The sequence below is a fragment of the Fusobacterium sp. FSA-380-WT-3A genome, assembly GCF_012843705.1.
Classification (GTDB): Bacteria; Fusobacteriota; Fusobacteriia; order Fusobacteriales; family Fusobacteriaceae; genus Fusobacterium_B.
Genome location: NZ_JABAFQ010000005.1, coordinates 1 through 108,509, shown reverse-complemented (window position 1 = coordinate 108,509; position 108,509 = coordinate 1). Strand labels below are relative to the sequence as shown.

At 26.3% G+C, this 108,509-nt stretch carries 95 protein-coding genes, 1 tRNA gene and 1 rRNA gene; 65 read left to right on the top strand and 32 right to left on the bottom strand.

What is annotated here, in order from left to right; all coding sequences use genetic code 11:
* Positions 1–78: 78 nt before the first annotated feature.
* Positions 79–1,473: an aminopeptidase P family protein gene (locus HF862_RS05105; protein ID WP_170186845.1), complete on the bottom strand. Its 1,395-nt coding sequence runs from the start codon at positions 1,471–1,473 to the stop codon at positions 79–81.
* A 185-nt stretch (positions 1,474–1,658) separates the two neighbouring features.
* Between HF862_RS05105 and HF862_RS05100 the strand changes: the two genes are divergently transcribed.
* The 3 genes from HF862_RS05100 to HF862_RS05090 all read left to right on the top strand — a co-directional run bounded on the left by HF862_RS05100 (position 1,659) and on the right by HF862_RS05090 (position 2,910).
* Positions 1,659–1,747, top strand: a tRNA-Leu gene (locus tag HF862_RS05100).
* Between the two features lie 267 nt (positions 1,748–2,014).
* Positions 2,015–2,308, top strand: a complete 294-nt coding sequence (locus HF862_RS05095) for a hypothetical protein (protein WP_206039023.1) — start codon at positions 2,015–2,017, stop codon at positions 2,306–2,308.
* Positions 2,308–2,910 (top strand): lysine exporter LysO family protein, encoded by a 603-nt coding sequence (locus HF862_RS05090; RefSeq protein ID WP_170186844.1) that lies wholly within the window; start codon positions 2,308–2,310, stop codon positions 2,908–2,910. Before HF862_RS05095 ends, HF862_RS05090 begins: the two co-directional genes overlap by 1 nt.
* A 57-nt stretch (positions 2,911–2,967) precedes the next feature.
* Here the strand turns inward: HF862_RS05090 and HF862_RS05085 are convergent, their stop codons facing one another.
* The 7 genes from HF862_RS05085 to HF862_RS05055 form a co-directional block, all read right to left on the bottom strand.
* On the bottom strand, positions 2,968–3,990 hold the full coding sequence (locus HF862_RS05085; RefSeq protein ID WP_170186843.1) for a permease: 1,023 nt from the start codon (positions 3,988–3,990) through the stop codon (positions 2,968–2,970).
* Between the two features lie 95 nt (positions 3,991–4,085).
* A complete protein-coding gene (locus HF862_RS05080) occupies positions 4,086–4,445 on the bottom strand; it encodes a thioredoxin family protein (protein WP_170186842.1) in 360 nt (119 codons plus the stop codon).
* A gap of 72 nt (positions 4,446–4,517) precedes the next feature.
* The gene (locus HF862_RS05075) at positions 4,518–4,796 is read right to left on the bottom strand and encodes a metalloregulator ArsR/SmtB family transcription factor (protein ID WP_206039022.1); all 279 of its coding nucleotides are present in this window, start codon (positions 4,794–4,796) and stop codon (positions 4,518–4,520) included.
* 143 nt (positions 4,797–4,939) lie between these two features.
* On the bottom strand, positions 4,940–5,881 hold the full coding sequence (locus tag HF862_RS05070) for an NrtA/SsuA/CpmA family ABC transporter substrate-binding protein (RefSeq protein ID WP_170186841.1): 942 nt from the start codon (positions 5,879–5,881) through the stop codon (positions 4,940–4,942).
* A 20-nt stretch (positions 5,882–5,901) separates the two neighbouring features.
* The gene (locus tag HF862_RS05065; RefSeq protein WP_170186840.1) at positions 5,902–6,609 is read right to left on the bottom strand and encodes an ABC transporter ATP-binding protein; all 708 of its coding nucleotides are present in this window, start codon (positions 6,607–6,609) and stop codon (positions 5,902–5,904) included.
* The gene (locus HF862_RS05060) at positions 6,602–7,285 is read right to left on the bottom strand and encodes an ABC transporter permease (RefSeq protein WP_240934789.1); all 684 of its coding nucleotides are present in this window, start codon (positions 7,283–7,285) and stop codon (positions 6,602–6,604) included. Before HF862_RS05060 ends, HF862_RS05065 begins: the two co-directional genes overlap by 8 nt.
* A 223-nt stretch (positions 7,286–7,508) precedes the next feature.
* On the bottom strand, positions 7,509–8,672 hold the full coding sequence (locus HF862_RS05055; RefSeq protein WP_170186838.1) for a dicarboxylate/amino acid:cation symporter: 1,164 nt from the start codon (positions 8,670–8,672) through the stop codon (positions 7,509–7,511).
* A gap of 199 nt (positions 8,673–8,871) precedes the next feature.
* Here HF862_RS05055 and HF862_RS05050 point away from each other — a divergent pair, with 199 nt between their 5' ends.
* The 4 genes from HF862_RS05050 (at position 8,872) to HF862_RS05035 (ending at position 18,165) form a co-directional block, all read left to right on the top strand.
* The gene (locus tag HF862_RS05050) at positions 8,872–11,919 is read left to right on the top strand and encodes a UvrD-helicase domain-containing protein (protein ID WP_170186837.1); all 3,048 of its coding nucleotides are present in this window, start codon (positions 8,872–8,874) and stop codon (positions 11,917–11,919) included.
* Between the two features lie 210 nt (positions 11,920–12,129).
* Complete coding sequence (locus tag HF862_RS05045) at positions 12,130–13,188, top strand: carbamoyl phosphate synthase small subunit (protein ID WP_170186836.1); 1,059 nt, start codon at positions 12,130–12,132, stop codon at positions 13,186–13,188.
* A gap of 51 nt (positions 13,189–13,239) precedes the next feature.
* A complete protein-coding gene (gene carB / locus HF862_RS05040) occupies positions 13,240–16,446 on the top strand; it encodes a carbamoyl-phosphate synthase large subunit (protein WP_170186835.1) in 3,207 nt (1,068 codons plus the stop codon).
* A 135-nt stretch (positions 16,447–16,581) separates the two neighbouring features.
* Complete coding sequence (locus HF862_RS05035; RefSeq protein ID WP_170186834.1) at positions 16,582–18,165, top strand: amidohydrolase; 1,584 nt, start codon at positions 16,582–16,584, stop codon at positions 18,163–18,165.
* Positions 18,166–18,318: 153 nt separating this feature from the next.
* Here the strand turns inward: HF862_RS05035 and HF862_RS05030 are convergent, their stop codons facing one another.
* The 9 genes from HF862_RS05030 to HF862_RS04990 form a co-directional block, all read right to left on the bottom strand.
* Positions 18,319–20,253 (bottom strand): TRAP transporter permease, encoded by a 1,935-nt coding sequence (locus HF862_RS05030; RefSeq protein ID WP_170186833.1) that lies wholly within the window; start codon positions 20,251–20,253, stop codon positions 18,319–18,321.
* Positions 20,231–20,719, bottom strand: coding sequence for a DUF1850 domain-containing protein (locus HF862_RS05025; RefSeq protein ID WP_170186832.1), 489 nt, complete (start codon positions 20,717–20,719; stop codon positions 20,231–20,233). Before HF862_RS05025 ends, HF862_RS05030 begins: the two co-directional genes overlap by 23 nt.
* Before the next feature lie 2 nt (positions 20,720–20,721).
* Positions 20,722–21,708, bottom strand: coding sequence for a TAXI family TRAP transporter solute-binding subunit (locus tag HF862_RS05020; protein WP_170186831.1), 987 nt, complete (start codon positions 21,706–21,708; stop codon positions 20,722–20,724).
* Positions 21,709–21,899: 191 nt separating this feature from the next.
* Positions 21,900–22,079, bottom strand: a complete 180-nt coding sequence (locus HF862_RS05015) for a hypothetical protein (RefSeq protein ID WP_170186830.1) — start codon at positions 22,077–22,079, stop codon at positions 21,900–21,902.
* Between the two features lie 27 nt (positions 22,080–22,106).
* The gene (feoB, locus tag HF862_RS05010; protein ID WP_170186829.1) at positions 22,107–24,290 is read right to left on the bottom strand and encodes a ferrous iron transport protein B; all 2,184 of its coding nucleotides are present in this window, start codon (positions 24,288–24,290) and stop codon (positions 22,107–22,109) included.
* Between the two features lie 28 nt (positions 24,291–24,318).
* Positions 24,319–24,546, bottom strand: a complete 228-nt coding sequence (locus tag HF862_RS05005) for a FeoA family protein (RefSeq protein ID WP_170186828.1) — start codon at positions 24,544–24,546, stop codon at positions 24,319–24,321.
* Positions 24,547–24,638: 92 nt separating this feature from the next.
* Positions 24,639–24,857, bottom strand: coding sequence for a FeoA family protein (locus tag HF862_RS05000; protein ID WP_170186827.1), 219 nt, complete (start codon positions 24,855–24,857; stop codon positions 24,639–24,641).
* A 137-nt stretch (positions 24,858–24,994) separates the two neighbouring features.
* A complete protein-coding gene (locus HF862_RS04995) occupies positions 24,995–25,936 on the bottom strand; it encodes an ATP-binding protein (RefSeq protein ID WP_240934788.1) in 942 nt (313 codons plus the stop codon).
* The gene (locus HF862_RS04990; RefSeq protein ID WP_170186826.1) at positions 25,923–26,747 is read right to left on the bottom strand and encodes an ATP-binding protein; all 825 of its coding nucleotides are present in this window, start codon (positions 26,745–26,747) and stop codon (positions 25,923–25,925) included. Before HF862_RS04990 ends, HF862_RS04995 begins: the two co-directional genes overlap by 14 nt.
* A gap of 143 nt (positions 26,748–26,890) precedes the next feature.
* On the opposite strand from HF862_RS04990, the gene HF862_RS04985 reads away from it, so the two are divergent.
* Positions 26,891–27,199 carry a hypothetical protein gene (locus tag HF862_RS04985; RefSeq protein ID WP_170186825.1) on the top strand — a complete coding sequence of 103 codons (309 nt, stop codon included), beginning with the start codon at positions 26,891–26,893 and terminating at the stop codon, positions 27,197–27,199.
* A gap of 167 nt (positions 27,200–27,366) precedes the next feature.
* On the top strand, positions 27,367–27,675 hold the full coding sequence (locus HF862_RS04980; RefSeq protein WP_170186824.1) for a hypothetical protein: 309 nt from the start codon (positions 27,367–27,369) through the stop codon (positions 27,673–27,675).
* Between the two features lie 55 nt (positions 27,676–27,730).
* Here HF862_RS04980 and galT read toward each other — a convergent pair whose 3' ends face one another.
* A complete protein-coding gene (gene galT / locus HF862_RS04975) occupies positions 27,731–29,254 on the bottom strand; it encodes a UDP-glucose--hexose-1-phosphate uridylyltransferase (protein WP_170186823.1) in 1,524 nt (507 codons plus the stop codon).
* On the bottom strand, positions 29,254–30,423 hold the full coding sequence (locus tag HF862_RS04970) for a galactokinase (protein ID WP_370456847.1): 1,170 nt from the start codon (positions 30,421–30,423) through the stop codon (positions 29,254–29,256). Before HF862_RS04970 ends, galT begins: the two co-directional genes overlap by 1 nt.
* A 196-nt stretch (positions 30,424–30,619) precedes the next feature.
* On the opposite strand from HF862_RS04970, the gene HF862_RS04965 reads away from it, so the two are divergent.
* The 17 genes from HF862_RS04965 to HF862_RS04885 all read left to right on the top strand — a co-directional run bounded on the left by HF862_RS04965 (position 30,620) and on the right by HF862_RS04885 (position 50,989).
* On the top strand, positions 30,620–31,807 hold the full coding sequence (locus HF862_RS04965) for an ROK family transcriptional regulator (RefSeq protein WP_170186822.1): 1,188 nt from the start codon (positions 30,620–30,622) through the stop codon (positions 31,805–31,807).
* A gap of 9 nt (positions 31,808–31,816) precedes the next feature.
* Positions 31,817–32,863: an aldose epimerase family protein gene (locus tag HF862_RS04960; RefSeq protein ID WP_170186821.1), complete on the top strand. Its 1,047-nt coding sequence runs from the start codon at positions 31,817–31,819 to the stop codon at positions 32,861–32,863.
* Between the two features lie 91 nt (positions 32,864–32,954).
* Positions 32,955–33,965 carry a galactose/glucose ABC transporter substrate-binding protein MglB gene (gene mglB / locus HF862_RS04955; RefSeq protein WP_170186820.1) on the top strand — a complete coding sequence of 337 codons (1,011 nt, stop codon included), beginning with the start codon at positions 32,955–32,957 and terminating at the stop codon, positions 33,963–33,965.
* A 159-nt stretch (positions 33,966–34,124) separates the two neighbouring features.
* Entirely contained in the window at positions 34,125–35,630 is a 1,506-nt protein-coding gene (gene mglA, locus HF862_RS04950) for a galactose/methyl galactoside ABC transporter ATP-binding protein MglA (protein WP_170186819.1), read from the top strand.
* Between the two features lie 24 nt (positions 35,631–35,654).
* Entirely contained in the window at positions 35,655–36,677 is a 1,023-nt protein-coding gene (gene mglC, locus HF862_RS04945; RefSeq protein ID WP_170186818.1) for a galactose/methyl galactoside ABC transporter permease MglC, read from the top strand.
* Positions 36,678–37,521: 844 nt separating this feature from the next.
* Complete coding sequence (locus HF862_RS04940) at positions 37,522–38,241, top strand: SDR family oxidoreductase (RefSeq protein ID WP_170186817.1); 720 nt, start codon at positions 37,522–37,524, stop codon at positions 38,239–38,241.
* Between the two features lie 143 nt (positions 38,242–38,384).
* The gene (locus tag HF862_RS04935; RefSeq protein ID WP_170186816.1) at positions 38,385–39,860 is read left to right on the top strand and encodes a nucleoside kinase; all 1,476 of its coding nucleotides are present in this window, start codon (positions 38,385–38,387) and stop codon (positions 39,858–39,860) included.
* A 17-nt stretch (positions 39,861–39,877) separates the two neighbouring features.
* Positions 39,878–41,698: a signal peptide peptidase SppA gene (gene sppA / locus HF862_RS04930; RefSeq protein ID WP_170186815.1), complete on the top strand. Its 1,821-nt coding sequence runs from the start codon at positions 39,878–39,880 to the stop codon at positions 41,696–41,698.
* A 62-nt stretch (positions 41,699–41,760) separates the two neighbouring features.
* Entirely contained in the window at positions 41,761–42,108 is a 348-nt protein-coding gene (locus HF862_RS04925; protein ID WP_170186814.1) for a YbaB/EbfC family nucleoid-associated protein, read from the top strand.
* A 145-nt stretch (positions 42,109–42,253) separates the two neighbouring features.
* On the top strand, positions 42,254–42,877 hold the full coding sequence (locus HF862_RS04920; RefSeq protein WP_170186813.1) for a lysophospholipid acyltransferase family protein: 624 nt from the start codon (positions 42,254–42,256) through the stop codon (positions 42,875–42,877).
* Positions 42,877–44,796 carry a methionine--tRNA ligase gene (gene metG / locus HF862_RS04915; RefSeq protein WP_170186812.1) on the top strand — a complete coding sequence of 640 codons (1,920 nt, stop codon included), beginning with the start codon at positions 42,877–42,879 and terminating at the stop codon, positions 44,794–44,796. The genes HF862_RS04920 and metG overlap by 1 nt, the downstream gene beginning before the upstream one ends.
* Before the next feature lie 21 nt (positions 44,797–44,817).
* Positions 44,818–45,696 carry a UTP--glucose-1-phosphate uridylyltransferase GalU gene (gene galU, locus HF862_RS04910; RefSeq protein ID WP_170186811.1) on the top strand — a complete coding sequence of 293 codons (879 nt, stop codon included), beginning with the start codon at positions 44,818–44,820 and terminating at the stop codon, positions 45,694–45,696.
* 25 nt (positions 45,697–45,721) lie between these two features.
* A complete protein-coding gene (locus HF862_RS04905; protein ID WP_170186810.1) occupies positions 45,722–47,452 on the top strand; it encodes a phospho-sugar mutase in 1,731 nt (576 codons plus the stop codon).
* 154 nt (positions 47,453–47,606) lie between these two features.
* Complete coding sequence (gene hemW / locus HF862_RS04900; protein WP_170186809.1) at positions 47,607–48,701, top strand: radical SAM family heme chaperone HemW; 1,095 nt, start codon at positions 47,607–47,609, stop codon at positions 48,699–48,701.
* A 12-nt stretch (positions 48,702–48,713) separates the two neighbouring features.
* The gene (locus HF862_RS04895; protein ID WP_170186808.1) at positions 48,714–49,391 is read left to right on the top strand and encodes a YggS family pyridoxal phosphate-dependent enzyme; all 678 of its coding nucleotides are present in this window, start codon (positions 48,714–48,716) and stop codon (positions 49,389–49,391) included.
* Positions 49,392–49,400: 9 nt separating this feature from the next.
* Positions 49,401–49,979 (top strand): cell division protein SepF, encoded by a 579-nt coding sequence (locus tag HF862_RS04890; RefSeq protein ID WP_170186807.1) that lies wholly within the window; start codon positions 49,401–49,403, stop codon positions 49,977–49,979.
* Positions 49,980–49,981: 2 nt separating this feature from the next.
* Positions 49,982–50,989: a 7-cyano-7-deazaguanine synthase gene (locus HF862_RS04885; protein ID WP_206039021.1), complete on the top strand. Its 1,008-nt coding sequence runs from the start codon at positions 49,982–49,984 to the stop codon at positions 50,987–50,989.
* 51 nt (positions 50,990–51,040) lie between these two features.
* On the opposite strand, the gene HF862_RS04880 is transcribed toward HF862_RS04885, so the two are convergent.
* Positions 51,041–51,655 (bottom strand): nitroreductase family protein, encoded by a 615-nt coding sequence (locus tag HF862_RS04880; protein WP_170186806.1) that lies wholly within the window; start codon positions 51,653–51,655, stop codon positions 51,041–51,043.
* Between the two features lie 131 nt (positions 51,656–51,786).
* Here HF862_RS04880 and HF862_RS04875 point away from each other — a divergent pair, with 131 nt between their 5' ends.
* From HF862_RS04875 to HF862_RS04845, 7 genes are all read left to right on the top strand, one after another.
* Positions 51,787–52,005 carry a hypothetical protein gene (locus HF862_RS04875; protein ID WP_027129361.1) on the top strand — a complete coding sequence of 73 codons (219 nt, stop codon included), beginning with the start codon at positions 51,787–51,789 and terminating at the stop codon, positions 52,003–52,005.
* Between the two features lie 159 nt (positions 52,006–52,164).
* On the top strand, positions 52,165–52,881 hold the full coding sequence (locus HF862_RS04870; protein WP_170186805.1) for a DeoR/GlpR family DNA-binding transcription regulator: 717 nt from the start codon (positions 52,165–52,167) through the stop codon (positions 52,879–52,881).
* Between the two features lie 32 nt (positions 52,882–52,913).
* Positions 52,914–53,825, top strand: a complete 912-nt coding sequence (pfkB, locus tag HF862_RS04865) for a 1-phosphofructokinase (RefSeq protein ID WP_170186804.1) — start codon at positions 52,914–52,916, stop codon at positions 53,823–53,825.
* Between the two features lie 17 nt (positions 53,826–53,842).
* Positions 53,843–55,699: a fructose-specific PTS transporter subunit EIIC gene (locus HF862_RS04860; RefSeq protein WP_170186803.1), complete on the top strand. Its 1,857-nt coding sequence runs from the start codon at positions 53,843–53,845 to the stop codon at positions 55,697–55,699.
* Positions 55,700–55,901: 202 nt separating this feature from the next.
* Entirely contained in the window at positions 55,902–56,273 is a 372-nt protein-coding gene (locus HF862_RS04855; protein WP_170186802.1) for a hypothetical protein, read from the top strand.
* Positions 56,274–56,331: 58 nt separating this feature from the next.
* The gene (locus tag HF862_RS04850; protein ID WP_170186801.1) at positions 56,332–60,570 is read left to right on the top strand and encodes an acyl-CoA dehydratase activase-related protein; all 4,239 of its coding nucleotides are present in this window, start codon (positions 56,332–56,334) and stop codon (positions 60,568–60,570) included.
* Positions 60,571–60,685: 115 nt separating this feature from the next.
* A complete protein-coding gene (locus tag HF862_RS04845; protein ID WP_170186800.1) occupies positions 60,686–61,546 on the top strand; it encodes a DMT family transporter in 861 nt (286 codons plus the stop codon).
* Positions 61,547–61,577: 31 nt separating this feature from the next.
* Here HF862_RS04845 and HF862_RS04840 read toward each other — a convergent pair whose 3' ends face one another.
* Positions 61,578–62,432 carry a MurR/RpiR family transcriptional regulator gene (locus HF862_RS04840; RefSeq protein WP_170186799.1) on the bottom strand — a complete coding sequence of 285 codons (855 nt, stop codon included), beginning with the start codon at positions 62,430–62,432 and terminating at the stop codon, positions 61,578–61,580.
* Positions 62,433–62,741: 309 nt separating this feature from the next.
* On the opposite strand from HF862_RS04840, the gene HF862_RS04835 reads away from it, so the two are divergent.
* The 3 genes from HF862_RS04835 to HF862_RS04825 all read left to right on the top strand — a co-directional run bounded on the left by HF862_RS04835 (position 62,742) and on the right by HF862_RS04825 (position 65,626).
* Positions 62,742–64,148: a YfcC family protein gene (locus tag HF862_RS04835; RefSeq protein ID WP_206039020.1), complete on the top strand. Its 1,407-nt coding sequence runs from the start codon at positions 62,742–62,744 to the stop codon at positions 64,146–64,148.
* Between the two features lie 30 nt (positions 64,149–64,178).
* Positions 64,179–65,174 carry an aminopeptidase gene (locus tag HF862_RS04830; RefSeq protein WP_170186797.1) on the top strand — a complete coding sequence of 332 codons (996 nt, stop codon included), beginning with the start codon at positions 64,179–64,181 and terminating at the stop codon, positions 65,172–65,174.
* Positions 65,175–65,299: 125 nt separating this feature from the next.
* Positions 65,300–65,626: a CGGC domain-containing protein gene (locus tag HF862_RS04825; RefSeq protein WP_240934787.1), complete on the top strand. Its 327-nt coding sequence runs from the start codon at positions 65,300–65,302 to the stop codon at positions 65,624–65,626.
* Positions 65,627–65,941: 315 nt separating this feature from the next.
* Here HF862_RS04825 and HF862_RS04820 read toward each other — a convergent pair whose 3' ends face one another.
* The 9 genes from HF862_RS04820 to HF862_RS04780 all read right to left on the bottom strand — a co-directional run bounded on the left by HF862_RS04820 (position 65,942) and on the right by HF862_RS04780 (position 73,807).
* Positions 65,942–66,544, bottom strand: a complete 603-nt coding sequence (locus HF862_RS04820) for an HAD family phosphatase (protein ID WP_170186796.1) — start codon at positions 66,542–66,544, stop codon at positions 65,942–65,944.
* Between the two features lie 16 nt (positions 66,545–66,560).
* The gene (locus HF862_RS04815) at positions 66,561–67,841 is read right to left on the bottom strand and encodes an MFS transporter (protein WP_170186795.1); all 1,281 of its coding nucleotides are present in this window, start codon (positions 67,839–67,841) and stop codon (positions 66,561–66,563) included.
* 183 nt (positions 67,842–68,024) lie between these two features.
* Complete coding sequence (gatB, locus tag HF862_RS04810; RefSeq protein ID WP_170186794.1) at positions 68,025–69,464, bottom strand: Asp-tRNA(Asn)/Glu-tRNA(Gln) amidotransferase subunit GatB; 1,440 nt, start codon at positions 69,462–69,464, stop codon at positions 68,025–68,027.
* Positions 69,464–70,927, bottom strand: a complete 1,464-nt coding sequence (gatA, locus tag HF862_RS04805) for an Asp-tRNA(Asn)/Glu-tRNA(Gln) amidotransferase subunit GatA (protein ID WP_170186793.1) — start codon at positions 70,925–70,927, stop codon at positions 69,464–69,466. The genes gatB and gatA overlap by 1 nt, the downstream gene beginning before the upstream one ends.
* A 28-nt stretch (positions 70,928–70,955) precedes the next feature.
* Positions 70,956–71,249: an Asp-tRNA(Asn)/Glu-tRNA(Gln) amidotransferase subunit GatC gene (gatC, locus tag HF862_RS04800; protein ID WP_170186792.1), complete on the bottom strand. Its 294-nt coding sequence runs from the start codon at positions 71,247–71,249 to the stop codon at positions 70,956–70,958.
* Positions 71,250–71,296: 47 nt separating this feature from the next.
* Positions 71,297–72,004 carry a pseudouridine synthase gene (locus HF862_RS04795; RefSeq protein ID WP_304206491.1) on the bottom strand — a complete coding sequence of 236 codons (708 nt, stop codon included), beginning with the start codon at positions 72,002–72,004 and terminating at the stop codon, positions 71,297–71,299.
* 15 nt (positions 72,005–72,019) lie between these two features.
* On the bottom strand, positions 72,020–72,592 hold the full coding sequence (gene scpB / locus HF862_RS04790) for an SMC-Scp complex subunit ScpB (RefSeq protein WP_170186790.1): 573 nt from the start codon (positions 72,590–72,592) through the stop codon (positions 72,020–72,022).
* Between the two features lie 14 nt (positions 72,593–72,606).
* Positions 72,607–73,185 carry a nucleoside triphosphate pyrophosphatase gene (locus HF862_RS04785; protein ID WP_170186789.1) on the bottom strand — a complete coding sequence of 193 codons (579 nt, stop codon included), beginning with the start codon at positions 73,183–73,185 and terminating at the stop codon, positions 72,607–72,609.
* Positions 73,186–73,198: 13 nt separating this feature from the next.
* Entirely contained in the window at positions 73,199–73,807 is a 609-nt protein-coding gene (locus tag HF862_RS04780) for a hypothetical protein (protein WP_170186788.1), read from the bottom strand.
* A 203-nt stretch (positions 73,808–74,010) separates the two neighbouring features.
* On the opposite strand from HF862_RS04780, the gene HF862_RS04775 reads away from it, so the two are divergent.
* The 13 genes from HF862_RS04775 to rpmA all read left to right on the top strand — a co-directional run bounded on the left by HF862_RS04775 (position 74,011) and on the right by rpmA (position 84,957).
* A complete protein-coding gene (locus tag HF862_RS04775) occupies positions 74,011–74,457 on the top strand; it encodes a SoxR reducing system RseC family protein (protein WP_170186787.1) in 447 nt (148 codons plus the stop codon).
* A gap of 18 nt (positions 74,458–74,475) precedes the next feature.
* A complete protein-coding gene (locus tag HF862_RS04770; protein ID WP_170186786.1) occupies positions 74,476–74,886 on the top strand; it encodes a toxin-antitoxin system YwqK family antitoxin in 411 nt (136 codons plus the stop codon).
* Positions 74,887–74,898: 12 nt separating this feature from the next.
* Positions 74,899–75,186 carry a cysteine-rich small domain-containing protein gene (locus HF862_RS04765; RefSeq protein WP_170186785.1) on the top strand — a complete coding sequence of 96 codons (288 nt, stop codon included), beginning with the start codon at positions 74,899–74,901 and terminating at the stop codon, positions 75,184–75,186.
* A 21-nt stretch (positions 75,187–75,207) separates the two neighbouring features.
* Positions 75,208–75,324 (top strand): 5S ribosomal RNA (gene rrf / locus HF862_RS04760).
* A gap of 32 nt (positions 75,325–75,356) precedes the next feature.
* Complete coding sequence (locus HF862_RS10130; protein ID WP_170186784.1) at positions 75,357–76,280, top strand: M23 family metallopeptidase; 924 nt, start codon at positions 75,357–75,359, stop codon at positions 76,278–76,280.
* A complete protein-coding gene (locus tag HF862_RS04750; RefSeq protein WP_170186783.1) occupies positions 76,220–76,630 on the top strand; it encodes a polymer-forming cytoskeletal protein in 411 nt (136 codons plus the stop codon). The genes HF862_RS10130 and HF862_RS04750 overlap by 61 nt, the downstream gene beginning before the upstream one ends.
* Before the next feature lie 49 nt (positions 76,631–76,679).
* Positions 76,680–79,310, top strand: a complete 2,631-nt coding sequence (locus HF862_RS04745) for a PD-(D/E)XK nuclease family protein (protein WP_170186782.1) — start codon at positions 76,680–76,682, stop codon at positions 79,308–79,310.
* A complete protein-coding gene (locus tag HF862_RS04740; protein ID WP_170186781.1) occupies positions 79,310–82,414 on the top strand; it encodes an exodeoxyribonuclease V subunit beta in 3,105 nt (1,034 codons plus the stop codon). The genes HF862_RS04745 and HF862_RS04740 overlap by 1 nt, the downstream gene beginning before the upstream one ends.
* 78 nt (positions 82,415–82,492) lie before the next feature.
* A complete protein-coding gene (locus HF862_RS04735) occupies positions 82,493–83,380 on the top strand; it encodes a radical SAM protein (protein ID WP_170186847.1) in 888 nt (295 codons plus the stop codon).
* Between the two features lie 21 nt (positions 83,381–83,401).
* On the top strand, positions 83,402–83,908 hold the full coding sequence (locus tag HF862_RS04730; protein WP_170186780.1) for a transcription repressor NadR: 507 nt from the start codon (positions 83,402–83,404) through the stop codon (positions 83,906–83,908).
* A gap of 109 nt (positions 83,909–84,017) precedes the next feature.
* A complete protein-coding gene (rplU, locus tag HF862_RS04725) occupies positions 84,018–84,329 on the top strand; it encodes a 50S ribosomal protein L21 (protein WP_027129336.1) in 312 nt (103 codons plus the stop codon).
* Positions 84,330–84,336: 7 nt separating this feature from the next.
* On the top strand, positions 84,337–84,672 hold the full coding sequence (locus HF862_RS04720) for a ribosomal-processing cysteine protease Prp (RefSeq protein WP_027129335.1): 336 nt from the start codon (positions 84,337–84,339) through the stop codon (positions 84,670–84,672).
* Positions 84,673–84,957: a 50S ribosomal protein L27 gene (gene rpmA, locus HF862_RS04715; protein WP_170186779.1), complete on the top strand. Its 285-nt coding sequence runs from the start codon at positions 84,673–84,675 to the stop codon at positions 84,955–84,957.
* A 180-nt stretch (positions 84,958–85,137) separates the two neighbouring features.
* Here the strand turns inward: rpmA and HF862_RS04710 are convergent, their stop codons facing one another.
* A complete protein-coding gene (locus HF862_RS04710) occupies positions 85,138–85,524 on the bottom strand; it encodes a tyrosine-type recombinase/integrase (RefSeq protein ID WP_170186778.1) in 387 nt (128 codons plus the stop codon).
* A gap of 300 nt (positions 85,525–85,824) precedes the next feature.
* Between HF862_RS04710 and HF862_RS04705 the strand changes: the two genes are divergently transcribed.
* From HF862_RS04705 to ilvD, 7 genes are all read left to right on the top strand, one after another.
* Complete coding sequence (locus HF862_RS04705) at positions 85,825–86,304, top strand: ATP-binding protein (RefSeq protein WP_170186777.1); 480 nt, start codon at positions 85,825–85,827, stop codon at positions 86,302–86,304.
* A 101-nt stretch (positions 86,305–86,405) separates the two neighbouring features.
* Complete coding sequence (locus tag HF862_RS04700) at positions 86,406–88,688, top strand: autotransporter outer membrane beta-barrel domain-containing protein (protein ID WP_170186776.1); 2,283 nt, start codon at positions 86,406–86,408, stop codon at positions 88,686–88,688.
* A gap of 149 nt (positions 88,689–88,837) precedes the next feature.
* A complete protein-coding gene (locus tag HF862_RS04695; protein WP_170186775.1) occupies positions 88,838–89,086 on the top strand; it encodes a hypothetical protein in 249 nt (82 codons plus the stop codon).
* 61 nt (positions 89,087–89,147) lie between these two features.
* Entirely contained in the window at positions 89,148–89,678 is a 531-nt protein-coding gene (locus tag HF862_RS04690; RefSeq protein ID WP_170186774.1) for a hypothetical protein, read from the top strand.
* Between the two features lie 180 nt (positions 89,679–89,858).
* Positions 89,859–91,292, top strand: coding sequence for an ATP-binding protein (locus HF862_RS04685; RefSeq protein ID WP_170186773.1), 1,434 nt, complete (start codon positions 89,859–89,861; stop codon positions 91,290–91,292).
* Between the two features lie 920 nt (positions 91,293–92,212).
* A complete protein-coding gene (locus HF862_RS04680) occupies positions 92,213–92,353 on the top strand; it encodes a hypothetical protein (protein WP_240934783.1) in 141 nt (46 codons plus the stop codon).
* Between the two features lie 1,391 nt (positions 92,354–93,744).
* The gene (ilvD, locus tag HF862_RS04675; protein ID WP_170186772.1) at positions 93,745–95,454 is read left to right on the top strand and encodes a dihydroxy-acid dehydratase; all 1,710 of its coding nucleotides are present in this window, start codon (positions 93,745–93,747) and stop codon (positions 95,452–95,454) included.
* A gap of 21 nt (positions 95,455–95,475) precedes the next feature.
* Here the strand turns inward: ilvD and HF862_RS04670 are convergent, their stop codons facing one another.
* Positions 95,476–96,417 carry a LysR family transcriptional regulator gene (locus HF862_RS04670; RefSeq protein ID WP_170186771.1) on the bottom strand — a complete coding sequence of 314 codons (942 nt, stop codon included), beginning with the start codon at positions 96,415–96,417 and terminating at the stop codon, positions 95,476–95,478.
* 398 nt (positions 96,418–96,815) lie between these two features.
* Here HF862_RS04670 and HF862_RS04665 point away from each other — a divergent pair, with 398 nt between their 5' ends.
* The 9 genes from HF862_RS04665 to HF862_RS04625 all read left to right on the top strand — a co-directional run bounded on the left by HF862_RS04665 (position 96,816) and on the right by HF862_RS04625 (position 107,661).
* Positions 96,816–97,994: a pyridoxal phosphate-dependent aminotransferase gene (locus HF862_RS04665; RefSeq protein ID WP_170186770.1), complete on the top strand. Its 1,179-nt coding sequence runs from the start codon at positions 96,816–96,818 to the stop codon at positions 97,992–97,994.
* A gap of 17 nt (positions 97,995–98,011) precedes the next feature.
* Positions 98,012–99,391, top strand: coding sequence for a sodium:solute symporter (locus tag HF862_RS04660; protein ID WP_170186769.1), 1,380 nt, complete (start codon positions 98,012–98,014; stop codon positions 99,389–99,391).
* A gap of 156 nt (positions 99,392–99,547) precedes the next feature.
* Positions 99,548–100,213, top strand: a complete 666-nt coding sequence (locus HF862_RS04655) for a transcriptional regulator (protein WP_170186768.1) — start codon at positions 99,548–99,550, stop codon at positions 100,211–100,213.
* A 24-nt stretch (positions 100,214–100,237) separates the two neighbouring features.
* Complete coding sequence (locus tag HF862_RS04650; RefSeq protein ID WP_170186767.1) at positions 100,238–100,615, top strand: RidA family protein; 378 nt, start codon at positions 100,238–100,240, stop codon at positions 100,613–100,615.
* A 220-nt stretch (positions 100,616–100,835) separates the two neighbouring features.
* The gene (locus HF862_RS04645) at positions 100,836–101,375 is read left to right on the top strand and encodes a helix-turn-helix domain-containing protein (protein ID WP_206039017.1); all 540 of its coding nucleotides are present in this window, start codon (positions 100,836–100,838) and stop codon (positions 101,373–101,375) included.
* A gap of 140 nt (positions 101,376–101,515) precedes the next feature.
* The gene (nhaC, locus tag HF862_RS04640; RefSeq protein WP_170186766.1) at positions 101,516–102,928 is read left to right on the top strand and encodes a Na+/H+ antiporter NhaC; all 1,413 of its coding nucleotides are present in this window, start codon (positions 101,516–101,518) and stop codon (positions 102,926–102,928) included.
* 4 nt (positions 102,929–102,932) lie between these two features.
* Positions 102,933–104,093 carry a MalY/PatB family protein gene (locus HF862_RS04635; protein WP_170186765.1) on the top strand — a complete coding sequence of 387 codons (1,161 nt, stop codon included), beginning with the start codon at positions 102,933–102,935 and terminating at the stop codon, positions 104,091–104,093.
* Positions 104,094–105,064: 971 nt separating this feature from the next.
* A complete protein-coding gene (locus HF862_RS04630; protein WP_170186764.1) occupies positions 105,065–106,462 on the top strand; it encodes a YfcC family protein in 1,398 nt (465 codons plus the stop codon).
* Positions 106,463–106,479: 17 nt separating this feature from the next.
* The gene (locus HF862_RS04625) at positions 106,480–107,661 is read left to right on the top strand and encodes a M20 family metallopeptidase (protein WP_170186763.1); all 1,182 of its coding nucleotides are present in this window, start codon (positions 106,480–106,482) and stop codon (positions 107,659–107,661) included.
* Positions 107,662–108,509 lie beyond the last annotated feature (848 nt).

The following is a 108,509-nucleotide window of genomic DNA, read 5'->3' as shown; positions in this document are numbered from 1 at the left end:
TTGTTGTGGTGACTATATTATACAAAAAAGAGAGCTGAGTAAAACATTTTTTTTAAAATGTTACTCAGCTTTTTTTAATTATTTAAAAGCTTTCGCTCTTACTTCTTCAACTTCTTCAGGAGTTTTTACCATAGTTTCTCCAAGTCTAATATTACCTGTTTTAGTAACTAAGAAATCTCCCTCATATCTCATTCCACCGAAATTCATATATTTTTCAAGTTCTTCATAATTTATATATTCAGGGAATTTATTTTCATTTTTCCATTTTTTTATTAATTCAGGAATAAAGTAAATTCCAGGTTCCACAGTAAATACAAAATCTTCTTCTAACTCTCTACCAAGTCTTAAAGAAGCAAGTCCAAATTGAGTACTTTTAGCTTCTCCATTATATCCTACAATTACTTCTCCAATATTTTCCATATCATGTACATCAAGTCCCAACATATGTCCTAAACCGTGAGGCATAAATAAAGCATGTACACCTTTTTCTACAATTTCATCAATATTTCCTTTTAATATATTTTTTGCAACTAAACCTTTTGCTAAAACTTTACAAACTTCCAAATGAATTTCTTTATAAGTTATTCCAGGTCTAATTAATTCACTAGCTTTATCAAACATAGAAATTAAAAGATTATAAAATTCTTTTTGTAGCGGAGTAAATTTACTAGATACAGGGAAAGTTGTAGTCATATCTCCACAATATCCACTTTCTGTTTTAGCACCAGCATCTATTAAAAGTAAATCTCCCTCTTTTAAAGTATTTCCATGATAATGATTATGTAAAGTTTGACCATTGACAGTACAAATAGTTAAGAAAGAAAGAGTACAATTTTTACTTTTAGCTACATTTTCAAGAGCAGCAACTACTTCATATTCTTTCATACCAGGCTTAGCAATTTCCATAGCTTTTAAGTGCATATCTCTAGTAACATTAACAGCCTTTATAATCTCTTGAACTTCTTCAGGAGTTTTATAATTTCTTTGTTCTACTACTGCATAACTTAATTCTTCAGAAATATAATCATTTACTTCACTAGGTTTAATTTCAAGCCAATCAGCAATATTTATAATATTATTAGGTAAATATTGGTTAATATAATGGATTTTTCTACCACTATGTTTTACTTCATATAAAAATCTTTTTATCTCTTCATAGGGAAAAAGATTTTCAACTCCAACTAATTTACATTGGTCACCTAAAGAAATTTGAGGACCAGACCAAATTATATCATCCATTGTAAGTTCATTACCAAATATATATTCTTGTTCTTTATCTATATCAATAACTCCAATAAGATTTTCTTTATTTAATCCAAAATAATAAAGGAAAGTAGAATCTTGAACAAATGGGAATGTGTTATCACGACAATTTGCTGGAGAAAGAGAGTTTCCACAAATTAAGATAATCCCATCTTCAAAATTATTTCTTAAAGCCAATCTTCTTTTTTCATAAGTACGTCTAGCAAACATATAATCCCCCCTACTAAATTAATCTTTCTATAATTATAATCTTTTTAGTTTAAAAAAGCAATAAAATAAAAAGAATTAAAAAAATAAAACTATTGGAAATAAAGAAAAAAATTAAAAAATAATAAAAACTGTTGACAAAAATTAGCTAATATAGTATACTTATTGTTGTCAGGAGGCTGACAAATGCCTGGATGGCGGAACAGGTAGACGCACAGGACTTAAAATCCTGTGGTATCTTGATACCGTGCCGGTTCGATTCCGGCTCTAGGCACCACTTAAAAGATTAATCTTCTAGGTAAGCTAGAAGATTTTTTTATGTCTAAGATAATTATAAGTAATTTTTTATCTGACATATTTATGACATTGTTGCTAATTATAATTAATATATCATAATATTTTCCCAATTAATTATCATAAAAAAGAAGCGATTTTCTAATTGAAGATTACTTCTTTTTTATTTTATAAAATTTTTTTAAAAATATTGAAAAAATATTAATATATGGTATAATTTTTAGAAATGTAAAAATATTTGGAGGGAAAAATGCAAATTTTAATCTACATTATTATTTTAGTGTTTGGAGCAATGTTAGTTAGAAAAAATCTTATACCACAAGCTGTAAAAGAAAAATTAAGACTTTTACAAACAATCTCTCTTTTTATACTTTTGGGAACAATGGGGTATAAAATAGGAATAGATGATAAAATAATTGCAAATATCAGCAAAATAGGGATACAATCTTTAATTTTTGCTATTTGTACCACAACTTTTAGTGTGGCTTTTACATATCTATGTTTTAAGACTTTAAAAAAAGTTTTTAAAGAGGGGGAAAAATAATGTTAGGAATAGGAATTTCAATTATTTGTGGGATTATTTTAGGATTATTTTTTAGAAATGATATGATAATAAATAATGTAGATTCATTGGTAAGTTTTGGACTTTGTCTTTTATTATTTTTTGTAGGTATGGATATAGGGGATAATGGAGATATATTTAATAGTTTGAAAAAATATGGAAAAAAAGTATGGTTACTACCACTAAGTACAATTATAGGCTCTGGTATTGGAGGATATTTAGGAGCTATTTTAACTAAAATAGGTATGGGGGAAGGAATAGCTGTAAGTATGGGACTTGGTTGGTATTCTTTATCAGCTATAGAACTTTCTAAAATAAGTGCAGAGTTAGGAAGTGTGGCTTTTTTAACAAATGTCTTAAGAGAAATAATCTCTATTTTTACAGTTCCTTTTATAGCAAAATATATCGGTTCTTTAGAATCTGTTTCTGTGGCAGGAGCTACAGCTATGGATACTTTGCTTCCAATTATAAATAGAAGTAACTCATCAGATATTTCTGTTGTAGCATTTTTTTCAGGAATGTTTTTAACAACTGCAGTTCCATTTTTAGTAACAACAACGATATCTATATTTGGTTTAATGTAAACATAATAAAAATTATAAAAATAAGAGGTTGCTATATTTTATAACAACCTCTTATTTTTATATAATATAATATTGAAATAGGTTAAAGAAATATCCAACTATTATAATTCCAATAGTACAAATTCCTACAAATATTTTTAATAATTTTGGCTTTATAGCCTTTCTTAACATTATTAGAGATGGAAGGGATAAAGTAGTTACTGCCATCATAAAAGATAGGATACTTCCTAAATTAGCTCCTTTAGAAAATAATGCTTCAGCAATAGGAATAGTTCCAAAAATATCAGCATATATAGGAACTCCTATTAAGGTTGCTAATATAACTCCAAAAGGATTTTTGCTTCCTAAAATTCCAACTACCCATTTTTCTGGAATCCAGTTATGAATTATGGCTCCAATTCCAACTCCTATTAAAATATATGGAAAAACTTTTTTAAAAGTTTCTATTGTTTGCTCTTTAGCATATATTAATCTTTCTTGCATAGTTAAATCAGGGATTTCAATATCTATATTTCCATTTTTTGAAGCAGCCAAAATAAAATCTTCTATTTCATTTTCAAGTTTCATTTTTTCTATAAGAGTTCCACCAACTACAGCTATTACAAGTCCTAAAATTACATATAAAAGAGCAACTTTACTTCCAAAAATACTCATCAATAAAAGTAGAGAACCTAAATCTACCATAGGTGATGAAATTAAAAAAGAAAATGTAACACTTATTGGAAGTCCTGCTGATGTAAAACCTATAAACAAAGGTATAGATGAACAACTACAAAAAGGAGTAACAGTTCCTAATAATGCTCCTATAATATTTGCTGTTAATCCATGAAATCTTCCTAATATTTTTTTACTTTTTTCTGGAGGGAAATAACTTTGAATATAACTGATAAGAAATATTAATGAACAAAGTAAAATCACTATTTTTATTACATCATAGAAGAAAAAATGTATTCCAATAAATAAGTGACTACTTTTATTTAATCCCATTTTTATTAAAATAATCTCTACTAATTGATTTAACCATTTCATACTCAAAATTTGATTTTGTATAAAAATCCAAATATTAATTAAAAAACTCATATACTCTCCTTATATTGATAAATATCGATTTATTATTTTTATAAAAAGACTGTCGAAAATTAATTATTATAAAAATACAACAGTCTTAATATTTTCTAATTTTTTTCTATTAAATTTTTTATTTGTTCTTTTGATAAAACTTTTCCGTAAGAAACAATTTTTCCATCTACCCATAGACCTGGAGTAGACATTATTCCATATTTAGCAATCTCAGAAAAATCTCTCACATGTTCTAATTGAAATTCAAATCCTAGTTCTTTTAGAGCTTCTAAAGTATTTTCCTCCAAAGTATTACAATTTTTACAGCCAGAACCTAAAATTTTAACTAAAACTTTTTTATCAGAATTTTTACATTCACATTGACAAGAAGTTTTTTCTATATCAACTTTTTCTATTTTCTCAGCACCACAAGAACAACCACAATCTTTTTTAAATAATTTATCAAATAATCCCATATCTCCTCCTTAAAATAATATTATATATTTAAATATATCGATATATTTCTGGATAAAAAATAGATAATATAATTATCTATCTTTTAATATATCCTCTAAAATATTTTTTACATTTTTAAAACCATCTACATCAAGAGAATAATACATCCACTTTCCATTTTTAAAACCTTTAACAATTCCAGAATCTATTAAAATTTTCATATGATGAGATAAAGTAGGCTGTCCAATATTTAATTGCTCTAATAATTTACAACCACATAACTCTCCTTTTTGTAAAAGATGAATAATTTTAAGTCTATTTGGGTCACAAAAAGCTTTAAAAATTTTAGAGTTTTTTTCATATTTATTCATTATTCCCCTCCTTTTATAGATTAATTATAAAATACACTTCGATAATTGTCAATATGTTTTTTAAAAAATTAGAACTGTTACAAAATATTTTTTATAGAATGTAACAGCTCCAATTTTATCTATGTTAAATTTCTCCCAAAAACTTATTTAACAATTATACTTTCTACATCAATTGCCTTTTCTTGTAGTCCATTAGCAATTAAAAAATCTTGAGTAGCTTTTAAATCTTTAATATCATTTTCTGTAATAGCAGTATTAAAATCATAAAGTGGGAACATAGTTCTAACTTCTTCAGGAGTATTTTCAACTTCCTTAGCAACTTTATCAACTATATCCTCAAAATGATTATTTATAATATCTAAAATATCATCATTAGTTTTATTAAATCTTTCCATAGCTTTAGGATATTTTTCTAAAAAATCTCCTCTTACAGCAGTAACAACTAAACCTTGTACAAGTCCTTCTCCTGTTGTAATAACTTTTGCTCCAGACTTTATAGTATTAAGAGCCACAGGGCCAGCTAAAAGAGCTATATCAACACTTCCATTTAAAAGAGCAGACATTGCTCCAGGAAGTCCCATATTTAAAAATTCTACATCATCAACATTTACATTTTCTGTATTTAAGTATGTTACTAAAAGTTGATGTAAAATAGTTCCTTTAGGACCAGCAACTTTTTTTCCAATAAAATCTTTTGGTGATTTTATATTTTCATCTTTAGTTAATATCATAAATACTTTTGGAGCTCTAGTATAAACTCCTGTAATTTTTAAATCTACTCCATTAGAAGCTCCTATTAGAGCAGAAGTAGAACTAAGAGCATATAGAATATCCATTTGTCCAGATGCTAAAGCTTGGATTTGTTCAGGCCCAGTTGTAAGCTCAGAAAATTTTATTTCTGTATTGACATCATCAAAAGCTTTTTGGAAAAGTCCATCATTTCTACCTAAAATAGAGGGAATATTAAGAGGAGCTTTAACATAAGTCATATTAATTGTCTTAGGATATTCCTCTACTTTTTCTTTACCACATCCAATAAAAGCAAAAACTACAAGTAATAAAATAGCAAATAATTTTTTTTTCATTTTGAATCTCCTTATAAATATTATTCTAATAATTTTTTGATTTCCTTTTTTATGTTTAAAAATTTTGTACTATCAATATCTCTTTCTAGATTATTTCCTAAAGAAAATTCGTAAAAATTTTTTTGACTTATAACTAAAATTTTATTTGCAATAGTTAGAGCTTCATCAATATCATGGGTTACAAAAATAATTCCCTTATTAGTATTTTTAAAAACATCAACTATAACTTTTTGTAAATTTTTTCTAGTAAAATAATCAAGAGCTGAAAAAGGTTCATCCATTAAAAGTATATCTGGATTATAAGAAAGTGCTCTAGCTATAGAAACTCTATTACTCATTCCTCCAGATAACTGATTAGGAAAAAGATTTTTACAATTATCAAGGGAAACTAAAGATAAGAATTTATCAACATCAGAGCTAGATATTTTGTTTTCTTTATCATGAATTTTTATATTTTTTTCAACTGTAAGCCAAGGCATAAGACGACTTTCTTGAAATACAAAACCTATTTTAAAATTAGGAACTTCCATATTATTTTTTAAAAAAGTTATATTTCCTAAAAAGTCTTTATCTAAACCACCTAGTATTCTAAGTAAAGTAGTTTTTCCACAACCACTTTTTCCTAAAATAACAGTTATTTCATCACTATTAATTTCTAAATCTATATTTTTAAAGATTTCTTTATCTTGAAATTTTTTATTAAGATTTTTAAGTATAAATTTATTCATAACCTATAAAACCTCTCTTCTTTAAAAAACTTCCAATAATTTTAGATAGGAGTTTATCAGTAAAAATTCCAAAAATTCCAATGGAAATAATTCCAATGGTTACAATATCTATCCTTGATAAAAGTTGTCCATCCAATATTAAATATCCAAGTCCAGAAGAAGCAGCTATCATTTCAGCTCCTATAATGGACCTCCATGAATAACCAATAGAAAGTTTTACTCCAAGAAGTATATCAGGAATGGAGTTTGGAAATATAATTTTTTTAAATATCTCCCATTTATTAAGTCCAAAAACTTGTCCAACCTCAATAAGTTTTTTATCACAACTTCTTATTCCTTTTAAAGTATTCAAAAAGATAGGGAAAAAAGAAGCCAAAACTATAATCACTATTTTTGAAGTTTCACCGATTCCAAACCATAAAATAATAAGAGGCATAAGGGATAAAGGAGGGACATTTCTAAAAAATTCTAATATTCCTTGAAAATATATATATAGTTTAGGAAAAGTTCCAAATAGTATAGCAAGAGGAACTCCTAAAGAAAAAGCAATAAGAAAACCAAAAAAAACTCTTAAAAAACTTGTGAAAAGATGATGGAATAATTTTCCATTTTCAATAAATATAATAAAAGTATTAAAAACTTTCCAAGGAGTTGGAACTAAAAAAGTATTCCACATTTTAAAATAGGAAGTTATAAACCAAAATATAAAAATTCCTAAAAATAAAATATGTTTTTTAAAAATATTTTTATTATCCATAATTTTGCCTTTCTAAATTATTTACTTTATAATTTTAACATAGGAAAAAAATAAAAGCAAGTAAAATAAAAAGGATGTATAAAATAATAAATTACTTTATAGCATCCTTTTTATTTTATATTAATTTGACTTTAAAGTTTTATTAAGCCTTTTTCTTACCATATAATCCGTTAAGAATCATAGTTAATGCTCCGTCACCTGTTACGTTACAAGCAGTTCCGAAACTATCTTGAAGAGCAAATACTGTAAGCATTAAAGCAACTCCTGTATCATCAAATCCTAAAACAGAAATGATAATTCCAATTGATGCCATAACAGTTCCACCTGGTACTCCAGGAGCTCCAACAGCAAATACTCCTAATAAAATTACGAATAATAACATTGTTCCAAAGCTAGGGATGTTTCCATATAATATTTTAGAAACAGTCATAACAAAGAAAACTTCTGTTAAAACAGAACCACAAAGATGAGTAGTTGCTCCTAATGGCACACCAAAGTTTACAATATCTTCATCTAAAACTGTAGATTTTTTAGCACAAGATAAAGCAACTGGTAATGTAGCAGCAGAAGACATTGTTCCAACAGCTGTTAAATAAGCTGGACCATAATGTTTTAATACTTCCATAGGGTTACATTTATTAACAATTCCACCAATTGTATAAAGAATAGTTAACCAGATGTAGTGTCCAACTAATACAATTACAATAACTTTAGCGAATACTGGGAATTGTTTTGTAATTCCACCTTCATAAGCAAGAGTTGCAAATGTACAAGCAATGAAAGCTGGTAAAATAGGAATTACTATTCTGTTAACAACTGCTAACATAATATTTCCAAATTCTAATAATAATTCTTCAGTTCTTTTTGAACCAGTCCATACAACAGCAAGTCCTAAAACTATAGCAAGAACTAAAGCTGTCATAACTTGCATTACTGGAGGAATTTCAACTTTAAAAATTAATTCAGGGATAGATTTTAATCCTTCAGCATTATTAACAATATTTAATTTAGGAATTAAAGCATATCCAGCAATCATAGACATAACTGCAGCTCCAACAGAAGAAACATATGAAAGTCCTAACATTGTAGCAAGCATTTTACTAGCGTTAGATTTCATTTGTGTTATAGCAGGAGCTATAAATCCAAGAATAATTAAAGGAACTGTAAAGAATATTACTTGTCCTAAAATAAATTTGATAGTGTTAATAAGCCCTATAACACTTTCACCAACATAAAGACCTATAACAAGTCCAACAACTACTCCAATAATAAGTTTTATTATTAGAGAATCTTTCATCTTTTCCATAAAAAAGACCTCCTAAGAAATAAATAATATTTAGTTACTAATAGAGTATAGCTCAATAGCAACTAAAAGTCAAGAGAAAATGAAATAAAAAAAAAGAAAATGAATTAAAATGGTTCATTTTTAATAAAAACTTTTATAAAATAATAAAGTGTAGTATAATTTAATATATTAAAAAATAATTACAGAAAAGAGGATACGTATGAAATTTTTAATAAGGGAAACTTTTTTCAAAAATATAAAAAAAGAAAAAATAAATTATATAGAAAAAAATTTATTATATTTTTATGAAGAAATTTTAAAAAATATAAATAATATAAGAGAAATTCCAAAAGGTTTTTGGATAAAAAAATTAAAAGGTGTAGAAAATAGATTTGAATTTAGGATAAATAACGGGGATAGAGTATTTTTTTCTTTAGATAAAAGAAAAGATGAAGAGGAGAAAATAACTTTTATATTATACTCTTCTCATGATAGAGGAGTAAAAAAAGGAAAAAATGCTGAGATTAATAATTTAGAAGAATTTTCTATAAATAAAAATGAATTTATAGAAGAAAATGAAGAGATACCTCAAGAAGTGTATTTAGATTATAGCCAAGTTATCAGTTATGAAGTTACAGAAGATGGAGAGTTCTCTAAGGTAGGAAGTGATAAAAATATATATTATTATTACTATTTAAATGATGAGCAGTATGAAGCTTTAAAAGAACCGACTCCTTTACTTGTAGCTGGAAGTGCTGGTAGTGGAAAATCTACAATTACAATTAGAAAAATTTTAAATCTTGAAGAGTATCAAGAATTTTATGGAATAAAAAAAATAGGATATTTTACAGGAAATGCTCTTTTAAAAGATACTATTAAGGAGCAATATCAAATATTTAGAAAAAAAGATGTACCTAAGATAACTGATTTTTACACACCAAGAGAATATTATAAAAAGACTTTGGGGATAGATACTAGAAAAATAGTCCGTCTAAAAAAATTTAAGGAGTTTATCTCCTTTTCTTTTCCAAATAGAAAAAAATTAGGAATAGAAGATTTTAATATCTATTTTGAAATTATGGGGATATTAAAAGGGCTTATGAGTAAAGGGAGTACAGATAATTGGGAGAAAGATTTAACTTCTAAACTTATGTCTTTGGAAAATTATTTAAATTTAAATAAGAATTATTCATTATTAGATGATGAATCTAAAAAAATTATATATAAAATAGCTGAAAAATATGAAGAGTGGAAAGATGAAAATAATCTTTACGATATGAATGATTTAGCTGTTAGGGCTATAAAAAATCAACCTCAATATGATTTTATAATTGTTGATGAAATTCAAGATTTTACAGAAGTAGAAATATATTTTATGTTAAGTCTTTTAAAAGATAAAAGAAATATATTGTTAGCTGGAGATATACATCAAATGATAAATTTCAACTCTTTTAGTTTTGAAAGACTTAGAAATTATTATTTTAAAAATAATCTTCAAAATACAGAAGTAGTTCTTAGTAAAAACTATAGAAATTCTAAAAGTATAGTTGAACTTGCCAACTTTTTAACAGAACTTAGAAAAGAATATATAGGAAATTTAGGAGTAAAAGATTATAAAGAAAACTTTATAGTTGATAGGGGAAGTATAACAGTTATTCCTCCAGATTATGATTTGTTAAAGAAAGTTCAAACTGATGTTAAATTTGCTATAATAGTTTCTTCTAAAGAGGAGAAATATAAATTGGATAAATTTTCAGATATTCATATGAGGGTTTTTAGTGTAGATGAAGTAAAAGGATTAGAATATGATAATGTAGTTTGTCTAAACTTAGCTACTACAAATCTTTTTGCTTGGGAAAAAATATTTAATAAAGATGTAAAAAGAGACCAGAGATATAGAAAATATTTTAATCTTTTTTATGTGGGGATTACAAGGTCAAGAAAAAATCTTATTATTATGGAGGAGAAAATCTCTGGAAATAAACTTTTAGAGAAAATAAAAGATTTTATAACAATATCAGATAATAGTGATAAGGAAAAAATAAACAGAAAGATAAATAAAGAGATTCATCATTCAAATAAAGAGGAATGGTTACAAGAGGGAATTAGATTATATAATGTAGAAAACTATGAAGAAGCCCAAAAGGCTTTTGAAATGGCAGGATATCCTACTTGGATACTAGAAAAAAATATAGAGGAAGATATAGAAAATGGAGATTATAAACTAGCTTTAGAAAAGATTAATAAAAATAATCTTGATAAAAAGAAAAAACATTATGAGAATTTAATAATTGATACTTTGTTAAAAAAAGAAGATTATATAAAAACTCTTATATATATAGTAGAAATTTTAGATACTCCATATAAATATAATGAAGTAAAAAGAATATTTACTGAAAAATTAGAAGAGGGGGTATTTAGTAAAAAAGAGTTAGATAGAGCCATAGCAATTTTTAGTAAAAAACAAGAGAATAATATATTAGGAGATATATATAGTAAACAAAATAATTATTTATTAGCTATAAATTTTTATAAAAAAGCCTCTAATTTTGCTGGAATTGCTAAAATGAGAAAGAAAATTTTAGAGGAAAATTTTAATAAAGTAGAGAATTATTTTGAAAAAATTAATATAGTAGAAAACTTATTAGGGAAGAAGGATATAAATTCTTTTGATAAAAATAAACTTACTCCAATTTTTAATAGTTTAAAATATCAAGATATGGATATTTTAGATATGCTTATATATTTAGGTGCTAAATATAATGGGAAAGTACAAGGGAAATATGATATTTTAACTTATATTTCTAAAGAAAATTATTCTAAATCTATAGAATTGTATAGATATTTTTTAGATAAGGGATATGAGTATATATTTGATTCTAAAGTAGAAACTCCTATGGAATTTTCCTTAAAAAATAAAAATAGAGAGCTAACTGAATTTATTTTAAAATCAAAAATAATAAAAGATGATTATACCAGCTTAGATACCAATCCTATTGACTTATGTGCTGAATTATATGAGATTAAATATTTTAAAATTTTTATGAAAAAACTTGATTTAGAAAAAATAAATGATAGAATAATAGAAAAACTATTTCAGTTTGTATTAGGTCTAACTCCTGATAATAATATTCAAACAAGAAAAAAAGAATTGATGAAAAAAATTTATATTAGAATAGTTAGTGAAAAATATCCTGATTTAAAAGAAAGATTAAAAAAAATTGTAAAAGAGAGGGAAGAACAGGAAAAAAACCTTGACAAAAAATAGAACTTATAGTAGAATATTGTTCGAAAAATAATTAAGGAGGAAAAAATGAAAAGGCTAAACTTTTTATTAAATAACAGAAAATCAATATTTTCTATAAAAAAAGGACTCCTTTTTAATTTTTCTATTTTTTTAAATTTATTATTAATTTTTTATATTTTATATATATAGATATAACTTAAATGTTATATCTTTTTTTTTAAAGGAGGATATATGAAAGGAAAATTGATTCTTGAAAACGGACAAGTTTTTGAGGGAAAAATTTTTGGAGAGTTAAAAGGTACTGTAGGAGAAATCGTTTTTAATACTGGAATGACAGGATATCAAGAACTTTTAACAGATCCTTCATACTGTGGTCAAATTGTTGTAATGACATATCCAATGATAGGAAACTATGGAATCAATTTAGAGGATATGGAGTCTGATGTATCAAGATTAAAAGGGTTTATCATTAAAGAAGACGCTAAATTACCAAATAACTTTAGATGTGAAATGACTCTTGATGGATTCTTAAGACAAAATAATGTAGTTGCATTTAAAGGGGTAGATACAAGACAATTAGTAAAAATCATAAGAGAACAAGGAGCTATGAAAGCTATAATAACTCCTGAAGATTTAACAGCAAAAGAGATACAAGAAAAATTTGATAATTTTTCAAATAAAGAAGCAGTAAAAGAAGTAAGTACAAAAGAAATCTATGAAATTCCTGGAGATGGGTTAAGAATAGGAGTTATGGATTTTGGTGTTAAAAGAAATATATTAAGAAATTTTTCAAAAAGAGGGTGTCATTTAGTAGTATTCCCATGGGATACAAAAGCTGAAGAAATATTAAGTTATAATTTAGATGGAGTATTTTTATCAAATGGACCTGGAGACCCTGCTGATTTAGGAAATGTAATAGAAGAAATTAAAAAATTAGTTGGAAAATTACCAATTACAGCAATATGTTTAGGACATCAATTACTTGCTTGGACATTAGGAGGTTCTACAACAAAATTAAAATATGGACATAGAGGTGGAAATCATCCAGTTAAAGATTTAGATAGAAATAGAATTTATATCACTTCTCAAAATCATGGATATGTAGTTGATAAAGTTCCAGCAGATATGAGAGTTACTCATATAAACTTAAATGATAATTCTGTAGAGGGAATGAAAAGTGAAAAATATAATATAATGTGTGTTCAATACCACCCAGAAGCATGGCCTGGACCACAAGATTCTGAATATTTATTTGATGAATTTGTAGAATTAATGAAAAAAGGAATGTAATTAAGGTTTGTGTTATTTTTTAATTTTTAAATAGATGAAAGGACTAAAAAGATGTTAGATAAAAGTATAAAGAAAACATTAGTAATAGGTTCAGGACCAATTATAATAGGGCAAGCTGCTGAATTTGACTATTCAGGAACTCAAGCATGTGAAACACTAAAGAAAGAAGGGATTGAAGTTGTACTTATTAACTCAAACCCAGCTACAATAATGACAGATAAAGCTGTTGCAGACAGAATATATATAGAGCCAATCACAGCTGAATTTATAGAAAAAGTAATTGCAAAAGAAAGACCAGACTCAATTCTTGCTGGAATGGGAGGACAAACAGCTCTAAACTTAGCTGTTGAATTAGAAGAAAAAGGAATTCTTGAAAAATATGGAGTAAGAATTTTAGGAACACCTATCCAAGCAATAAAAAGAGGAGAAGATAGAGAACTATTTAGAGAAGCAATGGAAAAAATAGGAGAGCCTATTATCAAAAGTAAAATAGTTGAGTCTTTAGAAGAGGGATATGAAGTTGCTAGAGAAATTGGATATCCAGTAGTTGTAAGACCTGCTTATACATTAGGAGGAACAGGTGGAGGATTTGCTCACAATCCAAAAGAATTAGAGGAAATCTTGTTAAAAGGATTAAGTCTTTCAAGAGTTGGACAAGTATTAATAGAAAAATCTATACTTGGATGGAAAGAGATAGAATATGAAGTAATAAGAGATAAAAATGGAAATACAATTACAGTATGTAACATGGAAAATATCGACCCAGTTGGAATACATACAGGAGATTCAATAGTTGTTGCTCCATCTCAAACTTTATCAGATAGAGAATATCAAATGCTTAGAACTTCAGCTATGAAAATAGTAAATGAAATTGGAGTTGTTGGAGGATGTAACGTACAATTTGCTCTTCATCCAAAATCTTTCAAATATGCAATAATTGAAATTAACCCAAGAGTATCTAGGTCATCAGCTTTAGCATCAAAAGCTACAGGATATCCAATAGCAAGAGTTGCTACAAGATTATCATTAGGATATTTATTAGATGAGGTAAAAAATGAAGTAACTGAAAAAACTTTTGCTTGTTTTGAGCCTACATTAGACTATATAGTTGTAAAAATTCCTAAATGGCCATTTGATAAATTCAAAAATGCTAAGAAAACTTTAGGAACAAAAATGATGGCTACTGGAGAAGTTATGGCAATTGGAAATAACTTTGAAGCAGCTTTCTTAAAAGGTGTTAGATCTCTAGAAATTGGAAGATATAACTTAGAGCATCCAGCTGTTAAGAAAATGACTATGGAACAATTAAAAGAAGCTGTTGTTAAACCAGATGACATCAGAATTTTCATAGTTGCTGAAATGTTAAGAAGAGGATATATAAAAGAAAAATTACAAAAATTAACAGGAATAGATAAATTCTTCATGGAAAAAATCGAATGGCTTGTAAGACAAGAAGAGATTTTAAAGAAAATGAAATATGGAGAATTAGATTATAAATTCTTGAAAAACTTAAAGAAAAAAGGATTCTCAGATAAGGGAATTGCTGAATTAATGGGTGTTACAGAACACGACATTGAAAAGAAAAGAAAAGAGTTAGGAATTAAACCAGTTTACAAAATGGTTGATACTTGTGCAGGAGAGTTTGCTGCAGATTCATCTTATTACTATTCAACTTATGATGATTTTGATGAAGTAGAAGTAGAAAATAAAAGAAAAGTTATAGTTATAGGTTCAGGACCAATAAGAATTGGACAAGGAATAGAATTTGACTATTGTACAGTTCATGCTGTAAAAGCTTTAAAGAAATTAGGAATTGAAAGTATAATTATAAACAATAACCCAGAAACAGTTTCAACAGACTTCTCTACAGCTGATAGATTATATTTTGAACCATTAATATTAGAAGATGTTATGAATATAATTGAAAAAGAAAAACCAGAAGGAGTTATACTTCAATTTGGAGGACAAACTGCTATAAAATTAGCTAATGACCTTGCTAGAAAAGGAATAAAAATCATAGGAACTTCTGCTGAAAAAATAGATGAAGCTGAAGACAGAGAAAAATTTGAAGCTATGATGGAAGAATTAGATATAAAAAGACCAAAAGGAAGAGCAGTTTGGGATGTAGCTCATGGAATTGAAATAGCTAATGAAATTAAATATCCAGTACTTGTAAGACCTTCTTATGTATTAGGAGGACAAGGAATGGAAATTTGTCATGATGAATATAACTTAGTAAAATACTTAGAGTCATCTTTTGATAGAGACCCTGAAAATCCAGTATTAATAGATAAATATTTAAATGGTATTGAATTAGAAGTAGACGCAATCTGTGACGGAGAGGAAGTATTAATTCCTGGAATTATGGAACACTTAGAGAGAGCTGGAGTTCACTCTGGAGACTCTATTACAATCTATCCTCAACAAAACTTATATGAGGGAACAGAAGAAAAAGTATTAGAAATCACTAAGAAAATTTCAAAAGCTTTAGAAACTAAAGGTATGATGAACATTCAATTTATAGCATATGAAAATGAATTATATGTTATAGAAGTTAACCCAAGATCATCAAGAACAGTTCCATACATTTCTAAAATTTCAGGATTACCTGTTATAGAAATAGCTACAAGAGTAATTTTAGGAGAAAGCTTAGAAAGTATAGGATATGGAACAGGAATTTATAAAAAACCTAATTTAATTGCTGTAAAAGTACCAGTATTCTCTACAGAAAAATTATCAGAAGTAGAAGTATCATTAGGACCTGAAATGAGATCAACAGGAGAAGTTTTAGGAGTTGGACATACAGTAGATGAAGCAATTTATAAAGGATTATTAGGTGGAAAAAGAGTTAATAAAGTTTCAGGAAGAAAGATTTTATTAACAATAAGAGATAAAGATAAAGATGAGTTCTTACCTATAGCTAAAGAGTTATCTGAACTTGGTTGCCAATTATTTGCAACTGCTGGAACTAATAAATATTTACAAGAGCATGGAATTAAATCAGAAGTTGTAAGAAGAATAGGAGAAGAAGAGCCAAATATCTTAACTATCCTTATGAATAAGAAAGTTGATTTATTAATCAACACTCCAACTAAAGCAAATGATGCTCAAAGAGATGGATTTAAAATGAGAAGAACAGCTACAGAATATGGTGTAGAAGTATTAACTTCTATTGATACATTAAAAGCTGTTATAAAAATGGAGAAAAAACATCTTGAAGAGGATAAACTAGAAGTATTTGATATTTCTAGAATTTAATTAAAAAATAAGTAAAATTAAAAGGGTGTTACATATTTTGTAACATCCTTTTTTATTATAAAAATTTATAGACTAAATAATATTAAATAGGTTATAATTAGTTTAGATTAAATAATTATAAGAAGGGTGAGGAAAATGAAATTATTTAAGAATGGTAAAATTTATACAATGGATAGAGAAAATAAAATAGTAGATTCTATTTTAGTAGAAGAGGGAAAAATTGTAGGAATAGGAAGAGAAGAAGAATTAATAAAAAAATTAAATGGTGGAGAAATAATAGATTTAGAGGGAAAAACTGTTATACCTGCTTTTAATGATAGCCATGTTCATTTTGTAAATTATGGATATAATAAGAAAAAAATTCCTTTATATTCTTGTAGAAGTGTAGAAGATGTAGTAAAAATTGGAAAAGAGAAGTTTACTGTATATGGTGGTTGGGTATTAGGAAGAGGATGGAACCAAGATTTATTTATTGGTGAAAAAAGAATGCCAACAAGAGAAGATTTAGATAAAATATCAACAGAATATCCAATTTGCTTTACAAGAACTTGTGGACATGTGGCAGTAGTAAATACAAAAGCTTTAGAAGTATGTGGAATTACTAAAGATACAAAATGTAGTGGTGGAGATGTAGATTATGAAAAAGGAACTTTTAGTGAAAATGGTTTATATTTAGTTTATTCTCATATTCCAAGTCCATCATTAGAAGAATTAAAAACTATGTTAGTGGAAACTCAAGAGGAATTTTTCTCTATGGGAATTACATCTGTACAAACTGATGACTTTGAAACTTTCCCAGATAAAGATTTTGCAAAAATTATAAAAGCCTATACAGAATTAGAAAAAGAGGGAAAATTAAAAATAAAAGTTACTGAACAATGTCTTTTCCCAGAGATTGAAAAAATAAAAAGATTTAATGAGCTTGGATATACTTTTGGATATGGAAGTAAAAATTTTAGAATAGGGCCTATAAAACTTTTATTAGATGGTTCTTTAGGAGGAAAAACAGCATTTTTGCAAAAACCATATATAGATAATGATAAAAATTATGGAATAGCTACTTATACTATAGAAGAATTTGAAAAAGTTGTAACTTTAGCAGATTCATTAGGATATCAAGTTGCTGTTCATGCTATAGGTGATGGAGCTATAAAAATGTGTGTTGATGCTTTTGAAAAGTTACCAAACTTAAATAATAAAAGACATGGAATAGTTCACTGTCAAATTACTACAAATGAGTTAATGGAAAGAATGAAAAAATTAAATATTTTAGCATATATTCAACCTATATTTTTAGATTATGATTTACATATTGTAGAAGATAGAGTAGGATATGAAAGAAGTTTAGAAACTTATGCATGGAATACAATGAGAAAATTAAATATTCCAATGGCTTTTGGTTCTGATTCTCCTGTAGATACTGCTGATGTAATAAAAGCTTTACATTGTGCTGTAAATAGACAAGATATAAGCTTTAGACCAGCAGAAAAATGGTTACCTAATGAAGCATTGCCAATAGTAGATGCTATTAAATATTATACAGTAGGTGGAGCCTTTGCCTCTTTTGAAGAAAATTTAAAAGGAACTATTGAAGTAGGAAAATTAGCTGATTTTGTTGTACTTAGTGAAAATATCATAGAAATTCATTCAGAAGATATTTTAAAAATTAAAATTGATACAACAGTTGTAGAAGGAAATATAGTTTATAATAGAAAATAATTTTTTATAAATTCTTAATCACATAAAGTATAAAATAAAAAGAGATGTTGTAGTTTATAATAATAAATTTACAACATCTTTTTTATATAGATTTAGAGTAAATAAAAAACTACACTCTTTATCTTATCTCTAAGATTAGAGTGTAGTGAAATTTTAATTTTGTAATTTTTTATTTCTTATATATTGAATTCCTATAAGGAATAATAAGATACCAAGTCCAATCATATCTTGAACTCTGTTAGCATTAATTAACATAATAGAACCAACTAGTGCTAAAGCTCTAAATACAATATTTAGATTAGTAAATAGATATCCTTCAACAGCTATTCCTATTAAGAATACTCCTAAAGTAGAAGTAATAGCTACAATTATTGCCCCAACAACTGAAACATCTAACAATAGTAATCCAGAATTGTAAATAAACATATATGGAATAATAAATCCTGCTAAAGAAAGTTTAACAGAAGCTAATCCAGTTTTCATAGGATTACCACCAGAAATTCCTGCAGCTGCAAATGAAGCTAAAGCAACAGGTGGAGTTATATTGGCAAACATTGCAAAATAGAAAACAAATAGGTGAGCTGCCATATCTTTAATTCCAAGTTGAACTAAAGCAGGAGCTGCCATAGTTGCTGTGATTAAATATGCAGGAATACTAGGTAATCCCATACCTAATATCATACAAGTTACCATTGTTAAAATTAATGTTGAGAACAAACTAGCATGACCTAATTCAATAATAGCATCAGCCATGTTTAAACCAAATCCAGTTAAACTAACTACACCTATTATGATACCAACTATAGCACAGGCAATAGCAACAGATACAGTAGAACGTGTAGCTTCAGCAAAAGCATCCAATATATCTTTTATACTCATTCTAGTTTCTTTTCTAAAATAACTTACTATTATTGTTAAAACTATTGTCCAGAAAGCAGAGAATATAACAGTTCTTCCACTTAAAAGTAACATATATAATAAGAATACAATTGGAATTAATAAATGTCCTCTAACTTTTAATACATCTTTAGCTTTTAAAAGATTTTCTTTAGGAATTCCAACAAATCCTTCTTTAGAAGCTCTAAGTTGTACTTGAACTAAAATTCCTATATAATATAATATTGCTGGAATAACAGCACTTTTTATAATTACACTATATTTAACTCCTAAAGTTTCAGCCATTATAAATGCAGCAGCTCCCATTACTGGTGGTAGTAATTGTCCTCCAACAGAAGCAGTAGCAACAGCTGCTCCAGAAAATTCATCAGAGTAACCTGTTTTTTTCATAAGAGGAATTGTAAAAGCACCAGTAGTAACAACATTGGCAACAGCAGAACCATTTATAGAACCTAAAAGTCCACTGGCAATAACAGCAACTTTTGCAGGTCCACCCTTTGAATTTCCAGCAATAGCTAAAGCAATATCATTAAAGAATTGCCCCATTCCAGATTTATTCATAACAGAGCCAAATAATATAAATAGGAAGATATAACTTGAAGCAACACTTACAGAAGTTCCATAAATTCCCTCTGTATTGATGAAACAATGGTTTACAACATTTGCCCAAGTATATCCTCTATGCATAAAAATAGATGGCATACTTCTTCCAACTAATGCATAAACTATAAATAAAAAACTTAATATTACTAATGGCCAACCAGATATTCTTCTAGAGGCTTCCATTACTAATAGAATAAGTAATGTACCTAAAATAACATCAGTAGTATTTGGAGTTCCCATTCTATTTATAAAGTTTTCCCAATCTATCCAAATGTATGCTGCTATAGCTAAAGATAAAATAATCAAAATATAGTCATACCAAGGAATTTTACGTTTAGGAGATTTTTTTCTCATGGGATAAAAAACAAAAGCCATTGAAAGCATCATAGCTACATGTAGAGATCTATGCATATGAGTAGCTGGATATCCAAGAGCTGATGTTAAAAAATGATATAGAGCTATTACTATTGCTATCCAATAAAGAGATTTTGTCAAAATAGCACTATCAAATTTTCTTGTTTTTGTTTCTTTATCAAATTTTTGTATCAATTCTTCTTGTTTTTTTTCATCTAATACTTTTTCTGTCACAGAATAACCTCCTTCTAATTTCTAGCTTCATTAATTCATGATGAGGTAGTATATAACCTTTTGTTAAAATTTTTCCATTTAGAGAAATATAAATTAAAGCAGTTTTGGAATTAATCCATTGTATATTTTCAAATGGTTGATTAATATTTTTCATATGTACCAAACCATCTTTTTCAACTTTTACATCTCCTTTGTTTTCAGGAATTCCAGCTCCAAATCCAGCAACAGAGATTTCTCTTAAAATAAGAGAATTATTTTTTTGAATTTGAAATTTTTCATTCCAAGGAATATGTTCAAAAGAATGAATCCATTTATATTCAATGAAATCATCAGTTTTTACTTTTTCTTTTACATAAATTTCATTTGTTTTTATATTATAAATTAATAAAACTTTTTCATTATACAGTTTTATTGAAAAAATTATTCCTAAAATGATTAATCCCAAAAACAGCTTTTTCTTTTTCATAATTATTTAATAATTCCTTTTTCTCTGTAGTATTTTTCAGCACCTGGATGGAAAGGAATTTGTACTCCTATTTGAGAATTTTCTAGTGAAATATGTTTTTCAGAAGTTGCATGAGAAGCTTTTATTCCTTCCATATGTTCAAATATTCCTTTAGTTATATCATAAACAACATCTTCAGGTAATTCTTCTCTAATCAACATAATATTTCTAACAGTTGCAGTTTGAACAGGTCCATCTGTATCATAAGTATCTGCAGGGATTTCAGCAGCTACGAAGAAAGGATATTTTTCTTGTAATCTTTTGAATCCTTCACCTTCAATTGGAACTAAAACAGTTTTAGCAACAGTTCCTAACTCCATTATAGTAGCATTAGGAATTCCACTTGTAACAAATACAGCATCAACTAGACCATTTTTCATCTGGTCAATAGCTTCACCATAATTTAGATAATCTATTTTACTATCAGCATAAGTCATTCCATGAGCTTCATACATCATTCTAGCATTTAATTCAACTCCAGAGTTAGGTGCTCCAACTCCAACTCTTTTACCTTTTAAATCTGTGAATTTTTTAATACCAGTTTTAGTAGTAGTAACTAACTGAACATAGTTAGGATATAATCCCATTAAACATCTTAAATTTTTAGCAGGCTCTTTTCCTTCATAAGCACCAAAAGCATCATAAGCCTGAGCAACAGAGTCAGACATAGTAATAGCAAGGTCTGCTCCACCATTTAATATAAGACTTATATTTTCAACAGAAGCACCAGTTGCTTGTGCAGAAGATTTATAACCTAAATCTTTTATAACTTTAGAGAAAGCTCCACCTATAGGATAATATAATCCACTTGTAGGACCAGTAGCAACAGTCACAAATTGTTTACTTCTATCAAGTTCACCATTAGCTTCTTTCTTTTCTCCACCACAACCAACAAGTACTCCTAACATTATAGTTCCTGTGATAAATTTTAAGATGTTTTTTTTGTTCATAATAACCTCCTTAAAGTAAAATAAAAAGAATAAATGTAATATAATAACTCATATTTAAAGTATACCATATTTTATCTAAATGTCAATTTTTTTTATGAATAATTTAAATAATATACATGTAATAAATAATATAATAAAAAAAGTCAGTAAACATTTACTGACTTTTTTCTAAATTTTAATTATTTCTTTAATTAATCATGTTTGCAACTACAATTTGAATCATTGCAATTTCCACCACAACTGCATCCACCATTTTTTTTATCATGTCCACAAGATGAACATCCGTCTTTTCCTGTGAAGTTTCTATAAATTCCCCTAAAAGAATATATAGCTAATAAAATTAGTATGGCAATTAATATATAAGTTTTCATAAAAATTCACTTCCTTTCAATAGAAAGTTAGATAAATAAACGACCAATTTGGAAAACAAGAGTAGAGCAGATATAAGGTATAATTAACATTAATGCTGTTAATTTTAATAAATATTTTACTCCAAATTCTTGTTTAATAGCTCCTAAAGTAACAGCACAAGGAACAACAGTTAAAATAAAAATCATAAATGAATATGCTCTAAGAGGAGCTAAATCATCAGTCCATAGATTTCTAGTAGCTTCAACTACCCCTTGTCCTTCTTCTTCAACTTCTTCTCCAGAAGGAGCTGTAAATAATCCACTTATATTAAAACTTAGTATTCCTTTTACAGAATCAACAACTGCTCCACCAAGTCCAGCAACTTGTTCCATTAAATCTTCTTTAAATGTTGTAACTTCTTCTTCACCTTCATCAGATTCAGGTAATTCTAAAACTTGAGCCATAAATCCAACAACTACTTCTTTAGCAGCAATACTTGGAATAACTGCAGCAACAGGTTCCCATCTATCAGCAAATCCAGTAGGTTTCAATACAGGAGCTATGACTTTTCCAATTGAAGCCATATAAGATTTTTCAGCATTTCCATTATTAGGGAAATATGTTAAGGCCCATAAAAGCATTAAAATACCAAGAATAATACTACTAGCTTTTTTCAAATATCCACCTGTTCTTCTTCCAGCAGATTTTAAAATAGTTTTTAAACTAGGAATACGATAAGGAGCAAGTTCTATAAGTAAAGCTTTGTTTTCACCTTTAAACTCTTTAAATCTTTTTAAGAATAATCCTACAATTATAGCCATTATAATACCAAACATATATAGAGACATAACTATAAGTCCAGCTTTTTGCCCAAAGAATGCAGCAGTAAATAATCCATACACAGGAAGTCTAGCACCACAAGACATAAATGGAGCAAGAGCTGCTGTAAGTTTTCTAGAATTTTCATCTTCTAATGTTCTTGTAGCATAAATAGCTGGTACAGTACAACCAAATCCAACAACCATAGGAACAAAAGATTTTCCATTTAATCCAAGTCCTCTCATAATTTTATCCATTAAGAAAGCAACCCTAGACATATATCCACTTTCTTCTAATATTGATAAGAAGAAATATAATAAGAACATTAAAGGAACGAAAGTTAAAACTCCTCCAACTCCTCCGATTATTCCATCAACAACAAGAGATTGTAACCATTCTGGAGTTCCTTCTACTAAAACCCCAGCATATTTTCCAACAAAACCACCAATAAATCCATCTATCCAATCAATAAAAGGAGCACTTCCATTAAATACAATAGTCATTAAAAGTCCGATTATTAAGAAGAAAATAGGAAGACCTAAAACTTTATTTAAAAGAATTTTATCAATTTTTTCAGAAAAATCTAATCTTGATTTTAATGAAGTTTTTAATGTGTCAGCTAAAATTCCTTTTATTTCTCCATATCTTCTTTCTGCTAAAATAGTATCAATATCATCTTCGTATCTATCTTCAATGATTTTTATATTTTCATCTAAATAATTTTCAATATCAAGTCCGAAATTATCTTTTGCTTTTTGTAAGAAATTACTATCTTTTTCTAAAAGCTTGATTATAACAAAGTTTATTCCATATTTTTCTACTATTTTATCAAAAGTTTTATCAGAATTAATTTTAGCTTTGATAGTTTGATATTGTTTGTCAATAAAAGAATCAAAAGTAATTCTAAAATTAGGAACTTCTTTTTTCTTTGCTACTTCAATAGCTTTATTAAGAAGTTCAGAAAGTCCAGTCTTTTTAGTTGCAGAGGTTTTTACAACAGGCATTTCTAACTTTTCAGAAAGTAATGACAAATTAAGGCTATGATTTAAAGCTTCAAATTCATCATAAAAGTTTAAAGCCATAACCATAGGCTTTCCTAACTCTTTTAAAAGTAATGTAAGATACAAGTTTCTTTCAATATTTGGAGCTTCAATAACATTTATAATTACATCTGGTTTTTCATCAGTTATAAAATCTCTTGTAATATTTTCCTCTAAACTTCTAGGACTAAGACTGTACACTCCTGGTAAGTCAACCATTGTGATTTCTTCACCATTATGAATGAAAGTTGCCTCCTTTTTTTCAACAGTAACCCCTGCCCAGTTTCCAACTTTTAAATTAGAACCAGCAATGGCATTTATTAATGCACTTTTTCCAACATTTGGATTCCCAGCAAATGCTATTTTAATCATAAGACACCACCTTTATAAAAATTTAAACTTATTTAATTAATTCAATTTCAATATTTTTTGCATCTTCTTTTCTTATAGAAATTCCATTTTCTTTAACTAAAAATTCTTGAGGGTCACCTAATGGAGCATTTCTATCAAATTTTATAATTTCTCCTGGAGTTATTCCCATTTCTATAAGTCTTTTCTTTAATTCACCAATTTTTCCTATTTTAATAATTCTAGCTGTCTCTCCTTTTTTTAGTTCTGTTAAATTCATAATTCCCTCCTAATATAAAACAAATTTATAAATTAAATATTTTGTAAAACAAAGCTTATGGGCAAAAATTTTACAGCCCGAAAGCTGTAAAACTACTCAACTAATATATTTTTAGCATAACTGAAACCTAAAATATATTGACATCCATTGATATCAACAATAAAATTACCACAAGAACTATTTTTTAAAATAATTTCTTTACCTGAACAAAAGCCTTTTTCTAAAAGGGCTTTTTTATTTTTACATTTATCTGTAATCTCTATAATCTTTAAAATTTTATTTTCTTCAGCAAAGGCTAAGGGAATAACCATCACAATCCTCCCTAGATTTTTATAAGATAATTATACAGTAAAGAGAAATAATAGTCAAGTAAAATTTTGATAATTAAAATATTTTTTTTACGATTATATGCCTTATCTTATTCTTATAATTTAAAAATTAAAACATTTTAAAATAAATCTTCAATACTATTTAAAATAATGCTTCTTACATCAGGATTTTCTAGAGAAATATTTTTAATAATATTTTTAATTTTTAATCTTTTTGAATCTGCACTACTTTCATAAGGACATTTTTCTTCTAATATAGGTAAAGAAAGTTTTTTAGAATAACTAATTATATTTTTTTCTTCTACAAAGGCTAGAGGTCTTATTATTTGAACTTGATGCTCCTCAGAAAAATAACTAGGTTTCATAATATTTCTGTTTCCTTGATAAATTATATTTAATAGAAAAGTTTCTATTATATCATCTTTATGATGACCAAGAGCAAGTTTATTTAGTTTTTGATTTTTCATAGTAGTATATAATATACCTCTTCTTATTCTACCACAAAGAAAACATGGATTTTTTTCTCTTGTTTCTCCCACTACTAAATTTTTTAAATTAGTTTCTATCACTTGTAAACTATAACCAAATTTTTCAATATATTTTTTTAATTCTGTAAGGTCAGATGTATCCTCTTTCATGTGAATATGGATGGGAACTATTTCAAAATCTATATTAGCAACTTTTTTAATTCTGACAAGAGAATTAAAAAGAACAAGACTATCTTTTCCACCAGAAATTCCAACAGCAATTCTATCTCCATGCTCTATCATATTAAATTTATGCATAGCTTTACCAATGGAATTCCAAAGAGTTTTATTAAAACCTTTACTTTCAATATAAGATAAAATTTCTCTCTCTTGAAATCTATCAAGAGAGATTTTAATTTCAGTAAGTTTTTTTATTGTTTCTAATGTAGAAATAATATTATCATTTCTATAGTTGATATTTATCTCATATTTTTCTTTTTTGTTAGAAATTTTTATTATATTTTCTAAAACTTCAAAATAATAAGTATCTATTTTCATAGAATTTAATTCTTTTATATTACTAATTTTTATCATTTTTATTTCCTCTAGTATAACCCATAATAAAATCAAGATTAATATTTTTCAATGAATTGAATATACTTTGTTTTATATTTTTATTTTTGGACTCTAACTCTTTTAAAAGATTTTTTATCTCTTTTCTTTTTGAGTCAGTCTTCCCAGATTCTACAGGACATCCACATCCCATAGCTTGAATATTATTTCTTTTTGTATAAGAAATAATATCTTCTTCCTTTATATAAGCCATTGGTCTAATAACAGATAATTTTCCACTTGTTGAAGGAACTTTGGGAACCATTGTTTTTATAGTTCCTGCATAGAACATATTAATAAGAGCAGTTTCTACAATATCATCAAAATGATGTCCAAGGGCTAATTTTGTAAATCCTAATTCTTCAATCTTATTATAGAGAACTCCTCTTCTCATTTTGGCACATAAAAAGCATGGATTTTCAGGGTCTTCTTTAAAAGCAATTTCCCAAACATCTGAATTAAAAATATGACAAGGAATATTTAAAATTTCTAGATTTTTTTTAAATTGTTCAATATCCATAGCTTCAAAACCAGGATTCATACTAATAAAAGCAACTTCAAAATTTTTACTTTTATCTCTTTTTAATTCTTGAAAAAGTTTACAAAGTAAAAGACTATCTTTTCCACCAGAAACTCCAACAGCTATTTTATCTCCATCTTCTATTAAATCAAAATCGTTTATAGCTTTCACAAATTTAGACCAAATTTTTTTTCTATAACTAGTTCTAATACTTTCTAAAAAAGTATCTTCTTTTAAATTATATTCTCTAAGATTTACTTTTATTTCTTTCATTTACACCTCCAAAAAAATTACAATATATTATATCATATATTCTTTATTAGAGAAAATACTTTTATTATACATTGACATAAATTTTATAATAAAGTATAATATAATTATAAAAATGAAATTATTTCATAAAAATAGGAGGAAATATGACTGATATAGAAAGAAAAATAATGGAATTTTTAGTTACAGGAAAAACTTATAGTGATGAAGCTATTATGAAAAATTTAGGTATCAATCAAGAAGAATTACAAAAAGCATTTGATTCTTTATTAAAGGATGGATATATAGAAACATATGAAGATTATTTAAAAAGAATGGGTGGAGAAGAAGAACAACATTCTTGTGGCGTAGATGGTTGTTGTGGAGGAGGATGTTCTGGTTGTGGGACTCCTATAATAGATAAAAAGAATGTAAAGGTTATAACGGCTAAGGCTTTAATAGAATTTGAATTATAATTTATAAAAATAGAGAGCTATATCATAGCTCTTTTTTATTTTTTAAATAAAAATGAAATTATTACAAAAAAGTATTGACTTTTAAAATTAAATATGATATTATTTTGTTATAAGAAATAATTGAAATGACAAAAATAAAAAATAAAAATATTTTGGAGGTAATGATTATGAGCATGGAAACAAATTTAAAATATATGAAAGATGAATATAAATTAGAAGTTGAAAAATTAGCTAAATTAGAAGAATTTATTGAAGGAAAAGAATTTTTAGAAGAGACTAATGACATCCAAAAAAGAATAATCAAAGAAAAATTAGAACTTTTAAAACAATATATAGGTAAATTAAAAGAACAAATAGAATATGATGAAGCTATTTTAAAAGAAAAAGTTTGTTATGCATCAGAAGATGGAAGCTATGATGAATTAGAAGGAGCTTGTGTAGAAGAAAAACCTGAAATCAAGATAACTGCTCTATAAAACAAATTTTAAATAAAAAAAGATACTGTAAATTTACAGTATCTTTTTTATTTAATTAAAGTGATTCGACAAATTTATCAAATCCTTTTTTACCTTCTTCAGTTTGTTTGTAAACTCCAGCATCTTCTAATACTTTTGAGAATGTAAATCCAACTTCTTCTTCTAATATTTTTTCTATATTATTAGAATTTATATCAGAATGTTTTGCTAAAATATTTTTACACCAATCTAAATGTTTTTGCACTTTTTCATTTTCTTCTATAAGTTTAAGAGAATTTTCTTTTACTAATAAATTTCCTAATATTAAAAGCTCTTCTTTTAATCTTCCTGGTAATACTGCAAGTCCCATAACTTCAATAAGACCTATATTTTCTTTTTTTATATTATGTAACTCTTTATGAGGATGGAAAATTCCTAATGGAAACTCTTCAGTAGTTCTATTATTTCTTAGAACCAAATCAATTTCATAATCATTTCCTTTTCTTCTAGCTATTGGAGTTATAGTATTGTGAGGAGTTTCTCCAGAGAAAGCTAAAATATCACAAGATTCATCAGAATAGTTTCTCCATTTTAATAAAATTTTATCAGATAATTCAACTAATCTTTCTTTTGAATTTCCTCTTAATCTCACTACTGACATAGGCCAATGAACTTTTTCAACTGTTATATCTTCATAGCCTTTTATAGTATAAGTTTTTTCAGCTTTAGCTAAAGCCATTGGGAATTCATGACAACCTCCTTGGAAATGGTCATGAGTTAAAATAGAACCTCCAACTATTGGTAAATCAGCATTAGAACCAACAAAATAATGAGGGAATATATCTACAAATTCTAACACTCTCTCAAAACTTCCTCTATCAATTTTCATAGGTCTATGTTCTCCAGAAAATAAAATACAATGTTCATTGTAATAAACATATGGAGAATATTGTAAGAACCATGGTTCATTAATCAATGTTAGAGGAATTATTCTGTGATTTTGTCTTGCTGGATGATTTATTCTTCCTTGATATCCCTCATTTTCTTTACATAATAGACATTTAGGATAAGAAGATTGAGGAGCAAGTTTAGCTTTTGCTATATCTCTTGGGTCTTTTTCTGGTTTAGAAAGATTTATAGTTATTTCTAAATTTCCATACTCAGTATTTGAATACCAATGAAGATTTTTAGCTATTCTGTCCACTCTAATATAATTTGTATTTTGAGAAAAAGCATAGTAGTTATCAGTTGCTTTTTTAGGAGATTCTTTATAATCATTAAAGAAATTTTTAATAATTTCACTAGGTCTAGGGATTAATTCTCCTATAACTTTTGTATCAAGTAAATCTCTTTCATCAAAAGTTCCTTCAATTAAATGATTTTCAGTAGCCCAATCACAAATTCTGTTAAGAATATCATAAGAGTTTTCTATTGGAAGATTTTTTACACTTTCTTCAGTTTCATCTATATTTTCATAAGAATCTATATTAAGAGAAGCTAAAAGTTTATTTCTAAAATATATTTTATCTTCTTTTTCTATAAAATTATGAAAAATAGCATAGTTTAATAATTTTTCAATTTCTGCATAGATATTTATCATTATATATCACCTAACTTTTTAGAACCATCTCCAACATTAGCTACATAGAAAGCTGGAACAAGTCCTGTTTCCTTTATATATTTTTCTTGAACAAATTTAATAAAGTCATTAATAGACTCATTTTTAACAAGAGCCACTGCACAACCACCAAATCCAGCTCCAGTCATTCTAGCTCCTACTGTTCCTGGTGCTTCCCAAGCAGCATTAACTATAGAGTCTAATTCTTTTCCTGTTACTTCGTAATCATCTCTAAGAGAAACATGAGAAGCGTTCATTAATTTTCCAAATTTTTCAATATCATTTTCTTGTAAACTTTTTACACTTTCTAATACTCTTTGATTTTCAGATACAGCATGTCTTACTCTTACTGAAGCTTCTTCTGATTTAATAAAATGTTTAACTTCTTCAAATTTTTCTAATGTCATATCACAAAGAGCATTTATTTTTATACCATTTTCTTGTAAATCTTTTAAAGCACCTTCACAAGAAGCTCTTCTTTCGTTATATTTTGAATCAGCAAGTCCTCTTCTTTTATTAGTATTCATAATAACTATAGAAATACCTTCTAATTTAAAAGGGACATACTCATATTTTAAAGTATTACAATCTAAAAGGATCGCGTTGTCTTTTTTACCCATTCCAACAGCAAATTGGTCCATGATACCACAACTAACTCCAATAAATTGATTTTCAGCCATTTGACCAACTTTAACAATTTCAACCATATCAATATTTAATGAATTAATTTCATTGACGATAGTTCCCATTAAAACTTCTAAAGAAGCAGATGATGAAAGTCCAGCACCATTAGGAATATTACCAAATAAAACAATATCAGCTCCTGTTGAAACTTTATATCCTTTTTTAATTAATACATCTACAATTCCTTTACAATAATCAGCCCAAACATCAGTTTTTATTAAAGAATCTGTTGTAAATTCAACAACTCCATCTTTTTCAAAATTCATAGAATACATTCTAAAAGTATTATCTTCTCTTCTACTGCAGATAGCATAAGTACCAAAATCTAATGCACAAGGGAAAACAAAACCTCCATTGTAGTCAATATGTTCTCCAATTAAATTAACTCTTCCAGGAGTAAAAAAATATTCTTTATTTTTTTCCTCTCCGAAAACTTCTACGAATTTTTTTAACATAATTTCTTTTATATTCATTTTGCCCTCCTATGAACTTTTGTACTTTAATTATACTTTAAGATTTAAAAAAAACAATTTATTTTGCAAAAAATATATGGTACTTAATTAACAAAATTAAAAAAGTACTTTAAAAAGATTAAAAAAATTTTGACAAATCGAAAAAAATGTATTAAATTTAATAATGATGAACATAGGAGATACAAAAATTATGAAAGAAAATGTGAGAGAAGAGGAAATTTTAAAAACAATTAAAGAGTATGGAAAAATTTCAAGGCTAGAACTTTCAGAGATATTTAATCTGACTTCAGCTAGAATTTCTAAAGTTGTAAAAAATCTCCTAGATAAAAAAATGGTAGTAGAAAAAGCTGTTGGAGAATCAACAGGAGGAAGACCACCAGTATATTTATCTATAAATAATGAAAATTTTAAAAATATTTTAGGAATTAATTTCACTTCTAACGGAGCTATTTATATAACCCATGGAAAAATAAATTGTGAAATTATTAGAAAAAGAAAAATTATTTTAGATGATGAAGATAAAGAAAAAGCTTTGGAAATTATAGATGATATAATTTCTAAGGAACTAGAGCAAGATAAAGATGTAGGAGCTTTATCAATTGTAATGGCAGGTGTCATAGATGAAGAAAAAGGTCTTTCAGTTATGTCACCACATTATAAATTAAAAACTCCTAAAATTGTTGAATATTTTGAAAGAAAATATAACTTACCTGTTCTTTTAGAAAATGATGTAAGAGCAATGGCTTTAGTTGAAAAACAAATAGGTAGTTGTAGAAATACAGAAAATTTTGTTATATTTAATGTGAGTCAAGGGATAGGAAGTGCTAGTTGTATAGCAAAAAAAGTTTATAAAGGTTATAATTCTATGGCTGGAGAAGCAGGACACATAGTTATAAATACTAATAGTATTAGAAAATGTTCTTGTGGAAAAAGAGGTTGCTTAGAAGCTGAATCTTCAGAAATAGCAGTAATAAAAAAAATAACTTCTGAAATAAAAATTGGAAAATATAGTATTTTAAAGGAAATATTAAAAGAGAGGGAATTAAATATAAAAGATATTTTATTTGGAATAAGAAAAAAAGATTTTCTAGTAATACAAGTTATGACAGAAGCTATGGAATATATAGCAAGAGGTCTTAATATATTAATTTCGATTTTAGACCCAGAAAAAATAGTACTTGTAGGGGAAATATTCAATAGTAAATTTTTGATGGATACCTTAAGATTTGAGCTTAATAAAATTTCTTTAGACATACAAAAATGTGGTATAGAGCCTACAAAATTAGGTGAAGAGTTATATTTTTACTGTTCTATAGCAGTAGTGGTAGAAAATATTTTTGAAAATAAATTTTTTACTGAAAAATTTATAAATAATTAGGAGATAAAAATGAAAATTATAGAAAAATATTTTGGACTTACTAAAAAAAATCAAGAAGTTAAAGCTTATACTTTAAAAAATGAATTTTTAGAGGTTGAAATTTTAAATTATGGAGGAATTATAAGAAAAATAATAACTTCTGATAAAAATGGAAATTTTGAAAATATAGTATTAGGTTTTGATAATATAGAAGATTACGAAAAAAAAGTTGGAATTCATTTTGGAGCTATAGTTGGAAGAAATGCTGGAAGAATAAAAGATGGATTATTAATGATAAATGGAAAAACATATGAACTTGAAAAAAATAACGGGAACAATAATTTACATGGGTATCCAGAGCACTATGCTGCAAAAATCTGGAATGTAGAAAAAAAGGAAGAAGAAGATAAATTAAGTTTAATTTTAACAAGAATTTCTCCTCATTTAGAAGGTAATTTTCCAGGAGAGATAAAATTAAAAGTAATTTATACTTTAAATAAGAATATTTTAGAAATAGATTATGAAGGAATACCAGATAGAGATACTTATATGAATCTTACTAATCACTCATATTTCAATTTAAGTGGAGATTTAAAAGAAAAGGTAGATGAACAAATAATAGAGCTTCATTGTGATGAATATATAGAAGTAGACAAAGCAACTTTGCCTATAAGAATATCTAAAGTAGAAAATACTATAATGGACATGAGAAAAGGTAAAAAATTTTCTGAAATATTTAATTCAGAGGATGAACAAATAAAAATTGTTGGAAATGGTTTAGACCATCCCTTTATATTTAATGGAAAAGATGAAATAGTTGCAAAGTTTATAGATGAAAAATCTGGAAGAGTTATGGAAGTAATTACAGACCAACCAGTAGGAGTTATATATACAGGAAACTATGTAAAAGATGCTGAAATATTGTCAAATGGTATAAAAGCAGAAAATCATATGGGATTTTGTATAGAAACTCAAGATTATCCAGATGTTATAAAATTTTTACCTGAAAAATCAAAAATATATAACAATAAAAATGTATATAAACAAAAAACAAAGTTTATTTTTAGTTTAAAATAGACAAAAATAATAAAAAAAACATCTAAGAGAAAAATAAAAGTTTTTAAAATAAAATGAAAAAGAAACAAAAAAACTTAGGAGGTAATTTGTTATGAAAAAAACAGGATTATTATTAGGAGCTATTGTATTAGCTGCAGGACTAGTAGGATGTGGAGGAGAAAAGAAAGCTGAAGAAGCACCTAAATTAAGAGTAGGACTTACAGCTTATAAATACGATGATAACTTTATAGCTTTATTTAGAAAAGTAGTTTCTGAAGAAGCTGAAAAAGTAGCAGATAAAGTAGACCTTCAAATGAATGACTCTCAAAATAGCCAAACAACTCAAAATGAGCAAATAGATGTTATGTTGTCAAAAGGAGTAGATGCTTTAGCTATAAACTTAGTTGACCCAGCAGCTGGTGAAGTTGTAATGAACAAAATTAAACCTACAGGAGTTCCAGTAGTATTCTATAATAGAAGACCATCTGAAGCAGTAATGAATTCTTATGATAAAGCTTATTATGTAGGAATTGACCCTAATGCTCAAGGAATTGCTCAAGGAGAATTAGTAGCTAAATTATGGAAAGAAAATCCAGCTTTAGACTTAAACGGAGATGGAGTTATCCAATATGTAATGCTTAAAGGAGAACCTGGACATCCAGACGCAGAAGCAAGAACAATTTATTCTATAAAAACTCTTAACGAAATGGGAATCAAAACAGAAGAATTACATCTAGATACAGCTATGTGGGATACAGCAATGGCTAAAGACAAAATGGATGCATGGTTATCAGGACCTAACGGAAGTAAAATAGAAGTTATTTTATGTAACAATGATGGAATGGCTTTAGGAGCAATAGAATCTCAAAAAGCATTTGGAAAATCATTACCAGTATTTGGTGTTGACGCATTACCAGAAGCTTTAGTTAAAATAGAAGCTGGAGAAATGGCTGGAACAGTTTTAAACGATGCTAAAGGACAAGGAAAAGGAACATTTGATATAGCTGTAAACTTAGCAGCTGGAAAAGATGCTGCTGAAGGAACAAATTTAGTTCTTGAAAATAGAGTATTATTAGTTCCAAGTATTGGAATAGACAAAACAAATGTTGCTGAATATAAATAATAAAAAATAGAAACATCTTTAAATTTAAAGAGAGAGTGGAAACACTCTCTCTTGTAAAATAAAGATACTGTGTCAAAATTAATAAATATAAATTTTTATAATTTTAAATTTAGTGAGGGCTGAATTTAAAATTTTAAAAAATTATTTGAAGGAGATAAAATGGTGAATGGAAAATATTTGTTAGAAATGGAAAATATTTCTAAAGAGTTTCCAGGAGTAAAAGCTCTTGATGGAGTAAACTTAAAAGTAAGACCTAGTAGTGTACATGCACTTATGGGAGAAAATGGTGCTGGAAAATCAACTCTTATGAAATGTTTATTTGGAATTTACAAAAAAGATGGTGGAAAAATATCTTTAGATGGAAAAGAAATTAACTTTGTATCAGCTAAAGATGCTTTGGAAAATGGAGTTTCAATGGTTCATCAGGAATTAAACCAAGTAACTCAAAGAAATGTTCTTGACAATATTTGGCTTGGAAGATTTCCTATGAAAGGTTTATTTGTAGATGAAAAGAAAATGTATGATGATACAGTAAGAATCTTTAAAGATTTAGATATAAATGTAGACCCTCGTATGAAAGTTGCTGATTTATCAGTTTCACAAAGACAAATGATAGAGATAGCAAAAGCTGTGTCATATAATTCAAAAATAATAGTTATGGACGAACCAACTTCATCTTTAACAGAAAATGAAGTAGAACATTTATTTAAAATTATAAATAAATTGAGAAAAGAAGGATGTGGAATTATCTATATTTCTCATAAAATGGAAGAGATTAAAAAAATATCTGATGATATAACTATAATGAGAGATGGAAAATGGGTAGCAACAGAATCAGTAGAAAATCTTACAACTGACCAAATTATAAATATGATGGTTGGAAGAGATTTAACAAATCGTTTCCCTAAAAAAGATAATAGTGTAAAAGAGGTTATATTAAAAGTAGAAAATCTAACTGCATTAAATCAACCATCAGTAAAAGAAGCTTCTTTTGAATTACATAAAGGAGAAATCTTAGGGGTAGCAGGACTTGTAGGTTCTAAGAGAACTGATGTAATAGAAACTATATTTGGTGTAAGAGAAAAATCTTCAGGAACAATAATAATAAATGGAAAAGAAGTAAGAAATAAAAATCCTAAAGAAGCTATTAGAAATGGATTTGCTCTTGTTACAGAAGAACGTAGAGCAACAGGAATATTTAGTATGCTAGATATTAAAGTAAACTCTATAATTTCAAATCTTGATTCTTATAAAACTAAAGTTTTAGGGCTTTTAGATAATAAAAAAATGATAGAAGATACAAAATGGGTTATAGATAGTATGAGAGTTAAAACTCCAACTCAAGGAACACAAATAGGAACTCTTTCTGGAGGAAATCAACAAAAAGTCATATTAGGAAGATGGCTTTTAACACAACCTGATGTATTGATGCTAGATGAACCTACAAGAGGAATTGATGTAGGAGCTAAATATGAAATTTACCAATTAATGATAGAGTTAGCTAAAAAAGATAAAGGTATTATAATGGTTTCATCAGAAATGCCTGAACTTTTAGGAGTTACAGATAGAATATTAGTAATGAGTAATGGAAGAGTTGCTGGAATAGTAAAAACAAGTGAAACTACACAAGAAGAGATTTTAACTCTTTCTGCAAAATATTTATAATCAAAATTAATTAAGGAGATAGTTATGAATTTACCAAGAACAAAAGAAGGAACAGTAGATATCAAAAAAGTTTTAATCCAAAGTGGATTGTATTTAGTTTTATTTGCAATGCTTGTTTTAATAATTATAAAAGAGCCATCTTTTTTAAGTATTAGAAACTTCAAAAATATTTTGACTCAGTCTTCAGTAAGAGCAATTATAGCTCTTGGAGTAGCAGGACTTATTGTTACAACTGGTACAGACTTATCAGCAGGAAGACAAGTTGGGTTTGCAGCTGTTATATCAGCAACACTTTTACAAGCTTCAACAAATGTTCATAAAGTTTATCCTGAATTAGGAGAATTACCAGTATTTGTTGTTATATTAATAGTAATGGTAGTAGGAGCTATAATAGGGGCTTTTAATGGAGCTGTAGTAGCATTTTTAAACCTTCATCCATTTATAGTAACTATGGGTTCTATGACAATAGTTTATGGATTAAACTCATTATATTATGATTTTGCAGGAGCATCTCCAATATCTGGATTTAGTAAAAATTATAGTAGCTTTGCTCAAGGTTCATTTAATATATTTGGATTTACATTACCATATTTAATAATTTATGCAGCTATTTGTACAGCAATAATGTGGACATTATGGAATAAAACAAAATTTGGTAAAAACTTATTTGCTGTTGGAGGAAATCCAGAGGCAGCTAGAGTATCAGGAGTAAATGTAATAGCAACTTTAATAATAATATATGCTTTATCTGGAGTATTTTATGCATTTGGAGGATTCTTAGAAGCAGGACGTATTGGTTCAGCTACTAACAACTTAGGATTTATGTATGAAATGGATGGAATAGCAGCTTGTGTTATTGGAGGAGTTTCATTCTATGGAGGAGTTGGAAGAATTTCAGGAGTTATCACAGGAGTTATAATTTTAACAGTTATTAACTATGGATTAACTTATGTAGGAGTAAGTCCTTACTGGCAATATATCATAAAAGGAGCTATCATAATAGCAGCAGTTGCATTTGACTCTATGAAATATTCTAAAAAACACTAAAATTAAATAAAGATAAAAAAGAAATGGTTGCCAAGAAATTGGCAATCATTTTTTATTAAAAAATAGAATTCTCTTATAAAAAATAAAAATAATTTTTAAAACTTTATATATTACTAAATTTTATGAAAAAAACATAAAAAATATATATAAAATAAATTTTTTTTAAAAAAACTATTGACAAAATAAAATTTGTGAGGTATAAATTAGTAAATAAAAGATATGGAGGTGAGTCCAGTGGGACAAGCAAATTAGAAAATAACATATAAAGTTATATGATTATTTTCAGAGGACAAGAAAAAGTATTCTATATATTTAATAATTTTTGAGATTATCATCAAAAAAAGCTAATATTCGTGGGACCTTATTATAATAAGGAATATTCTCATTTTTGGTATTGGTGGTAAGGAAAAAAATTATTTTAAGATGAAACTATATAGCAAAGATAAAGAAGTTCTAAGAAGATTATATTATTTAGAAAAAAGTATTTGAAGTAAAAGAAAATGGTATATAGAGGTAGTCGTAGTAGAATATGAAAAAATTAATTATAGATGTAAAAAAGATAACGGATATTTTATTAAAAAATAAAATATTTCGATGGAAGGAGTAGATGACCTACGATCGACATAATATAGGGGGCTATTTGGAGATGAAAATTTTCAAATAGCCCTTTTAATATGTTTAGTATAAAAATAATATATTAAAGTATGAAAAGAAAAAAGTAAAATTAATTATAAATCTATAGTATAATAAAAATATGTAAAAATTATAAAAAAAGTATTTAAAACTTTTATATATTTTTATTATTATAAAAACTTTAAAATAAAAAAGGAGTTAAAAAAATATTATGAAAAAAGTCATCATTACTGGTGGAGCTAGAGGAATTGGAAAAGCACTTGTAGAAGGATTTAGTAAAAAAGGATATGAAGTTTTTGCTTTAGATATTTTAGAAATAAAAGAAAATGAAATTAAAAATAAAAATATTCATTTTTTTAAGGTAGATTTAAAAAATGAAAAAGAAATAAAAAATATTTTTCAAATGATTAAAGAAAAATTTGGAGAGGTACATATTTTAATTAACAATGGAGCTATCAGTAAATTTAATAAATCTATAAATGAAATAGAAATTAATGAATTTGATGAAGTTATAAATACAAATTTAAGAGGAAGTTTTATTTGTTGTAAAGAGTTTATAAAAATAAATGAGGATGCAGACTTTGGAAGAATTATAAATATAGCTTCTACAAGATATCATCAAAATGAATCTGATTGGGAAGCTTATGGAAGCTCTAAAGGAGGTCTTGTATCTTTAACTAATACCCTTTGTGTATCTCTTAGTGGAACTAAAATAACAGTTAATGCTATAAGTCCAGGTTGGATAGAAGTAGAAGATTATGAAAATTTAAGAGAAAAAGACCATAAACAACATCCATCTGGAAGAGTTGGAAAACCTAAGGATATTGTAAACCTTTGTTTATTTTTAAGTGATGAAGAAAATGATTTTATAAATGGGGCAAATATTTTAGTTGATGGAGGAATGACTAAGAAAATGATATACTTAGATTAAAATAAAAAATCTTAAGTTTTTGTTTAATCAAAAAATTATAATAATTTTTTATTTTTATTAATTTTTAAAAAAAGAGAACAAATTTTGTTAAAAATCCGTCAATATAATATAATTATAAAAAAATCTTTATTGTGGAGGAGTTTATGAGCAAGATTATAGAAAGTAGACAATATGAAACAATAAAATTAGTTTTTTTAAAAGCTATGTGGAAATTATATCCAGATTATGATGTAGAAATTCAAAATTCATTAAATAATGGTTCTTATGGAGAGATTTTTTTTGATGGAGAGCTAGTTTCTTTAACAAAAAAAGAGTATGAAAAAATAAAAGATGAAATGAAAAAAATAATATTAGAAGATATACCTATAGAAATGACAATTGATGATATAGAAAAATTAAAAGAAAAAGGAAAAGATATTCCAAGAGAAGATATACAAGAACTTTTAAAAAATTGTGGTTGGGCAAAAATTAGAGAGTATAAAATAGGTGATTATATAGATTATTTTTATTTGTCACCAGAAAAAAGAACTGGAAAAATAAAAGATTTTGATTTGTATAGATACAATAATGGTTTTATCTTGAAGACTCCAATGGAAGTTTATAATTGGGAAATAGCTCCAATGAAAGATACCCCAAAAATAGCAAAAGCTTTTCAGGAAGGAAATACTTGGGAAAAAATAATGGGTATTAATTTTGCTGGAAGTATTAATAAAAAAGTCTTTAATAAAGAGATTGCAGAACTTATTATGTTAAACGAAACATTACACAGTAAAAAAATAAATAAAATATCTAACGATATTATGAAAAATAAAAATATAAAAATAGTTACAATAGCAGGACCATCTTCTTCAGGAAAGACTACATTATCAAAAAAATTAAGACTTCATCTTCAAACTTGTGGAATAAAAACTTTAGCAATATCTTTAGATGATTATTATGTTGGAAGAGCAAATGTTCCACTAGATGAAAATGGAAACAAAGATTTTGAAACTATTTATGCTTTGGATATTGAACTTTTAAATAAGAATTTAAAAGATTTAATAGATGGAAAGGAAACTGAATTACCTTTATATGATTTCTTTACAGGTGAAAGAAAAGCAAAAGGGCATAAAGTACAATTAGAAGAGGGTGGAATAATTATAATAGAGGGAATTCATGGATTAAATGATGAACTTACGAAATATATTCCTAGAGAAAATAAATATAAAATTTATATTAGTTGCTTAACACAAACAAATATGGATAGACATAATAGAGTACATACAACAGATGTAAGAAAAATAAGAAGAATAGTTAGAGATAGTTTATCTAGAGATACAGAAGGGGAAGAAACATTAAAAATGTGGAATTCCATTAGAAAAGGGGAAGAAAAATGGATATTTCCATTCCAAGAAGATGCAGATGCTATTTTTAATTCAAGTTTAAGTTATGAATTGGGAATATTAAAACCGTATGCTATAAGAGAACTTATAAAAATAGATATAGAATCCCCACAATATGAAGAGGCTAAGAAATTAGTGGAACTTTTAAGTTGCTTTGTAGATATAGAATCATCTTTAGTACCAAGTGATTCAATACTAAAAGAATTTATAGGTGGAAGTGTATTTTATAATTATTAATAAAAAGGGTGGAGAAATTGGAAAATAATATCAATGAAGAATTTGTAGAAAAAAAAGAGGAAAAAAAATCTTATAAAAAAAGAAAGGGTAAAAGAATTTTCAAAAAAATAAAAAATTTAATTAAATTTTTATTAATCGAACTTTTTAAATCTATGTTTAGATTAATAATTTTAGGATTAGCTATTTTTGTAATAAGTAAACTTATAAAAATAGACAATAGAAAACCAGCAGTACCAGATAAAGTTTATTTGGAAATTTCTTTAGATAATAAAGTCCTAGAAAATAAAATAAAAAATCCTTTTGATATAGATAATAAGATTAATTTTTATGGACTTTTAAATAAATTAGACAAGATAGAAAAAGATAAAAGGGTACAAGGTATTGTACTAAAATTAGGAAATACTGGACTGAATAGAGCTCAAATTGAAGAATTAAAAGAAAAAACTAAAGAATTAAAAGAAAAAGATAAAAAAATATATGTTTATTCAGAAGGGTTAGATAATCATAATTATAATTTAGCTCTTATTGGAAATGAGATAATAATGCCTAATAATAAATGGGCTCATTCATATATAAGTGGATATTCTGCTCGTTATCCATATTATAAAAATTTAGGAGATAAATTATTTATAGGAGCTAATGTAATTCATATAGGAAATTATAAATCTTTTGGAGAAGCTTATGTTTCATCAGAAATGAGTCAAGAATTTAGAGAGAATACAACAAGAATATTGGATAAATTACATAACAATTATATTTCAAATATAGAAAATACTAGAAATATAAAGGATGAAAAATTTAATGAAAAAGTTTTAAATGGAGATTTTGTAATGGCAACTCCAGAAATTTTAAAAGAAAATAAAATTATAGATGAAGTAATGTATTATGAAGAATTTTTACAAAAAAAAGACATAAAAGAATTAATAACAATTGATGATTATTTTGAAAGATTGGCAGAGGAAATTGATTATAACAAAATTATAGAAAATAAAGATAAAATAGCTATAATTTATGCAGAAGGAACTATAACTTCTGGAGATAATCCACAGTTAGAAAATAAAATAGAAGCTGATATGATAAAAGAGAAACTATTAAAAGCTGATAAACTAGAAAATGTAAAAGGGATTGTTTTAAGAATAAACTCTCCTGGTGGTTCAGCACTTGATTCAGATATAATATATGAGGCTGTGAGAAAAATAGAAAAACCTGTCTATATTTCTATGGGAGGAGTTGCTGCTTCTGGTGGATATTATATAGCTTCAGCTGGAGATAAAATCTATGCTAATAAAGAAACTATAACAGGGTCAATAGGAGTTGTAAGTATAATTCCAGATGTTTCAAAATTAGTAGAAAAAATAGGAATTAATTATGAAGAGATTAGTAATGGAAAATTTACAAATCTATATGATATAACAAAACCTTTATCTAAAGAGGAAATAGATAAAATATATTATTCTAGCTTAGAAGGATATGAAGAATTTATTTCAAAAGTTGCTCTAGGTAGAAATATGAAAATAGAGGATGTTCAGAAAATAGCTCAAGGAAAAGTATGGTTAGGAGAAGAAGCGAAAGAGATTGGGCTTGTAGATGAAATTGGTGGATTAGAAAAAACTATATCTGATTTGGCTAAGGATTTAGAACTTAAAGATTATACAGTTATAGAAAGTTTAGAAAGTAGAAAATTAGAAGAAATATTTAGAAAATTTTTACCTAAATATATATTCTCAAAACTTTCATTAAATAGTAGTGTAGAAAAAATATTACAAAAAGATGAATTTTTAGAAGAATTTTTTTATAAACCTATAGTTTATGCTCCAAATTTAGAAATTTACTATTGAAATAATTTTTAAAATTATGTATAATATTTTGTGTGAGACAAATTACTTAGGAGGATTTAAAAGTGGTAAGAAAATTAAAAACAGCTAAAGCTGGGGCAAATCAAATGGATATAATAAAACAAGCACAAGCTATGCAACAAGAAATGTTAAAAATACAAGAAGAATTAAAAGAGAAAGAAGTTGAAGCATCTGTTGGTGGTGGAGCTGTAGTAGTAAAAGCTAACGGACAAAAAGAAGTTATTAGTATTTCAATATCAGAAGAAACTATAAAAGATGCTGTATCAGATAAAGAAATGTTAGAAGATTTAGTTCTTTCTGCTGTAAAAGAAGCTATGAGACAAGCTGAAGAATTATCTGAAAAAGAAATGTCAAGAGTAACTGGTGGAATGAATATTCCAGGATTATTCTAGTCTAAATAGATAAAAAGCTATTATCTTATTTTCAAGAAAGATAGTAGCTTTTTTTGTAAAGTCTGAGAAATTGTTTTCTATAATTCTTGCAAATTGTTTTTTTTGATGATATAATCGAAATATAAATATAGGAGAAAGTGAAAGAATGTATAGATTTTATGGAATGTTAGTCTATTATTTTATCATGATAATAAAATTAACTCTTAAGATAGAAATAATAGGAAAAGAAAATATAGAAGATGATAAAAATTATGTATTAGCTTTATGGCATAATAAAGTAGTATCTACTGTATTAGCTTTGGGATTTATAAAAAAGAGAGCTGGACTTGCTAGTCCTTCAGCTGATGGAGAATTAATTTCTGTTCCTCTTGAAAAATTAGGATATAAAATGATAAGAGGGTCTTCTGGAAAAGATTCAGTAAAAGGTCTAGTTCAACTTATTAAAGCAGTGAAAGAGGGTTATACAATAGGAACTCCTTTAGATGGACCAAAAGGACCAGCCTTTGAAGCAAAACATGGAATGATATATGTTGCTCAAAAATCACAAAAGCCAATGGTTTTTATGGGAGCAGCTTACAGTAAAAAATGGGTATTATCAAAAACTTGGGATAAATGCCAAATTCCAAAACCTTTTTCCAAAGTAATTTGCATAATAAGTGAGCCAATGGAAATATCAAAAGATATTTCTGTAGAAGAATATCAAAAAATTGTTGAACAAAAATTAAATGATATAAATGAATTAGCAGAGAAAAAAATAAAGGAGAGATAATGGAAAGTAAAAACTTTTATATAACAACACCGATATATTATGTAAATGGAGACCCACATGTAGGAAGTGCTTATACAACTATTGCAGCTGATGTAATGGCTAGATATAAAAGAACAATGGGTTATGATGTATATTTCTTAACAGGAACAGATGAACATGGACAAAAAGTAGAGGAAACTGCTAAAGCTAAAGGAATGACTCCTCAAGAGTGGACAGATTTAATGGCTCCTAGATTTGTAGAAATGTGGAAAGCTTTAAATATAAAAAATGATGATTTTATAAGAACTACAGAAGAAAGACATAAAAAAGCAGTAAAGAAAATTTTACAAACTGTTTATGAAAAAGGAGATATTTACAAGGGAGAATATGAAGGAAAATATTGCGTTTCTTGTGAAACTTTCGTTCCTGAAAATCAAATAGTTGGAGAAGACCAATGTCCTGACTGTGGAAAAAAATTAAGAATGGTTAAAGAGGAATCTTATTTCTTTAGAATGTCTAAATATCAAGATGCACTATTAAAACATATAGATGAACATCCAGATTTTATTTTACCTCGTTCAAGAAGAAATGAAGTTATATCATTTATAAAACAAGGGCTACAAGATTTATCAATTTCAAGAAATACATTTGAATGGGGAATCCCTATTGAATTTGCACCTGGACATATAACTTATGTTTGGTTTGATGCATTAACAAACTATTTAACAGCAGTGGGATATGAAAATAATCCTGAAGAATTCCAAAAAAGATGGGAAAATGGAGAAGTTGTACACCTATTAGGAAAAGATATAGTTAGATTCCATGCTATAATTTGGCCTTGTATGTTGTTATCGGCAGGAGTTAAATTGCCAGATAAGATAGTTGCTCATGGGTGGTGGACTTCTGAAGGTGAAAAAATGTCAAAATCTAAAGGAAATGTTGTAGCTCCATTAGAAGAAGTAAAAAAATATGGAGTAGATGCTTTTAGATATTATCTATTAAGAGAAGTTTCTTTTGGAAATGATGGAGATTATTCAACAAAAGCAATAGTTACAAGAATAAATTCAGACCTTGCTAACGACTTAGGAAACTTATTAAATAGAACATTAGGAATGTATAAAAAATATTTTGGTGAAGAGATTGTAAAAACTGGAGAGTATGAAGCTATAGATTTAGAAGCTCAAAAATTATTTGATGAAACTTTAGTTCAAGTGGAAGATATGATGTCAAGATTAGAATTTTCAAGAGCTTTAGAAACTATTTGGAAATTTATCTCTAGAATGAATAAATATATAGATGAAACTACTCCATGGTTGTTAATAAAAGATGAAAGTAAAAAAGAAAGACTTGCTACAGTAATGAATATGTTAGTTGAATCTCTATATAAAGTAGCAGTTTTAGTAGCTCCATATATGCCAGAGGCTGGACAAAAAATATGGAATCAATTAGGATATACTGATGATATAGAAAAAGCATTAGTTGAAAATGTAAAACCTTGGAATATATTAGAAGTTGGACATAAATTAGGAAATGCTTCTCCAATATTCCCAAGATTAGAAGTAGAAAAAGAAGTTAAAGAAAAAAATCCTGTAAATAAAGATTTAAAAATAGAAAATCCTATTAATATAGATGAATTTTCAAAAGTAGAAATAAAAGTTGTAGAGATATTAGAAGCTGATAAAGTAGAAGGTTCTGATAAACTTTTAAAATTTAAAGTAAATGATGGAAAAAATATTAGACAAATAGTATCAGGAATTGCTAAATATTATCCAGAATATAAAGAGTTAGTTGGAAAAAAAGTATTAGCAGTTGTAAACTTGGAGCCTGTTGTTTTAAGAGGAGAACTTTCTCAAGGAATGCTTTTAAGTTCAGAAGAAAAGAAAAGAATTAAATTAGTAGAAATAGATTCATCAGTAAAAGTAGGTTCAAAAATAAAATAATAAATTTTTGGAGGGATGGGGATGAAAAAAGTTACAAAAGCAGTAATACCAGCAGCTGGACTGGGAACAAGAGTTTTACCAGCTACTAAGGCTCAACCAAAAGAAATGTTAGTTATAGTTGATAAACCTTCTTTACAATATATAGTAGAAGAATTAGTTGAATCTGGAATTAAAGATATAGTTATAATTACAGGAAGAAATAAAAATTCTATAGAGGACCATTTTGATTATTCTTTTGAATTAGAAGAAACATTAAAAGAAGAAGGAAAAGAAGATTTATTAGAAAAAGTAAAACATCTTTCAAATTTAGCAAATATATATTATGTTAGACAAAATCACCCATTAGGATTAGGGCATGCTATTTTAAAAGCAAAACCATTTATTGGAGATGAGCCATTTGTAATAGCTCTAGGAGATGATATTGTCTATAATGATAAAACAGCTACATCACAATTAATGGACATTCATGAAAAATATGGGGCTAGTGTATTAGGAGTTCAGAATGTCCCTGAAAAAGATGTTTCTAAATATGGAATAGTAAAACCATTTTTAAAATTAGATGATAAGACAGTGGAGGTAGAAGATTTTATAGAAAAACCAGCTATAGATGAAGCTCCTTCAACTCTTGCTTGCCTTGGAAGATATTTATTAGATGGAAAAATTTTTAAATATTTAGAGGAAACAAAACCAGGAAAAGGTGGAGAAATTCAACTTACAGATGCTATTTTAAAAATGTTAAAAGATGGAAATAAAGTAGTAGCACATAATTTTCAAGGAAAAAGATATGATATTGGAAATAAAATAGGTCTTTTAAAAGCAAATATTGAATTTGGTTTAAGAAATGAAGAAACAAGAGAAGAACTTATAAAATATTTAAAAGAAGAATTAATTATAAAATAAACTAACACAATAAAGGGGGACAAGTATGGATGAAAAAACTTTAAAAGGGTATAACCTTTGGTTAAACTCACCTTACATTGATGAAGAGGACAAAAAAGAATTAAGAGAGTTAGAAGGAAATGAAAAAGAAATACAAGAAAGATTTTATACTAATATAAGTTTCGGAACTGCTGGAATGAGAGGAGTAAGAGGAGTAGGTACCAATAGAATAAATAAATATATGGTTAGAAAAGCTACTCAAGGGTTAGCAAATTATTTAATAGCAACAACTGGAGAAGAGGGAATGAAAAAAGGAGTTGCTATTGCTTATGATTGTAGAATTGGGTCATATGAATATGCAGTAAACTCAGCTCTTGTATTAGCAGGAAATGGAATAAAATCATATCTATTTGAATCTTTAAGAACTACACCTGAATTATCTTTTGCAGTTAGAGAATTAAAAGCTCAAGCTGGAATAATGGTAACAGCTTCTCATAACCCACAAGAATATAATGGATATAAAGTTTATTGGGATATTGGAGGACAAATAGTAGAACCTCAAGCTTCTGGAATAATCAATGCAGTTAATGCAATAGAAGATTTTGCAGAGATAAAAATGGTTACAGAAGAAGAGGCTAAAGCAAAAGGACTATTAGAAATAGTTGGAGAAAAATTAGATAATAGATTTATAGAAGAAGTTAAAAAAGAAGCTATTCATGTAGATATTCCTGGTAAAAAAGATTATAAAATAGTATACTCTCCATTACATGGAACAGCTGGAAGACCTGTAAAAAGAATATTAGCTGAAATGGGATTTGAAAGTGTATATGTAGTAAAAGAACAAGAGCAACCAGATGGAATGTTCCCAACTTGTTCTTATGCAAATCCAGAAGATACTACAGTATTTGCTCTTTCAACAAAATTAGCTGATGAAGTTGGAGCAGATTTATGTATAGCTAATGACCCAGATGGAGATAGAACAGGAATAGCTGTAAAAACAAAAGAGGGAAAATGGTTCTATCCAAATGGAAACCAAATTGGAATGTTATTTATGGAATATATTTTAAAAATGACAAAACCATTACCTACAAATGGAGCAGTTGTTTCAACAATAGTTTCTACCCCTATACTAGATGAGATAGGAAAAGCTTATGGAGTAAAAGTTTATAGAACTCTTACAGGATTTAAATATATTGGAGAAAAAATAGAAGAGTTTAAAAATAAAGTGTTAGATGGAACTTATCTATTTGGATTTGAAGAGTCTATAGGATATTTAAAAGGAACTCATGTAAGAGATAAAGATGCTGTTGTAGCTTCACTTTTACTTGCTGAAATAGGAGCTTACTATGCTAGTCAAGGAACATCTATAGCTAATGAAATAGAAAAAATCTATGAAAAATATGGATGGTATGGAGAATCAACAGTTTCTGTTACTAAAAAAGGAATGGATGGAGCAAAAGAAATTGCTCATATAATGGAACAATTAAGAGAAAGAGAAATAACAGAAATTTTAGGTAAAAAAGTTCTTACATTAAAAGATTTTGAAAAACGTGTAGAAATCAATCTAGAAAAATGTGAAAGAAAAACTATAGAACTTCCAAAATCTGATGTATTACAATTTATATTAGAGGATGATATTAAGATAACTGTAAGACCTTCTGGAACAGAACCAAAAATTAAATATTATATCTATGTAAAAGCAGATTCTAAAGAAAAGTCTGAAGAAAAATTAGAGGTTGTTAAAGAGGGATTTGTAAAATTTGTAGATAGTTTATAAAATTTTAAATAAAATATAAGAAATAAAAGTTGGAAAATTTTGTTTTCCAACTTTTTTTCTTAAAATAATTGAAATAAAAAATAACAAATTGAAAATAATATGATATAATATTATTCTATTGTATGGTATAATAAAAAAAAGTAGGAGGAGAATTTTGATAGATGCAATATATATCCATATTCCTTTTTGTATAAGAAAATGTGGATATTGTGATTTTTTATCTTTTCAAAGTAATGAGATTGAAAGAGAAAAATATATAAATGAATTAATAAATGAAATAAAATTATATCCTAAAATAAAATATGATACAATATATTTTGGTGGAGGGACACCTTCTATATTAAAAATAGAAGAGATAGAAAAGATTTTAAAAGAGTTATCTTTTGATGAAAATAGTGAAATAACTTTAGAGGTAAATCCTAAAACTGTTGATGAAGAAAAATTAAAAGGATTAAAAAAAATTGGAATAAATAGACTTAGTATAGGAATTCAAACTTTTAATGAAGAATTTTTAAAAAAATTAGGTAGAATTCATAGCATTGATGACGGGATAAATACTTATAAAATGGCTAGAGAAGTTGGATTTAAAAATATATCTTTAGATTTAATGTTTTCATTGCCAGGACAAAATATAGATGATGTTGAAAAAGATTTAGATAAATTATTTTTATTAAATCCAGAACATTTTTCCATATATTCACTTATTTGGGAAGAGGGAACGCTATTTTATGAAAAATTATTAAAAGGTGAATATAAGGAAACTGACAATAGTTTAGAAGCTGATATGTATCAAATGATAATAGAAAAAAGTAAGAAGCAAGGTTATATCCATTATGAAATTTCTAATTTTTGTAGAGAGGGAAAAGAGGCTAGACATAATACTAAATATTGGAAAAATCAAGAATATATAGGTGTTGGATTAGGAGCTTCTGGATATTTTGAAGATATAAGATATAAAAATTTTTCTAATTTTAAAGAGTATTATGAGATGATAAAAAAAGGGATATTACCAAGAGAAGATATAGAGAAAGTATCAGAGGAACAAAAAGAAGAGTATAGACATTTGGTGGGATTAAGGCTTTTAAAAGAGGGAATTTTAGAAAGTAGTGACAAAAAATTTTATAAAATATATGATAAACTATTAAAAGATGGATATTTAAAAAAAATAGAATCTAATGGAGAAATTAGGTATATTTTAACAGAAAAAGGTCTTTTTTTAGCTAATGAAGTTTTTGAGGAATTTGTATAAGAGGTGACAAATATGAGTTCAGTAACAAAAAATGTTCAAGAGGTATTAGAGGATATAAAAAAATATTCTATCTATCCTGAAAGAGTGAAGCTTGTAGCAGTAACAAAATATCCTGTTGTAACAAGAGAGAAAATGTTAGAACTTATGGAAAATGGAGTTTTTTCTTTTGGAGAAAATAGAGTACAAGTATTAGAAGAAAAATTAGAAATACTTGGAGAAGAAAAAAGTAAAATAAAATGGAATTTTATAGGAAATTTACAAAAAAATAAAGTCAAATATATAGTTGATTTTATAGATATGATTCACTCAATAAATAAATTATCTTTAGCAGAAGAGATTGATAAAAGAGCTGAAAAACTAGGAAGAAAAATAGATGTTTTAATCGAAATAAATCTTTCAGGGGAAGATTCTAAAGAGGGATATCAGCTAGAAGAATTTTATAAAGATATGGATGAATTAATAAAATTAAAAAATATAAATATATGTGGACTTATGACAATGGCTCCTAATACAGAAGATGAAAATCTAATAAGAGGAAGTTTTAGAAAATTAAGAGAAATTAGAGATGAAGTTAATGAAAAATTTAATAACAATTTGAAAGAACTTTCTATGGGTATGAGTGGAGATTATAAGATTGCTTTAGAAGAGGGAGCAACTATAATAAGAATTGGAAGTAAGTTGTATGAATAAGGAGGAAAAATGAAAAAAAATAAAGGACTACTTAATAATCTTTTTGGATTTGGAATAGATTTAGAAGAGGATGAACAAGTAGAAAAAGATGAAAAAATAAATCTTAACCAAATGGAAGAGGACACAGAAATTGAAATAGAGGAAATAAAAGAGCCTAAAGTTGAAGCAGAAACTAAAAAATCTGTTGTAGATGAACCATATCAAAATTTCTTAAGAGAGGAAAACGAAAAAGAAACTTATAAAGTAGAAAAGGTAGAGAAAGTAGAAGAAAGAAAAGAAAGAAGAATAGAAAACTATGTTGATGTAACTTCTTATCAAAATGTAGTTTCTAGAATAAAAGGTTTTGAAGATAGTAAAAAAATAGCTAGATATATTAAAGAAAATAAAATAGTAACATTAAATTTAGAGGAGTTAGATAGTGAAACTGCTCAAAGAGTTATAGACTTTTTAAGTGGGGCAATGAGCATGAAAGAAGCTAGTCTAGTAGAGATTAGTAAATGTGTTTATGTATCAGTTCCAAAAAATCAAAGAGTTTTATTTGAGGGACAAAGAAATACAGAAAAATTTTTTAGAGAGGCTGGAAAATAACATTGGAAAATAAAAAAGTGAGAGCATTGGCACTATTTTCAGGTGGATTAGATAGTGCTTTAGCTATAAAAGTAGTAGCAAATCAAGGGATAGAAGTAATAGCTTTAAATTTTGTATCACATTTTTTTGGTGGTAAAAATGAAAAGGCTGAAGCTATGGCAAAACAATTAGGAGTAAAATTAGAATATGTAAATTTTAGTAAAGAGCATATGGATATTATGAGAGACCCTGTATATGGAAGAGGGAAAAATATGAACCCTTGTATAGATTGTCATGCTTTAATGTTTAAAGTGGCTGGAGAACTTTTAGAGAAATATGACGCACAATTTATAATTTCTGGAGAAGTTTTAGGACAAAGACCAATGTCACAAAACTCACAAGCATTAGAAAAAGTAAAAGCTTTATCAAATATATCTGATTTAATTGTTAGACCTCTTTCAGCAAAAAAATTACCAATGAGTAAACCTGAAAGAGAGGGATTAATTGATAGGGAAAAATTATTGGATATAGAAGGTAGAAGTAGAAAACCACAAATGAGATTGGCTGAAGAATTAGGAGTAAAAGATTATCCTATGCCAGGTGGTGGATGTTTACTTACAGACCCTGGATATTCTAAAAGATTAAAATTAATAGAAGAAGATGGATTATTATATGAAGAGTATTCAAGTATTTTTCATATTTTAAAAACAGGAAGATTTTTTAGATTGGGAGAAAAGAAATATCTTTTTGTAGGTAGAACAAAAGAGGATAATGATATAATAGTAAATTATAAAACTTTTGGAAGCTTTTTTATAAGAGGAAAAGGAGTAGGGGGACCTTATATAATAGGATATGGAGATTTAAATTCTGAAGAAATTCAATTTGCAAAGGATTTATTTTCAAGATACTGTAAATTTAAAGGTGAACAACCTATTGAAATTTTCTTTAATGAACAACCTATGAATATTGATATAATCAATAGAGAGGAAGTTGAAGAAAAAATAAAAAAATATCAAATTAATATGGAATAAAATAAAAAGCTACTGTAAATAAAACTACAGTAGCTTTTTTATAATTAAAATTTAATCTATAATATCAGCAATTTCTTCAAAAGATTTTTTTGTTATTTTTGGTAATTCATAAGTTGTATCAGGTTTTCCTACTACTAATATCATTACAGGTTGCTCACCCTCTGGGCGATTAAGGATTTCTTTTAAGAAAAGCATTGGAGATGGAGTGTAAGTAAGAGAAGTATAACCAGCATTTCTAAGAGCATTTATCAAAAATCCTATAGCTATTCCTATCGATTCATTAGGATAATAGTTTTTATCAATTGTTCCATCAGGAAGTTTTAGATAATTTTCTTTAAAAATTCCAATAAGACAAGGAGCTTCTGTTAAAAAAGGTTTTTCATAGGATAAAGTTAATTTTTCTAAATCATTTTTCCACTCTTTTGAAATTTTATTCTCATAAAAATCTTTTTCAATCTCTTCAGCTTTTTCTCTTATTTTCTTTTTCAATTCTTCATTTGTGATAATAGAAAAATGCCAAGGTTGTTTATTAGCACCATTTGGAGCAGTACCAGCTGTAAGAATACAATCTTTTATAACTTCTAAATCAACTTTTTCAGGTAAAAATTTTCTGTAAGTGCGACGCATTTGAGATTCTTTTAATAATTCTTTTGATGTTAATGGCATAATATTTCCTCCTAATTTATTTTTACATGTATTATAGCATAATTTAGAATAAATTAATTAAAAACTTGACAAAAAATAAAAATAATATAAAATTAAAATATAGAGAAATTACTAAAAGGAAGTGATAGATTATGATGGATTTACTAAAAAAATTAAATTCTGAAAAGTATGATATAGTTACAGGAGCAAAAAAATATTATGGAATAAAAATAATAGAAAAAAAAGATAATTTTTTATTAGTAGAAACTAGACCAGAAACTTATATGTTAGTAAATATTGACTCTGTAACAACAATTACACCAGCAAAAGAGCTTTCATATGGAACTATTGCTAAAAATATCAGATTCTAAAAAAATATAATTTTGTAGCTACATTCAAAAATTTTTATTTTATAAATTTAGAATGTAGCTTTTTTTTATTTTAATTTCTGAAAGAATTTGATTGAATTTTAAAGAAAAAGATTGATTTTTTAAAAAAGATATGATATTATAGAAAAAAAGGAGAAAAATATGTTAAGCGTAGAGAGATATAATCTTATTTTAGAACTAATAAAACAGAAAAAAAATATAAGACTTAATGAAATAGTGGAAGAATTAAAGATTTCTGAAGCAACAGCAAGAAGAGATTTAAATTTTTTAGAAGCTAAGAAAAAAATAAAAAGGGTTCATGGTGGAGCTGTTTTAGTAGATACAAAAGAAGAGGATATAGATTATAAAAAATTAATAAATATAGAAGAGAAAGAGATAATAGCAAAGAAAGCCGTAGAATATATAGAAGATGGACAGACAATATATTTAGATGCAGGAAGCACGACAGGGGCTATGATAAAATATCTTTCTAAGTTTAGAGATTTAAAAGTTGTTACAAATGGATATCATTATGTAAATGATTTATTAAAATTAAAAAATATAGAAGTATATATTTTAGGTGGAAAATTAAAGGAAAAAACAGGAGCTATTGTTGGAGTTACAGCTTTACTAATGTTAAAAAACTTTAATTTTGATATATCTTTTTTAGGAACCAATGGAGTTGATAAAGATGGATATTCTACTCCAGACCCAGAAGAAGTAATAGTAAAATCAGAAGCAGTTAAACGTGGAAAAAAAGTTTTCTTCTTATGTGACCATACAAAATTTTTTAATAAAACTTTTATAAATTTTGCAAAATTAAATGATGGAATATTAATATCAGATACAAATATTCCTGAAGAATTAGAAAATAAATAAATCAATCAAAAACAATCAAAAGGAGAAAAAATATGATATATACAGTAACTTTAAATCCAGCTGTTGATTATTATCTATCTATGGATAAGTTTATAGAGGGAGAATTAAATTCTCTAAAAGATGCCTATACTCTTCCAGGAGGAAAGGGAATTAATGTATCAAAAGTTTTAAAAAATTTTGATGTAGAAAGTGTAACTTTAGGTTTTGTTGGAGGATTTACAGGAGAGTATATAAGAAAAAATATTGAAGAATATGGAATTCAACAGGATTTAGTACAAATAAAAGAAGATACTAGAATAAATATAAAGATGAAAACTAATGAAAAAGAAAGCGAAATATCAGGAAAAGCCCCTGATATTTTAAAAGAAGAATATAAAATATTTTTAGAAAAAATAAAAAATATAAAATCGGAGGATATATTAGTTTTATCAGGAAGTATTCCAAAATCTTTGCCAAGAAATGTATATGTAGAAATAATAAAACAATTACCAAATGGAGTAAAAGTGTTTGTTGATACAAGAGGAGACTCCTTAAGAGATGTTTTAAAAGAGGGGGTATTTTTAGTAAAACCTAATAATCATGAATTAGAAGAATTTTTTGGAGAAAGATATTCTACAGATGATGAGATAATAGAAGCAGGAAAAAAATTGATGGAATTAGGTAGTGAAAATGTATTAATCTCTTTAGGAAAAAATGGTTCTATATTAATAACTAAAAATGGAATTTATAGAGGAAATGTACCAAAAGGAAAATTAATAAGTTCAGTAGGAGCTGGAGATTCAATGGTAGCTGGAATATTATATGGAGTAGTTAAAGGGGAAGAAATAGAAGAGGCATATAAATATGGAATATCTTCTGGAAGTTCTACAGCTTTTTCAGAAGGATTAACTACTTTTGAAAATATGGAAAAGTTATTAAAAGAAATTCAAATAAAAAAACTATAAAATACAGGAGGTAAAAAATGTTAAAGGACATGCTTATTAAAAATTGTATTAACTTAAATCTTAAAGCAAAATCAAAAGAAGAAGTCATTGATGAAATGATTGATATGCTTATGAGTAATGGAAGGTTAAATGATAGAGAAGAGTATAAAAAAGAAATTTTAAAAAGAGAAGCTCAAAGTTCTACAGGATTAGAAGAGGGAATAGCAATTCCACATGCCAAAACAAAAGCAGTAAAAATACCAAGTATAGCTTTTGGTAGGTCTTCAGAAGGTGTAGATTATCAATCTTTAGATGGAGAACCTTCTAAATTATTTTTTATGATAGCAGCCCCAAGTAATGCAGCAGATTCTCATATAGAAGTATTATCAAAACTGACAACTTTATTATTAAATGATGATATAAGAGAAGCTTTATTAGATGCAAAGACAGAAGATGAAGTTTTAGAGATATTATTAAAAGAAACAGAGGAAAAAGTTGAAGAAAAAATTGAAATTACAAATGAACTTCCAGAGGTTTTAGCTGTTACAGCATGTCCTACAGGAATAGCCCATACATATATGGCAGCAGATTCACTGATGAAAAAAGCTACAGAAATGGGAATAAAAATCAAAGTGGAGACTAATGGTTCTACAGGAGTAAAAAATCAATTAACAGAAGAAGAAATAAAAAATGCTAAAGGAATAATAGTAGCAGCTGATAAAAATGTTGAAATGACAAGATTTGATGGAAAACATGTGGAAATTGTTCCTGTTATTGAAGGAATAAAAAGTCCAGAAAAATTAATAAAAAATGCTGTAGATAAAAAATCTCCAATATACAAAGCAGAAAATACAGGAGATAATATAAATGGTAAAAAAGAGAAAAAAGGTTTTTATAAACATTTAATGTCTGGAGTTTCTAATATGTTACCATTTGTTGTAGGTGGAGGAATTCTTATAGCATTATCATTTATGTTTGGAATAAAAGCAGTAGACCCAAGTGACCCATCATTTAATCCATTAGCAAAATTATTAAGTGATATTGGTGGAGGAAATGCTTTCTTCTTAATGGTTCCTGTTATGGCTGGATTTATTGGAATGAGTATAGCTGATAGACCAGGATTTGCTCCAGCAATGGTAGCAGGACTTATTTCAGCAAATAATGGAGCAGGATTTTTAGGAGCATTAATAGGTGGATTTTTAGGTGGATATTCAATAGTATTTTTAAAGAAAGTATTTGAAAAACTACCACAAGGTTTAGAGGGATTAAAACCAGTTCTTCTTTATCCAGTATTTGGAATTTTTATCACAGGAGCTTTAATGTATAAAGTAATTCTTTCTCCAGTAGTTGCTTTAAATACAGGAATGACATCTTTCTTAAATGGACTTGGAACAGGAAACTTAATTTTATTAGGAATAATTGTAGCAGGAATGATGGCTGTTGATATGGGAGGGCCAATAAATAAAGCAGCTTTTACATTTGGAATTGCAATGATATCAGCAGGTAATTATTATCCACATGCAGCTGTAATGGCTGGAGGAATGGTTCCACCTTTAGGAATAGCAATAGCTACAACAATATTTAAAAATAAGTTTACAAAAGATGAAAGAGAAGCAGGAAAAACTTGTTATGTAATGGGAGCATCATTTATAACAGAGGGAGCTATTCCATTTGCAGCAGCTGACCCAGCTAGAGTACTTCCAGCTTGTATAATAGGTTCAAGTATTGCTGGAGGATTATCAATGTTCTTTGGAGCTCAATTACCAGCACCACATGGAGGAATATTTGTAATACCAGTAGTAACAAATCCTATAATGTATTTAGTTTCAATTGTAGTTGGTTCTTTAGTAACAGCTATAATTTTAGGATATATTAAAAAACCTATACAAGAATAAAAAATATTTATAGACACAAAATAAATAGTTTAAATAGAAGAAACTGTTGTTAGAAAAAAAGACAATAGTTTCTTTTTTATTGAAAAAAATTATTTTCTATAAAATTATGAAAAAATTTTTTTACATTTAAAAAAAATTTTTTGATTTTTTTTGAAATTTGTAGTATAATCAAAAAAATTGGAAAATAATAAGGAGGTGTAAAATGGTAGAAGTTGATAAGAAAAAAGCAAGTTATTTAATATTTTTTATAGCTGTTTTTATAACTGTAGTTTTAGCTCGTAGTTTTTATTTTAATTTAAACTTAAAACCTACTAATGTAGCTACAAAAGCTCATAAAGAAAATGTTGTCTTATTAAATACAACTACTACATCTTCAAATTATATTTCAATGAGAATCTCAAGAATAAAAGTTTTAGAAATTTTTGTTGAAAGAGATACTTTACCACCATTTGTAAAATCTTTTGGTGAATTTTTTGAAATTGAAAAAATTGTAAAAATAATAGAAAAGAAAATAAAAATAGAATTTTCCTATTCTATTTTAATGCGATATAGAGATAGGATTCTCCGAATTTAATAAAATTTTATTCATCTAAAATACAATTGAATAAAATTTTATACAAGGAGAAACTGTCATGAAAAAATTATTTTTAGGAACTGATGTAGGTTCAACAACTGTAAAGATTGTCTGCCTTGATGAAGACAACAACGTGATTTACTCAGTTTACCAAAGACATTTTTCTAATGTAAGAGAGACTTCGAAAGAACTTTTTGAGGATTTTTTTGCTTGCATAGAAAAAAAGTTTGGAACTGATATTTCTTTTAAGATAAACATTACTGGTTCTGGAGGAATGGGAGTAGCTAAGTGGATTGATGTAGATTTCGTTCAAGAGGTTATCGCTTGTATAAAAGCTATTGAAACAGTAATTCCAGAAACAGATGTAGCAATAGAATTAGGTGGAGAAGATGCAAAAATAACATATCTAAAAAATGATATGGAGCAAAGAATGAATGGAAGTTGTGCTGGAGGAACAGGGGCTTTTGTAGACCAAATAGCTTCATTATTAGATACTGATGCATCAGGTCTTAATGAGCTTGCTAAAAATTATGACACAATTTATCCAATTGCTTCAAGATGTGGAGTTTTTGCAAAAACAGATATACAACCATTAGTAAATGAAGGGGTAAGAAAGGAAAATATTGCAGTTTCTGTATTTCAAGCTGTTGTAAACCAAACTATAACTGGTTTAGCTTGTGGTAAAAAGATTACTGGTAAAGTAGCTTTCCTTGGAGGACCTCTTTTCTTTTTGAGTGAATTGAGAAAAAGATTTATAGAAACTTTAAAACTTTCTGACGAAGATATTATTTTCCCTGAAAATTCTCAGCTTTTTGTTGCTCAAGGAGCTTGTATTTTATCTAGAGAAAATAAAAAAGAGTTCACTTTTAAAGAGTTAAAAGAAAAAGTTTCTATTTTAGATAATAAAGGACTTCCTGAAACAATGAGTTTGCAACCTTTATTTTCTTCAGAAGAAGATAAAAAAGAATTCTTTGATAGACATGAAAAAGAAAAAATAGAAAAAAGAGATTTAGAAACTTATGAGGGAAATGCTTATTTAGGTATCGATGCAGGTTCTACTACAATAAAACTAGTCCTTGTATCTGAAAACAATGAGATTTTATACTCACATTACTCTCATAATAAAGGAAATCCATTAGATAATGTTTTAGAAAATTTAAGAAATCTATATTCTAAAATGTCAGATAAAATAGTAATAAAAAGTTCTTGTGTTACAGGATATGGAGAAAATTTAATAAAAGCAGCTTTAAAAGTAGATGTTGGTGTAGTAGAAACTATGGCTCACTATAAAGGAGCTAAATTTTTCTCACCAGATGTAGATTTTATACTTGATATTGGTGGTCAAGATATGAAATGTTTAAAAATAAAAGATGGAGTTATAACTTCTATACTTTTAAACGAAGCTTGTTCTTCTGGTTGTGGTTCTTTCTTAGAAACCTTTGCTGGAAGTTTAGGACTTTCAATTCAAGAGTTTGCTGAGTTGGGAATGAATGCTAAAGCTCCTTCAGATTTAGGAACTAGATGTACAGTATTTATGAACTCAAAAGTTAAACAAGCTCAAAAAGATGGAGCAGATGTTGGAGATATATCAGCAGGACTATCATATTCTGTAGTAAAAAATACTTTATTTAAAGTAATAAAAATGAAAAATAAAGAGGAACTTGGAAATAAAATAGTTGTTCAAGGAGGAACTTTCTTAAATAACTGTGTATTGAGAGCTTTTGAATTAATATCTGAAAGAGAAGCAGTAAGACCAAATATAGCAGGGCTTATGGGAGCTTTTGGAGCAGCTATTATTTCTAAAGAGTATGCAGCAGAACATAAATTAGAAAAATCATCACTATTATCATTACAAGATATAAATGGATTTACTACACAAACAAATTTAACAAGATGTGGAATTTGTGGAAACAATTGTCTTTTAACTATTCATAAATTTAAAAGTGGAGAGAGATTTATATCAGGTAATAGATGTGAAAAACCTTTAGGAAATAATAAAAAAGAAGAAGTTCCTAATATGTTTGAGTATAAATACAATAGAATATTTAATTATAAACCTTTAGAACCATCTAAAGCTATTAGAGGAGAAATAGGAATTCCTAGAGTATTAAATATTTATGATTCTTATCCATTCTGGTTTACTCTACTTACTAAACTAGGATTTAGAGTAATAATTTCTGATGATTCAAATAAAAAAATATATGAAAAAGGGATGGATACTATATCATCAGATTCTATTTGTTATCCAGCAAAAATGGTTCATGGACATATTATAAACTTAGTTGAAAAAGGTATAAAAACAATATTTTATCCATGTGTAATCTTTGAAGAAAAAGAGTATAAAAAAGCACAAAATCAATTTAATTGTCCAATAGTAATATCTTATCCAGAAGTTATAAAAAATAACTTAGATATTATAAAAGAAAAACATATAGATATGATGATACCGTTTTTCTCAATGGAAAGTAAAGAAGTTCTTGCAAAAACTGTTTTTGAAGAATTCCAAAAATTTGGAGTTACTAAAAAGGAAGTTGAATTAGCTGTAAATGATGCTTGGGAAGAAAGATATAATTTTAGAAGAGATTTACAAAACAAAGCTAAAGAGATAATGGATTATTTGGAAAGAACAGGAAAAACAGGAATTGTTATTTGTGGAAGACCATACCATAATGATAAAGAGATACATCATGGAATTCCAAATATAATTAGTTCTTTTGGAATCCCTGTACTTACAGGAGATGCAGTAGCCAGTCTTACAGATTTAGATGAAGGATTAAGAGTTATAGACCAATGGACTTATCATTCAAGACTTTATAGAGCAGCAACTTTTGTAGGAAAACATCCAAATTTAGAGTTAGTAGAATTAAATAGTTTTAGTTGTGGATTAGATGCAGTTACTACAGACCAAGTAGAAGAGATTTTATCTAACTATGGAAAAGTTCATACTATTTTAAAAATAGATGAAGTAAGTAATATGGGAGCTGTAAGAATTAGAATTAGAAGTTTACTAGCAGCTTTAGAGGATAAAAAGAGAGCTTTAAAGAAAATAGTAAAAAATAGAATTGAATATAGAAAAAATCATTTTACTAAAAAAATGAAAGAGGAATATACAATTCTAGCTCCACAAATGTCACCAATACATTTTGGACTTATAAAAGATGCATTTAAAGCTGAGGGATATAATTTAGAAATATTAGAAGAAACAAAAGAAGCTTTAAATACAGGATTGCAGTATGTAAATAACGATGCTTGCTATCCATCAATATTGGTAATAGGTGAATTAATATCAGCATTGAAATCGGGAAAATATAATGTAAATAAAACTGCTGTTATGATTTCACAAACTGGGGGAAGTTGTCGGGCAACAAATTATATAGGATTCTTGAAAAAAGCCTTAAGAGATAGTGGATTTGCAAATGTACCAGTTTTATCATTAAATACTATGGGATATGAGAAACAAGAAGGATTTAAACTTACACCAAAGTTAATTCATAAAACTTTAATGGCTGTTTCTTATGGGGATATCCTAATGAAACTTCTATATCATGTAAGACCTTATGAAACAATACATGGAATTACTCAAAAGGTATTTGATAGATGGTATGATGCAGTAAGGCCAAATATAAAAAATGGAAAACTTTTACAATTTAGAAACAACTTAAATAATATTGTAGATGATTTCTCATCTATAAAAATAACGGGCGAACAAAAAATTAGAGTTGGAGTAGTGGGAGAAATTCTTGTAAAATTTAGTCCATTTGCAAATAATTATTTGGTAGATTTTATAGAATCAGAAGGTGGAGAAGCTCGTACTTCAAGCTTGATGAGTTTTGTAAATTATTGTATTTACAGTGAACACTTCTTGAAAGAAAGATTTAAAGGAAAATTAGCTAGTATGAGAGCTAAGGCTGCTTTAAAAGTTACAGGTTTCTATACAGGATTTGTTAACAGAGCTTTAAGTAGATGCGAAAGATTCAAACAAGAAGACTTTATAGGTCATATTGCTGACAAAACTTCAAAACATATTTCTATAGGACATCAATCAGGGGAAGGTTGGTTCTTAATGGGAGAAATGATAGAACTTATTGAACATGGAGTTCCTAATATAGTTTGTGTACAACCATTTGGATGTTTACCAAATCATATTACAGGAAAAGGAATGATAAAAAGATTGAAGGAAGAATATTCTCAATCAAATATAGTTTCAATAGATTATGACCCTGCTTATTCTGAAGTAAATCAAATAAACAGAATAAAATTAATGATGTCAGTTGGAAAAAGAAATATATTAGCATAAAAATTAATGGGATTTACATAGAGAGGGTAGATGGGAGACTACCCTCATTTTTTTATAGAATTATAAAAAAAATTGTAGTATAATCAAAACAAATAAAACAATAGAAGGTGATACAATGGAAAAAGATAAATTAAAAAATATACTTGCTATGCTAATTTTTGGAACTATTGGGATATTTGTAAAAAATATAGAGCTTTCATCAAGTGAAATAGCTTTAACTAGAGGATTTATAGGTGGAATTGTATTATTACTATTTATTTTTTTTACAAAAGAAAAAATTTCTAGAATTTCTATAAAAAATAACTTTAAAATTTTATTTTTTTCAGGATTTGCTGTGGGATTAAATTGGATATTCTTATTTCAAGGATATAGATACACAACTATTTCTAATGCTACACTTAGTTATTACTTTGCACCTGTTTTTGTAACTATTTTTTCTCCTATAATTTTAAAAGAAAAGTTAAATTTTTTTAAAGTTATATGTATATTTATGGCACTAATTGGAATGGGATTTATAGTAGGAATAGATGGAATTAATGATAAAAGAGATTTTATTGGAATAATGTATGGACTTTTAGCAGCTGGTTTCTATGCTAGTGTAGTTTTGAGTAATAAATTTTTAAAAAGTATAAAAGGAATAGAAATAACAATAGTTCAATTATTCGTAGCAGCTATTACTCTTTTACCTTATGTATTAATAGTAGAGGAAAATAAAATTTTAAAAGTTTCTGGAAGTTCAATTCCTTATATATTAATTTTAGGAGTTATTCATACAGGTATAGCTTATCTTTTATATTTTTCATCGCTTCAAAGATTAAAAGCTCAAACTGTGGCAGTCTTAAGTTATATTGACCCTGTTTTTGCTGTTATAATTTCTGGTTTTCTCCTAAAAGAACCTTTAGGTATTCCAGAAATTATAGGTGGAACATTAATTTTAGGTTCAAATTTTATGAATGAATTTTTAAATAGAAAATAGGAAGATTAGAAAGAATCTTCCTATTTTTATTTTACCAAGTGAATTGTTTATATTTATTAAGAGTTCTATCAATTTTCTTTAAATTAATAGAAACTATTTCATGATTTTTTGAAAATAAATCATTTGTAATTGCTTCTAAAACAGCAACAAATGGAATTACAGTATAACGATTATCTAATTTAGGAATTAATAATATAACATCAGCAAATGAAGATATAGAACAAGAGATACTATTTGCTAAAAAGATGATTGGAATACCTAATTTATTAGCTAATTCTCCAGCTTGAACAATAGCTGTTGAATATGGCCAACCTGCAATTAAAAATAATACTCCATTAGGAGACATAGTAGAAATTTTATCAAAAATTAGATGCTCATCTGTACTTATTTGATTTATCTTTTTTCCAAGAGGAATTAGAAGATTTTCAAAATATCTAGCGACTTGTTTAGAAGTTCTACAACCTAAAATGGCTATTTCTTCAGAATTTTGAATTAAATCAATAGCTTTATTAAATGATTCATTTAAACCAACAGTCATTAAATTTCCAAGTAATTCTGTGGCTTCTTGGATAGAATTATATAAAAAATTTTCTTTATCATCTTCTGCTTTTTTTATTAAAGCATGAGTTTGCCAATAGTTTGAGTTAATATTTGCATTAACATAGTTATGAATGTCTTGTCTAAATTCTAAATAACTTTCATAACCAATATCTTTTAAAAATCTAAAAAACGTAGCTTTTCCAACAGAAGCATTTTTAGCTAATTGACTAGCTGATAAAATTGATATATCAGAAGCATTTGTAATAATATAATCCCATAATTCTTTTTGTTTGTTGGTCATTCTTTCTCTATTTTGTATAATTTCTTGAATTTTTTTATAAGACATAATTCCTTCCTTCCATTATCATATTGAAACTATTTTTGATACTTTTTAGTTTTATTATATCATGTCTATAATATTTTTGCTAAGAAAAATAAAAACTTTTAAAAATCATAAAATATTATATTGATATAAAATAGTATCAAGTTGAACTATTTTTTAAAAATAATGATTTGAATAAGAATATAAAAAATAAAAATAATACATTTTGAGCTTGACAAAATAAAAAATATATTGTATATTGATACTATAAGGGCTCATAAAAAATAAAAAAGATACAAAACAATATTGTTTATTTAATAGGGAGGAATGAAAATGGTAGAGAAAAAAAGGGAAAAGAGGATAAATCATCCGTTTTGGGGATTGATTTTAATGGTTGTTTTGACAATGATAGCAACATGGATTTTACCAGCAGGTGAATATGATAGAATAGTGAACGAAGCAGGTAAAACAGTAGTTGATCCAAATAGTTATCATTTAGTTCCTAAAAATCCAGCAGGAATAAAAGAATTCTTTGAATCATTTTATCATGGATATTTGAAAGCATCAGGAGTAATGGCAGTAGTAACATTTATAGGAGGAGCTTTTGGAGTTTTAAAAGGAATAGGAATATTAGATGCAGCAGTTAAATCTTTAACTAAAAAAATGGAAAATAAAAGTTTTGTTTTATTAGCTGGTACTATAATGGCAGCAATAGCAGCTCATCATTCATTTACAGGAATGAGAGAACTTGATGTTGTATTTGTAGCTTTGATAGTTCCTATTTGTTTAAAAATGGGATATGATACAATGACAGGAGTATCTATTGTATTTTTAGGTTCTTTTGCAGGATTTTCAGCAGCTTTAGCTAATCCATTTTTTACAGGAATAGCTCATGAAATAGCACAACTTCGTATGTATTCAGGAATGTGGTACAGATTTATAGTTTTAGTATTTTTCTTTGTAACAGGTCTAATTTTTTTAGTAAATTATGCTAAAAAAGTTAAAGCTGATCCAACAAAAAGTGCTTCCCTTGATATAGAAGAAATTAATAGAAAACGTTTCTTAGAAACAGAAGATAATAAAGAAGAGAAAATTTTAACTACAAGAGAAAAACTAGCTGGACTTACATTTTTAGGAATATTTATTTTTATGGTATATGGTTGCATGAAATTAAATTTTGGTTTTGCTCAACTTGGAGGATGTTTCTTTGCAATGACTCTTTTAACAGGATTTGTAGCAGGTCGTTCATTAAATGATATTTGTTATTTAATGACAGATGGAATAAGAGAAGTTTTAGTAGCTATATTAATAATTTTCTTTGCAAGATCAGTATTAGTTATAATGGAAGATGCAAGAATTATAGATACAGTAATTCATTTCTTATCTAGATTTGTAAAAGGTTCAAATGCAGCAGTAACTTCAATGATATTATATATTTTACAATGTATAATTAATTTCTTTATTCCATCAGGAAGTGGACAAGCAGTTATTACAATGCCAATAGTTACACCTTTAGCAGATATGGGTGGAATAACAAGACAAGTTGTTTGTTTAGCTTCTCAATTAGGAGATGGAATGACAAATTATATTTATCCAACAAATGGAACTTTATTAGCAGCTTTATCAGTTGCAGGATTATCTTTTACTCATTGGTTCAAATTCATAATAAAGATTTATGTATTTTGGACAGTTGGAGCAGCATTATTAGTAGCATTAGGTCAAATAATAAACTTAGCATAAAATACAAGTATAAAATTTTAGGAGGAAAAAATGGATAGTAAAATAATTCAAGCAATGGGAATTGCAGACAAAATCATAGGAGATTTATTAGGAGTAAAAAAACATGAAGAAGTTTTAATTGCAATTGATAGTGAAAGTGATATGAGAATGGCAGAAGCTTTTGCAGCAGCAGCAAAAAAATATGGGAAAGATTATACTATAGCAATGATGCCAGCAAGAACAAAAGAAGATGGAACAACAGTACCAAAAGCTTTAGAATGTGCAATGGAAGGATGTGATGTATTTATTCCTATGACAAGAACTTCTGGGGCACCAGCTTACAGTATAAAAATGAAAGCTCTTTTAAGAGAGAAAAAAATAAGAGAATGTTGTATGGTATTAAGAGATATAAATAACTATATTCATGGTGGAGCCTTAGCTGATTATGAAAAAGTTTATGCTGATGGAGTAGAATTACAAAAATTATGGTGGCATAAAAAACATGCAAGAGTAACATCACCAGCTGGAACAGATTTAACTTTTGAAATGATAGATATGATGCCAATTATAGAGTGTGGAATTGCAAGAAATCCTGGAGAAAGCATGGCATTTTCTGATGGAGAAGTTTCATTAGGGCCTGTTGAAGGAACAATGAATGGAACAATGGTAATAGATGGTCCAATGTGTTATTATGGATTACCAACAAAACCAATAAAATTACAAATAACAAATGGAAGAGTAACAGATGTTTTAGATGGAGACCCAAAAATTTGTACAGAGTTAAGAAAATTATTTGCCGAAGTAGAAAATAGTGATAATATAGCAGAAATAGGAATAGGATTAAATCCAACATCTTTATTTAATGGAGATTTTGAAGAAGAGAAAAAAGCAAGAGGGACAATACATTTTGCCTTAGGAAATGGACTATATTATGATCAAAAAGTAGATTCTCAAGTACATATTGATATGGTATTATATAATACTACTGTGGTATTTGATGGAGAAATATTTGTAAAAGATGGAAAAGTTATTATATTAGATAAATAATTAATTCCTAAAAGTCATAAATAATAAATATAAAAAGGATTAGATATAAAAGTCTAGTCCTTTTTTATAAGAAAAAATTTAAAAATATGATATAATGTATAAAAATAATTAAAAAAGGTGATAATATGGAAGAAACAAAACTAATTATTGTTATTCAATGTGAAATTTCTAAAAGAAGATGTAGTGGATTTCATTGTATGCAATCTTTTTTCAATAGAGAACACCTTTTTAAAGATTATCCATTAGATAAAGAAATTAGGTTTTTAACTTTTCAATGTGGAGGTTGTAGTGGAAAGGGAGTTAATATTCTCTTAAATAATGTTTCAAAAATACTAAAAAAAGAGGGAAAAATCACTAAAGAAAATGTAGTTATTCATCTATCAAGTTGTATGGCTTTTGAAAATCACCATTCACAAAGATGTATGTTTATAGATTTCATAAATCACAGATAGAAAAAGCAGGATATAAAAATATAGTAGAGGGAACTTACCTATCTAAAATAGCTACAAAAAGAAGGGAAGAGGGAATATATAAAAAATATTAAAATAGAAAGAGAGATGTTATAAATTGTAAAACATCTCTCTTTTTTATCTGTTTTCTTCCTCTAAATATATTAGATTCTTTGAAGGAAATATAGATTATTATCTCTACTTCCCAAAAAATTTAGATTTTCAGCAACTAATTTTTTGCCAAAAGTATGAGAAGAGAAGTTTAAATCAAATTTAAAATTTCCTCTTATACAGTTGATATAATTATGAAATGATGTATTATAATATAATTCCTTTTTCTATTAATTTTTCTTTTAAAAGATTAGGAGAAGTTAAATGAATAGTATCAATCCCTAAGTCATTAGCAGCTTCAATATTTTCTTTTGTATCATCTATAAAAAGAGATTCTTCAGCTTTCAAATTATAAGTATCTAAAAGAAGATTATATATTTCATATTCAGGTTTTAAAAGCTTACAATGTCCTGATATAACTTTACCATCAAATAATTTAAAGAAATCCCATAATTCATTAATATTATCAAAAGCTGGATAATGAAAATTTGATATTATATAAAGTTTATAGTTTTCTTTTAATTTTTTTAATAACTCAGCATTGAAAGTTATAGGAGCTAAACAATCAATAACTTTTGTATCAAACATTTTTTTTATGATTTCTCTACACTCTGGAAGTTCTTTAGAAAAAATCTCTATGGCTTTATCATATTCTAAAGTTCCTCTGTCTAAATCTTTCCACTCTTGTCTTCCAAAAACCACTTGAAAAAATTTTTCTCTATAAATTTCTGGAACATTTTCATTTACAAATTTTTCTGGATGAAAGGAAACTAAAACATTTCCTAAATCAAATATAATATTTTTTATCATATTTTCTCCTTCTAAATTAAATATTAAAATTATTTAATTTTTTAAAATTTTTATTTTTTCTAAAGAATAAGCAACCAATAACACCAATAAAGCCAATAGTAACATAAAGAAGAGAGATAGAAATTTCTCTAATATTATTTCCTAAAAAATAGAATTTATTTAAAAGATAATAATTTGAATTTAAAACTGGTAAAATTATAAAATCATTTATAAAACCAGATAAAAAAATTCCTATTGGCAAAAAAATAAATTGAATAGTATTTCTTGCAGCATAAACTCTACCTTGTAAATCAAGGGGAATTTTTACCCTCATAATATAATCAACATTTGCTAATAATAAAGGTACTAAAATATTTCCTAAAAATACCCCTAAACTCCAAATTATATAATTTTTTCCAAACCCTAAAGAAAAATTACAAATCCCAAAGGAAAAAATCATAATATTTGTAATAAGTGTACAATAATTTTTAGTTTGTGGGAAAAATTTTAAAAGCATACTTCCTATAATCCCAGCAATTCCAATCATACTAGACACAATTCCAAGTTGAAAATCATTATTTTGAGTTTTTAATAAAATCATAGGAGATAAAGCAGTTGAGTATATTCCATAAATTAAGTTAATAAATCCCATAAATAAAATTATATATAAAATTTCTTTATTTAAGATAATATAATTTATTCCAAAAATAAACTTTTTAAAAAATGTAGTTTCAGATTGAGTGTGATTTATTTTTGGGATATTAACATAGAATACAAGGGTTACATAGCAAAAAATAAAAGTTAATAAATCTATAAATATAATATATTTAAGCCCCCAAAATGAGTATATAAAAACTGAAAAAATAGGAACAAATATATCTAAAAAAGCTTTAAAAAAAGAACGAATACCATTTGTTTTTATATAATCTTCCTTTGAAACAATTAAAGATATTACCACTTCAGAAGTTGGATTCTGAAAAGCATCAGCAATTCCAAATATAATATTTATAATGAAGAGATATTGAAACTTTAACTTTTCTAAAAGTAGAAGAAATAATATGATAAAAGAAAGTAATCCTGAAATAGTATCAGTAATTTTAAGAATAGTTTTTTTCTCCCATTTATCACTTAAAGTACCCGCTATAAAATTAAGTAAAATCTCAGGAACTAAATAACAAAGAGTGACTAATGATGTATAAAAAACAGATTGAGTATTTTTATAAATCCAAAGAGTAACTCCATAACTAGTCATTTTACTTCCAAATTGAGATACAAATTGTCCAATAATAAATAAATAAAAATTTTTTAAATTTTTCATATTAACTTTACTCCTTTTTATAATTTTTTATAAAAAAAGTGCAAAGTTAATTATTAGAACTCTGTACAAAATCTAATTAAAATTAACTTTGCACAGAGTAAATACAATGCATAGTTTCATATAATTCTCCTTAAACATTTTAAGATTTAATAAAATGTCTGGAAAAATCCAGACATTCATAAATTAAGATAATTTTGCTACAATTAAATCTGTTACCATTTGAGGATTTGCTTTTCCTTTAGAAAGTTTCATAGCTTGTCCTACAAGTCCTTTTAATACTCTAGGTTTTCTTCCTTCGTCAGAATTTTTATAGTCCTCAATTAATTTTGGATTATTTGCTAAAACTTCTTCAACTAAAGATTCAATAGCAGAAGAATCAACTACTTGAGCCATTTTTTCCTCTTCAACTATTTGAGAAGGAGTTCTATTATCAGTAAATTTCATTTCAAAAACAGTTTTTGCTATTTTTGAAGAAATAACATTTTTGTCAATAAGTGTTATAATTTCTCCTAAAGTTTCTGGTAAAATTGGGAAGTTTTTAATTTCTATATTATTATTTTTTAGATATTTTAAAACTTCTGTCATTATCCAGTTAGAGCTTGCTTTTGGATTGTTAGAAGCATGAGCAACTTTTTCAAAATAATCAGCAAGTTCTATATCCTCACAAAGAATATTAGCATCATATTCAGGAATTTGATATTCATTTATAAATCTATGAATTTTATCAACTATATTTTCTGGCATAAGTACTTTTATTCTTTCGATTTCTTCATCTTCAATTATAACTTTTAAAAGGTCTGGCTCAGGGAAATATCTGTAATCCATAGCCTCTTCTTTACTTCTCATAACTTTTGTGATTTGATGTTCGTCATCCCAAGTTCTAGTTTCTTGGTCTATAACTCCACCTTTTTCTATAACTTCTATTTGTCTATTGATTTCATAATCAATAGCTCTTGCTACTGCTTTAAATGAGTTTAAGTTTTTAACTTCTACTCTAGTTCCAAATGGTTCGCCTTTATAGTGAACAGAAATATTAGCATCACATCTTAAAGAACCAAGCTCCATAGAAACATCACTTACACCAGTATATTTTATAGTATTTTTAAGTAAAGTTAAATATTCATAAGCTTCTTCTGAAGTTCTCATATCAGGTTCAGAGATAATTTCAACTAAAGGGATAGAAGCTCTGTTAAAGTTAATAAAAGATTCATTAACTCCATGGATAGATTTTCCAGCATCTTCCTCTATTTGAATTTTTGTAATTCCAACTCTTTTTTCTTTTCCATTGACATTAATATCTAAATATCCTTTTCCAGCATAAGAATTTTCAAATTGAGTTATTTGATAATTCTTAGGAGTATCTGGATAGAAATAATTTTTTCTATCAAAAGAACATTCATGATTTATTTTACAGTTAAGAGCTAGAGCTGTTTTTATAGCATACTCTAAAACTTTTTTATTTAATTTTGGTAAAGCTCCAGGATGTCCTAAACAAATTGGACATGTATGAGTGTTTGGTTCATCACTATCATAATCTGTACTACAATTACACCAAACTTTTGTATTTGTTTTTAATTGAAGATGAACTTCAAGTCCTATTACTGATTCCCACTCTTTTATCATTATTTCTCAACTCCCTCAGGAAGTTTCCATTCCCCTCTTATTTTTTCAAAAGCACTTCCTACTGATAATAATTTTCCCTCTTCAAAATATCTTCCTAGAAGTTGCATTCCTACTGGTAAACCATTAGAAAGTCCTGCAGGAATAGAAAGTCCTGGAACTCCAGCAAGGTTTGCTGAAAGAGTAAATATATCTTCTAAGTATAACTCTAAAGGTGTTTTTACAGCATCAAGAGAGAATGCTGTAGAAGGTGCTACAGGTGTAAATATCATATCTACACTTTCAAAAGCTTTGTCAAAATCAGCTTTTATTAAAGCTCTAACCTTTTGAGCTTTTTTGAAATAAGCATCATAGAAACCAGCACTTAAAACATATGTTCCTATCATAATTCTTCTTTTTACTTCACTACCAAATCCTTCACTTCTAGATTTTACATATAAATCATTGATATCTTTAGCGTTTTTACTTCTATATCCATATCTTATTCCATCAAATCTAGCAAGGTTTGCACTAGCTTCAGCTGGAGCTAATACATAATAAGTAGGAAGAGCATATTTTGTATGAGGAAGAGAAATATCTACAATTTCTGCTCCTAATTCTTTTAATTTATCTAAAGCTTCAAACATAACTCTTTTAATATCTTCATTCATTCCATCTACAAAATATTCTTTAGGAACTCCAATTTTTATACCTTTAATGTCTTTTCCTAAAAATTCTGTATAATTAGGAACTTCTAATTTACTAACAGTAGCATCATAATCATCATATCCAGCTATAACATTCATAGCAAGAGCAATGTCTTCTACATTTTTTGCAAGAGGTCCAATTTGGTCAAGGGATGAAGCAAAAGCCATAAGTCCATATCTTGAAACTCTACCATAAGTAGGTTTTAATCCAACAACTCCACAGAAAGAAGCTGGTTGTCTAATACTACCACCTGTATCAGAACCTAAAGATATAAAACATTGTTGTGCAGCAATAGAAGAAGCTGCTCCTCCACTACTTCCTCCAGGAACTTTTGAAGTATCCCAAGGATTTTTTGTAAGTTTGTAACAAGAAGTTTTTGTACTTCCTCCCATAGCAAACTCATCCATATTAGTTTTTCCTATAATTATTGCATCAGCTTCTTTTAATTTTGTAACAACAGTAGCATCATAAATTCCCTCATAACCTTCAAGAATTTTAGAACAAGAAGTAGCAGGGTCATTAAGTGATACCATATTATCTTTTATAGCCACAGGAACTCCAGCAAGATATCCTACCTTTTCACCTCTAGCAATTTTTTCATCAATTAATTTTGCCTCTTCAAGAGCTTTTTCTTTTCTTAATGAAACAAAACTTCCAATTAATTCATCAGTTTTTTCTATTCTATCAAATATAGCATTAACAACTTCAAAAGAAGTAAGTTCTTTGTTAAGAATTTTATTTCTAACTTCTGAAGCTGTAAGTTCATAAATTTCTTTCATTAGAATTCCTCCCAAAATAATATAATTTTTACTCTCCACCAACAACTTTAGGAACTACAACAGTACCATCAATTTCTTCAGGAGCATTTTTTAAAGCATCTTTTACAGAAAGAGAAGGTTTAACTTCATCTTCCCTTAAATTATTAGTATCATTGTTTACCTGAGATAAAGGTTTAATATTTTCTGTGTCTAATTCATTTAACATATCAATGTAATTTAAAATTTCATTTAATTCAGTTTGATATTTTTCAATTTCATCATTGTTAAATTCAAGTTTAGCAAGTTTTGCTACTTTTAAGACTTCTTCTCTAGTTAAAGCCATTTGTTTCCCCCTTTATATTAAAGATTTTATATATCAATTAAAATTACTTACAATGAGTATAGATAATTTATTTCAATTTTTTTAAGTGGACGATAATCACCAATTTTAAGTTTTTCATCTAAAAGTAAATTACCAATAGCAATTCTTTTTAAAAATGTTACTTTATGTCCAACACTTTCAAACATTCTTCTTATTTGTCTATTTTTTCCTTCTTTTATAGATACATTTAAAGTTGTACTATTAGATGTAGAAGAGATAATTTTTGCCTTTGCAGGAAGAGTCATTTTTCCATCTAACTCAATCCCTTTTTTTATCTTATTAAGAGACGTCATAGAGATATTTCCTTGAATTTCTACATAATAAGTTTTAAAAACTTCTCCTCTAGGATGAATTACTCTGTTATAAATATCTCCATCATTGGTTAGAATAATAAGTCCCTCTGTATCATAATCAAGACGACCAATTGGAAATATTCTTTCGTCTGTATCTATTAAATCTGTAACTAATTTTCTACCTCTATCATCTTTTACAGCTGATAAAACTTTTTGAGGTTTATTAAGCATAAAATATACTTTTTTACTTTGAGTTTTTTTATTGATGTTTTTCCCATTTATGATAATTTCATCATTTTCATCAACTTTCATCCCAGAAAGAGCCACACTTCCATTAACTAAAATTTTTCCCTCTTCAATAAGTTTATCAATAGCTCTTCTTGAGTCTATACCTAAATTTGCTAAATATTTATTTATTCTTATTTTTTCCATAAAATTTTATTCATTTCCTTTATTTTCACTATAACTTAATCTTTCAATTTGTTCTTTTATCTCTTGATAATTAGGTAGTTCATTAACATAATCTATCCCTAAATATCCAAGAAATTTTTCTGTAACCTCATAAAGATTAGGTCTTCCAACAGTTTCTTTTTTTCCACAAATTCTTATAAACTTTCTACTCTCTAAGTTTCCAATAATACTATCTACATTAACTCCTCTTATAGATTCAATTTCACTTTTTGTAATAGGTTGATTATAAGCTATTATAGAAAGAGTTTCTAAGGTAGCAGCAGATAATTTTTTAGGTTTTTTCTCTTGCTCGAAGAAATTGTTTATAACACCACCATATTTTGGATTAGAAACTAAATAAATATTAGAATCAGAGATTTCTATATTTATTCCAGATGATTTTCTTTCACCTTTTAATTCATATATAATAGGTATAAGTTTATCTATAGGAATTCCAAAAAATTTAGATATATCTTTTATTTTTATATCTTCTCCACCTATAAAAAGGATAGCCTCTATTTTATTTTTTAATTCATCAACATTGATTAAGAAATTTTCCATTTTATAATCACCTATTATAATTTATCTATATCACTAAGAGAGATACCAATTTTATTTAAAGTTCTAACAAATTTTCCAATAGGAAATCCCATTATTGAGAAAAAATCTCCTTGAATTTTTTCCACAAAGAAACTTCCTTTCCCTTGAATTCCATAAGCTCCAGCTTTGTCAAAAGGCTCTTTAGTATCTATATACCATTTTATATCTTCATCACTTATATTTTTAAATTGTACTTTTGAAATTTCAAAATCAGAAATAGATAAATTTTTAGATATATTTACTAAAGAAAAACTTGTTATAACTTCATGTTCTCTATTAGAAAGTTTTTTTAGCATATTATAAATTTCATTTTCATTTTTAGGTTTCCCTAAAATTTCATTGTCTATGACCACTACAGTATCAGAGCCAACTACATAATCATTGGGATAATCTTTAGCAACAGCTAAAACTTTTTTATTAGCAATATCCATAATTTTATCTGTTATATTTTTTTTATCACTTATTTCTTTAATATTTTTAGTAATTATTTTTAAGTTAAAACCAAAATTTTCTAAAATCTCTTTTCTTCTTGGAGAATTTGAAGCTAGAATCATTTTATCACCTTTATTAAATTTTAAAATTTTCTTTACGAGCTCTTTCTAATTGCTCTTTTATTGCCATATCTTGAGCTTGATTATATTTTATATATTCATCTTCCTCTTCATTTATAAGAGCTTCTTTTATATCAATCCGAGTTTGAATATCAGCCTTTTTTTTCTCTAAGTTTGCAATATGAAGAGATTCAATTTTACGTTTTTTAATAAAAAGAGATATAATTCCAGCACTTGAAATAAATAAAGAAGAGAGTAATATACTGAATGCCACTCCCAAAAGAATTACAAAATCAAATTTTTCAAAAAGATATAAAATAAGTTCAGTAAACATATATCCTAAATGAAAAGTATTTAATGATATAAATAAAAGATGGTAAGGAGTTAATTCAGCAGTAACTTTTGTATAACCTAAAACAATTAAAAATATAAAAGTTAGAAGAAAAATATTAAAAAATATTAATCTTATTCTATATACAGTTCTTTTAATTTTACTTTTATTAAAACAAAATAAAATATCAGCAAATATAGTTATAATTAAAAGATAATAAAAAATACCAAAATAAGGGATTAATGTTGTATAAAAATTTTGTAGAGATATATTTGAAAATTTTACAAACCCCAAAAATATCAATAAAAAAATTATATATATAAAAACAATTTTAAAATTTTTTAAAAATTTCAATCTAATCACCTAATAAATTAAACTAAATTCATAATATTTTATCATATTAAATTTTTAATTTCAAGAAATATAAAGAATGACTTTGTTAAAAGTTAAAAATATGATATAATTATTTTGAAAATACAAAAAATAGGAGCATGAAAATGGAAAGTAGTGGTAAAGTAACAAAAATAAATGGTAAAAAAATTACAGTAAAAATGTTTAAAGAAAGTTCTTGTGCTCATTGTTCAGGGTGTGGAGAAGCTAGCAAATTAACTAGAGAAATAGAGTTAGATTTTAATCCTGAGGAAAGAGAGATAAAAGTTGGAAATATTGTAACTTTTGAATTAGCAGATTCAAAAATGTTGAAGATAGGATTTTTAGTATATGTAATTCCTGTAATTATGATGGTTGTTGGATTTGGAATAGGAAGCTACTTAGGAAAAAGTGAAGGAGTAAGTGTTTTATATTCTTTTATTGGACTTGTTTTGACTTTTTTAGTTATACATCTATATGATAAATTTATTGTTAAAGAAAAAGTAAGTATGAATATAACAAAAGTCGAAGAAGATAATAATACTGAAGAGATAGTGAATTGTAATAAAAAATAAATTAGGAGAACAATGTCTATGAAAAAAATTCTATGTTTTTTTTCTCTAATATTTTCATTTTCTTTTAGTCAAAATATAAAATTAGAAGAAAGTAATGGCATATTACTAAATAAAGAAAATAAAAAACCTTTTACAGGAACTTTAAAAGATGGAAAAGACAGACAATATTTTCATAAGGGGAGAGCAGATGGAAAGTGGCTTTCTTTTTATTCTAATGGAAAATTAAAAACAATAGAAAATTGGAAAGATGGAAAATTGGATGGGAAATATATTGTTTACACAGAAGAGGGAAAAAAATATATGGAAATTTTTTATGATAAAGGAATAGAAGATGGACATTATAAACTTTTTAATCTTGATGGAAGTCCTAGAATTGTAGGCCGTTTTAAAAATGGAAAAGCTACAGGAAAGTGGAAAAGATATAATTAAGGAAAGAGAAAGATGGAAAATAAAAAAAATTATAAGTTTTTTCAAAATAAAGAGTGTGAATACTTTCCCTGTCATAAAATAAAAAATTTTTCTGAAGAATTTAATTGTTTATTTTGTTATTGTCCTCTGTATTCTTTAGGAGAGAATTGTGGTGGGAATTTTAAATATACAAAAAATGGCATAAAAGATTGTTCTTACTGTATATTACCTCATATAAAAAATATAGGGTATGAACATATACAAAAAAATATAAAAAAAGTTTTAGAAAAAAATAAAAAAAATATTGACAAATGGGACTAAATTATGTTACTATTTTTAATGCTTAGAAACTATAGCTACGAGGGTACACCTAGTAACATACCGAACCTAGAAGTTAAGCTCGTAAACGCTGAAAGTACTTGGGGGGCAGCCCTCTGGGAGGATAGGAAGTTTCTAAGCTTTTTTATTGTTAGAAAAAATTGGAGGCTACCTTGAAAAATAGATACTATGTTACAATAACAGATTTAAAAGGGATGAAGTGCTATTCTTTTGATAAAATAGTAAAAAAATATTTATTAGTTATAGGAATATTATTTACTTTTAGTATAGCAGCATTAATAACTGTGGTATTAATACTTAATCATAAAGTTAATTTATATAGTTTTTATAGAATAGAAAATGAAAAATTAGTTGATAAAATAGAAGATAATAAGAAAGAATATCTTGTACAACTAGAGGAAGCAAATAAAAAAATAACAGAAAAAGAAGTAGAATTAGAAAATATTACTGCAAAAATAGATGAAATTGAAAAACTTATGGGAGAAGATATAGGAATTCCAGAGGAATTAACAGAAAAAGAGAAGTTAGATTTAGCTAAAATGAGTGTGCTAGAAAGAAGATTTTTATTAGAAGTTATTCCAAGTGGACAGCCATTAGACCCTTTTAAAGGTTATTCAAGTTTATTTGGGACAAGAGACCATCCAGTGTTAGAAAAAAAATTATACCATTATGGATTAGATTTTAAAGGAACTAAAGGAACTAAAATTGTTACTACAGCTGATGGAATTATAGAATTTGCAGGTTATAATTCAGGTGGTTTTGGAAATTTGGTTATTGTAGCTCATAGTTATGGATTTAAAACTTATTATGCTCACATGAGTAGAATAGATGTAAAAGTTGGAGAAATAGTGAAAAAAGGGCAAAAAATAGGAGAAGTAGGAAGTACGGGAAGGTCAACAGGACCACATCTTCACTATGAAATTCATTATTTAGGAAAAAGAGTAAATCCAATGAATTTTACAGAATGGAGTATAGACAAATATAACAATCTTTTTGAAAAAGAGAAGGGGGTAAAATGGCAGTCTTTAGTAGAAATGATAAGGCAACAGACACAAATTTTTCAGGAAAAGAGATAACAAATATTGCATCTGAAAGTGAAGTAAAGGGAGATTTTAAAATAGCTGGAAATCTTCAAGTAGATGGAAAAGTTTCAGGAAAAATCTACTGTAATTCAGAGGTTGTGCTTTCTAAAACTAGTGTTTGTGATGGAAGTATAATAGCTAGAAAGATAACTGTCCAAGGAAAATATACAGGACATTTAGAAGCTGATTATATTGAGCTTATAGATAATTGTGTTGTTAGTGGGGAAATTATAAGTAATAGAATATTAATGAAAGAGGGCGTTATATTTGAAGGTACTAGCAAACACAGAGAAGCTTTTTTGCCAGATAAAAATATAATATTAGAAATTGAAAAGAAAAAATAATAAATAGAAGCTGGTCTTTAAGACCAGCTTTATTAATATAGGAGGAAGTATGAGGTTTGAATATATTAATTTTAAAGAAGATTATATAAAAAATATAGAGAATAAAGAAACAACTCTTTTAGTTTTTAATGATTATTTTTTAAAGAACTATTATTTAAGAAATAGAGAAAAAAATATATTAGAAAAAGAGGGAACATTTTTAACTTTAGAGGAATTTCAAAAAAATATTTTTACAACTGACAAAATAGTACTTACAGAAGCTAAAAGACCTCTTACTTTGTATAAGAATATCTCTACTTCTTTAAAAGAGGAATTTAATATAAACAATTATTATGATATTATTGATATTGCAGACTTATTTTTTAAATATTATAAAGAATTAAATATAAATCTTATTCAAAATATAGATATCTCTCTATTAAAAGATTGGCAGATTGATAAAATAGAGAAATTTCAAAAAATGAAAAAAGAATATGATAAATTTTTAGAAAAGAATAACTTTATTCCAAGTGATTGGATAATAAATTTAGATAATTTTAGTGAAAATTTTTTAAAAAAATTTAAGAAAATAATTTTTATAGATATTCCATATTTTACTCCTATCTTAAAAAAAGTTTTAGAAAAGATAGAAAACTATCTTGAAATAGAGATTATAATTCAAGGAGATTCAAAAATATATAATGAAAAAGAATTAAAGTTTAATAAACTTGGAATAAATAAAAATATATTTTTAAATAAAGAGAATATAAAAATTTATCAAATAAGCGAAGATATAGAGGAAATATTGAATTTACTAGCTCTTTTAGATGAAAAAGAAAAAGTAAGTTATATATATACCCCTAATGTAGAGGGAAATAATTTTTCTAAACTTTTACCAAAATATTTTTATACAGGAAAATTAAAAAAATTAGAAGAAACAGAATTTTATAAATTTTTGAAAATACAAAGTGACTTACTTTTTTCAATAGAGCCTAAAAAGAGAAAGGGAATAAAAGTAGAAATATTAAAAGAAGCTTTAGATAATAAAATTTTTACTAAAATATATGGAATAGATAGAGAGATAAAAAAAGATTTTTTTCAAATTTTTAATAGAGAGTATAAATATTTAGATGAAATCATATTTGAAAAAACAGAAATTTTTACAGATGATAAAAAGATTAGAGTAGAGAAAATTTTTAAAGAGATAAAAAAAGATTTAGAAAAAATTGAAAAATTTAAAACAGTTGATGAATTTTATAATTATTTTAAAGAGATTGGATTTGAAAATTTAATTGAAAATATATACACAGACTTTTTAGAAAAATTCCATGAAGTTATTTTTAATATAAAAAGTAGTGAACTTCTATTTGGAAAAAATGGATTTAAGGAGATTTTTAATAAGGAGATTGGAAAATACCTATATATTTTACTTGGGAAATATATGGAAGGGATTGAGTTAGAATCTGTAGATAAAGAAAAAACTATTGAGATAAAAGGAATAATAAGAGATATTCAAGAATCGAGATTAAATTTTAGAGGAGAGGCTTATTTTATAGATATAAATAATAATTTTATTCCTAAAATAAAAGATAAACATCAAATTTTTACAGATAGACAACTTAATCAAATGGGATTTATAACAGAAGAAGAAAAGATAAATATATTAAAATATAGATTTTTACAGGGAATATTAAATGCTGATAAAAATATAATCTTCTATAAAAAAGATAGTGATAGTAAAATTGATAAATCTTCATTTTTAGAAGAGATAATTTTAGAGTGTGGAATAACAATAGATGAAAATAAACTGAATAAAGAAACTATAAACAATATTATAGAGGAATATTTCTTTAGAGAAAAAGATTTTAATATAATAAGTGACAATTATCAAATGAAAAAAGATTTTTCTAGATTAATAAATGAAGATGGAAAAATGACTTTTGGAACTTATGATGCTTTACAACTGGAAAAATGTCAATATAGATATTTTTTAGAAAAAGTAGTTGGAATTGCTGAAGATATAGAAGATGAGTTTGGAAGTTCTTTTGCTCTTTTAGGAAATATAGTTCATAAGATTTTTGAAGAGATAGTTGATAAAACTTATTATAATATTATTAAAAAGAGAGATTTTTCTATAGATGAAAGATTAATAGATAAAATTTTAAATCAAGAATTAGAGAAAAATTCTATGAAAATACCTGTTTATATGGACTTATATTTTCAAAAGATAATGATACCCACAATAAAAAATGGAGTAAAAACTTTTTATAAAAAAATAGAAAAAGAATTTTCTGATAAAAAAATAAATACTTTCTTTAGTGAAAAAGGGAGAGTTTATTTTAGTGATTATAATGAAGATGATAAAACAAAACCAGACATAGTTTTGAAAGGAAGAATAGACTTAGTTGTAGATTGCCAAGAGGAAAAATATATAATAGATTATAAAACAGGTGGAACAGCAGATGGGCAACTTGATATTTATTCTCTTATGCTCTATGGAGATTCTAATGTAGCTAAAAAGATAATCTATAATGTTATAAAAGAAGAGATGAAAGAGATTGAAGAAAATTTAGTTACAAAGGAAAAATTAAATGAAATCTTAAATAATTTTATAGAGGAAAAAAATTATTTAAGAGCTGAAAAAATTTCTGAATGTAGAAATTGTGGCTTTTTAAATATATGTAGAAGGGATGTGATATAATGTCTAGAAAAATTTTAAAAGCTAGTGCTGGAACAGGAAAAACTTATAGACTTGCTTTAGAATATGTGGTCTCTCTATTACAAGGAGAAAAATTTTCAGATATTATAGTTATGACTTTTACAAATAAAGCAACTGGAGAATTAGAAGATAGAATATTGGAGTTTTTAAGAGATTTAACTTTTGAAACTAAAGATGGAGTAGAATTAAAAAAGAATATTTTAAATTTATATCCAAATCTTGAAATAAAAAAATCTAAAATTGAAAAAATTTATAAAGAGGTTTTATACAATAAAGAAAATTTAAAGATTTTTACTTTAGATGCTTTTAAAATTCTTATTTTTAAAAGTGTTATAGCTCCAATGAAAGGGATAATATCCTATGATATTATAGATGAAAATGAAAATTTAGAGATATTAAAAAAATGTTTTGAAAAAATTTCTGCTGATGAAGAGTTATTTGAAGAGTTTAAAGATTTCTTTGCTTTGAGAGTAGAAAGAGATATAAATAAATATATTGAAGTTTTGAGAGATATTATAAGAGATAGATGGAAATATATTTTTATAAAAAAGGGAAACTTTTTAAAGAGAGAGGGATATGATTATTCCAATGATAAATTTGTAGAAATCTTGTCAGAATCTGAAAAGTTAGTAAAAAATTTTATGATTTATAAAAATAAAGATAGTGAGCCTATTGGAAGTTATGTAAATACTATTTATCAAAATTATATAAAATTAGAAAATAGTGATGAAAAATTTGAGTATATAGAAAAAAATTGGAAAGAGATATTTGGGAAAAATTTTTATAATGGTAGCAAAATAAGAAAAAGTAAGGATGAAAAAGTAACAGAGATTATAGAAAATCTTGTAGAATTAAAAGAAGAATTTGATAGAGAATTAGCTAAAAAAATATTTACAGAAAAAGTAATTCCATATGAAAATAGAGTTTTAAGTTTTTTAGATACTATGTATTCTCTATATGATGAATTTAAGTTAAAAGAAAAGAAATTCACTCAAGATGATATAAAAGATTATTTGATGATTTATATGGAAGATAAAAATCTTAACCTTATAGAAGATGGAAAAATCACTCCATATATGCAGGAGATAATTGATAGTAAATGTACTTCTATATTTATAGATGAGTTTCAAGATACAAGTATAAGTCAATGGAAAATGCTAGAGAGTTTTTTCTACAGTGCAGAAAATATAATTTGTGTTGGTGATGAAAAGCAAAGTATTTATGGTTGGCGTGGAGGAGAAAAAAATCTTTTTACAGAACTTCCAAATATTTTAAATGGAGAGGTTGAAACTTTAGAAACTTCTTTTAGAAGTGAAAAAAATATAGTAAATTTTACCAATGAATTTTTTACAAATATTTCAGAAAAAGCAAATGTTACTTGGGATTTTTCAAATATTAATAGCAATAAAAAAGATGAAGAGGGATTAATAAAAATAGTAAACTGTATAGGTGAAAAATCTAAAAAAGGTGAAAATGTAGAAAAAAATCTATATTTAGAAGAGGTTTTAAAAACTTTAAATGATGAATTTAAAGGAGATTATAGAGGAGTAGGAATACTAGCTAGAAAAAATAAAACTTTGATAGAGGTAGCTAATTTATTAAATGAAAATAAAATTCCTTATTTTTTAGAAACTAGAAAAAGTATATTTGAGCATAGATGTATAGTTCCTATATTAAAACTTTTAAAATATTTTTATAAGAATAATATATTTTATCTATTAGAATTTTTAAGAGATGATATTATTTTTGTAGGAGATGATTTTCTAAAAAAAGTAATAGATATTAATCTACAAACAAACGAAAATATAAAGGAAACCTTAGAGAAAATTTTAGCTTTAGATGAATATACAGAAGAGAAAAAAATAATAGCCAAAATAATTTATTTATATGAAGTTTATAATGAAAATTTATCTTTGGATAATTTCATAATAGAGTGTATAAAAACTCTATCTATTGTTGATATTTATAGAAAAGAAAACGATATAAAAAATATCTATAAATTTGTAGAAATTGTTAAAGAATTTGATTCTCCTCAAGAATTTCTTTATGAAGTAAACAATAATTTTTCAAGTGATAGATATCAACAAGTAACTTCTAAAAATACCAACGGAGTTAATTTGATGACAATCCATAAATCTAAAGGGTTGGAGTTTGACACTGTGATTTATGTTTATTCTGATGAAAATAAAAAGGTGGATAAAGGTTTTAAATTTAATTTGAAATTTAATAAAGATTATAGTGGAGTAGAAGAGTATCTTATTATAGATTCATCTTATGAAGAAATTTTATCAAAATTAGATAATATAAGCGATTTTAAAAAGATTAAAGATAAAAAAGATGAGGAAGAGGAGATAAATAATTTATATGTGGCTCTTACTCGTCCAAAAAGTAATCTTATAATTTTGGTAAATAAACTTATAAAAGATAGAGTTGGAACTAATGTAATAAATGAATATGTAACTTCAGAAAATAAAATTTATATTCAAGGAGTTATAAAATCTTTTGAAAGCAAAAAAGAAAATATAGAAAAAAATTCTAAAGATGAAAATATTATAATTGATTTTAGTGAAAATAGATATTTAGAAGAAAGTCTTTCTAAAAATTCTCAAAAAATTAAAGAGGATATTTATAGATACAGTCTGGAAATAGAGGAAAAAAGAAATATAGGAAATGTAATTCACTCTTTTTTAGAAAATATATATTATGGAGAGGAAGAGGAGATATTAACTTCAAGAGAAAAAGTTATATCTAAATATGGAACTATATTTGAAAGAGAGAGATTGGAGAAAGAGATACTTTCGTTTTCTAGGATAAAAAGAATTATTGAGGAAAATGAAGAGATTTTTTCTAAAAAATGGGATATTATATATAATGAATATTCTATTTATTCTGAGGAAGATAAACAACTTTATAGAATTGACAGATTAATGATAGATAAAAAGAAAAAGGAAATTTTAATTGTAGATTATAAAACAGGGACATATGAAGAGGAACAAATTGAAAATTATAAAAAACTTGTTTTTAATTTATTAAAAGAAAATGCTAAAGATTATAAAATTTTTACTAAGTATATAGAAATATACTAATAGTAAAATTGAAAAAAGTAATTAAATATGATATAATTTTCTAATATTGCAAATGATTTAGGAGGAAAAATGAGAACAATAGATGATATATATGATTATCCTTTGTACAGACCCCCAAGTGAAGCTTATAGTTTAATTTTACAAATTACTCTAGGATGTTCACATAATAGATGTACTTTTTGTAAAATGTATAAAGGAAAAAAGTTTACTATAAAACCATTTGAACAAATAAAAGAAGAGATAGATACATTTAGAAAAGAGATTAGATATGTAGAAAAAATATTTCTAGCTGATGGAGATGCTTTAATTATTCCTACACCAAGATTACTTGAAATATTAGATTATATAAATGAAAAATTTCCAGAAAGAGAAAGAATATCTTTATATGCTAGTCCAAAATCTATATTATTTAAAACACCAGAGGAACTAAAAGCAATTAGAGAAAAAGGAGTTTCTCTTGTATATATAGGATTAGAAAGTGGAGACAATGAAGTTTTAAAAGAGATAAAGAAAGGTGTAACTTCTGAAAAAATAGTTGAGGCTTCTTTAAAAGCAAAAGAAGCTGGATTTATGTTATCTATGACAGTTATAGCTGGAGTTTTAGGAGATAGAGATTATACTAATCATGCTTTAAAAACAGCAGAAGTTGTAAATAAAATTATTCCAGATTATTTAAGTGTTTTATGTTTAGTAGTTCATGATGGAACAGAGATTTATGATAGAATTCTAAGAGGAGAATTTAGAGAAGCAAAAGGTGAAGATATTCTAAAAGAAATAAGAATGATGATAGAAAATATAAATATACCAGAAGGAAAAAAAGTTATATTTAGGTCAAATCATGCTTCTAACTATTTAGGACTTAAAGGAGATTTTCCAGAAGATAAGGAAAAATTCTTGTCAGAAATAAATTTTGTAATAAATAATGATTATGTAAGAGAGAGAAATGAAAGATATTTAAGATATTAATATAGTTTAAAAGAGGGAAAAATGTTAGGAGAAGAAAGAAGAGAAAAAATATTAGAAACTTTAAAGAAAAATTCTAAACCTACATCAGGTGGTTTTTTTTCAGAAACTTTTTCAGTTAGTAGACAAGTAATTGTTCAAGATATAGCCCTTTTAAGAGCCAAAGGACATGATATAATTTCTACAGCAAGAGGATATTTGCTACAAGAGCCTGTATATTTTGAAAGAGTTGTGGAAGTTTCTCATAATGATGAAAATATAGAAGATGAGTTAAATTTAATTGTAGATTTAGGTGGAGAAGTTATAGATGTCTTTATAAATCATGAGGTTTATGGAAATTTAAAAGCTGAATTAAATATAAAATCAAGAAAAGATGTAAAAGAATTCTTAAAAAAAATAGAAGAGGGGGCATCTAAACCACTAAAAAATTTAACTTCTGGAAATCATTTTCATACTATAAGAGCTTCTTCTGAAAAAGATTTGGATTATATTGAAGAGGAATTAAGAAATAAAAACTATATAATAAAATAAAAAAACTATTGATTTTTCTAAGAAAAAATGATATACTAATCAAGTACGCATAGGAAAGGTATTCAGCAACCTAAACTAGCGACAAATATATACTTTTGGAGGTGCTTATATGTACGCAGTTATAAAAACTGGTGGTAAACAGTACAAAGTTGCAGAAGGTGATGTTTTAAGAGTTGAGAAGCTTAATGCTGAAGTTAATCAAACAGTAGAATTAACAGATGTTCTATTAGTAGCTAACGGAGATGACGTTAAAGTTGGAACTCCAGTAGTTGAAGGAGCAAAAGTTCTAGTGGAAGTTTTAAACCAAGGAAAAGGTGCAAAAGTTATTAACTTCAAATACAAGCCAAAAACAGGAAACCACAGAAAAAAAGGTCATAGACAACTTTTCACTGAAATTAAAGTTACAGCAATCAATGCATAATTAAATTATGACAAAGATTGAAGTTATTAGAAAAAAAGGTAGCATAGTAAAATATCAAGCTACTGGACATTCAGAATATGAAGAATATGGATATGATATAGTTTGTGCAGCTTTATCTACTGCATTACAAATGCCTCTTGCTGGATTTCAAGATGTGTTAGATATTTATCCAAGATTTGAAATAAATTCTGATGGTTTCATATGTGTCGACCTTGACGGTATGAATTTAAAAGGAAAAGAAAGAGAAGTGCATACTCTTTTAGAAAGCATGGTAGTAATCCTTAGAGGATTAGCCAAAGAATATCCGAAAAATATAAAGCTTGTAGAGAAGGAGGAAAATTAGATGTTATTTACATTAAATATACAATTATTTGCACATAAAAAAGGACAAGGTTCTGTTAAAAACGGAAGAGATTCTAATCCTAAATACCTTGGAGTTAAAAAATATGATGGAGAAGCTGTTAAAGCTGGAAACATCATAGTTAGACAAAGAGGAAATCAATTCCACGCAGGTGCAAATATGGGAGAAGGTAAAGACCATACATTATTTGCATTAATCGACGGATATGTAAAATTCGAAAGATTAGGAAGAGATAAGAAACAAGTTTCTGTTTACGAAACAAAGTAATTCTTTTAACAAAGAACATCAAAAGCCTTGTATTTACAGGGCTTTTTTACTTTATAAAAATAAAAAAATACCTAAAAAATACCCTTTTTTTGTGGTGGTAGGTGACAAAAAGACAACACGTAGCCAACAAAATAAAAATAGTAAGAAAGGCTATTTTACTAGCTTTTCTTACTATTTTTTCTACATCATATTTATAGCTTTTGACAATTCTTCCTCATCTTTATGAGTATATATTTTTTCAGTTATTTTGTAGTCACTATGCCCTAAGATATTTTTTATTGCTGTAGGGTTTGCACCTGCATTTGATAATAAGGTAGCTGTAGTATGTCTACAATCATGGATAGTATGTTTTTCAATTTTTAGTTGATATAAGGTATTTACAAATATTTTTCTATAACCTGTATAAGTATAAGGTTTAAATCTATTAGTTATTAAGAAATATTCTGTTTTATTTTCCATTCTATTCTTTATGAAAGGAAGTATTTTTTCATTGATAGGAATGAATCTATCTCTTCCTGCTTCTGTTTTTGAACCTGTTATAATTCCATTTTTTTCTAACTTTATCAATATGTTCTTGTAAATTAATAAGTTTTATTTTTGAGAATACTAAAGGATCAAGGTCTTTTATATAACTCTCATATAGTAATTTATAAGATTTTAAAGTTCCATCAGATAAATTTTTACTATGCTCATTGAACCATTTATCTGAAATTTCTTTAAATTTTAATTTTTCAAATTGTACTGCTGTATTACCAACTAGAGTAAATTTAGAATTAGGGAAGTTTTAATATTTTTCAAATATAAAATTGATAGCTTCAATATCTAAAAGTATAGTTATAGGTTGTTTAGAAGGATTATACAGTTAAAGTGGATACTATAGTTAAAATATATAATGATAGAATAGAGATAATATCTTTAGGAGAGATACCAAGTAATATTTCTCCTAAAGGATTAACTCTAGGAATATCAGTTTGTAGAAATGATGAGATAATGGAAGTTTTTAGATATTTAGGAATTACAAGTAGAACAGGTAAAGGGATAGAGAAAATACTTAGAGAATACAAAGAATATAAGTTAAAACCTACAATAGAATCACTAGGTGGAGTATATAGAATAACATTATCAAAGATAAGTTATACAATAAATGGAATTAAAATAAAGAAAACTTATAGAAAAATATTAGATATATTAGATGAAAAAGGAACTATAACAAATGAGGAATTACAAGCACTAATAGGATTAACAAGTAGTGGAGTAATAAAAAATTTAAAGGAAATGTTAGAACTAGGACTTATAGAAAAAATAAGAGAGGGAAGAAATATAAGATATAAGAAAGTAATAAAATAGTTAATGAGTATTGATTTTTTATTTTTTTTGAAGTATACTCAAAATATAAAAGTATTAAATTTTGATGTTTTTATAATTTTAACAAAGGAGAGGGTTAAATTATGAGAAATACTGATGAAAAAAATTTAAAAAGATGGTTAAAAAGAAAAGTAAAGGTAACTTTAGGAATGATGGTTGCTTTTATGATAACAGGAACAATTTCTTTTTCACAGGATTCTATAATTGTAGAGGGAGAAAATAATACTCAAATAATAACGGAGAAGGATTTAAATATTAATAAAAATAATGATATGGCAATTTCTGTTACTGATGGAGGAAAAGTAGAAATTCAAAGTGAAAATATAAATATAAGTAGAGAAGGTGGAACAAATCAATCAGCAGGGACTCCTTGTGTTCATGTATCTTCAATTAAATTAAATGAAGGAAAAAAGAATGGGGGAACTTTAATTCTTGGTGGAAAAGAAACAAAGAACATAAATATAACATCAAATGCTACTACAGGATGGGCTATGGGGATTAAAGTAAGAGATGAACTACCAACAAATAATAGTGAAAATAAAAAAAGTTATCTAGAAATAAATTCTAAAAATTTAACAATAACAACTCATAGTGATGGATATTATTCAACAGGAATATTGGTTCAAAATACTACAACTAAGTCAGAAGAAGATACTCGAGCTCATTTAGTTATAAATTCTGAAAATACAGTAATAAATGTTACTTCTAATATGAAAAATGAAAAAGAAGCATCTTCAATAGGAATAGCAGCTTTTTCACAAGCTAAAGTAGAAGTAAATGGAAATTTAGAGATAAATGCAGAAAATGTTATAGAAACAAGAGGAGGGGCTACTACAATAATAAATAAAGATGAGAAGAATACAGTTAAATTAAATGGAGATATTGTATTCTCTTATAATGATAAGACTTCTCAAACAACTAGAGATGCAAATGTAATAATTAATTTGTCAAATTCAGACTCTTATTTTAATGGAAATATAATGAAAACATCAGATATAGAAAATATACCTGAAGAAAAAGATAAAGTTACAGGAATGCAATTAGGACTTTCTAATGGAGCTCAATGGACAACAGATGCTAATAGTTTTGTAAATAAATTAACTTTTAATGATGGAATAATAAATATTAATGGTGGAAATGGTCATACAGTTCAAATAGATGAAATAGTTGGAAATGGTGGAACTGTTAATATTAAAACTTCTGTTACAGATAATGGATTTGATGCTGGAATATTTAATATAGATAAAGCAACAGAAGGAACTTCTTTAGATGTAAACTTTACAGGAATAACTGCTGATGATATTGCAAATGATATAAATGGAAATTTAGGAAAATTATCAGGAAATATTACAGGAGAAGGAATAAAATCTATTGATACAACTGTAAGAGTAGAAGAAGGACTAACAGAAGGAGCTATCACAGGAAATTTAGGAGAAAATGGAGAGTTAAATACTTCTACAATAAAACAAAATAAAACAACAACTACAATGGATGGTTTACAAGCACTATCAACTAATACATATATAGCTTGGAAACAAGAGATGAATTCTTTAAATAAAAGAATGGGAGAATTAAGAAATTCTACAGGAAACGAAGGAGTTTGGGCTAGAGTTTATGCTGGAGAAAGTGAATACAACAAAGGATATGAAAATAAATATCAAACATATCAAGTAGGATATGATAAAAAATATTCAACTGACAATGGTACAGGATTTATAGGATATTTAGTAAGCTATACTCAAGGAGATACAGATTATTCTCATAACTCATATGTAACAGGAGATAATACAGCAGTAGGTGGTGGAATCTATGGAACTTGGTTAGGAAATAATGGAGATTATGTAGATGTAATCTTTAAAGTAAGTCGTTTAGAAAATAAATATGATGTAACAAGTTTAAGTGGAATAAATTCATCAGGAGATTACCATACATTTGGAATGAGCTTAAGTACAGAATATGGAAGAAGATTTAACTTAACAAAAGGATTCTTCATTGAACCAAGCGTAGAAATGAGTTTAGGAAGATTAGGAGCAGAAGATTATAGAACAAGTTCAGGATTAAATGTAGAGCAAGATACAATTTATACAGCAGAAGGAAGAGTAGGAACAGCTTTAGGATATAATTTTGATAAAGGAAATGTATATGTCAGAGTAGCTGGAGTAAAAGAATTTGCTGGAGAATTAGATACAACAATAAATGGAAAAACAATAACAGAAGATTTAGGAGATAGTTGGATAGAATATGGAATAGGAGCAAACTATAGAGTACTAGAAAATCTAAATCTATATGTAGACTTTGAAAGAACAGGAAGTGCAGAGGTACAAACAAATTGGCAAGGAAATTTAGGATTTAGATATGAATTCTAAAATAAAGTAATAGTTATAGTAATAATTTATAAAAAAGCTCGGGAGAAATTTCGAGCTTTTTATATTACAATAGAAAATTAAAGATTAATTATTATTTTATCTGTATAAAATAGTATAATATTATTATCAAATTGTAGAGGAGTGATTAGATGGCACAAGTTGATTTAATAATAAAAACTGATGAAGAAGTTAAAAAAGAATTTAATTCTATTTGTGAAAAATTGTATTGGGATATAGAAGTATTAGGAAATAGAAAATTTTTGGATAGAGCAAGTAAGGAATTAAAGGGAGCAGATGAGCAATTATTAGTATTAAAAATAGTGGAGCAATATATTAAAGAAAATAAGTTGAATGACCTATATCAATTATTGACTAGGAAAGAAACTAATTATTATTAAGATAGGAATAGAAGCACAACCATTAACTCATAGAGAAAATGAAGGAAATACTTATCTTGATTTGGCTACAGGGAGTATAAAGAGAAGAGGAAATACAGAATCAGGGATAGAATTAGATGCAACTAATGAAGAACAAGATTTTGTATTTTGTGAGGCTAAATGGAAAAGTGATTTATCTGTTGGAGTAAGTAAATGTTCTATCAGAAATCAACTTCAAAGAGTAATAGAAAATGCCTTAATCTTTGCTGGAGAAGATTTTAAAGGAAATATATTTGTTACTCTAATAACTCCAGAATTATATAAGAAACACTATGAATTAAGACTTAATACAAGGTTTTATTCTTGTAAATATTTTGAATATAAGGGAAACATAAAGGGAACTTTTTTAAGAGAACTTGATTTAATTAAGGAGTTGGGAATAATACCTTTTAATGATGAAAAAGGAGTTGAGAAAAAGAGTAAATATAGAGAGATAGTTGAAAAGAATTTAGATAAGTTAATTTTAAATTGGGTAACTTTTGAAGAATTATTGGATAAAATTTCTAATGATATATTAAAAAATGAATATAAAGAATATAATACAGAAAAGTAATTCTAAAGTTATAAAACTTTTTATTAAAAAGTAACCTTGTTTATAGTTTTTATAAAAAAATTAGAAGTTTTTGATAAAAATATTAAATGAATTTTAAAAACTATTAAATTTTTATAAAAAACTATTAAAAAATATAAAAATATGATAAAATATATTAAAACGAATGAGGTGAAATATTAAATGTTAGTAGAAGAATTAATAAAATTGATTAAAAATATAAATAAAAATAAAGCAGAAGGACAAAATATAGAGGTAAAAACAGCAAATAAAGGTTGTCCAAAAAGATTATATGATACTCTTTCAAGTTTTTCTAATCAGGATAATGGAGGAATTATAATTTTTGGATTAGAAGAAAAAAATGAATTTAAAGCAGTTGGTGTTTATGATGTACAAGATTTACAAAAATGTATAACTGAACAATGTAATCAGATGGAACCAGCTGTAAGAGGAGTATTTACTTCAACAGAATTTGAAGGAGTAAATATTTGTTCTTTTGAAGTACCAGGAATTGAATTAACTCAAAGACCTTGTTATTATAAAGGTGCTGGAAAAATAAAAGGTTCATATATAAGAGTTGGAGATGCTGATTTACCAATGACTGATTATGAGATATACAGTTTTGAAGCTTTTAAAAAACATGTTCATGATGATGAAAGGGAAGTTGAAAGAGCGACTAATTCTAATATGGATATGCTAGAAATAGAGAGATATCTCTTAAATAAAAAAGTAGAGAAACCTAAATTTGCAAGGTTGGATAATGAACAAGCCTATGAAATGTTAGGAATAAAAAGAAATGGAAAATTTACTTTAGCTTCTGTTATGAATTTTTGTTTATATCCTCAAGGAATTTTTCCACAGTTAGGAATAACTGCTATTGTTATTCCAGGGAATGAGATAGGAGAATTAGGAGATAATAATGAAAGATTTTTAGATAATAAAAGGATAGAGGGAACTATTTCAGAAATGTTAGAGGAAGCTTTAATGTTTTGTAAAAGAAACATGAAAATTAAAACTATTATTGATAGTGGAACAGGAGCGAGAAAAGATAAAAGTGAATATCCACTAAATGCCATAAGAGAAGCTATTTTGAATGCTCTTATTCATAGGGACTATAGTGTTCATACTGAAGGAACTCCTATTCAAATAAACTTTTTTAAAGATAGATTAGAGATTCATAGTCCTGGTGGACTTTATGGAAGAATGACAGTTGAACAATTAGGTAAAATTAGACCTGATTTAAGAAATCCAACTCTTGCTACAATGGCTGAAAGTTTAAATAAAACAGAAAATCGTTATTCAGGAATACCTACAATAAGATTAGAGATGAAAGAATGGGGATTACCAGAACCTGTATTTAAAGAAAATAGAAATGAATTTATTGTTATATTATATAATAAAGAGATTGGAGAAGAGGGAACGAATTCTATTGAGGATAAAATTTTAAACTTTTGTAAAGAGCCGAAAAGTAGAAAAGAGATAGCTGAATTACTAGGAGTAAAGACAACAACTTATGCTTATTCAAAATATATAGAACCTTTGATTAAAGAAGGAAAACTTGGTTTAACTATTCCAGAAATTGTAACAAGTAAAAATCAAAAATATTATAAAAGATAGTGGAGAGTAAAATCTCCACTTTTTTATAAATATAATAAAAGTAAAAATAATTGATTTAATTATGAGCAGATAAAATATATGATATAATTCTAATAAAAAAGATTAAATAAATTTTAAAAACTATTAAATATTAAAAAAAACATTAAATTTTTATAAAAAACTATTAAAAATATATAAAAAATAAAAAGAACTTTTTTAAAAAAATTGGCTTAATAAAAGAATTAATAATGATACCTTTTAATGATGAAAAAGGAGTTGAGAAAAAGAATAAATTGGGTAACTTTTGAAGAAGTTATTCACTGAAAATTTCTAATGAAGAAAAATAATTTTAAAACTGTAAACTTTTAAAATTTTCTTTTTCTAAAAAAATAGTATTAATATTTTTGACTAAAAACTTTGGCTTAAAAAATGGAGTAAAAAGTATTCCTTTGTATGCTTTTTTGTATTTAATATAAAAAAGGCTGAGTAGGAATTAATCTACTCAACCTTTTATACTATACTTCTATATCAAATTCTTTTAATATATCTTGAGTTAGTTTCGCTTAAGACTACTCCAATATAGAAGGAGACTAAAACTCAACTAAACTTGGGAAATCTTTTTCTATTAGGCTTAAGACTACTCCAATATAGAACTAAAATTTATTTTTAAAATTATTGAAGGGTAAGATTAAATTATATTTTAGTTATTTAAAAGAGTTAGAGGATAGAATACTTTATTTACTTTATTTTTTAAAATGGTATAATAGAATCAAAGGTAGATCAAGAGATGAGAGTTGAGAAAAAGAAAATAGGTATAGGAATAGGTGATTTTAAAAGTGTAATTTAAAAAACTACTATTTGTAATAAATATAAACTAATAGAAGAGAGTATAGTTGATAGATTTTCCATACTAGAAGATTTGAAAAACTCTCAATATGTCTATGATAAAATATTTTTTTGATATATTTGATATAAAAGAGAAAGAAGGGAATAGAAATCTATTTAATGGATTATATATAGAAAACTCTCCAATGATAGAAGAATACGGATCTGGTTATATTTCTCACTCTAAAAGAGATTAAAGAAGTTACTTGGAAAGATTTTTTATCAGCTAGGGATTTATTTGTATTTAGAATGATTAAAGAGTATCAAAGGTTTGAAAAGTTTTGTATCTTTGAAGAAGAAAAAAGAATTTTAACTAATTTTCAAAATGGATGTGGAGATTTAAGTGAATTGTAGTATAGCCTACAATTTTTGATAGGTTACTTTTTAGAAAATATAAAACAAATATTATTCTTTTAATAGATGAGTATGATACACCGTTATTTACTACTCATGAGTTTAGTACTATAATGAAACTTTACAATTTTTTTAAATTTTCTATGGCGGAGCATTAAAATCAAATGTTAATTTACAAATAGGAGTACTCATTGGAATAATTATAGTGACTCAAGCTGTAATATTTTCAGACTTGAACAATTTACAACAGATAGTATTTTAAATACAAAAAGATATGAAGAGTATTCTGGATTACTTGAGAATGAAGTTGAAGAAGTCCTAAAATATTATAATGTTAAATATAATCTTGAAAACAAAAAGTTTACTACTTATTATTGGGTAAATACTATATCTAATTATCTAATTAGAAAGATATTGAGAAAGAGTGGTAGAGATATTTTTGATATTTTAGAAAGGTTTTTCAACCAAGAGAATATAAGAGTCAAGATGAATCTAAATGATATACATAATGATTTAAATACTAATGAAATTTTTTTGTTGATGTTGTACTCTGGTTATTTGACAATTAAAAAAGATGTAGTTGATAATGTTTTCTCAATTAGAATACCTAACAAAGAGATTATCTCTTTGTTTCATAATACTTTTATTTAGAAATTTACCTTCTTAAAGTTTAGTGTTTTCTTAGCTTCTAAAAAAACATAGTTGGCCGTAAAAAATTAAAAACTCTATAAAATATATAAAAAAATAAATTTTTTATAAAATAAAAAGCTTGATTTTAAAGGGTTTTAAAAGCATAAAAATTTATATTTGTAGAGTGGGAATAAAAAAAGAACTATTTAAAAATTCTAGAAATGATTATAGGATAACCAACAAAAAGGTAACAAATTTATTTTTAAGATTTTATAAATCTTTTTAAAATAAAGCATTATGAAAAATGATTTAGTGAAGTTTCTGTTTACGCAGAAAAGTAATTCTTTTAACGAAGAACATCAAAAGCCCTTTATTTACAGGACTTTTTTACTTTATAAAAATAAAAAAATACCTAAAAAATACCCTTTTTTTGTGGTGGTAGGTAACAAAAAGGTAACAAAATAATAATAAACTTTTTAATGATAAATAGTGAAAACATACAAGTTTTTTCTTGTTATATATCCAAATTTTTCTGTTTGATTTTTGATGTATTTTATTCTAATATACTATTATAAAAGAAAAAAATTATAATTAAGGAGAAAAAATGGATAATAAAAAATTAGAGGAAAAAATGCATTTTAGTAATTATAAAAGTGGAGAATTAACAAATGGAATAGAACGTTCAGCACATAGAGCTTTATTATATAGTACAGGATTAGATACTGATGATTTTAAAAAGCCTTTAGTTGCTGTAGTAAATTCATTTACTGAAATGGTACCAGGACATATTCATTTAAAAGAGATAGTAGAGTATGTTAAACAAGGAATTATAGAAGCAGGTGGAATTCCAAGAGAATTTAGTACTATTGCTCTTTGTGATGGAATATGTCAAGGACATAAAGGAATGCGTTATCCTTTACCAAGTAGAGAAATTATAGCTGATTCTGTTGAAATGATGATAGAAGCTCATCATTTTGATGCTATGGTAATGTTACCTGGATGTGATAAGATAGTTCCAGGAATGATAATGGCAGCAGCAAGAACAAATATTCCTACAATAATGGTTCCAGCAGGACCTATGTTAGCTGGAAAATATAAAGACAAGGATGTAATAACTCTTACAGATATGAGAGAGTTTATAGGAAAAACTCAAACAGGTCATTTAACACCTGAAGAATTATTAGAAATAGAAAAAGTTGCTCTTCCAACTTATGGTTCTTGTGCTATGTTGGGAACAGCAAATTCAATGTGTTGCTTATGTGAAGCTTTAGGTTTAGCTCTTCCAAAAGCAGGAACAGCTTTAGCAGTTTCATCTGAAAGAAGAAGAATTGCTAAAAATTCTGGAAAAAGAATAGTTGAGATGATTAAAGAAAATTTAAATTCAAGAAAAATTCTTACAAGAGAAGCATTATTAAATGGAATTTCAATGACTATGGCTATGGGGGCTTCAACAAATACAGTATTACATTTAATGTCTATAGCAAATGAAGCAGAAGTAAAATTATCTTTAAAAGATTTTGATGAAATAAGTAGAAAAGTTCCTTATTTATGTAATATAAAACCATCAGGAAAATATCCAATGTCAGTTTTAGATGAAAATGGAGGAGTGTATAGTGTATTAAAAGCTATAGAATCAAAACTTGAAAAAAATCATTTAACAGTTACAGGAAAAACACTAGTTGAGAATTTAAAAGATGTGCCATTAGTAGAAAATGATGTTATTTATCCTATTTCGACACCTAAAAATGATGAAGGAGGAATAGCTATATTATTTGGTTCTCTTGCTCCAGATGGTGCAGTTGTAAAAAAATCAGGAGTAAAGCCTTCAATGTATAATTTTACAGGAAAAGCTAGAGTTTTCCATTCAATGGAAGAAGCAAGTTATGCAGTTTCAAATGATTTAATAAAACCAGGAGATATAATAGTTACAAGATATGAAGGACCAAAAGGTGGACCAGGAATGAGAGAAATGCATATGACAACTTCACTTTTAGTAGGTCGTGGAATGGATGAAAGTTGTGCATTAGTAACTGATGGAAGATTTTCAGGTTCAACAAGAGGACCAGCAATAGGGCACATTTCACCAGAAGCAGCAGCAGGAGGACCAATAGCAATAGTTGAAGAAGGAGATACAATAACAATAGATATACCAAATAGAAGACTAGATTTAAATGTTCCAAAAGAAGAAATAGAAAGAAGATTAAGAAATTTCAAACCAATATATAAAGAAAGAACACCTTCTTTAGCAAAATATGCTGAATTAGTTACTTCAGCAGATAAAGGAGCTATATTAAAAGTTAATAAGTTAAAATAAAAAGTGGCAAAAGCCACTTTTTTATTTATTATATATTTTATTTACTTCTAACTTAATTAATTTTATAAAATCTTCTACATATAGTGGAAAATTAATAATTTGTGGATAAACTAAATCAAAATTTAAATGCTTATTTAAATCTTTGATTTTAAAAATTTCAAGTTTATTTAGTTTATCTTTATTAAAATTTTCTATATCATTGAGAAGTATTGTTGGGCAGAAAAAGCCTCCAATTTCTTCTTCGCACATAGGGAAAGAACTATAAATATCACTTATATAAACTTTTTTGTTTAATTCTATATTTTTATATTTACAAAACTCTTTAATTAAAGAGGAAGCATTACTTTCTTTTCCACTAGAAATGATAGGAATATTTTTTATTTTTTCTATTTTGATTTCTTTATTTTTTATGATTTCGTTTAATTCAAGAATAGTAAGGTATTTTTTTAAAAGATTCTCTGTACAAATAAAATATAGATTATCTTCTCCTATTTTTTCTACATGGAAAAAAGAATTTTTAATAGTATTGACTCCAACAAATAAATCGATTTCCCCTTTTAATAAATATTTTTCTAAATTTTTAGTATCATCTAAAATAAAAGAGATAGATACATTGGGGTATAAATTTTTATATTCTTTTATAAGTTTACTTGCTAGTATTCTTGCTCTTATAGAACTTATTCCAAACCTTATTTCTCCTGTTACTTCATTTTTTAATTCTATTAATTGTTTTTCCATGTTTTCTTCAATAATTTTCATTTTTATTAAAGAGTTCCTCATTATTTCTCCTGCAGGAGTTAGAGAAAACTTAGGTTTTCTATTGAAAAGCTTTATTTTATATGTTTCTTCTAATCTTTTTATATGGTCACTAACGCATTGTTGAGTAACGAAAGATTTTTTTGCGGCTTTACTGATGTTTAATTCTTCTGCAACTATTAAAAAGATTGAAAAACTTGTTGTCATTTTTTACTCCTTTAAAATAATAATTATAAATTAATCATATCATATTTTAATACAAAAAATAAATATTTTCATAATAGTAAAGAAAGATATATAGAATCTAAGTAGAAGTACTTGTTATTTATATTATAAAATGAAGTTATTTTTTATATTATATATATTTTTTTTATTAAGATATTAGAAATAAATAAAAAAAATTAAACATAACCATAAAATAGATATAAAAATTTTTAAAATTTTAAAAATAAAAATAAAGAATATTTATATTTTATATACGAATTTTATATATTAAAATAAATCAGTTTTTTAAAAATAATAAAAAAAAATTCATTGACTAAAAAATATTTTATGGTATAATTATAGAAAATAGAATATACAAATAAATATTAAGGAGGAATAACATGGTAGAGTTTAAAAATGAAGAAATCAAATTTGGAGTATTGAAAAAAAGAGCATATAATATGCGTTGGGCAGAAGTAGAAGAAGGAGTTATTCCTTTAACAGCAGCAGACTCAGACTTTCCAGTAGCTCCAGAAATTGTAGAAGATATTATTAATTATTCAAAAGAAGGATATTTTTCTTATACTCCTAAATTAGGTTTTCCTGAATTTAAAGAAGCAATATCAAAAGCTTTATGGGAAAGAAAAAATGAAAAAGTTGATCCTAATTTAATTCTTCCTATAGATAGTGCAGCGAGAGGAATGGAGATAATAGCAAAAACAGTATTACAACCAGGAGATGAAGCAATTGTTTTTGACCCAGTAGATTTTCTATTTAAAACATCAGTAGAAGCAGCAGGAGGAAAAGTTATTTTATTTCCAATGAAAATAAAAGATGGAAAAATTGATTTTAGTGATTTAGAATCTTATATAACACCAAAAACAAAAATGTTAGGATTATGTAATCCACACAATCCTTTAGGAATGGTTTATCCAATAGAAGATTTAGAACATATTTTAAGTTTATCTGAAAAATATGGTTTTTATATAATGAATGATGAAATATGGTCAGATATAGTATATCCCGATGCAAAATTTAATAGTATTATTTCTTTAGGAAGCGAAAGAAATAAAAGAACATTATCAGTTTTTGGATTTTCAAAAAGTTTTGGCATAGCTGGTCTTAGAGCAGGATGTATTTATTGTCAAGAAGAGGAAATTTTTAATAAAATAGTTGATACTTCTTTAGTTAATACAACAATTGGTGGAATTTCTTCTCTTTCGCAAATAGCAGGAATGGCATGTATGAATAAATGCTATTATTGGGTTGATAAATTTGTATTACAAATGATGGAAAATAGAGATTATGCATTAGAGCGTATTTCTAAAATGCCTAAAATAAAATGTCATAAACCTAGCGCTACATTTGTAATTTTTCCAGATATTTCTGAGACAAAAATGGATCCTGTAGAATTTGTAGATTATGTAAGAGAAAAATATAAATTATCAATAGTTCCTGGAGGAGATAGATTTTTTGGACCAGGATCAGCAGGTCATATAAGAATTTGTTTAGCAACAAGTCATGAAGTTTTAAAAGAAGGATTAGATCGTTTAGAAAAAGCCTTAATAAATTTAGGATAAAAAAGGGGGGTAATTCTATGATAAAATTATTTATTGCGATAGTCTATATGATTGTAATGATAGCTATAGGAATTTATTGCTCAAAAAAAATTAAAAATTATGAAGATTTCACTGTTGCAGGAAGAAATATTCCATTTTGGAGAAATGTCCATTCTATTTCAGCCTCAGCAATAGGAGCAGGTGCTACAATGGGAGTAGCAGGAATGGTTTTTGCTGATGGAATATCAGGATTGTGGTTAGGAATAGGGGCTGCTTTAGGATTATTATTTTGTGGTTTATTTTTAGCAAAAAAATTAAGAGATTCAGGAAAAATAACAGTTCCAGATATTATGAAAGAACAATATGGACAAAAAGTTGCAGATTGGATTACAGTATTAAATTTATTTGCGTTAATAGCATTAACAGCAGGACAAGTTAGAGCTTTAGGAACAATAACACAAACATTTATTCCTAGTTTATCTATTTTACAAGCATGTATATTAATGGGAGTTGTAATGATTACTTATACAGTTCTTGGAGGATTAGTTGCAGCTTCATATACAGATTCTATTAATATGATCATTATGATTATGGCTGTTATGGTAGTTTTACCAATATTATCTATAACAAATACAGGTGGATTTGAAGTTATGATAGAAAAATTACCAGCAAGCTATTTTGACCCATGGGCTTCTGGAATTTTAGGAATAGTAGGAATATTAATGTGGATAATTCCAACAAATTTTGTTAGTCAAGAAAATTTTCTTCGTATATGTGGAGCTAAAAATTCAATAGAAGCCAAAGGAGCAACAGTTACAGCATCTTTATTAATTTATTTACCATATTTTTTAATGTGTGCTGTAATAGGATTATCGGGAGCTCTTCTTTTTCCTGATGTGGTTAATTCAGATGCAATATTACCTACAATGATAGATAGATTGACAAATCCTGTTGTTGGAGGTTTATTACTTGCAGGACTTTTAGCAGCAGTTGTTTCTACTTCAGGTTCATTATTATTAATAACTTCTGTTAATATAACTGATAATGTTATTAAAAGAATTTATCCTAATATAGATGAAAATAAAATGGTTTCTATTTCAAGATATTCAGTAGTAGGGGTTGGAATATTAAGTATTATAATAGCAAATTTTGCAAGTTCAATAGTAGGAATAATGCAAGATGTAAGTGCTCCATATACAAGTGCTATTTTACCTATTATAGTAGCTGGTTTTTTCTGGAAAAAAGCTACATCTCAAGGAGCTATAGCAACTATTATAGTTTCTGTAATTTCTTCAACTGGATGGTGGATTGCTAAACAACCATTTGGGGTTCATCACATTATAGTGTCTTTAATTTTTTCTTCTTTAACTATGTTTATAGTAAGTTTAGTTACATTTAAAGAAAAAGAGGTGAAATAAAGATGGGTGTTTTAGATATAGTTGTATTAGGAATGGGAATAATTATAGCAGCTTTTGTTATTATTGGTTTAATAAGAGAAATGTTTAGAAAATAATAAAATCCTTTTTTAAATTATGATATAATTAAATAAATAATAAAATAAAAAGGAGAAAAATATGCAATTTACAGAAAAAGATAAAATTATTTTAGAATCATATAAGAATTTAGTTTATGGATTAGCAGATTATTTAGGACCTGATTCAGAAGTAGTATTACATAGTTTAGAAAATTATGAAAGTTCTGTTATAGAAATAGCAGGGCAAAATACTAATCGAAAAAAAGGAGCTCCTATTACAGATTTAGCACTTAATATGTTAAAGGAGATGAATGATTCTAATAATAAGATAAGTTTTCTTACTTATTTTACTAAAAGTAAAAATGATAAAAAAATGAAATCTAGTACAATTGCTATTTATGGAGAAAATAAAAGAATAATAGGATTATTATGTATAAATTATAATCTCGAATGCTCTTTAACAGATTTTATTAAAAATTTTACATATATTGATGATGAATATGAAAATCATGAAAATAGAAAAGTAAAATTAAATGAAAATTTTTCTAATACAGTTGAAGAGTTGATAAATGAATCAGTAGAAAGAATTAGAAAAAAAGTTGAATCAAATGATGAAATATCAAATAATAATAAAAATAAAGAAATTATAAAAAAATTATATGAAGATGGTATATTTAATATGAAAGATAGTGTTTTAACAGTAGCAAAGAAACTAAAAATATCTAAAAATACAGTTTATCTTCATTTGAGAAATATTGAAAAATAATTTTGTATAGAAAGGTGATAGAAAATGAAAAAAATAATAAATACATCAAAAGCACCAGCAGCTTTAGGACCATATTCACAAGCAGTAGAGGTAAATGGAACTTTATATATATCAGGACAAATACCATTTGTGCCAGAAACAATGACATTAGTATCAGATGATGTAAAAGCTCAAACAAAACAATCATTAGAAAATTTAAAAGCAATATTAGATGAAGCAGGATATGCATTTAAAGATGTAGTAAAAGCAACATGTTTCATAAAAAATATGGATGACTTTGGAGCAATAAATGAAGTATATAACGAGTATTTAGGAGAAGTAAAACCAGCAAGAGCTTGTGTAGAAGTAGCAAGATTACCAAAAGATGTAAAAGTAGAAATAGAATTAATAGCTGTAAAATAATGCCCTAAGAAATATATAGATAAAAAAGGATTGAATTTTCAATCCTTTTTTATATTCTGAAAAGTAAAAAATTATAAGTAAAATATTTAATTAATCTTTTTAATGTTCACTTATATAAAAAAATTTGGATAAAAAAATTTTTATGATATAATAATAATAAATAATATTAATAATTAAGCAGATAAACTTAAAATCTAAATAATTTATTAGGAGTATAAATATGATAGAAAATAATGAAAAAAAATTATATGAAGAGATTTTAAACACATGGATTGATGAAAATGAAACAGAAGAAATTACAAACGAAAGATTTAAAAAATTAGATAAAAAAGCTGAAATATTATATGAATTTGTAATAGCATATAATAGTTATATGAATACAAAAAAAGATTATGGAACTGGAGAAGAATTATCAATGATAGAGGCTCATATTCTTTTAGATATAGTTGATAATAAAGGAATTACAGTTACGGAATTATCGAAAAAATGGAGAAAAACAAAAAGTGCTATTTCACAAACTATAAAAAGTCTTTTAAAAAAAGAATATATTTATAGAGAAAACTCTCAAACAGATGCTAAAATTTTTTATCTTTTACCAAAAGAAAAAGCATTTAAATTTGTATTAGCCCATAAAAAGTATGATAATATAGATATAATAAAAACAAATAAACTATTATTAAAAAAATTTTCTATAGAAGAACTTGGTACATTTTATAAAGTTCTTGAGGAATATACAAATATACTTAATAAAAAAAAGTAAGAGAATGACTCAAATATGGGTCATTCTCTAATTTTTTGTATTTTTTTAAAATATTTTATTGACTTTTAAAGAAAAAATAGTATAATGTTGTTAAGCTAATTAACTATTAATCTATTTAACTTTTAAGGAGGATTTCAAAAATGAAAGAAAAGAAACAGCCTAGTTTTTATTTAACATTATTACCTATTTTAGCAATGATTGTATTAACTTCAGTAGGTTATATAATCAATGAGATTCAAATTGAACCAATTATTTTAATTGCAACTGTTTTAGCTGTTTTAATAGCTTATAAACATGGATATACTTGGGATGAAATAATGGATAAAATAACTGAAAAAATAGCAAAAGCTTTACCAGCTATTTTAATTTTAGTTATAGTTGGAATATTAATTGGAACATGGATGTTTGGTGGAACTATTCCATTAATGATGTACTATGGATTAAAAATAATTAATCCAGAGCATTTGCTTATAACAGCGTTTTGGGTAACTTCTATTACTTCAGTATGTACAGGAACTTCATGGGGAAGTGCAGGAACAATAGGAGTAGCATTAATGGGAGTAGCTGCAGGATTAGGAGTAAATAATGCAGCGGTAGCGGGAGCAGTAATATCAGGTGCATATTTTGGTGACAAATTATCACCATTATCAGATACAACAAACCTAGCTCCAATAGCAGCTGGTTCTAATCTTTATGATCATATAAAACATCAATTATGGACAACTTTACCTTCATTTATATTAGCTTCGATTGTTTATATAATTGTTGGATTAAAAACAGGACAAGCAGCTGATACTCCTGAAAAAGTAAAAATTATTATGGAATTTTTAAGTGGAAATTTTGATTTAAATATATTTTTATTAATTCCAGTTATTTTAGTATTAGGTGGTTCAATTTTGAAAAAACCAACAATACCTGTAATGATAATTTCTAGTTTAATTTCAATATTTAATGGAATATTTTTCCAACATTTATCTTTGAAGCAAGGATTTACAGCTATGATGAATGGATTTAATATTAGTATGTTACCTGGAGTAAATGCTAGTGAAGTAATACCAGATATATTAAAACTTCTTAACAGGGGAGGAGCTTCTTCAATGTTAGGAACTGTTTTAATGGCATATTTTGCTTTTAGTTTTGCAGCTAGTATAGATATAATAGGTGGATTTGAAAGTATAATAAGTAGAATAGTTAAGGCAAATAGTGGTAGATTTAAACTAATTGCGACAACTTTAGCAACATGTTTAACAACAGTAGCAGTGACATGTAATGGAGCTTTATCTATTTTATTATGTGGAGAAATGTTTCAAGAATCATTTATTAGAGCAAAATTAGATCCTAAAAATCTATCTCGTTGTTTAGAAGATGCTATAACAGTAACAGAAACATTGATGCCTTGGACTCTAGCAGGAGCTTATATGGCAACAACTTTAGGAGTGCCAACATTAGAATATTTACCATGGGCAGTATTAAATTATAGTGGAATAATTTTTGCTTTAATTTGGGCATATACAGGTATAGGAATAGCTAAATTACCAGAAACTAAGGAGTAAAAATATGTATTATAACTTTGATTATTATCCTGATAGAAGAAATACAGGATGTTTTAAATATGATTATAGTGAAAAAAAATATGGAGTAAAAAATTTATTACCATTTTCTGTAGCTGACATGGATTTTAAAGTAGCACCAGAAATAACTGAAAAAATAAAAGAAGTTGCAGATAAAGGCGTATATGGATATAGTTTTTTAACAGAAAAATATTATAATTCTACAATAAATATACTAAAAAAATTTAATTGGAATGTAGAAAAGGAAGAAATAATTTTTTGTCCAAGAATTATTCAAGCAATGGCAGTAGCTGTAAATACTTTTAGTGGAGAAGGAGACGAAATAATGTATTTATCTCCTGGATATTCTCCTTTAACTGAATGTATAACAGATAATCATAGAATAGCAGTTGGAATTCCCTTAAAAAGAGAAAAAGATTCTTATATTATAGATTATGAAGAAATAGAAAATAAAATATCTTCAAAAACTAAAATATTTTTATTAGTAAATCCTCATAATCCAACAGGACGTGTTTGGACTAAAGAAGAATTAAGAAAAATATCAGATATTTGTGAAAAAAATTCTTTAATTATTATTAGTGATGAAATTCATGCAAGTTTTGTATATAACAATATGAAATATAATCCATTTGCAACAATTTCAGATTATGCAGCAAATAATTCTATAATTTTTCAATCTATAAGTAAAACTTTCAATATTCCAGGAATTCATTTATCGAATGCAATAATAAAAAATTATAATTTGAGATATCCTTTTAAAAAGAAAGTTGATTCATATGGAGTACATGAAGGAAATATATTTATAGAACCAATAGTATGTACAGCTGAAAAAATTTATGATACTTGGGTTTCAGAAATAAATAGCTATATTTATGAAAATTATCTTTATTTAAAAGAATTTTTTAAAGAAAATTTTAAAGAACTAGAAGTATGTAAAATGGAAGGAACATTTTTAGTATGGATAAATTATAGTAATAGTAATTATAGTAAAGAAGATATTTATTCTTGGTTTTTTAAAAGAGCAAAAATAGCTGTTCAGTTTGGAGAAGAATTTGGAGAAACTGGAAAAGGATATATAAGATTTAATATAGCATGTCCTAAAGAAATTTTAAAAGAAGCTTTAAATTTGTTAAAGGAGTTTAAATAGCAAACATTACCATTTTATCTTAAAAGTATTTACAATAGTAAGCACTTTTTATATTCTAAAAATTTTAGAAAGTATTATAAGATAGCCAACAAAAAGGTAACAAACTTATTTTGAAAAAATTATAAACTGTGTTAAAATAATTTCTTAAAAAGAAGGAGAAAGAGAAGTTTCTATTTACGAAACAAAGTAATTCTTTTAACGAAGAACATCAAAAGCCCTGTATTTACAGGGCTTTTTTACTTTATAAAAATAAAAAAATACCTAAAAAATACCCTTTTTTATATCATATTTATAAATTTTGATTTAGTATTAAATCCTAATAAATAAAATTACTAACACATTTAGAACAAGTAGTGTTAGAAATATAATAAAATATATTAGGATTAAAAGAGTAAATATAGAATTTATAAAAAAATTTAATGTTAAATTAAAAGAAATATTAACTTCTGATGAAAAACTTTTTATAAAACTAGATAAAAATAATAGTTTAATGTAAATAGATGAAGAAGATATTTCAAAGAAATCGAGTGAAAAATGGTTTGTTGAAATATTTATTTAAAATTAATTGATAAAATTAAAAAATATTATTAAGAGGATGTTGTAGACTAATGACAAAAAAATTAGTGATTTACAACATTTTTTCTTTTTTAATAATTGCAATTAATGAAAATTACTAAAGAAATTTTTAAATTTTTTATTTTTAGTAAAAGTGAAAAATTGAGAAATATTTTTTATAAGATGAAAGGATTTTATTTAAAAAAACTATAAATTAATGTTTTTGGAATTGACAAACAAAAAAATAAGTGGTATATAGAAATTAAGAATAGTATTTTGTATTAAAAATAATTTAAAATATAATATTATAATATATTAAAGATGAAAATAAAACAAAAGATATTAAAAAAACTGAAATTTTTCTTAATAAAAATTAATAATTAATTTATATATAAAAATACAAGGAGTTGAATGCTATGAGAAAAGAAAAGAAACCTATAAAATTAAATCCATTTATAATTTTATTTTCGGTGATTGTTATTTGTGCTATTTTTACTCATATAGTTACACCTGGAGTTTTTGAACGTCAAATTATAGACGGAAAGACTGTTATAGATCCGACAAGTTTCCATACTGTTGAAAGAACACCAGTAGGAATTTTTAAAATGTTTTTAGCTATTCCTAATGGATTTGTAGGAGCTTCAGCAGTAATGTTTTTAGTAATGTTAGTTGGAGGATCTTTAGAAGTTTATAGTAAAACTGGTGCTTTAGATAAAGGAATTTCAAGAATACTTACTTTATCTACTAAAGTTGGAAGTTCAATAATATTATTATCTATCATGATTATGTTTGCATTAATTGGAGGATTTTTAGGTTGGTGTGAACAAATAATACCATTTGTCCCTTTAATAGTATCTATTTGTATAGCATTAGGATATGATTCTTTAGTCGGGGTTGCTTCAAGTGCATTGGTTTGTTTAATAAGTTTTTCAATTTCACCAACTAATATGTTTACAATAGGAATAGCTCATCAAATTGCAGAATTACCATTATTTTCTGGAATGTGGCTACGTCTAATAATTTTAGTAATATTTAATGTATTGTTAATGGGATATATTTTGATGTATGCAAGTAAAATAAAAAAAGATCCATCAAAAAGTTTGATGAAAGATATAGACACTTCTAGTTTACAAAAAGATTATTCAGCAGTTGCAAATGAAAAGATGAGTACAAGTCAAACATTAGCAATAATAATATTTATATTAACATTTGTTATATCAATTTTTTGTGTATTAAAAAGAGGATGGGGATTAAATGAATTGTCAGCAGCCTTTACATTAAGTGCAGTGTTATCTGGAATTATATGTAGAATAGAACCTGGAGAAATAGTAACAGGAATAATAGAAGGTTCAAAAAAATCCTTTAACGGAGCTTTAATAATAGGATTAGCTAGAGGAATTCAATGGACTATGGAACAAGGAAATTTAGTTGATACTTTAATCCATGCAATTTCTCAACCATTAAATCATTTACCTACTTGGGCAACTGCCTTGGGAGTATTTTTAGTAATTACAATAGTAAATGCTTTAATACCTTCAGGAAGTGGAAAAGCGATGGCATTTATGCCAATATTAATTCCTCTTGCTGATATGGTTGGAATAACAAGACAAACAATGGTTCTTGCTTTCCAATTTGGAGATGGAATTTCTAATACTTTCTGGTTTACTTTTGGAACTTTATTAATATTCTTATCATTAGGAAAAGTTCCTTTAAAGCAATGGTATAAATTTGTAATACCAATTGAAATTGTAATTTCAATAGTTGCATGTATTTTCTTAGTATTAGCAACATCAATAGGATATGGACCATTTTAAAGAGGAGATGAAAATAAATGAATATTAAAGAAGAGGTTTTAAATATAGAAAAATATATAATTGAAATGCGTAGATATTTTCATGAAAATCCAGAAGAAAGTTGGAAAGAATACAATACTCAAAAAAGAATTTGTGAAGAATTAGAAAAAATGGGAATAAAATATGAAAAAGTTTGTGAAACAGGAGTAATAGGATTTTTAGGAAAAAAAGGAAAAAAACCTATTATAGGAATTAGAGCAGATATTGACGCTTTACCTGTTTGTGAAGCTACAAATCTTCCATTTGCATCTAAAAATAAAAATGTAATGCATGCTTGTGGACATGATGGACATATATCAATGTTACTTGGTACAGCTAAAATTTTGAAAAAATATGAGGATATTTTAGAAGGAGAAGTTAGATTATTTTTTCAACCAGCAGAAGAATTTATAGCTAATTCAGGTGCAAAATATATGTCAGAATGTGATGAATTTAAAGAACTAGATAATATAGTTGGAGCACATATTTGGAGTTACATACCAACAGGAAAAATTTCTATAGAAGCAGGTCCAAGACTTGCTTCAGCAGATACTTATGATATTTTGATAAAAGGGAAAGGTGGACATGGAGCTATGCCAGATCAATGTATAGATCCAATTGTTTGTGGAAGTACTTTAGTCAATACTCTTCAAAGTATTGTTAGTAGAGAAATTTGTGCAACAGATCCTGTAGTTGTGAGTGTATGCTCTTTTAATTCAGGTAGCAGTTTTAATATAATTCCTAGTGAAGCTAAACTATCAGGAACAGTTCGTACATTTAATAATACTGTCAGAGATAGTATACCAGCTAAAATGGAAAGGATAGTAGCAGATATAACACATTCATATAGAGCTGATTATGAATTTGAATTTCATTATGGAACTCCAGCAACAATTAATGATGAATATTCAAGTTTAATAGCAGCTAAAGCAGTAGAAAATCTTTATGGAAAAGAAGCTATAACTAAATATCCAGCAGCTATGTTAGGAGAAGATTTTGCAAAAATGTTAGCTAAAGTTCCTGGATGTTTTGCTCTTGTCGGATGTAGAAATGAAGAAAAAGGAGTAAAAGAGCCACATCATAATCCAAAGTTTGATATTGATGAGGATGCTTTAAAATATGGTGTAGGATTTTTTATACAATATGTGTTTGAGTATAATAAAGCATGGAAAACTAAATAAAAAGAATATGAAAATATTTTTTATTATTAATTGCAAGAGTTTGTTATAATTTTAAATAGTAAAAATGATTGTTGAAAATTTAATAAGTTTAAATAATAAAAGTTGCTGAAGAGATTTTATCTCTTCAGCTTTTTTGTATAAAGAAAATCACTTGTTTTGTATGTGGTTTTGGAAAAGTAAAAGACATGTATATACAAAAAATTTCTTTTGAGTATAATAATTAGATTTAGCAATCAATAAAAAACTTAAAGTAAATTCATAATGAAAAATGATAGTTTATTACAATTAAAATGAATTACAAACATCATAAGTATTTGTTCTAAAATATAGAAGATAAATAATATATGGAAAAATAAGAAAAGGTATAAGAGAAGTATTAAAATATCCTACAAAAGAAATATTAGTATTTCATAAATTCTAGTGGAGATATAGCACAGTATAAAAGCTAAAGAAGTTTGAAAAATACTAAAAAATCACTGGAATATTAATAATTAGGATAAGGAAATAGTATAGTTTCTTAGATAATGGGATTTTAAGAGTCAGTTTAGTGGTTAACTTTTTTTAATATATTTGTTATAAAAAATATATATAAAATTATCAAAATGATATTAAAAAATAATAAAATTTTTTAATTAGCCAAAAAAACTCTGAAAAATAAATAAGAATTAAAAAATATCATTTTGATATTTAAAATATCAAAATGATAAAGTTCTGTACTATATATTTTTATAAAAGTGATTTGTATAAGCATGAAAAGAATATAAAAAGTACAAAATAATAAATGGCACAAAAAATGCTTATAATTAATTTAAATAATTTTAAAGAAAATTTAGGAGGCAAAAATGGAA

Bases quoted from the DNA above. Each gene is read 5' to 3' on its own strand.
- HF862_RS05105 (WP_170186845.1), bottom strand. From the start codon at position 1,473: ATGTTTGCTAGACGTACTTATGAAAAAAGAAGATTGGCTTTAAGAAAT.
- HF862_RS05095 (WP_206039023.1), top strand. From the start codon at position 2,015: ATGCAAATTTTAATCTACATTATTATTTTAGTGTTTGGAGCAATGTTA.
- HF862_RS05090 (WP_170186844.1), top strand. From the start codon at position 2,308: ATGTTAGGAATAGGAATTTCAATTATTTGTGGGATTATTTTAGGATTA.
- HF862_RS05085 (WP_170186843.1), bottom strand. From the start codon at position 3,990: ATGAGTTTTTTAATTAATATTTGGATTTTTATACAAAATCAAATTTTG.
- HF862_RS05080 (WP_170186842.1), bottom strand. From the start codon at position 4,445: ATGGGATTATTTGATAAATTATTTAAAAAAGATTGTGGTTGTTCTTGT.
- HF862_RS05075 (WP_206039022.1), bottom strand. From the start codon at position 4,796: ATGAATAAATATGAAAAAAACTCTAAAATTTTTAAAGCTTTTTGTGAC.
- HF862_RS05070 (WP_170186841.1), bottom strand. From the start codon at position 5,881: ATGAAAAAAAAATTATTTGCTATTTTATTACTTGTAGTTTTTGCTTTT.
- HF862_RS05065 (WP_170186840.1), bottom strand. From the start codon at position 6,609: ATGAATAAATTTATACTTAAAAATCTTAATAAAAAATTTCAAGATAAA.
- HF862_RS05060 (WP_240934789.1), bottom strand. From the start codon at position 7,285: ATGTGGAATACTTTTTTAGTTCCAACTCCTTGGAAAGTTTTTAATACT.
- HF862_RS05055 (WP_170186838.1), bottom strand. From the start codon at position 8,672: ATGGAAAAGATGAAAGATTCTCTAATAATAAAACTTATTATTGGAGTA.
- HF862_RS05050 (WP_170186837.1), top strand. From the start codon at position 8,872: ATGAAATTTTTAATAAGGGAAACTTTTTTCAAAAATATAAAAAAAGAA.
- HF862_RS05045 (WP_170186836.1), top strand. From the start codon at position 12,130: ATGAAAGGAAAATTGATTCTTGAAAACGGACAAGTTTTTGAGGGAAAA.
- carB (WP_170186835.1), top strand. From the start codon at position 13,240: ATGTTAGATAAAAGTATAAAGAAAACATTAGTAATAGGTTCAGGACCA.
- HF862_RS05035 (WP_170186834.1), top strand. From the start codon at position 16,582: ATGAAATTATTTAAGAATGGTAAAATTTATACAATGGATAGAGAAAAT.
- HF862_RS05025 (WP_170186832.1), bottom strand. From the start codon at position 20,719: ATGAAAAAGAAAAAGCTGTTTTTGGGATTAATCATTTTAGGAATAATT.
- HF862_RS05020 (WP_170186831.1), bottom strand. From the start codon at position 21,708: ATGAACAAAAAAAACATCTTAAAATTTATCACAGGAACTATAATGTTA.
- HF862_RS05015 (WP_170186830.1), bottom strand. From the start codon at position 22,079: ATGAAAACTTATATATTAATTGCCATACTAATTTTATTAGCTATATAT.
- feoB (WP_170186829.1), bottom strand. From the start codon at position 24,290: ATGATTAAAATAGCATTTGCTGGGAATCCAAATGTTGGAAAAAGTGCA.
- HF862_RS05005 (WP_170186828.1), bottom strand. From the start codon at position 24,546: ATGAATTTAACAGAACTAAAAAAAGGAGAGACAGCTAGAATTATTAAA.
- HF862_RS05000 (WP_170186827.1), bottom strand. From the start codon at position 24,857: ATGGTTATTCCCTTAGCCTTTGCTGAAGAAAATAAAATTTTAAAGATT.
- HF862_RS04995 (WP_240934788.1), bottom strand. From the start codon at position 25,936: ATGATAAAAATTAGTAATATAAAAGAATTAAATTCTATGAAAATAGAT.
- HF862_RS04990 (WP_170186826.1), bottom strand. From the start codon at position 26,747: ATGAAAGAAATAAAAGTAAATCTTAGAGAATATAATTTAAAAGAAGAT.
- HF862_RS04985 (WP_170186825.1), top strand. From the start codon at position 26,891: ATGACTGATATAGAAAGAAAAATAATGGAATTTTTAGTTACAGGAAAA.
- HF862_RS04980 (WP_170186824.1), top strand. From the start codon at position 27,367: ATGAGCATGGAAACAAATTTAAAATATATGAAAGATGAATATAAATTA.
- galT (WP_170186823.1), bottom strand. From the start codon at position 29,254: ATGATAAATATCTATGCAGAAATTGAAAAATTATTAAACTATGCTATT.
- HF862_RS04965 (WP_170186822.1), top strand. From the start codon at position 30,620: ATGAAAGAAAATGTGAGAGAAGAGGAAATTTTAAAAACAATTAAAGAG.
- HF862_RS04960 (WP_170186821.1), top strand. From the start codon at position 31,817: ATGAAAATTATAGAAAAATATTTTGGACTTACTAAAAAAAATCAAGAA.
- mglB (WP_170186820.1), top strand. From the start codon at position 32,955: ATGAAAAAAACAGGATTATTATTAGGAGCTATTGTATTAGCTGCAGGA.
- mglA (WP_170186819.1), top strand. From the start codon at position 34,125: ATGGTGAATGGAAAATATTTGTTAGAAATGGAAAATATTTCTAAAGAG.
- mglC (WP_170186818.1), top strand. From the start codon at position 35,655: ATGAATTTACCAAGAACAAAAGAAGGAACAGTAGATATCAAAAAAGTT.
- HF862_RS04940 (WP_170186817.1), top strand. From the start codon at position 37,522: ATGAAAAAAGTCATCATTACTGGTGGAGCTAGAGGAATTGGAAAAGCA.
- HF862_RS04935 (WP_170186816.1), top strand. From the start codon at position 38,385: ATGAGCAAGATTATAGAAAGTAGACAATATGAAACAATAAAATTAGTT.
- HF862_RS04920 (WP_170186813.1), top strand. From the start codon at position 42,254: ATGTATAGATTTTATGGAATGTTAGTCTATTATTTTATCATGATAATA.
- metG (WP_170186812.1), top strand. From the start codon at position 42,877: ATGGAAAGTAAAAACTTTTATATAACAACACCGATATATTATGTAAAT.
- galU (WP_170186811.1), top strand. From the start codon at position 44,818: ATGAAAAAAGTTACAAAAGCAGTAATACCAGCAGCTGGACTGGGAACA.
- HF862_RS04905 (WP_170186810.1), top strand. From the start codon at position 45,722: ATGGATGAAAAAACTTTAAAAGGGTATAACCTTTGGTTAAACTCACCT.
- HF862_RS04895 (WP_170186808.1), top strand. From the start codon at position 48,714: ATGAGTTCAGTAACAAAAAATGTTCAAGAGGTATTAGAGGATATAAAA.
- HF862_RS04890 (WP_170186807.1), top strand. From the start codon at position 49,401: ATGAAAAAAAATAAAGGACTACTTAATAATCTTTTTGGATTTGGAATA.
- HF862_RS04880 (WP_170186806.1), bottom strand. From the start codon at position 51,655: ATGCCATTAACATCAAAAGAATTATTAAAAGAATCTCAAATGCGTCGC.
- HF862_RS04875 (WP_027129361.1), top strand. From the start codon at position 51,787: ATGATGGATTTACTAAAAAAATTAAATTCTGAAAAGTATGATATAGTT.
- HF862_RS04870 (WP_170186805.1), top strand. From the start codon at position 52,165: ATGTTAAGCGTAGAGAGATATAATCTTATTTTAGAACTAATAAAACAG.
- pfkB (WP_170186804.1), top strand. From the start codon at position 52,914: ATGATATATACAGTAACTTTAAATCCAGCTGTTGATTATTATCTATCT.
- HF862_RS04860 (WP_170186803.1), top strand. From the start codon at position 53,843: ATGTTAAAGGACATGCTTATTAAAAATTGTATTAACTTAAATCTTAAA.
- HF862_RS04855 (WP_170186802.1), top strand. From the start codon at position 55,902: ATGGTAGAAGTTGATAAGAAAAAAGCAAGTTATTTAATATTTTTTATA.
- HF862_RS04850 (WP_170186801.1), top strand. From the start codon at position 56,332: ATGAAAAAATTATTTTTAGGAACTGATGTAGGTTCAACAACTGTAAAG.
- HF862_RS04845 (WP_170186800.1), top strand. From the start codon at position 60,686: ATGGAAAAAGATAAATTAAAAAATATACTTGCTATGCTAATTTTTGGA.
- HF862_RS04840 (WP_170186799.1), bottom strand. From the start codon at position 62,432: ATGTCTTATAAAAAAATTCAAGAAATTATACAAAATAGAGAAAGAATG.
- HF862_RS04835 (WP_206039020.1), top strand. From the start codon at position 62,742: ATGGTAGAGAAAAAAAGGGAAAAGAGGATAAATCATCCGTTTTGGGGA.
- HF862_RS04830 (WP_170186797.1), top strand. From the start codon at position 64,179: ATGGATAGTAAAATAATTCAAGCAATGGGAATTGCAGACAAAATCATA.
- HF862_RS04825 (WP_240934787.1), top strand. From the start codon at position 65,300: ATGGAAGAAACAAAACTAATTATTGTTATTCAATGTGAAATTTCTAAA.
- HF862_RS04820 (WP_170186796.1), bottom strand. From the start codon at position 66,544: ATGATAAAAAATATTATATTTGATTTAGGAAATGTTTTAGTTTCCTTT.
- HF862_RS04815 (WP_170186795.1), bottom strand. From the start codon at position 67,841: ATGAAAAATTTAAAAAATTTTTATTTATTTATTATTGGACAATTTGTA.
- gatB (WP_170186794.1), bottom strand. From the start codon at position 69,464: ATGATAAAAGAGTGGGAATCAGTAATAGGACTTGAAGTTCATCTTCAA.
- gatA (WP_170186793.1), bottom strand. From the start codon at position 70,927: ATGAAAGAAATTTATGAACTTACAGCTTCAGAAGTTAGAAATAAAATT.
- gatC (WP_170186792.1), bottom strand. From the start codon at position 71,249: ATGGCTTTAACTAGAGAAGAAGTCTTAAAAGTAGCAAAACTTGCTAAA.
- scpB (WP_170186790.1), bottom strand. From the start codon at position 72,592: ATGGAAAATTTCTTAATCAATGTTGATGAATTAAAAAATAAAATAGAG.
- HF862_RS04785 (WP_170186789.1), bottom strand. From the start codon at position 73,185: ATGATTCTAGCTTCAAATTCTCCAAGAAGAAAAGAGATTTTAGAAAAT.
- HF862_RS04775 (WP_170186787.1), top strand. From the start codon at position 74,011: ATGGAAAGTAGTGGTAAAGTAACAAAAATAAATGGTAAAAAAATTACA.
- HF862_RS04770 (WP_170186786.1), top strand. From the start codon at position 74,476: ATGAAAAAAATTCTATGTTTTTTTTCTCTAATATTTTCATTTTCTTTT.
- HF862_RS04765 (WP_170186785.1), top strand. From the start codon at position 74,899: ATGGAAAATAAAAAAAATTATAAGTTTTTTCAAAATAAAGAGTGTGAA.
- HF862_RS04750 (WP_170186783.1), top strand. From the start codon at position 76,220: ATGGCAGTCTTTAGTAGAAATGATAAGGCAACAGACACAAATTTTTCA.
- HF862_RS04745 (WP_170186782.1), top strand. From the start codon at position 76,680: ATGAGGTTTGAATATATTAATTTTAAAGAAGATTATATAAAAAATATA.
- HF862_RS04740 (WP_170186781.1), top strand. From the start codon at position 79,310: ATGTCTAGAAAAATTTTAAAAGCTAGTGCTGGAACAGGAAAAACTTAT.
- HF862_RS04730 (WP_170186780.1), top strand. From the start codon at position 83,402: ATGTTAGGAGAAGAAAGAAGAGAAAAAATATTAGAAACTTTAAAGAAA.
- rplU (WP_027129336.1), top strand. From the start codon at position 84,018: ATGTACGCAGTTATAAAAACTGGTGGTAAACAGTACAAAGTTGCAGAA.
- HF862_RS04720 (WP_027129335.1), top strand. From the start codon at position 84,337: ATGACAAAGATTGAAGTTATTAGAAAAAAAGGTAGCATAGTAAAATAT.
- rpmA (WP_170186779.1), top strand. From the start codon at position 84,673: ATGTTATTTACATTAAATATACAATTATTTGCACATAAAAAAGGACAA.
- HF862_RS04700 (WP_170186776.1), top strand. From the start codon at position 86,406: ATGAGAAATACTGATGAAAAAAATTTAAAAAGATGGTTAAAAAGAAAA.
- HF862_RS04695 (WP_170186775.1), top strand. From the start codon at position 88,838: ATGGCACAAGTTGATTTAATAATAAAAACTGATGAAGAAGTTAAAAAA.
- HF862_RS04685 (WP_170186773.1), top strand. From the start codon at position 89,859: ATGTTAGTAGAAGAATTAATAAAATTGATTAAAAATATAAATAAAAAT.
- HF862_RS04680 (WP_240934783.1), top strand. From the start codon at position 92,213: ATGATAAAATATTTTTTTGATATATTTGATATAAAAGAGAAAGAAGGG.
- ilvD (WP_170186772.1), top strand. From the start codon at position 93,745: ATGGATAATAAAAAATTAGAGGAAAAAATGCATTTTAGTAATTATAAA.
- HF862_RS04670 (WP_170186771.1), bottom strand. From the start codon at position 96,417: ATGACAACAAGTTTTTCAATCTTTTTAATAGTTGCAGAAGAATTAAAC.
- HF862_RS04665 (WP_170186770.1), top strand. From the start codon at position 96,816: ATGGTAGAGTTTAAAAATGAAGAAATCAAATTTGGAGTATTGAAAAAA.
- HF862_RS04660 (WP_170186769.1), top strand. From the start codon at position 98,012: ATGATAAAATTATTTATTGCGATAGTCTATATGATTGTAATGATAGCT.
- HF862_RS04655 (WP_170186768.1), top strand. From the start codon at position 99,548: ATGCAATTTACAGAAAAAGATAAAATTATTTTAGAATCATATAAGAAT.
- HF862_RS04650 (WP_170186767.1), top strand. From the start codon at position 100,238: ATGAAAAAAATAATAAATACATCAAAAGCACCAGCAGCTTTAGGACCA.
- HF862_RS04645 (WP_206039017.1), top strand. From the start codon at position 100,836: ATGATAGAAAATAATGAAAAAAAATTATATGAAGAGATTTTAAACACA.
- nhaC (WP_170186766.1), top strand. From the start codon at position 101,516: ATGAAAGAAAAGAAACAGCCTAGTTTTTATTTAACATTATTACCTATT.
- HF862_RS04635 (WP_170186765.1), top strand. From the start codon at position 102,933: ATGTATTATAACTTTGATTATTATCCTGATAGAAGAAATACAGGATGT.
- HF862_RS04630 (WP_170186764.1), top strand. From the start codon at position 105,065: ATGAGAAAAGAAAAGAAACCTATAAAATTAAATCCATTTATAATTTTA.
- HF862_RS04625 (WP_170186763.1), top strand. From the start codon at position 106,480: ATGAATATTAAAGAAGAGGTTTTAAATATAGAAAAATATATAATTGAA.